The 115,343-nt window shown below is 64.5% G+C and carries 104 protein-coding genes and 5 tRNA genes (1 of these 109 running past the window's edge); 79 read left to right on the top strand and 30 right to left on the bottom strand.

Going from position 1 to position 115,343, the window contains the following annotated elements; all coding sequences use genetic code 11:
* The 3 genes in view from nadB to ACP7AX_RS03115 are tightly spaced (at most 7 nt apart) and all read left to right on the top strand, a layout consistent with a single transcriptional unit that may run on beyond the window.
* Positions 1–756 carry the 3' end of an L-aspartate oxidase gene (gene nadB / locus ACP7AX_RS03125; RefSeq protein WP_426225355.1) on the top strand. 990 nt of this gene lie to the left of the window's left edge, so 756 of the gene's 1,746 nt are visible here — the last part of the coding sequence; its start codon lies off the left edge, out of view; it ends in the stop codon at positions 754–756.
* Positions 749–1,636 carry a carboxylating nicotinate-nucleotide diphosphorylase gene (nadC, locus tag ACP7AX_RS03120; protein WP_426225354.1) on the top strand — a complete coding sequence of 296 codons (888 nt, stop codon included), beginning with the start codon at positions 749–751 and terminating at the stop codon, positions 1,634–1,636. Before nadB ends, nadC begins: the two co-directional genes overlap by 8 nt.
* 7 nt (positions 1,637–1,643) lie before the next feature.
* On the top strand, positions 1,644–2,801 hold the full coding sequence (locus ACP7AX_RS03115; protein ID WP_426225353.1) for a cysteine desulfurase family protein: 1,158 nt from the start codon (positions 1,644–1,646) through the stop codon (positions 2,799–2,801).
* 51 nt (positions 2,802–2,852) lie between these two features.
* Here the strand turns inward: ACP7AX_RS03115 and ACP7AX_RS03110 are convergent, their stop codons facing one another.
* The 4 genes from ACP7AX_RS03110 to ACP7AX_RS03095 all read right to left on the bottom strand — a co-directional run bounded on the left by ACP7AX_RS03110 (position 2,853) and on the right by ACP7AX_RS03095 (position 5,256).
* Positions 2,853–3,344, bottom strand: a complete 492-nt coding sequence (locus ACP7AX_RS03110; RefSeq protein WP_131682571.1) for a GtrA family protein — start codon at positions 3,342–3,344, stop codon at positions 2,853–2,855.
* Positions 3,345–3,361: 17 nt separating this feature from the next.
* Positions 3,362–4,210: a fumarylacetoacetate hydrolase family protein gene (locus tag ACP7AX_RS03105; protein WP_426225352.1), complete on the bottom strand. Its 849-nt coding sequence runs from the start codon at positions 4,208–4,210 to the stop codon at positions 3,362–3,364.
* 23 nt (positions 4,211–4,233) lie between these two features.
* Positions 4,234–4,896, bottom strand: a complete 663-nt coding sequence (locus ACP7AX_RS03100) for a DUF1684 domain-containing protein (RefSeq protein WP_131682569.1) — start codon at positions 4,894–4,896, stop codon at positions 4,234–4,236.
* Between the two features lie 87 nt (positions 4,897–4,983).
* Positions 4,984–5,256 (bottom strand): hypothetical protein, encoded by a 273-nt coding sequence (locus ACP7AX_RS03095; protein ID WP_426225351.1) that lies wholly within the window; start codon positions 5,254–5,256, stop codon positions 4,984–4,986.
* A gap of 76 nt (positions 5,257–5,332) precedes the next feature.
* On the opposite strand from ACP7AX_RS03095, the gene ACP7AX_RS03090 reads away from it, so the two are divergent.
* Entirely contained in the window at positions 5,333–5,797 is a 465-nt protein-coding gene (locus ACP7AX_RS03090) for a hypothetical protein (RefSeq protein WP_426225350.1), read from the top strand.
* A 71-nt stretch (positions 5,798–5,868) separates the two neighbouring features.
* Positions 5,869–6,672 carry a transglutaminase-like domain-containing protein gene (locus tag ACP7AX_RS03085; RefSeq protein WP_426225349.1) on the top strand — a complete coding sequence of 268 codons (804 nt, stop codon included), beginning with the start codon at positions 5,869–5,871 and terminating at the stop codon, positions 6,670–6,672.
* A gap of 22 nt (positions 6,673–6,694) precedes the next feature.
* Here the strand turns inward: ACP7AX_RS03085 and ACP7AX_RS03080 are convergent, their stop codons facing one another.
* From ACP7AX_RS03080 to bcp, 8 genes are all read right to left on the bottom strand, one after another.
* Entirely contained in the window at positions 6,695–7,165 is a 471-nt protein-coding gene (locus tag ACP7AX_RS03080; RefSeq protein WP_426225348.1) for a MarR family winged helix-turn-helix transcriptional regulator, read from the bottom strand.
* Complete coding sequence (locus tag ACP7AX_RS03075; protein WP_426225347.1) at positions 7,165–8,274, bottom strand: LLM class flavin-dependent oxidoreductase; 1,110 nt, start codon at positions 8,272–8,274, stop codon at positions 7,165–7,167. Before ACP7AX_RS03075 ends, ACP7AX_RS03080 begins: the two co-directional genes overlap by 1 nt.
* A gap of 149 nt (positions 8,275–8,423) precedes the next feature.
* A complete protein-coding gene (locus ACP7AX_RS03070) occupies positions 8,424–11,654 on the bottom strand; it encodes an efflux RND transporter permease subunit (RefSeq protein ID WP_131682564.1) in 3,231 nt (1,076 codons plus the stop codon).
* Positions 11,655–11,723: 69 nt separating this feature from the next.
* The gene (locus tag ACP7AX_RS03065; RefSeq protein ID WP_131682563.1) at positions 11,724–13,226 is read right to left on the bottom strand and encodes a malate:quinone oxidoreductase; all 1,503 of its coding nucleotides are present in this window, start codon (positions 13,224–13,226) and stop codon (positions 11,724–11,726) included.
* A 79-nt stretch (positions 13,227–13,305) separates the two neighbouring features.
* A complete protein-coding gene (locus tag ACP7AX_RS03060) occupies positions 13,306–14,928 on the bottom strand; it encodes an ABC transporter substrate-binding protein (protein WP_426225629.1) in 1,623 nt (540 codons plus the stop codon).
* 224 nt (positions 14,929–15,152) lie between these two features.
* Positions 15,153–15,821 carry a fasciclin domain-containing protein gene (locus tag ACP7AX_RS03055; protein WP_131682562.1) on the bottom strand — a complete coding sequence of 223 codons (669 nt, stop codon included), beginning with the start codon at positions 15,819–15,821 and terminating at the stop codon, positions 15,153–15,155.
* 212 nt (positions 15,822–16,033) lie between these two features.
* Positions 16,034–16,115 (bottom strand) — tRNA-Leu (locus ACP7AX_RS03050).
* Between the two features lie 139 nt (positions 16,116–16,254).
* Positions 16,255–16,746, bottom strand: coding sequence for a thioredoxin-dependent thiol peroxidase (gene bcp, locus ACP7AX_RS03045; protein WP_131682561.1), 492 nt, complete (start codon positions 16,744–16,746; stop codon positions 16,255–16,257).
* Positions 16,747–16,842: 96 nt separating this feature from the next.
* Between bcp and ACP7AX_RS03040 the strand changes: the two genes are divergently transcribed.
* The gene (locus tag ACP7AX_RS03040; protein ID WP_131682974.1) at positions 16,843–17,298 is read left to right on the top strand and encodes a MarR family transcriptional regulator; all 456 of its coding nucleotides are present in this window, start codon (positions 16,843–16,845) and stop codon (positions 17,296–17,298) included.
* Positions 17,299–17,446: 148 nt separating this feature from the next.
* On the opposite strand, the gene ACP7AX_RS03035 is transcribed toward ACP7AX_RS03040, so the two are convergent.
* The 3 genes from ACP7AX_RS03035 to ACP7AX_RS03025 form a co-directional block, all read right to left on the bottom strand.
* A tRNA-Lys gene (locus ACP7AX_RS03035) sits at positions 17,447–17,522 on the bottom strand.
* A gap of 115 nt (positions 17,523–17,637) precedes the next feature.
* Positions 17,638–18,711, bottom strand: coding sequence for a PQQ-dependent sugar dehydrogenase (locus tag ACP7AX_RS03030; protein ID WP_426225346.1), 1,074 nt, complete (start codon positions 18,709–18,711; stop codon positions 17,638–17,640).
* 55 nt (positions 18,712–18,766) lie between these two features.
* Positions 18,767–19,987 carry a hypothetical protein gene (locus ACP7AX_RS03025; RefSeq protein ID WP_131682559.1) on the bottom strand — a complete coding sequence of 407 codons (1,221 nt, stop codon included), beginning with the start codon at positions 19,985–19,987 and terminating at the stop codon, positions 18,767–18,769.
* 273 nt (positions 19,988–20,260) lie between these two features.
* On the opposite strand from ACP7AX_RS03025, the gene ilvD reads away from it, so the two are divergent.
* From ilvD to ACP7AX_RS02965, 12 genes are all read left to right on the top strand, one after another.
* Complete coding sequence (gene ilvD, locus ACP7AX_RS03020; protein WP_131682558.1) at positions 20,261–21,982, top strand: dihydroxy-acid dehydratase; 1,722 nt, start codon at positions 20,261–20,263, stop codon at positions 21,980–21,982.
* 308 nt (positions 21,983–22,290) lie between these two features.
* Complete coding sequence (locus tag ACP7AX_RS03015) at positions 22,291–24,189, top strand: acetolactate synthase large subunit (RefSeq protein ID WP_131682557.1); 1,899 nt, start codon at positions 22,291–22,293, stop codon at positions 24,187–24,189.
* Positions 24,190–24,191: 2 nt separating this feature from the next.
* Positions 24,192–24,704 (top strand): acetolactate synthase small subunit, encoded by a 513-nt coding sequence (gene ilvN / locus ACP7AX_RS03010; RefSeq protein WP_131682556.1) that lies wholly within the window; start codon positions 24,192–24,194, stop codon positions 24,702–24,704.
* Between the two features lie 78 nt (positions 24,705–24,782).
* On the top strand, positions 24,783–25,808 hold the full coding sequence (ilvC, locus tag ACP7AX_RS03005) for a ketol-acid reductoisomerase (RefSeq protein WP_131682555.1): 1,026 nt from the start codon (positions 24,783–24,785) through the stop codon (positions 25,806–25,808).
* Between the two features lie 138 nt (positions 25,809–25,946).
* Positions 25,947–27,536, top strand: a complete 1,590-nt coding sequence (gene serA, locus ACP7AX_RS03000) for a phosphoglycerate dehydrogenase (RefSeq protein WP_131682554.1) — start codon at positions 25,947–25,949, stop codon at positions 27,534–27,536.
* A gap of 203 nt (positions 27,537–27,739) precedes the next feature.
* Complete coding sequence (locus ACP7AX_RS02995; RefSeq protein WP_426225345.1) at positions 27,740–30,535, top strand: ABC transporter permease; 2,796 nt, start codon at positions 27,740–27,742, stop codon at positions 30,533–30,535.
* Positions 30,532–31,287 carry an ATP-binding cassette domain-containing protein gene (locus ACP7AX_RS02990; protein ID WP_131682552.1) on the top strand — a complete coding sequence of 252 codons (756 nt, stop codon included), beginning with the start codon at positions 30,532–30,534 and terminating at the stop codon, positions 31,285–31,287. Before ACP7AX_RS02995 ends, ACP7AX_RS02990 begins: the two co-directional genes overlap by 4 nt.
* A gap of 33 nt (positions 31,288–31,320) precedes the next feature.
* A complete protein-coding gene (gene metG / locus ACP7AX_RS02985; protein WP_426225344.1) occupies positions 31,321–32,880 on the top strand; it encodes a methionine--tRNA ligase in 1,560 nt (519 codons plus the stop codon).
* Positions 32,881–33,145: 265 nt separating this feature from the next.
* A complete protein-coding gene (locus tag ACP7AX_RS02980; RefSeq protein ID WP_131682550.1) occupies positions 33,146–33,985 on the top strand; it encodes a hypothetical protein in 840 nt (279 codons plus the stop codon).
* Between the two features lie 32 nt (positions 33,986–34,017).
* The gene (locus ACP7AX_RS02975) at positions 34,018–34,752 is read left to right on the top strand and encodes a class F sortase (RefSeq protein WP_426225343.1); all 735 of its coding nucleotides are present in this window, start codon (positions 34,018–34,020) and stop codon (positions 34,750–34,752) included.
* A 99-nt stretch (positions 34,753–34,851) separates the two neighbouring features.
* On the top strand, positions 34,852–35,904 hold the full coding sequence (locus tag ACP7AX_RS02970) for a 3-isopropylmalate dehydrogenase (RefSeq protein ID WP_131682549.1): 1,053 nt from the start codon (positions 34,852–34,854) through the stop codon (positions 35,902–35,904).
* A 109-nt stretch (positions 35,905–36,013) separates the two neighbouring features.
* Positions 36,014–37,126 (top strand): branched-chain amino acid aminotransferase, encoded by a 1,113-nt coding sequence (locus ACP7AX_RS02965; RefSeq protein ID WP_131682548.1) that lies wholly within the window; start codon positions 36,014–36,016, stop codon positions 37,124–37,126.
* Between the two features lie 9 nt (positions 37,127–37,135).
* Here the strand turns inward: ACP7AX_RS02965 and ACP7AX_RS02960 are convergent, their stop codons facing one another.
* Positions 37,136–37,738, bottom strand: a complete 603-nt coding sequence (locus ACP7AX_RS02960) for a hypothetical protein (protein ID WP_131682547.1) — start codon at positions 37,736–37,738, stop codon at positions 37,136–37,138.
* Positions 37,739–37,879: 141 nt separating this feature from the next.
* Here ACP7AX_RS02960 and ACP7AX_RS02955 point away from each other — a divergent pair, with 141 nt between their 5' ends.
* The 8 genes from ACP7AX_RS02955 (at position 37,880) to ACP7AX_RS02920 (ending at position 45,642) form a co-directional block, all read left to right on the top strand.
* A complete protein-coding gene (locus tag ACP7AX_RS02955) occupies positions 37,880–38,623 on the top strand; it encodes an MBL fold metallo-hydrolase (protein ID WP_131682972.1) in 744 nt (247 codons plus the stop codon).
* A 10-nt stretch (positions 38,624–38,633) separates the two neighbouring features.
* Positions 38,634–39,410 (top strand): fumarylacetoacetate hydrolase family protein, encoded by a 777-nt coding sequence (locus ACP7AX_RS02950; RefSeq protein WP_131682546.1) that lies wholly within the window; start codon positions 38,634–38,636, stop codon positions 39,408–39,410.
* A 48-nt stretch (positions 39,411–39,458) separates the two neighbouring features.
* Entirely contained in the window at positions 39,459–40,970 is a 1,512-nt protein-coding gene (gene gltX / locus ACP7AX_RS02945; protein WP_426225342.1) for a glutamate--tRNA ligase, read from the top strand.
* Positions 40,970–41,707, top strand: coding sequence for an HAD family hydrolase (locus ACP7AX_RS02940; protein ID WP_426225341.1), 738 nt, complete (start codon positions 40,970–40,972; stop codon positions 41,705–41,707). Before gltX ends, ACP7AX_RS02940 begins: the two co-directional genes overlap by 1 nt.
* 132 nt (positions 41,708–41,839) lie before the next feature.
* Positions 41,840–41,911, top strand: a tRNA-Gln gene (locus ACP7AX_RS02935).
* 126 nt (positions 41,912–42,037) lie between these two features.
* Positions 42,038–42,113: transfer RNA gene (locus ACP7AX_RS02930), tRNA-Glu, on the top strand.
* 200 nt (positions 42,114–42,313) lie between these two features.
* Entirely contained in the window at positions 42,314–44,029 is a 1,716-nt protein-coding gene (locus ACP7AX_RS02925) for a dynamin family protein (protein WP_426225628.1), read from the top strand.
* Positions 44,026–45,642 carry a GTPase gene (locus ACP7AX_RS02920; protein WP_426225340.1) on the top strand — a complete coding sequence of 539 codons (1,617 nt, stop codon included), beginning with the start codon at positions 44,026–44,028 and terminating at the stop codon, positions 45,640–45,642. Before ACP7AX_RS02925 ends, ACP7AX_RS02920 begins: the two co-directional genes overlap by 4 nt.
* A 28-nt stretch (positions 45,643–45,670) precedes the next feature.
* Here ACP7AX_RS02920 and ACP7AX_RS02915 read toward each other — a convergent pair whose 3' ends face one another.
* Together ACP7AX_RS02915 and ACP7AX_RS02910 are read right to left on the bottom strand one after the other, a co-directional pair.
* Positions 45,671–46,207 (bottom strand): DUF1697 domain-containing protein, encoded by a 537-nt coding sequence (locus ACP7AX_RS02915; RefSeq protein WP_131682541.1) that lies wholly within the window; start codon positions 46,205–46,207, stop codon positions 45,671–45,673.
* Between the two features lie 48 nt (positions 46,208–46,255).
* Positions 46,256–46,975 carry an IclR family transcriptional regulator gene (locus ACP7AX_RS02910; RefSeq protein ID WP_108600545.1) on the bottom strand — a complete coding sequence of 240 codons (720 nt, stop codon included), beginning with the start codon at positions 46,973–46,975 and terminating at the stop codon, positions 46,256–46,258.
* A 111-nt stretch (positions 46,976–47,086) separates the two neighbouring features.
* On the opposite strand from ACP7AX_RS02910, the gene leuC reads away from it, so the two are divergent.
* The 6 genes from leuC to ACP7AX_RS02880 all read left to right on the top strand — a co-directional run bounded on the left by leuC (position 47,087) and on the right by ACP7AX_RS02880 (position 53,569).
* Positions 47,087–48,541: a 3-isopropylmalate dehydratase large subunit gene (gene leuC / locus ACP7AX_RS02905; protein WP_426225339.1), complete on the top strand. Its 1,455-nt coding sequence runs from the start codon at positions 47,087–47,089 to the stop codon at positions 48,539–48,541.
* Positions 48,542–48,550: 9 nt separating this feature from the next.
* Positions 48,551–49,153, top strand: a complete 603-nt coding sequence (leuD, locus tag ACP7AX_RS02900) for a 3-isopropylmalate dehydratase small subunit (protein WP_108600546.1) — start codon at positions 48,551–48,553, stop codon at positions 49,151–49,153.
* Positions 49,154–49,265: 112 nt separating this feature from the next.
* Complete coding sequence (murA, locus tag ACP7AX_RS02895; RefSeq protein ID WP_131682539.1) at positions 49,266–50,591, top strand: UDP-N-acetylglucosamine 1-carboxyvinyltransferase; 1,326 nt, start codon at positions 49,266–49,268, stop codon at positions 50,589–50,591.
* Positions 50,592–50,601: 10 nt separating this feature from the next.
* Positions 50,602–51,369 (top strand): lysophospholipid acyltransferase family protein, encoded by a 768-nt coding sequence (locus tag ACP7AX_RS02890; protein ID WP_426225338.1) that lies wholly within the window; start codon positions 50,602–50,604, stop codon positions 51,367–51,369.
* Positions 51,366–52,418, top strand: coding sequence for an NAD(P)H-dependent glycerol-3-phosphate dehydrogenase (locus tag ACP7AX_RS02885; RefSeq protein ID WP_426225337.1), 1,053 nt, complete (start codon positions 51,366–51,368; stop codon positions 52,416–52,418). Before ACP7AX_RS02890 ends, ACP7AX_RS02885 begins: the two co-directional genes overlap by 4 nt.
* 2 nt (positions 52,419–52,420) lie before the next feature.
* On the top strand, positions 52,421–53,569 hold the full coding sequence (locus tag ACP7AX_RS02880) for a D-alanine--D-alanine ligase (RefSeq protein ID WP_131682536.1): 1,149 nt from the start codon (positions 52,421–52,423) through the stop codon (positions 53,567–53,569).
* A 21-nt stretch (positions 53,570–53,590) separates the two neighbouring features.
* Here ACP7AX_RS02880 and ACP7AX_RS02875 read toward each other — a convergent pair whose 3' ends face one another.
* Positions 53,591–54,100, bottom strand: coding sequence for a DUF3515 family protein (locus ACP7AX_RS02875; RefSeq protein ID WP_426225336.1), 510 nt, complete (start codon positions 54,098–54,100; stop codon positions 53,591–53,593).
* 90 nt (positions 54,101–54,190) lie between these two features.
* Here ACP7AX_RS02875 and thiL point away from each other — a divergent pair, with 90 nt between their 5' ends.
* The 4 genes from thiL to rsmD are packed head-to-tail and all read left to right on the top strand — an operon-like array spanning position 54,191 to position 59,169.
* Positions 54,191–55,246 (top strand): thiamine-phosphate kinase, encoded by a 1,056-nt coding sequence (gene thiL, locus ACP7AX_RS02870; protein ID WP_426225335.1) that lies wholly within the window; start codon positions 54,191–54,193, stop codon positions 55,244–55,246.
* A 22-nt stretch (positions 55,247–55,268) separates the two neighbouring features.
* On the top strand, positions 55,269–56,264 hold the full coding sequence (locus ACP7AX_RS02865) for a DAK2 domain-containing protein (protein WP_426225334.1): 996 nt from the start codon (positions 55,269–55,271) through the stop codon (positions 56,262–56,264).
* Positions 56,254–58,536: an ATP-dependent DNA helicase RecG gene (locus ACP7AX_RS02860; protein WP_426225333.1), complete on the top strand. Its 2,283-nt coding sequence runs from the start codon at positions 56,254–56,256 to the stop codon at positions 58,534–58,536. Before ACP7AX_RS02865 ends, ACP7AX_RS02860 begins: the two co-directional genes overlap by 11 nt.
* Before the next feature lie 9 nt (positions 58,537–58,545).
* Positions 58,546–59,169 (top strand): 16S rRNA (guanine(966)-N(2))-methyltransferase RsmD, encoded by a 624-nt coding sequence (gene rsmD, locus ACP7AX_RS02855; protein WP_131682533.1) that lies wholly within the window; start codon positions 58,546–58,548, stop codon positions 59,167–59,169.
* A gap of 13 nt (positions 59,170–59,182) precedes the next feature.
* On the opposite strand, the gene ACP7AX_RS02850 is transcribed toward rsmD, so the two are convergent.
* Both ACP7AX_RS02850 and ACP7AX_RS02845 read right to left on the bottom strand, forming a co-directional pair.
* Positions 59,183–59,971 (bottom strand): fused MFS/spermidine synthase, encoded by a 789-nt coding sequence (locus ACP7AX_RS02850; protein ID WP_131682532.1) that lies wholly within the window; start codon positions 59,969–59,971, stop codon positions 59,183–59,185.
* Positions 59,971–61,200, bottom strand: a complete 1,230-nt coding sequence (locus ACP7AX_RS02845; RefSeq protein ID WP_426225332.1) for an aminotransferase class I/II-fold pyridoxal phosphate-dependent enzyme — start codon at positions 61,198–61,200, stop codon at positions 59,971–59,973. Before ACP7AX_RS02845 ends, ACP7AX_RS02850 begins: the two co-directional genes overlap by 1 nt.
* A 43-nt stretch (positions 61,201–61,243) precedes the next feature.
* On the opposite strand from ACP7AX_RS02845, the gene coaD reads away from it, so the two are divergent.
* The 8 genes from coaD to ACP7AX_RS02805 all read left to right on the top strand — a co-directional run bounded on the left by coaD (position 61,244) and on the right by ACP7AX_RS02805 (position 67,513).
* Positions 61,244–61,744, top strand: a complete 501-nt coding sequence (coaD, locus tag ACP7AX_RS02840; RefSeq protein ID WP_131682530.1) for a pantetheine-phosphate adenylyltransferase — start codon at positions 61,244–61,246, stop codon at positions 61,742–61,744.
* A 127-nt stretch (positions 61,745–61,871) separates the two neighbouring features.
* Complete coding sequence (locus ACP7AX_RS02835; RefSeq protein ID WP_426225331.1) at positions 61,872–62,396, top strand: YceD family protein; 525 nt, start codon at positions 61,872–61,874, stop codon at positions 62,394–62,396.
* Between the two features lie 36 nt (positions 62,397–62,432).
* The gene (gene rpmF / locus ACP7AX_RS02830; RefSeq protein ID WP_009356569.1) at positions 62,433–62,636 is read left to right on the top strand and encodes a 50S ribosomal protein L32; all 204 of its coding nucleotides are present in this window, start codon (positions 62,433–62,435) and stop codon (positions 62,634–62,636) included.
* Positions 62,637–62,657: 21 nt separating this feature from the next.
* Positions 62,658–63,386, top strand: a complete 729-nt coding sequence (gene rnc / locus ACP7AX_RS02825; RefSeq protein WP_131682528.1) for a ribonuclease III — start codon at positions 62,658–62,660, stop codon at positions 63,384–63,386.
* 6 nt (positions 63,387–63,392) lie between these two features.
* Complete coding sequence (mutM, locus tag ACP7AX_RS02820; protein ID WP_426225330.1) at positions 63,393–64,379, top strand: bifunctional DNA-formamidopyrimidine glycosylase/DNA-(apurinic or apyrimidinic site) lyase; 987 nt, start codon at positions 63,393–63,395, stop codon at positions 64,377–64,379.
* A gap of 72 nt (positions 64,380–64,451) precedes the next feature.
* The gene (locus ACP7AX_RS02815) at positions 64,452–65,168 is read left to right on the top strand and encodes a hypothetical protein (protein WP_426225329.1); all 717 of its coding nucleotides are present in this window, start codon (positions 64,452–64,454) and stop codon (positions 65,166–65,168) included.
* A gap of 15 nt (positions 65,169–65,183) precedes the next feature.
* Positions 65,184–66,473, top strand: a complete 1,290-nt coding sequence (locus ACP7AX_RS02810; RefSeq protein WP_426225328.1) for an MFS transporter — start codon at positions 65,184–65,186, stop codon at positions 66,471–66,473.
* The gene (locus ACP7AX_RS02805; RefSeq protein WP_426225327.1) at positions 66,470–67,513 is read left to right on the top strand and encodes a hypothetical protein; all 1,044 of its coding nucleotides are present in this window, start codon (positions 66,470–66,472) and stop codon (positions 67,511–67,513) included. Before ACP7AX_RS02810 ends, ACP7AX_RS02805 begins: the two co-directional genes overlap by 4 nt.
* Positions 67,514–67,637: 124 nt before the next feature.
* On the opposite strand, the gene ACP7AX_RS02800 is transcribed toward ACP7AX_RS02805, so the two are convergent.
* Positions 67,638–73,199 carry a DUF4082 domain-containing protein gene (locus tag ACP7AX_RS02800; RefSeq protein ID WP_426225326.1) on the bottom strand — a complete coding sequence of 1,854 codons (5,562 nt, stop codon included), beginning with the start codon at positions 73,197–73,199 and terminating at the stop codon, positions 67,638–67,640.
* A gap of 366 nt (positions 73,200–73,565) precedes the next feature.
* Here ACP7AX_RS02800 and smc point away from each other — a divergent pair, with 366 nt between their 5' ends.
* Entirely contained in the window at positions 73,566–77,171 is a 3,606-nt protein-coding gene (gene smc / locus ACP7AX_RS02795) for a chromosome segregation protein SMC (protein WP_426225325.1), read from the top strand.
* 74 nt (positions 77,172–77,245) lie between these two features.
* Positions 77,246–78,445: a signal recognition particle-docking protein FtsY gene (ftsY, locus tag ACP7AX_RS02790; RefSeq protein WP_426225324.1), complete on the top strand. Its 1,200-nt coding sequence runs from the start codon at positions 77,246–77,248 to the stop codon at positions 78,443–78,445.
* A 66-nt stretch (positions 78,446–78,511) separates the two neighbouring features.
* Here ftsY and ACP7AX_RS02785 read toward each other — a convergent pair whose 3' ends face one another.
* The gene (locus tag ACP7AX_RS02785; RefSeq protein ID WP_131682523.1) at positions 78,512–79,753 is read right to left on the bottom strand and encodes an MFS transporter; all 1,242 of its coding nucleotides are present in this window, start codon (positions 79,751–79,753) and stop codon (positions 78,512–78,514) included.
* 225 nt (positions 79,754–79,978) lie between these two features.
* Here ACP7AX_RS02785 and ACP7AX_RS02780 point away from each other — a divergent pair, with 225 nt between their 5' ends.
* Complete coding sequence (locus ACP7AX_RS02780; protein WP_131682522.1) at positions 79,979–81,328, top strand: ammonium transporter; 1,350 nt, start codon at positions 79,979–79,981, stop codon at positions 81,326–81,328.
* The gene (locus ACP7AX_RS02775) at positions 81,325–81,663 is read left to right on the top strand and encodes a P-II family nitrogen regulator (protein ID WP_108598433.1); all 339 of its coding nucleotides are present in this window, start codon (positions 81,325–81,327) and stop codon (positions 81,661–81,663) included. Before ACP7AX_RS02780 ends, ACP7AX_RS02775 begins: the two co-directional genes overlap by 4 nt.
* A gap of 113 nt (positions 81,664–81,776) precedes the next feature.
* On the opposite strand, the gene ACP7AX_RS02770 is transcribed toward ACP7AX_RS02775, so the two are convergent.
* Positions 81,777–83,207 (bottom strand): glucose-6-phosphate dehydrogenase, encoded by a 1,431-nt coding sequence (locus ACP7AX_RS02770; protein WP_131682521.1) that lies wholly within the window; start codon positions 83,205–83,207, stop codon positions 81,777–81,779.
* An 89-nt stretch (positions 83,208–83,296) separates the two neighbouring features.
* Between ACP7AX_RS02770 and ffh the strand changes: the two genes are divergently transcribed.
* The 18 genes from ffh to ACP7AX_RS02680 all read left to right on the top strand — a co-directional run bounded on the left by ffh (position 83,297) and on the right by ACP7AX_RS02680 (position 97,982).
* Positions 83,297–84,877, top strand: coding sequence for a signal recognition particle protein (gene ffh, locus ACP7AX_RS02765; RefSeq protein WP_131682520.1), 1,581 nt, complete (start codon positions 83,297–83,299; stop codon positions 84,875–84,877).
* Positions 84,878–84,980: 103 nt separating this feature from the next.
* The gene (locus ACP7AX_RS02760; RefSeq protein ID WP_426225323.1) at positions 84,981–85,715 is read left to right on the top strand and encodes an alpha/beta fold hydrolase; all 735 of its coding nucleotides are present in this window, start codon (positions 84,981–84,983) and stop codon (positions 85,713–85,715) included.
* A gap of 139 nt (positions 85,716–85,854) precedes the next feature.
* Positions 85,855–86,730, top strand: coding sequence for a VOC family protein (locus ACP7AX_RS02755; protein WP_131682518.1), 876 nt, complete (start codon positions 85,855–85,857; stop codon positions 86,728–86,730).
* A 119-nt stretch (positions 86,731–86,849) separates the two neighbouring features.
* Positions 86,850–87,287 carry a hypothetical protein gene (locus ACP7AX_RS02750; protein ID WP_426225322.1) on the top strand — a complete coding sequence of 146 codons (438 nt, stop codon included), beginning with the start codon at positions 86,850–86,852 and terminating at the stop codon, positions 87,285–87,287.
* A 194-nt stretch (positions 87,288–87,481) separates the two neighbouring features.
* A complete protein-coding gene (gene rpsP, locus ACP7AX_RS02745; protein WP_131682516.1) occupies positions 87,482–87,898 on the top strand; it encodes a 30S ribosomal protein S16 in 417 nt (138 codons plus the stop codon).
* A 1-nt stretch (position 87,899) separates the two neighbouring features.
* A complete protein-coding gene (locus ACP7AX_RS02740; protein ID WP_056349097.1) occupies positions 87,900–88,142 on the top strand; it encodes an RNA-binding protein in 243 nt (80 codons plus the stop codon).
* A 113-nt stretch (positions 88,143–88,255) separates the two neighbouring features.
* On the top strand, positions 88,256–88,801 hold the full coding sequence (rimM, locus tag ACP7AX_RS02735; protein ID WP_426225321.1) for a ribosome maturation factor RimM: 546 nt from the start codon (positions 88,256–88,258) through the stop codon (positions 88,799–88,801).
* Complete coding sequence (gene trmD, locus ACP7AX_RS02730) at positions 88,802–89,632, top strand: tRNA (guanosine(37)-N1)-methyltransferase TrmD (RefSeq protein WP_426225320.1); 831 nt, start codon at positions 88,802–88,804, stop codon at positions 89,630–89,632.
* Positions 89,633–89,874: 242 nt separating this feature from the next.
* The gene (gene rplS, locus ACP7AX_RS02725) at positions 89,875–90,234 is read left to right on the top strand and encodes a 50S ribosomal protein L19 (RefSeq protein ID WP_131682513.1); all 360 of its coding nucleotides are present in this window, start codon (positions 89,875–89,877) and stop codon (positions 90,232–90,234) included.
* Between the two features lie 78 nt (positions 90,235–90,312).
* Positions 90,313–90,990, top strand: coding sequence for a signal peptidase I (gene lepB / locus ACP7AX_RS02720; protein ID WP_426225319.1), 678 nt, complete (start codon positions 90,313–90,315; stop codon positions 90,988–90,990).
* Positions 90,991–91,863, top strand: coding sequence for a signal peptidase I (gene lepB, locus ACP7AX_RS02715; protein ID WP_426225318.1), 873 nt, complete (start codon positions 90,991–90,993; stop codon positions 91,861–91,863).
* A gap of 26 nt (positions 91,864–91,889) precedes the next feature.
* Complete coding sequence (locus ACP7AX_RS02710) at positions 91,890–92,633, top strand: ribonuclease HII (RefSeq protein WP_426225317.1); 744 nt, start codon at positions 91,890–91,892, stop codon at positions 92,631–92,633.
* A gap of 57 nt (positions 92,634–92,690) precedes the next feature.
* Entirely contained in the window at positions 92,691–93,017 is a 327-nt protein-coding gene (locus ACP7AX_RS02705; protein WP_108599785.1) for a DUF2469 domain-containing protein, read from the top strand.
* A gap of 119 nt (positions 93,018–93,136) precedes the next feature.
* Positions 93,137–93,493 carry a YraN family protein gene (locus ACP7AX_RS02700; protein ID WP_131682509.1) on the top strand — a complete coding sequence of 119 codons (357 nt, stop codon included), beginning with the start codon at positions 93,137–93,139 and terminating at the stop codon, positions 93,491–93,493.
* A complete protein-coding gene (locus ACP7AX_RS02695; RefSeq protein WP_131682508.1) occupies positions 93,494–95,038 on the top strand; it encodes a YifB family Mg chelatase-like AAA ATPase in 1,545 nt (514 codons plus the stop codon).
* Positions 95,039–95,049: 11 nt separating this feature from the next.
* Positions 95,050–96,234, top strand: a complete 1,185-nt coding sequence (gene dprA, locus ACP7AX_RS02690) for a DNA-processing protein DprA (protein WP_426225316.1) — start codon at positions 95,050–95,052, stop codon at positions 96,232–96,234.
* Positions 96,235–96,284: 50 nt separating this feature from the next.
* Positions 96,285–97,211, top strand: coding sequence for a tyrosine recombinase XerC (locus tag ACP7AX_RS02685; protein WP_426225315.1), 927 nt, complete (start codon positions 96,285–96,287; stop codon positions 97,209–97,211).
* 267 nt (positions 97,212–97,478) lie between these two features.
* Positions 97,479–97,982: a DUF3145 family protein gene (locus tag ACP7AX_RS02680; RefSeq protein ID WP_131682505.1), complete on the top strand. Its 504-nt coding sequence runs from the start codon at positions 97,479–97,481 to the stop codon at positions 97,980–97,982.
* 175 nt (positions 97,983–98,157) lie between these two features.
* On the opposite strand, the gene ACP7AX_RS02675 is transcribed toward ACP7AX_RS02680, so the two are convergent.
* The 6 genes from ACP7AX_RS02675 to aceE all read right to left on the bottom strand — a co-directional run bounded on the left by ACP7AX_RS02675 (position 98,158) and on the right by aceE (position 106,159).
* Positions 98,158–99,393 carry a beta-ketoacyl-ACP synthase II gene (locus ACP7AX_RS02675; protein WP_131682504.1) on the bottom strand — a complete coding sequence of 412 codons (1,236 nt, stop codon included), beginning with the start codon at positions 99,391–99,393 and terminating at the stop codon, positions 98,158–98,160.
* A 160-nt stretch (positions 99,394–99,553) separates the two neighbouring features.
* Positions 99,554–99,799 (bottom strand): acyl carrier protein, encoded by a 246-nt coding sequence (locus ACP7AX_RS02670; RefSeq protein ID WP_009359314.1) that lies wholly within the window; start codon positions 99,797–99,799, stop codon positions 99,554–99,556.
* 80 nt (positions 99,800–99,879) lie between these two features.
* Complete coding sequence (locus ACP7AX_RS02665) at positions 99,880–100,941, bottom strand: beta-ketoacyl-ACP synthase III (RefSeq protein WP_426225314.1); 1,062 nt, start codon at positions 100,939–100,941, stop codon at positions 99,880–99,882.
* On the bottom strand, positions 100,938–101,867 hold the full coding sequence (locus ACP7AX_RS02660) for an ACP S-malonyltransferase (protein WP_426225313.1): 930 nt from the start codon (positions 101,865–101,867) through the stop codon (positions 100,938–100,940). Before ACP7AX_RS02660 ends, ACP7AX_RS02665 begins: the two co-directional genes overlap by 4 nt.
* An 88-nt stretch (positions 101,868–101,955) precedes the next feature.
* Positions 101,956–103,200, bottom strand: coding sequence for a helix-turn-helix domain-containing protein (locus ACP7AX_RS02655; RefSeq protein WP_131682501.1), 1,245 nt, complete (start codon positions 103,198–103,200; stop codon positions 101,956–101,958).
* 190 nt (positions 103,201–103,390) lie between these two features.
* Positions 103,391–106,159, bottom strand: a complete 2,769-nt coding sequence (aceE, locus tag ACP7AX_RS02650; protein WP_426225312.1) for a pyruvate dehydrogenase (acetyl-transferring), homodimeric type — start codon at positions 106,157–106,159, stop codon at positions 103,391–103,393.
* Between the two features lie 397 nt (positions 106,160–106,556).
* Here aceE and ACP7AX_RS02645 point away from each other — a divergent pair, with 397 nt between their 5' ends.
* From ACP7AX_RS02645 to ACP7AX_RS02585, 13 genes are all read left to right on the top strand, one after another.
* Positions 106,557–106,976, top strand: a complete 420-nt coding sequence (locus ACP7AX_RS02645; RefSeq protein ID WP_108597628.1) for a DUF3052 domain-containing protein — start codon at positions 106,557–106,559, stop codon at positions 106,974–106,976.
* The gene (locus tag ACP7AX_RS02640) at positions 106,973–107,467 is read left to right on the top strand and encodes a peroxiredoxin (protein WP_426225311.1); all 495 of its coding nucleotides are present in this window, start codon (positions 106,973–106,975) and stop codon (positions 107,465–107,467) included. The genes ACP7AX_RS02645 and ACP7AX_RS02640 overlap by 4 nt, the downstream gene beginning before the upstream one ends.
* Before the next feature lie 6 nt (positions 107,468–107,473).
* On the top strand, positions 107,474–108,394 hold the full coding sequence (locus ACP7AX_RS02635; protein ID WP_426225310.1) for an NAD-dependent protein deacetylase: 921 nt from the start codon (positions 107,474–107,476) through the stop codon (positions 108,392–108,394).
* A gap of 102 nt (positions 108,395–108,496) precedes the next feature.
* Positions 108,497–108,572, top strand: a tRNA-Val gene (locus ACP7AX_RS02630).
* Between the two features lie 126 nt (positions 108,573–108,698).
* On the top strand, positions 108,699–108,989 hold the full coding sequence (locus ACP7AX_RS02625) for a hypothetical protein (RefSeq protein ID WP_426225309.1): 291 nt from the start codon (positions 108,699–108,701) through the stop codon (positions 108,987–108,989).
* Between the two features lie 254 nt (positions 108,990–109,243).
* Entirely contained in the window at positions 109,244–110,041 is a 798-nt protein-coding gene (locus ACP7AX_RS02620; protein ID WP_426225308.1) for an IclR family transcriptional regulator, read from the top strand.
* A gap of 105 nt (positions 110,042–110,146) precedes the next feature.
* Positions 110,147–110,893, top strand: a complete 747-nt coding sequence (locus tag ACP7AX_RS02615; protein WP_426225307.1) for a type IV secretory system conjugative DNA transfer family protein — start codon at positions 110,147–110,149, stop codon at positions 110,891–110,893.
* Positions 110,890–111,750: a DUF4913 domain-containing protein gene (locus ACP7AX_RS02610; RefSeq protein ID WP_426225306.1), complete on the top strand. Its 861-nt coding sequence runs from the start codon at positions 110,890–110,892 to the stop codon at positions 111,748–111,750. The genes ACP7AX_RS02615 and ACP7AX_RS02610 overlap by 4 nt, the downstream gene beginning before the upstream one ends.
* A 166-nt stretch (positions 111,751–111,916) precedes the next feature.
* On the top strand, positions 111,917–112,123 hold the full coding sequence (locus ACP7AX_RS02605; protein ID WP_131682493.1) for an antitoxin MazE-like protein: 207 nt from the start codon (positions 111,917–111,919) through the stop codon (positions 112,121–112,123).
* Positions 112,120–112,446, top strand: coding sequence for a type II toxin-antitoxin system PemK/MazF family toxin (locus ACP7AX_RS02600; RefSeq protein ID WP_426225305.1), 327 nt, complete (start codon positions 112,120–112,122; stop codon positions 112,444–112,446). The genes ACP7AX_RS02605 and ACP7AX_RS02600 overlap by 4 nt, the downstream gene beginning before the upstream one ends.
* Before the next feature lie 998 nt (positions 112,447–113,444).
* Positions 113,445–113,855 carry a matrixin family metalloprotease gene (locus ACP7AX_RS02595; protein WP_426225304.1) on the top strand — a complete coding sequence of 137 codons (411 nt, stop codon included), beginning with the start codon at positions 113,445–113,447 and terminating at the stop codon, positions 113,853–113,855.
* Positions 113,856–113,881: 26 nt separating this feature from the next.
* Complete coding sequence (locus tag ACP7AX_RS02590; protein WP_426225303.1) at positions 113,882–114,628, top strand: hypothetical protein; 747 nt, start codon at positions 113,882–113,884, stop codon at positions 114,626–114,628.
* A 462-nt stretch (positions 114,629–115,090) separates the two neighbouring features.
* Positions 115,091–115,343 (top strand): transposase family protein (locus ACP7AX_RS02585; protein WP_426225302.1); only part of this gene is annotated, 253 nt, incomplete at its 3' end.

Here is a 115,343-nt window from a genome sequence, read left to right as displayed (position 1 = left end):
CCTACGCTGACTGCCCGGACCCGCGAGGCCGGCATCGACTGGACGCGCGAGCTGGTGCCGGTCGCTCCTGCCGCCCACTACTGGATGGGCGGCCTCAGCACCGACCTCAACGGACGCACCTCCGTGCCCGGCCTGTACGCCGCCGGCGAAGTTGCGTGCACCGGGGTCCACGGTGCGAACCGGCTGGCCAGCAACTCACTGTTGGAAGGGCTTGTGTTCGGGCGGCGGGCGGTGGAGTCGTTCCTGGCTTCCGGGTCCGGTTGGGTGTCGTCCGACGCTGTTCCTCCGCTCGCTGTCTCGGCCGCGAGCGGCCTCCCCTTGACGCTCGCTTCCGGAACACCCTCGGTCGACGACGGACAGTCCAGTCTGGGTGCCTGGCCGGTAAAACAACACGCCCCGGCGCCCGGTGCTGTTGGGTCAGTGAACGAGCCGTTTTCGCGGGACGCTTTGCGGCGCCTGATGACTGCCAAGGCCGGGGTGCTCCGAAATGGGGTGTTGTTGCGCGAGGCGGAGGCTGCGTTGGGGGACTGGGCCGTCGTCGTCCGTCCTGAGGTGGTTCCCGTCGACGGTGACCCGCGGGAGCTGGAGGATGCGAATCTTCTGCTGGCGGCGCAGCTGCTGGTCCGTGCTGCGTTGGAGCGGCGGGAGTCGTTGGGCGCCCATTACCGGAGTGATGATGCGGTGGATGCCGCCGTCATCGAACAACTTGAAGAGAGCTACCGAATGCGCCCGAAAGCGAGCCTTGTCCATGAGTAGAACAGCCCTGTTTGAAATGACGCTGCCTTCCGCGCCGGTGCGGGAAATTTTGGAGCGGGCCTTCGCTGAGGACGCACCGGCCGGGGACATCACCTCGCAGCTGCTGATACCGGCCGAAGCCCGGGCAACGGCGGTACTGAACGCCCGCGTTCCCGGGGTCTTCAGCGGCGCGACGGTGTTCCGCGACGCCATGCTGCTCGTCGATCCGGACACCGAAGTGGAGCTGTTGCTCACCGACGGGGAAACGTTCGACGCCGGCACACACCTTGCCCGGGTCAGCGGAAGGGCCCGTTCGGTCCTGCTGGCTGAACGGGTGGCACTGAACCTGGTCCAGCGGATGTCGGCGATCGCCACCAAAACCGCCGAATTCGTGAAGCTGACCGACGGCACCACTGCCCGGATCACCGACACAAGGAAGACCACTCCCGGGCTGCGCATCCTGGAACGGTTCGCGGTCCGCTGCGGGGGCGGGGCCAACCACCGGTACAGCCTCTCCGACGCCGTCCTCGCCAAAGACAACCACCTCGCGGTGATGACAGGCGGGGACCCGGCCAAACTGACGGGGCTGCTGGCGGCAGCCAAGGCGCAGCTGGGCCACACCACGCACTTTGAGGTGGAGGTGGACAGCCTGGAGCAGATCGAGCCGGTGCTGGCCGCCGGGGTGGACACCATCATGCTGGACAACTTCACCCTCGATGAGCTGAAGGCCGGTGTGGCGCAGGTGGGTGGCCGCGTCCGGGTGGAGGCCAGCGGCAATGTTAACCTGCAGACGGTGGCGGGCATTGCGGCCACCGGGGTTGACGTCATCTCCATCGGCGCCCTGACCCACAGCGTGGCCGCGCTGGACCTGGGCCTCGACGTCGAGCTGACCGTGGGGTGAACCTTCCGTGATTTTCCTCGATGCCGCCGCAACCACGCCCGTCCGCCGGGAAGTGCTGGATGCCATGTGGCCATATTTGACCGGGGAGTTCGGCAATCCTTCCAGCCACCATTCGCTGGGAGAAGCTGCAGCCGCTGCGCTTGCGGCCGCCCGCGCGTCGGTGGCCACCGTCCTGGGCTGCCGGCCCGGAGAAATCACCTTCACATCGGGCGGGACAGAGGCTGACAACCTGGCTGTCAAAGGCATCGCGTTGGCGCGGCAGGCTGCAGACCCGCAGCTGGACCGCGTGGTGATCAGCGCCGTCGAGCACCCCGCAGTAGAGGAATCTGCCCGCTACCTGGAACGGTTCCACGGTTTCGCCGTGGATGTGATTCCGGTGGACGGCACGGGCCGTTTGACGCCTGAGGCGCTCGCAGAGGGTCTTCGGCCGGAGACGGCCATGGTCAGCGTGATGTACGCCAACAACGAAGTGGGGACGGTCCAACCGATTGGACGGCTGGCGGAACTCTCCCACGCCCAGGGCATCCCGTTCCACACCGACGCCGTGCAGGCCGCGGGCTGGCTGCTCCTGGACGTCAAGACCCTGGGCATGGACGCCTTGAGCATCTCAGGCCACAAGCTCGGGGCACCCAAGGGCTGCGGTGTTCTCTACGTCCGGGGCCGGACCCGGATGGAGCCGCTGCTGCACGGCGGAGGACAGGAAGGCGGGCGGCGGTCCGGAACTGAAAACGTTGCCGGGGCGGTGGGCCTGGCCACGGCACTGACCTTGGCGCAGTCCGGGCAGCAGCAGCTTGCAGACCACGTCTCCTCCCTGCGGGACGGGTTCATCCGGGAGGTCCTCCGGGCTGTTCCGGGGGCTGTCCTGACCGGCCACCCCACCGAGCGCCTGCCGTCGGTTGCGTCCTTCTGCTTCCCGGGAACCAGCGGGGAATCAGTTCTGCTGGAGCTGGAGCGCCAGGGTGTGGTGTGCTCCAGTGGCTCGGCGTGCGCCGCGGGTTCGGATGCCCCCTCGCCTGTCCTGACGGCCATGGGCTTTGACGCGGAGGTGGCGCAGACTGCGGTGCGCTTCAGCTTCGACTCCTCGGTCACCGGCGCCGATCTCGCGGCTGCAGCGCAGGCCGTGGGGACCGCCGTCGGGAGTGTCCGTACCCTCGGCCGCGGGTGACCCGGCTGGGCAATCGGCCAGGGCATGGTGGTGACGCCGGACGTAGCCGCGTTAGACATGGCGGGCGCGGCGGAAGATCCAGTGCCGCAGCATCGTGAACCGGACGGCAGTGGCCAGGAAGCCTGACAGTGTAGTGGTCCACAGCTCGTCAGCCACGGTGGCTTCCGGATGGACCCAATGGAGCACGCCAAGGCTGCCGCCGGTAATGGCCAGCGCCACCGCGATAACGATCACGCCGTTCAGATGGTCGCGGGCCATCCTCCGCTGGCCGGCGATCCTGAACGTCAGCCTGCGGTTCAACGCAGTATTCATCAGGGACGTCAGGATCAGGGCCACCGCGTTCGCCAGTTGCGGGCCGAGCCAAGGTCGGAGCAGGGCGTAGAGCGCAAGTGAGGTTGCCGTGCAGATGATGCCGACGCCGGTGAACCGGACAAGCTGCCGCACCACGGGAAACCTGTAGATTCCCCGGTAGTGCCTGGTGGCGGGGGCATGGCGGGTGGGCTGCTGCGCCAGCTGGGCGGCGGGCGCAGCAGGGGTTTCCATGGGTCCAGCCTGTCATATCAGGCGGGCGTTTCCTCCCAGGATGCACTCCTGACCGGGTTGGCGAGTTCCCCGATGCCTTCCACCCGGCACACCACGGTGTCGCCCGGCTGGATGCGGACGCATTCGGCGGGGAAGCCTGTCAGCACCAGATCGCCGGGGTGCAGGGTCATAAAGGAGGTGAGGTAGACCAGGATCTCGTCGACCTTCCAACCAAGATCGGCGCTGGACGCGGGTTTCAGATCCACGCCGTTGTGGACGATGCCGATGGCCAGGTCCGAGTCATCAAGGCCAGTGACGATCCAAGGTCCAACCGGGGTGAAGGTGTCCTGGCTTTTAGCGCTGATCCAGAGTTGGTCCGACTTCTGCAGATCGCGGGCCGACACATCATTGCCGATGGTGAACCCCAGGACGGCGCTGCGGGCGGTATCCAGCGTCAGGCCCCGGGCAACACGGCCGACGACGACGGTCAGTTCCGCCTCAGGGTCAACGTAGCCCACGGTGGAGCTGAGTTCGATGGCATCGCCGGGCCCGATCACACTTGATGCGGCCTTGTGGAATGCCTGGGGCGGGAGGTCCCGGCCGGGCTGGCCGGTGTTGTGGGCCATGCCCAGGACGTTGACCGGGACTGACGGGGCGAGGAATGTGAACGCGCCCTGCTCCACCACCGAGCCGTTCTCCCAGCCGGGCCGTGGGCGGCTGTTTGCGTTGGCCCCGGACCCGCTGAAGGGTGAATCAGTGACCGTCCAGGACAGGCCGGCCGGGGAATCAAAATCCGGCGCATCGTTGGCCACGAAAAAGTGCTCGTCAGGGCTGGCCGCCGGCACGGGGCGGACGCGGGCAAGGCGGCGGGAAGGGCTGGCAGTCATCCGGACATCCTATGTCCGCCGGCTCAGTACAGTTCGCCCACCGGGATTTCCACGGCCAGCCGGTTGGACGGTCCGGCCAGCGGGCAGGCCCAGGCCTCGTTGTACGCGCAGGACGGGTTATAGGCAAAGTTGAAGTCCAGGACGAATTCAGCGTCCGGGCCGGAGCCGCGGACGCCGTGGAAGGCGCCCTTGATGGTGTCCAGGAGATACCGGCCGGCGCCGTAACTCCCGCCTGGCTGGCCGGCTGTGGCATCCCGGAAGGGAACGAAGATCCCGCCACCGTATCCCTGCAGCTTCCAGACTGCGAGCTGGCCCATCTCGGGGAGGTCGAAGGTGCCCAGCCGGACAAAGTTGACCACGCCATCGGTGCCCGTATCCACACTCATCTCCCGCCCGGCGCCCTGCAGCGTGAGCGGCACCTGGAAGCGGTAGATGGGATCGTAGTCGGCGGTTTTCAGGCCGGAGAACTGTGCCTTGTCCCGGGCCGTGAGGGGCGACGCCGGATGCATTGCGAACATGCGGTCGCGTTCATGCCGCCACTGGGAATGCGCCTCAGCCGGGCTTTCGACGGAAATCCTCCGGACGGTGTCGTAGAGGGCAAACGTCCGTAGCCGCCAGTCGGCAATGTCGAGGGCGGAAATGTCCGCCAGGCTCCCTGGTTCCGCGCCGTACTGCTCTTCCGCCATAGCCACCAGCCTAGTCCCCTTGGGCTGGGGGAATGTCCGGCCCCGACACGCTGCCCGGGAACCGCAGGCTGCTCGCCGTCTGCGGCGCTAGGCTGGCGTCATGACATGCAGGGTGACATCGTGGGGATTGCGGGCGGCGGCCCTTCTGGTGGCAGGAACCTTCGTTTCCGGGTGCAGTTCTCCACAAAGCAGCACTCCGGCGTGGACAGCCCAGCCGGATCCATCCGCCACCCAGGGCGCCAGCCCGGCAGGCACGGGAAGCTTTCCGGTGCCAAGTGCCTCTCCGGACGGGTCTGCCTCCGCTGCGCCTGGCCCTGCAGCAACTGCCGCTTCCTGGAAGACGTTCACCGATCCCGCCAAGACGGTCAGTTTTGACCTGCCGGAGGATTGGATTGCCCAATCCGTCACGCCTGAAGACGGGACACTGCCGGGAGCTTTGAAGATTGACGTGAAAAAGCCGGACGGCGTATTCGTTGCGGCGCTGCGGACGGGACTGCCGCCGTCGTCATCCGAGTGCGCGGACGGAGCCCGGAAACCCTATGTGGTCATCAGCAGCGTGCCGGTGGAACTGCCCGGCCTGACGGGGGAAGGAACCATCACCCCGCACGTGGTCTTCCGGGTCATCCAGGGCTACCGGTACTTTGGCTCGTACGGCATCACCAACATCGTGGGCGGTGCCGACGGGCAGGCGTGCGAGCTCCGCAACGTGGTCCGCGGCCCGGCCGGTAAGGGCGACTACTCGTTCGGCGATGTAGGAGTCTTAAAGGCCTTCGCCCCGGATGAGAAAGTGGCTCCGGCCAAGGCGTATGACACTCTTGGCCAGGCAGCCAGGTACGCCGAAGAGGGCTCGGAATTTGCAAACGTCCAACGGATGCTAATGTCTCTGAAGATCAAAAACTAGTCCTGCCCCCGGCTCCCTGAGAGCCGGCCCGGAGCGGGACGTTCTGCCACTACCTCACACCCCGGAGATACATGGAACGCACCGTTGCCGCACGGATGGTCTTCAAGACCGCGGCCGACACGAAGGCAGCCCTGGCCATCGCTGTAGCCAGGAATCCCGGCTACACCTCCTTTGAAGAATCGCTCACGGTCACCGCAGGGGGGCAGCCTGTTCCAGTCCGTGAGATTAACGATCACCACGGGCGTATGCACTACCTGGAGTTCGCCGAACCCTCCGAGGTCACGGTGGAATACTCCGCCACGGTGGCAGGCCGGGCCGAACCCGAGGAGGCTACCCTTGCGGACCTTATCCGGTACGTGCGGCCAAGCCGTTATGCCGAGTCCGACAAGCTGCTGCCCACCGCCTATGCCGAATTCGGTGGCCTGCATGGCGGGGAACTGGTCCAGGCCGTGCGGAACTGGGTTTATGGCGAGCTGCGGTACATCAGCGGTTCCTCAAGGGGGACGGACGGTGCCGTGGAAACGCTCCTGCACCGCAGGGGAGTGTGCCGGGACTTCGCCCACCTGGCCATCGCACTGCTCCGTTCCAAAGACGTCCCCGCACGGCTTGCGGCAGTCTACGCGCCGGGGCTGAGCCCGATGGATTTCCATGCTGTGGCCGAAGCCCACATCAACGGCGCCTGGCATGTCATCGACCCCACGGGGCTGGCCCCGCGGGAGTCGATGCTGCGGATCACTGCAGGCCGGGACTCGTCCGATACCGCATTCCTGTCCACCGTGGGCGGCAGCCTGACCCTGAACGAACTGCGCGTCACCGCCGTGGTCAACGGTGCGCTGCCGGTGGAGGATCCCGCCAGCCTGGTGGTGCTGGCTTAACGCCGCTGGCCCGGTCAGGAAATTACTTCGCTTGCCGCGCTCCCACGGAATTGCGGAGCTTGTCCGTGAGCCGCTGAAGTTCCTTCTGCTCGGCGGCAGTCAGGGCGGGCCCCACGAGGCTCGAGATGTCCCGCACATGTACACGGCCGATCTCCTTCTGCACGGCGGCCCCCTCCTCAGTCAGCTTCAGCAGCACGCCACGGCGGTCGTCAGGGGCGGGCATCCGGACAACCAGCCCGCGCTTCTCGAGCCGCTCCACCAGCCTGCTGAGGCTGGACTGGCTCAGCAGGACGTGATCGTTGAGCTCATTGAGCCGGAGCCAGCCGGAGGGGCACCGTGACAGCGTGAACAGGACGTCGTACTCGTTGACCGGCACGGTCCGGAAAGCGGGCGCGGCCTGGAGCTTCCGCATCACCGCCACCTGGGCCCTGAACAGGGACTCCCAGGTTTCGGCGGCCATCCGCACCGATGATTCGCTTCCGTTGGCTGCCATCACGCCTCCGAAGAAGCTTTTTCGCTGGTCTGGGCAGCCATAAGTGCTGCAACGCGGCCGGCGTGGGTGGGCGGATCCGGCACGTGGGCCGGCTTCAGGGCAGCGTATTCCTTGCGGAGGACCGGGAGGACTTCCTCGCCGAACAGGTCGAGCTGTTCCAGCACGGTCTTGAGTGGCAGGCCGGCGTGGTCGATCAGGAACAGCTGGCGCTGGTAGTCACCGAAGTACTCGCGGAACGTCAGAGTCTTCTCTATGACTTCCTGCGGGCTGCCCACGGTCAGGGGCGTCTGCGAGGTAAAGTCCTCCAGGGACGGGCCATGGCCGTAGACGGGCGCATTGTCGAAGTAGGGGCGGAATTCCTTGACCGCGTCCTGGGAATTTTTCCGCATAAAGAACTGTCCGCCGAGGCCAACAATTGCCTGGTCTGCCTTGCCGTGGCCGTAGTGCTCATAGCGCTCGCGGTACAGGCCGATCAGCTGCTGGTAGTGCTCCTTGGGCCAGAAGATGTTGTTCGCGAAGAAACCGTCGCCGTAGTAGGCCGCCACCTCGGCGATCTGCGGGGTGCGGATGGAGCCGTGCCACACGAAGGGGGCCACGCCGTCGAGGGGGCGAGGGGTGGAGGTGAAGTTCTGCAGGGGCGTGCGGAACTTGCCGGACCAGCTCACCGTGTCCTCGTCCCACAGGCGGCGCAGCAGGGCGTAATTTTCGATGGCCAGCTCCACGCCGTCCTGGATGTTCTTGCCGAACCAGGGGTACACGGGTGCCGTGTTGCCGCGGCCCAGGACCAGGTCCACCCGGCCGTCGGCAAGGTGCTGCAGCATGGCGAAGTCTTCGGCGATCTTGACTGGATCGTTGGTGGTGATCAGCGTGGTGGCCGTCGAAAGCGTGATCCGCTCTGTCTGGGCGGCGATGTACGCGAGCGTGGTGGTGGGGGAGGAAGAGAAGAACGGCCGGTTGTGGTGCTCGCCGATGGCGTAGACATCCATGCCGATTTCCTCGACCTTTTTTGCGATCGCAACAGCTGCCTTGATGCGTTCGTTCTCCGTGGGCGTCCGGCCGGTGGTGGGGTCAGTGGTGATGTCACTGACGCTGAATACGCCGATCTGCATGGTGTGCCTTTCGTTTCCTGGACTGCTCTGGGCTTATAACCACTCTACCAGATTTCCATGCGTTTGCATGTATCGCCGGGTACAACGCTATGAATGAGGGAATATTCCCGGGATTTTTCCGGGCGCCGCCGGAACGTGGCCGCCGCGTTTTACTGGGCGTCGCCCGGGGCGGCGCGGCGGCCGCTGACCTTGGGGACGCTTCCGGTGGTCCAGTCCGCAAGCTCGGCATCGACGTCGTCCGCTTCCGCGAACTCGGGGCGCTCCTGCAGGGCGCGCAGCAGCGCCTTTTTCTCCCGCCGTCCTTCCACCAGCCGGTAGAGCACGGGGACAAGCACCAGGGTCAGTGCGGTGGAGGAGACCAGGCCGCCGATCACCACCACGGCCAGGGGCTGGGAGATGAAGCCGCCGCCCCCGGTCAGGCCGAGCGCCATGGGCGTCAGGGCGAAAACCGTTGCCAGTGCGGTCATCAGGATGGGACGGAGGCGCTGCCTTGCGCCGTGGGTGATGGCGTCCGCCACGCTCATCCCGGGCACACCGTTCCGCGGTTGGCGGTACTGGTTGATGAGGTCAATGAGCACAATGGCGTTGGTGACCACAATTCCCACGAGCATCAGCATGCCGATCAGCGACGGCAGCCCCAGGGGGACGCCGGTGGCCAGGAGCAGGGCGACAGCGCCGGTGGCCGCAAAGGGAACGGAGACCAGCAGGATCAGGGGCTGGATCAGCGATTTGAACGTGGCCACCATGATCACGTAGACGATCGCGATCGCGGCGAGGAGCGCCAGGCCAAGCTGCTGGAAGGATTCAGCCTGCTGGGTGGTTGCGCCGCCGAGCTCGGCCGTCACCCCTGCGGGGAGGCTGACGGCCTCAAGCCGTTTCTGAACTTCTGCGTTGACCGCGCCCAGGTTGGAGCCCGACGGCGTGACTGACACTTTGGCGGTCCGCTGGCCGTTGCTGGCGGTGATGGATACCGGCACGTCCACCTGCTCCACGGAGGCGATGCTGCCCAGGGTCACCGGAGCGCCGGAGGCAGGGAGGGCGATGTTCCGCACGGCATCGATGCTGGTGAATTTGGTGCCCTGGCCGATCTGCACCGGGAAGTCGTCGGTGTCGATCCGGACGGTGCCGGCGGGAATGGGACTGATCGTGGAAGCCAGGACGCCGGCCACCTGTTCTTCGTTCAGTCCGGCGGCGGTGGCCTTGGCCCGGTCAACCTTGACCTGGACCACGGGCTGGCTTGCCGCCAGGTTCGTGGTGACCTCGCTGGTTTCGGGAACCCCCGTCATGGCCTGCACCATGGCGTCGCTCGCTGTCCGGAGGTCCTCCGATGTCGCAGCCTTGATGGTGATGTCCACAGTGGAGGAGGTCCCGAATCCACCCTGCTGGGAGCCCACCGTGATCTTGCCGGCGTCAGCCACCCCGCCCAGCTCGGCGCGGACTGTCTCCTGAAGCCTCGCCTGGTTCACTTTCTCGTCGGTAACTACCGTGAACGTTGAGTTCGAGGAACCGGAGGAGGTGAGCGCGGCAAAGCCTGCCTGCGCGTTGCCCGAGGTGACCTGGACATTTTTGATGCCCTCGATGCCCAGGAGGACTTCCTCCAGCCTGATGGCGGCAGCGCTGGTGTCAGCAAGGCTGGTCCCGGCAGGCATTGCCTGGCGGACCGTCATGCTGTTCTGCCCCGAATCGCCGAGGAGGTTTGTTGCCAGAAGCGGCGTCATGGCAGCTGTACCGCCGAGCACCAGGGCGGCCGCGATCAAAGTGACTACCGGGTGCTTCTGGGTCTTCCTGAGGATGGGCAGGTACCCGCGCTGGAGTGGACTCTTTTCCTCGGCTTCCTGCGCCCTGGCACGGGCGGCGGCAGCATCTTTGGCGGCAGCCATAGAAGGCGCGCCGGGGGAGCCGGCCGCAGCCGGGCTCTTGAGGAACCAGTAGGCCAGGACCGGAACGATGGTAAGCGACACCAGCAGGGACGCCAGAAGCGCCATGGTCACCGTAAGGGCGAACGGACGGAAGAGTTCGCCAGCGAGCTCGCCGACGAAGGCAATGGGCAGGAAGACCGCCACTGTGGTCAGTGTGGAGGCGGTGATGGCACCGGCCACCTCACGGATGGCGGTGAGGATGGCGGCGACCTTCTCCTCGCCGTAGCTGAGATGGCGCTTGATGTTTTCGATGACCACAATCGAGTCATCCACAACGCGCCCGATGGCAATGGTGAGGGCGCCCAGCGTCAGGATGTTCAGCGAGTAGCCCGTGGCAGACAGCCCGATGAAGGTGATCAGCAGGGACAGCGGAATGGACACAGCGGTGACGAGGGTGGAGCGGGCGGACATCAGGAAGACGAGGATCACGGCTACCGCGAAGCCCAGCCCGAGCAGACCCTCCGTGGTGAGGTCCTTGATGGACTTCTCGATGAACGGTGCCTGATCGAAGACGGCGGTGAATTTCGCGTTGGAGCCCAGTTCCGTTTCCAGGGCGGCCAGCGAATCATTCACGGCGTGGGAAATCCCCACGGTGTCGCCCTCAGGCTTCTTGGTGACGGAAACGGCGAGTGTTTCCTGGCCGTTCGTCCGGGTGATGGAGGTCCGTTCGTCGTCCCGAAGGCTGACGTCCGCCACCGTGGCTATGGTTGCAGCGTCCTTGGCTCCGCCGACGGGCAGCGCCTTGACTGCCTCCAGCGAATCAACCGGGCTGCCGATCTGGAGGGAAAGGGTCTTGCCCTGCTCCTGGATGGTCCCCGCCGGAATCAGGGCGCCGTTGTTGCTCAGGGCGTCCCTGATGGACGCGATGGTGGCGCCTTTGGCTGCCATGGCATCGGGACGGGGCAGGATCTCGATGTGCTGGGTCGCCCCGCCGGTGACGTCGGCTCCCCGGACGCCGTCGATCTTCTGGAGCCGGGGAACAGTGAGCCGCTGCAGGTCAGCGTTCAGTTCGCTCAGCGGCCTGTCCGAGGAGACGGCAAGGAACACGATGGGGAAGTCGCTGATGCTGCCCGCGATGGCCTGCGGCTGCACATCCTCGGGCAGTGAGCGTTTGGCGTTGGAGATGGCCCGGTCGATCTGGTTCCGGGCGCGGTCCAGGTTTGTCCCGTAAGTGAACACCATGGTGATCTGCGAGACGCCGTTCCGCGAGGTCGACGACGTGGATTCAAGGCCCTCGACGCCGTTCAGGGCCGTCTCCAGGGGCGCGCTGACCTGCTTGTCCACCACTTCCGGCGATGCGCCGGGCATCGCTGAGAGCACCGTGATCTGCGGGAACTCGATGGAAGGAATGAGTTCCTGCTTCAGCGATGACATGGTGATCACGCCGAACACCGACGCGAAGACGGTGATCAGCGCGATCAGCGCCCGGTTCGCAAGTGAAAGTTGTGCCAGCCGGAACATCGCGTTCTCTCCTGTGGGTTGGGTGGACCAGTGCGGACCGGGCCGTCCTGCCTGCTTGCCCCCGCAGGGTCAGCGGTTGGCGGGAACGCTGTCCAGCTGGAGCGACTTGGCGGTTGCAGTTTCGAGTTCCACGGCCAGGTCCGGGTTCTCGTCGAGCTTGACGCCGTAGCCGGGCATCATGTCCTTCAGCTTCCCCTGCCAGCCCTTGAAGTTCTTCGGGAAGGCCTTCTGGAGAAGTTCGATCATGATGGGCACTGCCGTGGAGGCTCCGGGTGAAGCACCGAGCAGGGCACCGATGGAGCCGTCGCGGCCGGCGATGACTTCGGTGCCGAACTGCAGCACTCCGCCCTTCTTGGGGTCTTTCTTGATGATCTGTACACGCTGGCCGGCGGTAATCAGTTCCCAGTCGCCGTCTTTTGCCTCGGGGTAGTACTCGCGCAGCGCTTCCACCTTGTCGGCGTGCTTCTTGGCGACCTCCTTGACGAGGTACGCCGTGAGGTCCATGTTGTCCTTGGCCACGGCAAGCATCGGAATGATGTTGCTGGGGCGGATGGACAAGGGCAGGTCCAGGTAGGAGCCGTTTTTCAGGAAGTTGGTGGAGAACCCGGCGTAAGGACCGAAGAGGAGCGAACGCTTTCCATCCACGTACCGGGTATCAAGGTGCGGGACGGACATGGGCGGTGCGCCCACCGAAGCCTGGCCGTAGACCTTGGCGCTGTGCTGCGCGGCGAGCTTTTCGTCCGTGCAGCGGAAGAACTGGCCGGAAACGGGGAACCCGCCGTAGCCCTTGCTCTCCGGAATGCCGGACGCCTGCAGGAGGTGCAGCGCGCCGCCGCCGGCGCCCACAAACACGAACTTGGCGTTGATCCTGCCGTGCTCTCCGGACCTGGGGTGCTTGGTGGAGAGGTCCCAGCCGCCGTCGGATGATTTGGAAATCCCGGTGACTTCATGCCCGTAGTTGATCTCCACCCCGTTATTTCCGAGGTAAGTGGTCAGTTCCCGGGTCAGGGCACCGAAATCGACGTCGGTACCCTCGGCTGCGCGCGTGGCCGCGATGCGCTGCTGCCGGTCGCGGCCCTTGACGATCAGCGGAGCCCATTTGGCGATCTGCGCGTGGTCTTCGGAGTACTCCATGCTGCGGAAGAGCGTGTGCGACTTGAGCGCCTCGTAGCGGTTCTTGAGGAATTTGGTGTTGTTTTCACCGATCACAAAACTCATGTGCGGGACAGTGTTGATGAAGCCCTTCGGCGAGCCGATGAGGGATTCGTCCACGAGGTGGGACCAGAACTGCCGGGACAGCTGGAACTGCTCGTTGATCAGGACGGCCTTGGCAGGGTCCACTGAGCCGTCTTTGGCTGCAGGGGTGTAGTTAAGTTCGCACAGGGCGGCGTGGCCGGTTCCGGCGTTGTTCCACGGATCCGAGCTTTCCAGCCCGGGCTGGTCCAGCCGTTCGAACAGGGAGATGGTCCAGTTCGGCTCAAGCTGCTTGATGAAGGCGCCGAGCGTGGCGCTCATGATGCCCCCGCCGATCAGGACGACGTCGGCATGTTGGGTCTTGGATATGAAGGTCACAATCAGTCTCCGATAGCAGCGGCTCTGGCTGTCACAGAATATCCCCGCACCGCCTGCATACTGAAATTGGCCGGGGCCGTCAAGACTTTAGCTGGACCTTTGTGAAAACTTCATTCAGGACCGGGGATGCAGGGTAGTTGCTGACCCGGTCCGAGAGTGCCAGGGCTGAGATCGGGAAGGCAATGGGAACGGCCGGGACTGTCACCGCGATCTGGGCATTGATGCTGTGATACAGCTCATCACGCTCATCTCCCGCCGGGAGGCCACGGGCACGGTTGATCTTGGAAAACACCTGCGGGTCCTGGTAACCGAACTCGCCGTTCTTTTCGCCGAACAGCGGCCCCACGAAGTTGTCGGCGTCGGCATAGGCGCCGTTCCAGCCCAGCAGGTGCAGTGCGTGGTCCCCGGGTGACTGGACCTTCTGGAGGTAGCCGTCGGACCAGTCCACCGGGACCGGTTTGATGTTCAGCCCGACGGCGGTCAGCTGGCGGCTGAGCTCCGCATAGATCTTCTCCGGTGTGGGCAGGTACGGGCGGGTGGCGTTGAGCGGATAGTAAAACCTGAGTTCCTCGCCTTTGTAGCCGCCCTGGGCCAGGTAGGTTTTGGCCTTTTCCGGGTCGTGGCCCAGAGCGGGTGCCTCGTTGTTGAAGCCACTGATCTTGGGCGGGACGAACTGCGACGCCTTGGCCGTGTTGTCGATAAAGAACTTGCGGATCAGGGTGTCTTTGTCGATCGCCAGCTCTATCGCCTGCCGGACCTTCTCGTTCTGCAGGACAGGAACATCCTGGTTGATGCCTAGGTACATCACGGAAAAAGGATCACGCTGGACAATCTGCATTCCGCGCTTGACCAGCTGATCGAAGTTGCCCACGGTGACGGCGTCGTAACCGTCGATCTTGCCGTCCAGCAGCGCCTGAAGGCGCGTCTGGGGGTGATCGTAGGTCACGAAGTTGATGGTGGAAATCTGTCCGCGGTCGCCCCAGTAACCCGGGTGCGTGACCAACTGGACGCTTGCCCCGTCCCACGCGGCAAGGCTGAACGGGCCGGTTCCCACCGGGTTGGTGGCGAAACGGGAGACGGTGTTGCCGCTCCGGCTCTGGTCCAGGACGTCGGCTGTACCTGCGCTGAGGGCCGCGGGGGACGCGATGGCAAATGCCGGCAGGGTGAGCGCCTGCAGGAATGCGGTAAAGCGCTGAGTCAGATCAATCCGGACAGTGTCAGCGGACACGGCGGTACAGCTCTTGAAGATGGAAAGGGCGGCCTCGTCCGAGTGCGCTTTGAAGACGCCTTTGAAGGAACTGCCAGGCGCCTGCCTCCGCAGGTCCGCTGAAAAGGCGAACCAGCGGTTGAAGTTGGCGCATACGGCGTCGGCGTTAAAGGCAGTGCCGTCCTGGAAGGTGACGCCGCTGCGCAGTTTGAAGGTATAGGCACGGCCTTCGTCGGATTCGTTCCATTCCGTGGCCAGCAACGGGGTGGGTTTGCCGGTGGTCTGGTCCACGCCCACCAGGCCTTCGAGGATCTGCCTGGTGATCCGGTAGCTTTCCACATCGCTCGAGAGCGCCGGATCAAGGCCCAGGGGCTGGGATGCCGTGCCGAAGGTAAATGTCTGTGTAGGCTCCGTGCCGGGAGCCGTCGTCGTAGGCGTCGATGGTGTGGGAGACGGCGACGGGCTGCCCGTGCAGGAGGTCAGGCCCAGGGCCATAAAAACAGCGCCGGTCTTGATAACCGTCCGCCGCGATGTACTGCTGGGCACTCGTGTATCACCTCTGGGCTGTCCGGCCGGCACCGCCGACTGCGGGCCAAAGGACACAGTCTAGTTGACCCAACCCGGTGCTTCCTGAACATTCCGGAACCCCGCTCGCCTTACAGGCCAAAGGCCCGTTCCGGGTGGAACGGGCCTTTGGCCGTGCGGTGCCTTGCTGGGGACTACTTGGGCATCAGCACCGAGTCGATCAGGTAGACGGTGGCGTTGGCCGTCTGGACGCCGCCGCAGACCACGCTGGCGCCGTCAACCATGAGTGCGTCGCCGCTGCCGGTGACCGTTACGGAACCGCCCTGGACTGTGGCGTGGGTGCCGGCGATCTTGTCGGGAGTGATCTGGCCGGGGACAACGTGGTAGGTCAGGATCTTGCTGAGGAGGGCATCGTCCGTCTTGAGCGTTTCGATGGTTGCCGCATCGATCTTCGCGAAGGCGTCGTCCACCGGGGCGAAGACTGTGAACTCGCTGCCGTTGAGCGTATCCACCAGGTCAACCTTGGGGTTCAGCTTTCCGGAAACGGCGGCCGTCAGGGTGGTGAGGATCGGGTTGTTGGATGCTGCGACTGCTACCGGGTCCAGTGCCATGCCGGCTACCGAGCCTGCACCGGTGGGAACCTGCTCGGCGTAGCCAGCACAGCCGGGGCCCACCAGGTTGGCGGCCGGGTCCATCGCTGCGGCAGTCGCAGACGGTGACTGAGCCATGCTGGACGCTGACGGGGCGGCGGACGGAGCTGCTGAGCTGGCGGTGGTGGAGGCTCCACCGCAGGCCGTGAGGCTGAGCAAGGCTGCAGCTGCAACGCCTGCGACGGTGAAGGTTGTGCGCTTGAATGACTGCATTGAATTTCTCCTTGTTTGTGCCGGTTTATTGCCTGCTGCAGACGAATTGCCTGCTGTGGCTCTTTGCGACTGTTGGGCACCTGCCCTTGGCTGGTGTCTCAATGGGTATTCGGCTGTTACCCGGAAGCGGATGGGTAAACGAAAGGAGATTTCTTTTCCCAAACAAAAAGAGACCCAGGCCGGCAGGCCTGGATCTCTTTACTTTGCAATTGTGCGCAAGGGGGGACTTGAACCCCCACGCCCGAAGGCACAGGAACCTAAATCCTGCGTGTCTGCCAATTCCACCACTCGCGCCTGGCAGTTGCGGCCGCTGTATCTCAGGACTTCCCGGTAACCCGGTCAGGGCTCTGAAACGCACGACGGCGGATGCCAGCTTCCATTGTAGCCTCGGCTGCCAGGGGTTCGGCGTCAGCCCGTTCCCTTGCCGGTTCCGTCAGCCGTCCAGTTTGAGATCCCGCCGCAGTTTGGCCACATGGCCGGTGGCCCTGACATTGTATTGAGCCAGCACCACTCTTCCACTGGCGTCCACAACGATGGTTGAACGGATAAGCCCCTGATAGGTCTTACCGTAATTTTTCTTTTCGCCCCAAGCGCCGTAGGCCTCCGCCACCGCGTGGTCCTCATCCGAGAGAACCGGAAAAGTCAGTGCCTCATTCTCAGCAAACGTGGCAAGCTTCCGGACGGGGTCGGGGGAGACGCCCAGCACCCGGTAGCCGGCGGAGGTGAAGGACGCCAGGCTGTCGCGGAAGTCGCACGCCTGTTTGGTGCAGCCGGGCGTTGAGGCAGCCGGGTAGAAGTAGACGATGGTGTTGCCGTTGCCGTTGCCGCTGCTGCCGTTTCCGGACGCCAGGCTGATGTCCTGGCCGGAAGAATCCTTGAGGGTGAAACCGGGAGCGATGTCACCTGTTAATAGTCTGTCAGCCACTGTTGATCTCCTCGTTGCAGGCGTGACACAACAGTTTAGTAAGGCGCAGGAACAGGCGCGAACCGGCTCTTGGTTATACTTGCTGGTATGCCTGACATGGATCACTGGCCCACTGGGCGCCTCTTGTCCACTGCGGCACGCCTCGTTGAACATTCCTGGAACGAAAAACTGAGCGCCATAGGATTGACGCACGCCGGCGTGATCGCCATCGAAGTACTCTCTGCGCAAGGCTCCATGACTCAGGCCCAATTGGCCCAGTATGTGCGCGTCCAGGCGCAGACCATGGGAAAAACCCTGAGCAGGTTGGAGTCCCACGGCCATATCGTGCGGGTCCGCAGTACCTCAGACCGCCGAAGCCAGGTGGTGTCCCTGACTGACAGTGGCCGTGAAGCCGCCGTCGCAGCGGTAGAGATGGAGCGGTCTGTGCTTGCGGCCGCTTCCATTGACCCGGAACTGCTGCGGCAGGAGCTTCAGGCGGTTGTCCGGGAGCTGGCCAGCCAGTTTTCCTCGTCCGCGGCCCGTGCCCTGGTGGACCGCGCACCACTCGGCTAGTGAACCTGACCCACTGGGACGCCGCGTCCAGCCGGGACGGCCGTTGCAGTTTTCTGCGGAGGCCGTGCCGGCTTTTTCGTGCAGTGTTTTGATGAACAACAAAACAGCCCCTGGCAGCGTTTCCGCTTGCCAGAGGCTGTTTTTCCCTTGGTGCACCCCCCGGGACTTGAACCCGGAACCCATTGATTAAGAGTCAATTGCTCTGCCAATTGAGCTAGAGGTGCATCTCTTTGTGGTGATCTCCCGGGCTTTTTCTTTCCCCGTTGATCTCCGCAACGACATGAAACTCTACACGAACTTTCGGTCCATGTGAAATCGACCTGCCAGTCGACTGCCGGGTCAATCGCCAGGTGCCAGAACCAGCACAAAATCGGGGTTCTGGTTGTTGGTGAGCACCCAGAAACCACCGTCAGGCGTCCGGACAACGTCCCTGATCCGGCCGTATTCGCGTGTGAAATAGGCCACAGGGGCACTGGCATCTTCGCCCGCCAGGCTGACGGTCCACAGGCGTTGGCCGCGCAGGGCGCCCAGGTAAGCGGTTGACCCAACTATTTCCAGCCCGCTGGGCGAAGAGTCCGCCGTCGAAGGCCACACCACCTTGGCGTCCTTGAAGCCGTCCCGGTGCGGCGCTCCCGTGACGGCGGGCCACCCGTAGTTGGCTCCCGGTTCGATGAGGTTGAGTTCGTCGTTGACGTCCGGGCCGAATTCGCTGGCCCAGAGCCTGCCTTGGCCATCCCAGGCCAGTCCTTGGACGTTTCTGTGGCCCAGGCTGTAGACGGCGTTGCCGAACGGGTTGCCGGGTGCGGGTTCCCCATCAGGAGTCAGCCGCAGGATTTTCCCGCCGAGGGCGTTGGGGTCCTGTGGCTGTTCCCGCCGCTGTGAGTCGCCCGTCCCCACGTACAGGAAACCGTCGGGGCCGAACCGGATCCGGCCGCCGTTATGCGTGGATGCTTTGGGGATACCGGTGAAAATCACGTCCGGGTCGCCGAAGGCCAACGAGCCATCAGGCCGCTCCGTCAACTCCACGCGGGCAATGCGGTTGTCCTGCGGGGACGTGAAATACAGGTAGAGATAGCGGTCGGCAGCGAACCCGGGGGACAGGGCCAGTCCCATCAGGCCTCCCTCGCCCGCGGGTGCTACGCCGGCTACCTTGCCAACCGTCGTCGCCCGGCCGTCCCGGACTGCCTTCAGCAGCGCGGTATCACGCTCGGAGATGATGGCCGTCCCGTTGGGCAGGAAGACCGTTGCCCAGGGGATCTGAAGCTCCAGATCAAGCCGTCCTGTCACTGACAGGGGTCCGGCAGATGCCGTTCCGGCTTCTGTGCTGCTGCCGGTCGGGGTGTCATCACTCTCACCTGTGCACCCTGACAGCAACAGGGCCACGCTCAGGGCAATGCTGAACGTCCGGCGCAACGTCCTCCCCGGCGAAGCTGCCGCCGGTGAAACTGTGAAAGGAAAGCGGGAAGCTTTAGAGGCGCATACGGCGGGGCGCGCGGAACCCTGCTGCCTCCGCATGCGCAGGGGACTCAAACCAGACGTCGGCTCTGATCTGCTCATAGTCAGCATGCCCCTCTTCGTAGTAGACCATCGCCCCGGCATCGCCCTTGACGTCGAAGTCCGCGGGCCCGATGCCGTCCGGGCCAGGTGATGCCGAGCCTTCGCCGTAGGGCTGGTCCGCTGCCAAATGGCCCGCCGGTTCTGCTGCGGCTTCGTGGTCCGCGGCTGTCACCGGTGGCTCGGCCGCGTGACTTGCGGCCGTTTCCACGGCGGCGGATGACCTGGTGCTGTCAGAGGTTTCCGTTTCAGGGGCGCTGTCCGGAAGCCGCGTCGCGGCAGGGGCATCAGGAGTCCCGGTAGCGGAACGGTGCCCGCCGGGAGCCACACGGGTCCCGGGTCCGGCTGGTTCTGCCTGCCCGGCTTCATCGGCAGCCTCGGCAGCGGCCGTTTCAGCTCCGGGCAGCGTCGGCGAGTGAGCTTCTGTGTATTCGGGGTGGTGGACATAGGAGGCTCCGGCCGCTGGAGGGGCCTCGGAGAGGGGAGCGCCGGCGCCTGGTGTTTCGCGGGCTGCCGGCCGGTGCGTGGCTGCGTGGGCGGAGCCGTCAGCCTCCGACCACTGGGTCTCCCACTCGTCCTGGCCGGCCGCCTCAGACACGGCGCCCTTCTCGGACGCGGCGCCCTTCTCGGACGCAGGGTCCTCCTCCGGCGCAGTGGACGCATGGCTCGCACCGGTGACGGTACCCGGGACATCAGTCATAGCGCTGGCACCATGTGTAGTTGCCGGGCCGGTTCCTGCATCCAGCTCAGGCTCAACGCTCCGCGGTTCCAGGCGGTGTACCGGTTCAACGGCCACCGGCTGTGCGCGTTCGCTGTGCCCGTCATCGCCTGCTGGTTCGTCAACGGCCTCCGGGCTCGCTGCAGGCGTCTCGTGGCCAGCGGTGCGGCCCGGCTCCCGCGTCTCGTCCGCCGTCGTGGGGGCTTCCGGTTCGGCTGGAGTGCCAAAACCTGCCGCGCCGGGAATCCCGGCCGTTCCTGCCGCAGCCGCTGATGCCGCCGCGCTGCCGCCCGAGAGCCCGCCTTCTGCCCGGGGTGGCACCGCACCGCCGGCCTTCGAGGACTTGTTGCGGTTCAGGAGCCACCACACAAGGCCGGCCAGGAGCACGATGACGATAATCCAGAAGACAAAATCCATAGCGGGACCCTTCAGTACGAATGGCGGGGTTGCCGTTCCCCTGACGGTACGTCGGCGCCATTGCGGCTGTCTAGGTTCTGGCCGGTGCGCCGCCAAAGGGGCCCTCAGCCGCCTGCCGGTACGTCTTTTCAGGCTTAAACGGCCGGTAGGCCACGCGCGGTGTCTCAACATTTGAGACGCTCGTCCAGCATTTGATCGAAATATGCGGCATTTTCTGCTTAACAGGGCCGTGACGGTCCTTGGGCCCTCCTTCGGAGCCATAGACTTTCACCCATGAGTGAGGACACCCAGATCGCAACCGAGAACAAGATCGACATCAAACCCCGAAGCCGGGTTGTCACCGACGGAATCCATGCAGCCCCCGCGCGCGGCATGTTCCGGGCGGTCGGAATGGGGGACGACGACTTCGCCAAACCCCAGGTCGGCGTTGCGAGTTCATGGAATGAAATCACTCCCTGCAACCTTTCCCTGAACCGGCTGGCCCAAGGCGCCAAAGAGGGCGTCCACGCCGGCGGCGGGTTTCCCATGCAGTTCGGCACCATCTCTGTCTCCGACGGAATCTCCATGGGCCATGAGGGCATGCACTTCTCCCTGGTATCCCGCGAAGTCATCGCCGACTCCGTGGAAACCGTGATGCAGGCCGAGCGGATTGACGGCTCGGTCCTGCTGGCCGGCTGCGACAAATCCCTCCCCGGCATGCTGATGGCAGCCGCCCGCCTGGATCTGGCGAGCGTCTTCCTTTATGCGGGCTCCATCATGCCCGGCTGGGTCAAGCTCGAGGACGGCTCCGAAAAGGAAGTCACCCTCATTGACGCCTTCGAGGCCGTCGGCGCCTGCGCTGCGGGCAAAATGAGCCTCGGGGACCTGGAACGCATCGAAAAGGCCATTTGTCCGGGCGAAGGCGCCTGTGGCGGCATGTACACGGCCAACACCATGGCCTGCATCGGCGAAGCGCTGGGCATGTCCCTGCCGGGCTCCGCCGCTCCGCCCTCGGCAGACCGCCGTCGTGATGAGTTCGCCCGCAAGTCAGGCGAAGCCGTGGTGAACCTGCTGCGCCTCGGCATCACCGCCCGCGACATTATGACCAAGAAGGCCTTCGAGAACGCCATTGCCGTCACCATGGCCTTCGGTGGCTCCACCAACGCCGTGCTGCACCTGCTGGCCATCGCCCGCGAAGCCGAAGTGGAGCTCACCCTCGAGGACTTCAACCGCATCGGCGACAAAATTCCGCACCTGGGCGACCTGAAGCCCTTCGGCCGCTACGTCATGACCGACGTCGACAAGATCGGCGGCGTGCCGGTCATCATGCGTGCACTGCTCGACGCCGGCCTGCTGCACGGCGACTGCCTCACCGTCACCGGCAAAACCGTCGCCGAAAACCTTGAGGCGATCAACCCGCCTGACCTCGACGGCAAGATCCTCCGTGCACTGGACAACCCGATCCACAAAACCGGCGGCATCACCATCCTCCACGGCACCATGGCCCCGGAAGGCGCCGTCGTCAAGAGCGCCGGCTTCGATGCCGACGTCTTCGAAGGAACTGCCCGCGTGTTCGAGCGCGAGCAGGGCGCCCTGGACGCCCTGGACAACGGAGCCATCAAGGCCGGTGACGTTGTGGTCATCCGCTACGAAGGTCCCAAGGGCGGACCTGGCATGCGTGAAATGCTCGCCATCACCGGTGCCATCAAGGGAGCCGGGCTGGGCAAGGACGTCCTGCTCCTGACCGACGGCCGTTTCTCCGGCGGCACCACGGGCCTGTGCATCGGCCACGTTGCCCCGGAAGCTGTGGACGGCGGCCCCATCGCCTTCGTCCAGGACGGCGACCGGATCCGCGTGGACATCGCAGCCCGCAGCTTCGACCTGCTGGTGGACGAGGCCGAGCTCGAGTCCCGGAAGATCGGCTGGGAGCCACTGCCTGCCAAGTTCACCAAGGGCGTTCTCGCCAAGTACGCCAAGCTGGTGCACAGCGCCTCCACCGGCGCATACTGCGGGTAGCACCGCAACGATTGACGGCCGGGCGCGGAAAGCCGCGCCCGGCCCGTGGACAATGACGTCCACATGGTGAGATCACGTATCGCTTCGTTGACACGCTTTCCACCAGAGGGAAAACTGAACGCATGATTGCATTCGTTACAAGCTGCGCCGCTGCAGAAGCAGTAGTCGTCCTTACCAAGCGCGTGGCTCCATAGCCTCCACTGGTAACGAACAGTCACGCGCAACCCCTCGAAAAGCCGCCAGGCTGAGGGGTTTTTTTATTTCCGCAGTTTCGACAGAACCACAGATGATCCACAAGGAAGAGTCCGATGAGCAAAGGATCGCCAATCAGCCCCTCGCTGATGGCTACAAAGTCCGCTGGAGCCCCCAAGGCTCCGGACCGTACCGACCGAACGGCTGACGCCGTCGTCGAACTTGCCGCGCTCTCTCCTGTCCTTGGACCGAACAACGTTGTACCCCCGACGGTGATGACCGGTTCAGAAGCTATTGTCCGCTCGCTCGAAGAACTCGGCGTCGACGATATTTTTGGTTTGCCCGGTGGCGCGATCCTGCCTACCTATGACCCCTTGATGGCCTCCAACATGAACCACGTATTGGTCCGTCACGAACAGGGAGCCGGCCACGCCGCGCAAGGCTATGCCATGGTTACCGGACGGGTGGGCGTCTGCATCGCCACCTCCGGCCCAGGTGCCACCAACCTCGTCACCGCCATCATGGATGCCCACATGGATTCCGTTCCGCTGGTGGCCATCACCGGCCAGGTCTCCAGTGGAGTGATCGGCACCGACGCCTTTCAGGAAGCCGACATCGTGGGCATCACCATGCCCATCACCAAGCATTCGTTCCTGGTGACCAACCCCAATGACATCCCGCATGTCATGGCGGAGGCCTTCCACCTGGCTTCCACCGGACGTCCCGGCCCCGTGCTGGTGGACGTGGCGAAGGACGCCCAGCAGGGGCAGATGACCTTCTCCTGGCCACCGAAGATCGACCTTCCCGGCTACCGCCCGGTCACCCGTGGACACAACAAGCAGGTCCGTGAGGCAGCCAAACTGATCGCGGCGGCCAGCAAGCCGGTCCTGTACGTGGGCGGCGGCGTGGTCAAAGCCCATGCCTCCGTGGAACTGCGGGAACTCGCGGAACTCACCGGCGCGCCCGTGGTCACCACCCTGATGGCACGCGGCGTGTTCCCGGACTCCCACCCGCAGCACGTGGGTATGCCGGGCATGCACGGAACCGTTTCGGCGGTTACGGCGCTGCAGCAGTCGGACCTCCTGATCACCCTCGGAGCCCGCTTCGATGACCGCGTGACCGGCATCCTGAAATCCTTCGCACCGAACGCCAAGGTGATCCACGCGGACATTGATCCCGCCGAAATCTCCAAGAACCGGACAGCGGACGTGCCGATCGTCGGATCGGTCAAGGAAATCATTCCCGAGCTCACCGAAGCCGTCCGCCAGCAGTTCGAGGCAGCCGGCACGCCGGACCTCACCACGTGGTGGGCCTTCCTGAACAACCTGAAGGAAACCTACCCGCTGGGCTGGACCGAGCCGGATGACGGACTGACGGCGCCGCAGCGCGTTATCGAACGCATCGGTGCCCTGACCGGGCCGGAAGGCATCTACGTTGCCGGTGTGGGCCAGCACCAGATGTGGGCCGCCCAGTTCATCAAGTACGAGCGCCCGCACGCCTGGCTCAACTCGGGCGGTGCCGGCACCATGGGCTACGCGGTTCCCGCGGCCATGGGTGCCAAGGTGGGGGAGCCGGACCGCGTGGTCTGGGCCATTGACGGCGACGGCTGCTTCCAGATGACCAACCAGGAACTGGCCACCTGCGCCATCAACAAGATTCCCATCAAGGTTGCCATCATCAACAACTCCTCGCTGGGAATGGTCCGGCAGTGGCAGACCCTCTTCTACGAGGGCCGCTACTCCAACACGGACCTCAACACCGGCCATGAAACAGTCCGGATCCCTGACTTCGTCAAGCTTGGCGAGGCCTACGGCTGTGCTTCGTTCCGGTGTGAGCGTGACGAGGACATTGACGCCACCATCCAGAAAGCCCTCGAAATCAACGACCGCCCTGTGGTCATCGATTTTGTGGTGAGCCCCGACTCCATGGTGTGGCCGATGGTGCCCGCCGGCGTCAGCAATGACCAGATCCAGGTTGCCCGTAACATGACCCCGGAATGGGAAGAGGAGGACTGATCATGAGCCGCCACACACTGTCCGTTCTGGTCGAAGACAAGCCCGGCGTACTGACCCGCGTTGCGAGCCTGTTCGCCCGCCGTGCCTTTAACATCAACTCCCTGGCCGTCGGCCCGACGGAAGTTCCGGGAATGTCCCGGATGACCGTCGTCGTCGACGCCGACGGTGACCTCATTGAACAGGTCACCAAGCAGCTCAACAAACTGGTCAACGTGATCAAGATCGTTGAGCTGACCCCCGAATCTTCCGTACAGCGAGACCACATCCTGGTCAAGGTACGTGCGGATGCCGCAACACGTCTGCAGGTGACCCAGGCTGCAGACCTGTTCCGCGCTTCAGTGGTTGACGTCTCCACAGACTCAGTAGTCATTGAGGCAACAGGCCACCCCGAAAAGCTCACCGCTCTGCTCTCAGTGCTTGAGCCATTCGGCATCCGCGAAATTGTGCAGTCCGGCACCCTGGCCGTTGGACGGGGATCCCGCTCCATGAGTGACAGGGCTTTGCGCAGCGCCTAGCGCAGCACACAGCCCGTGCAGTACCGCAACACAACAGACTGTTAGACCCGAGAATCCACTCAAAAGGAGACACCCAAAGTGACTGAAATGTTCTACGACGACGACGCCGACCTGTCGATCATCCAGGGCCGCACCGTTGCCGTCATCGGTTACGGATCCCAGGGCCACGCCCACGCCCTGAGCCTGCGCGACTCCGGCGTCGACGTCCGCGTCGGCCTCAAGGAAGGCTCCAAGTCCCGTGCCAAGGCAGAAGCCGAGGGCCTGCGCGTCCTCAATGTCGCCGAAGCCGTTGCCGAGGCCGACCTCATCATGGTCCTCACCCCGGACCAGGTCCAGCGCCACGTTTACGCCGACGACATTGCCCCCAACCTGCAGGCCGGCGACGCCCTGTTCTTCGGCCACGGCTTCAACATCCGCTACGGCTACATCCAGCCGCCGGCAGACGTGGACGTAGCCCTCGTAGCCCCCAAGGGCCCGGGCCACATTGTCCGCCGCGAATTCGAAGCCGGCCGCGGCGTCCCCGACCTTATCGCCGTGGAGCAGAACGCTTCCGGCAAGGCCCGGGAACTGGCATTGTCCTACGCCAAGGCCATTGGCGGCACCCGTGCAGGCGTCATCGAAACCACCTTCACCGAAGAGACTGAAACCGACCTCTTCGGCGAGCAGGCTGTCCTCTGCGGCGGCGCTTCGCAGCTGATCCAGTACGGCTTCGAAACCCTCACCGAGGCCGGCTACAAGCCGGAGGTTGCCTACTTCGAGGTCCTGCACGAGCTCAAGCTCATCGTTGACCTCATGGTGGAAGGCGGCATCGCCAAGCAGCGCTGGAGTGTCTCGGACACCGCCGAATACGGCGACTACGTCTCCGGCCCGCGCGTCATCACCCCCGAGGTGAAGGAAAACATGAAGGCTGTCCTGAAGGACATCCAGGACGGCACCTTCGCAAAGCGCTTCATCGACGACCAGGACGCCGGCGGACCCGAGTTCGCCGCACTGCGCAAGAAGGGTGAAGACCACCCGATCGAGGCCACCGGCCGCGAACTGCGCAAGCTGTTCTCCTGGATCAAGACCAGCGACGACTACACCGAAGGCTCCGTAGCCCGCTAGGACAACCGCCGGGCGGACCTCAGGGAAGCCCTGCATATAACGACAGAGAGGCCGGGTTCACACTTAACAATGTGAGCCCGGCCTTTCCGTCGGCCTAGACTTGTTCCATCCCAAGGACTGCAACGCAGAGGATCAGCCGTGTCAAAACCCGTAGTACTGCTCGCCGAAGAACTTTCGCCCGCCACCATTGAGGCCCTGGGCCCGGACTTCGAGATCCGCCAGACCGACGGCGCCGACCGGTCCCAGCTGCTCGCCGCCATCGCGGACGTGGACGCCATCCTGGTCCGCTCTGCCACCCAGGTGGATGCCGAAGCCATTGCCGCAGCCAAGAACCTCAAGGTCATCGCCCGTGCCGGCGTTGGCCTGGACAACGTTGACATCAAGGCCGCCACCCAGGCCGGCGTTATGGTGGTCAACGCCCCGACGTCGAACATCATCTCGGCGGCGGAACTGACCGTTGGCCACATCCTCAGCCTTGCCCGCCACATTCCGCAGGCAAGCTCAGCGCTCAAGGACGGCGAGTGGAAGCGCTCCAAGTACACGGGCATCGAATTGTTCGAGAAGAAGATCGGCATCATCGGCCTCGGCAGGATCGGCGCCCTGGTTGCCGCCCGGCTTAAGGGTTTCGACACCAAGATCCTCGCCTACGATCCCTACATCACGTCAGCCCGCGCAGCGCAGCTCGGCGTGCAGCTGGTGACGTTGGACGAGCTCCTCGCCCAGTCGGACTTCATCACCATCCACATGCCCAAGACCCCCGAAACCGTTGGCATGCTCGGCGCTGACGCCTTCAAGAAGATGAAGAGCTCCGCGTACGTCATCAATGTGGCCCGTGGCGGCCTGGTGGACGAAGAAGCACTCTTTACAGCCCTCCAGGACCGCGAGATCGCAGGTGCCGGCGTTGACGTCTTCTCCAAAGAGCCCAGCACGGACCTGCCGTTCTTCAAGCTGGACAACGTGGTGGTCACCCCGCACCTCGGCGCGTCCACCGATGAGGCCCAGGAAAAGGCCGGCGTCTCAGTCGCCAAATCCGTGCGCCTGGCACTGGCCGGCGAACTCGTTCCGGATGCAGTGAACGTGGCCGGCGGCGTGATCGCCCCCGACGTCCGCCCCGGCATTCCGCTGATCGAAAAGCTGGGACGCATCTTCACCGCGCTGACCCACGCTTCCCTGACCCAGTTCGACGTCGAGGTGGCCGGGGAAATCTCGTCCCTTGACGTCAAGGTGCTCGAGCTCGCAGCACTGAAGGGGATCTTCGCTGACGTCGTGACCGAACAGGTCTCCTACGTCAACGCCCCGGTCATCGCCGAGCAGCGCGGCATCAACGTCCGCCTGATCACCACCCCGGACACGGAGTCCTACCGCAACCTCCTCACCCTGCGCGGAGCCCTCAGCGACGGCACGCAGATTTCCGTCGCCGGCACCCTGACAGGACCCAAGCAGGTCCAGAAGCTGGTGGGAATCAATGGCTTCGAGCTCGAAATCCCCATCAGCGAACACCTCGTTGTTGTTTCCTACGCCGACAGGCCGGGTGTGATCGGAACCATCGGTCACATCCTCGGCATGAACAACATCAACATTGCCGGCATGCAGGTGGCGCGCCAGGACGAGGGCGGCCAGGTGCTCGCCCTGCTCACCATCGACAGCTCCGTTCCCCAGCAGGTACTGGATGCCATCAAGGCAGGCATCGGCGCCGAGATGGTCCGCGAAGTGGACCTCGAGGACTAAGAAACGCCGGGCGGCACGCCCCGCTTGGGCGCGTCCGCATCGAGCCACGTATGATTGGCCGGTCTGCTTAAAGTGGTTGGGTCCCGGTCCGGGCCCAGCCGGCAGGCCGGCCATCACCTTTCGCACACTAACCGGCTAATCGCCGCTGCCCGTCTCGGGGCAGACTCATGTGTGCGCACGCAATCCAGGTTTCAGGGAGCTCAATGAACGCCGTCCAGAGGTTCATCAGAAGCAAAGTGCTGCTGCTGACCGCGGCCATCTTGATCGCAGCCATGTGCTTGTCGGTCCTCGTCCAAGGCCAGTCTCAGGCCGCACTTAACAGGACGGTGGATGAGAACTCGCGGGGGCTCTACGACGTCCTCGTGCAGGCCACGGCAGGCTCCGGCGCGCTGATGCAGCCGGAGATCGCGAACGGCGGGGGCGGGATCAGCTTTGACCAGCTCGAAGCCATCCGGAAGCTCACCGGAACCTCGGTTGCAGCCCCGATCAGCCTTGTTTCACGCGTGACCCAGAACCTGGAAGCCCCACGGCTCGACGCCATGGACTACCTCGGCTACAACTCCGGCCTGGCCGGTACCGCCACCACCGATCAGGCTGCCGGGGCCACCGAGCCCGCGAAATGGCCCGCAGCTGAGTCCGTACTGACCGACGCCGCCAAGAAGTACCGGCTGACCGCCAGCGCCGTGAGCACGGACGGCGTCTCCGAGCAGACCCTGTTCAAGTCCAGCGCCGAGGGCACCCTCGGCAAGGCCCGCCTCGTCGAAGAGCAGTCCGTTGGCGGCACCAGCATCCGGATCGCCGCTCCCGCGGGCGAGACAGGCATCAAGTTCCCCGCGCCTGCCGGCGGTTCCGAACACAACCTCTTCAACCTCTCGGTCTCCCTGCCGCTCTCGCCCGAAGTGACGGAGTCAGTGGTCGCCGTCGACCCCGTCTCCGAACGGGCGCTGCTTGGTGCGGCAGGGGACTTCCTCGCACCGCTTGAGAAGGCCCCGCCCGCCGACGCCCGCAACGCCGGTGCTATCGGCCGGCACTTCGAAAGCCTTTTCACCAACGGCATCAGCATGGACGAGCTTGAGGAAGGCCCCGACTTCCTCGGCGTCAAGCTGAAGTACTGGGCACCGCTGATGACCCAGTATCAGCAGGCGAAGCGCAACGGTCAGCTCACGGCCGACTCACAGGCGATTCCCCTGATTGTCCGGTCCGGCACTTCACTGGACCTCAAGTACAACGTCAAGATCGAGGAGATCGACGCCGCCGGGAAGGTGGTGAAGGAAGTCGGCACGGCATCGCGCTCCCTGGGCAACGACTACCTGCCCTTCGTGTCCAAGGATCCCTTCGCTCTGTCCTGGCCCGGCTCCACCGATCATTCCGGCCTCCTCGGCAGCGCCGGCAACTTCAACCAGGGCCTTTACACTCCGGCCACCTGGAGCACGGACTTTGCCGCGGCGCCGCAGTACACCGACGGCGACGCCGCAGCGAACGGGGCAGTCGAAAAGACCGCCGTTCCGGGTGACTGGGTCACGGTCAACCGCCTGCCGGAAAAGGGCGCCAACGGCGCACCGGTGGACCAGACCCAGCGCGAACCCGTGGACGAACGTTCTTACCGGGAAGACCTGGAAACCGGTGAGAAGCTCGCGGCACCGCTGGCCATGGTTTACGGAACCTTCGATCCCTCCGCCGTCGGGCAGGCCGCAGGAGACGTCAACCGGCTCCCGCTGGGTGGTTACGACCCCACACCGCTGACCCTTACCAAGGACGCCGAGGGCAAGGCGGTCACCAGCACTGAACTGAAGCCTTCCCTCAGTGCCACCGGTCTGGCGAGCCAGTCAGCCGGCGCCATCACGGATTACTACGGCCTCGCCGCAGCACGTGGCTATGAGGACAACGCCGCAGTGATCGATGCCGTCCGTGTCCGGGCCAAGGCGCCCGGCAGCTGGAAGGAAGCCCAGCCTGACGTGGAAGAGCTTGCCGGCGAGATCCGTGAAATGGGTCTCGAGGCCACTGTGGTGGCCGGTTCGGCACGCGAGGACGCAAGCATCTTTGTCCCCGGCTACTCCAAGGACGGTGCCGGCAAGGAATCCGCGCTGGGTACTGTCCAGCAGTCATGGGTGAGGCAGAACGCTGCCGACGCCGTCTCCGGTTCCTTGACCGGCACCAATGTCACGCTGCTGTTCCTGACACTCTGCGGCGCGGCCCTCCTCACCGGAGCATCCACGGTCAGCTACATCCGCAAGCGTAAACGCGAGGCGGGCACGCTGCGGGCCATGGGCTGGACCCAGCGGAAAATCCGGAACTGGGTACTTGAGGAATTCGGTGTTGGCGCGGCCCTGCTGGCAGTCGCCGGCATCGTCCTGAGCGTTGTGAGCTGGAGCCTGGTCACCGCCATCGTTTCCGCTTCCGTGCTGGTCCTCTACGCTGCGGCGGCGTTCTTCGCCGCCCAGCAGCTGCGCCACAGGGACGTGGTGGACCAGGAACCACAGCATGACGAACGGCTGATCCCGGTCGACTCACCGTTGACCTTCGCCAACCGGCAGCTCAGCACCAACAAATTCAACAGCCTGGCCCTGGCCGTGGCCGTGGGCGTGTTCGGTGCAGCGGTCGGTGGCCTCGTGGCACTCCTGATCGACATCCCGCGGGCAGCGGGCGCGAGTGCGCTCAGCGGCCTGGCCGCGGCCAGCATCGCCCTGCCCAGCATGCTGCTGGCCCTGGCCGGGGTACTGGTGGGGCTGATCCTGACGCTGGTCACCGGCCGGTTTGAGCTGAACGCCAAACGCCAGTACCTGGGCATCCTCGAAGCCATGGGCTGGAACCCGGATATGCTCCGTCAGGTCCGTTTGTTCGAAAACGCGCTCGTGGGCACGGTTGCCCTGCCGCTGGGCGTCCTCGGGGCGTTGGGCATCGGGCTGCTCCTTGCCCCCTATGCCGCGCTGTGGGCCGGAGTCGCCGGCCTGGTGGCTGTACTTTGCTGGATACCGATTGCAACGAAAGTGGTCCAATGACAAACGAGACGAATGTTCACCGGAGCCGGAGGTCCGGCTCGGTTGAGGTGCCGCTGCAGACCCGCGCCAACACCATCGTCAAATCAGCGGACCACGGCACGCCGCTGGAGCTGAGCGACATCACCATCCGCTACGGCGGCGGCAAAGGCGGAGCCGAGGCGGTCAGCGTTGTCGAGGGTTTCGACCTGACCCTGCACGCCGGCGAGATGCACTGTGTGGCGGGCCGAAGCGGCTCCGGCAAGACCAGCATCCTGACCGTCGGCGCGGGTCTGACGCTGCCGACATCGGGCCGCGTCTTTTGGGAGGGTGACTCCCTCGAAAGCATGGGCGACGACGAAATCGCCGACCGCCGTCGGGCACTGATCGGATACGTGGACCAGGGCGGTGCCCTGATCGACGGCATGAGCGCGCTGGAGAACGTCCTGCTGCCGGCCGTCCCGGACGGTGAAGTTGACCAGCGCCGCGATATGGCCAAGGACCTCCTGGACCTGGTTGGACTGGGCCGCCGCATGCGGCACCGGCCGGCCCAGCTCTCCGGCGGTGAGCGCCAGCGCGTCGCGATCGCCCGTGCCCTGATCCTGGGTACGCGCGTCCTCGTGGTGGATGAGCCCACCGCCAGCCTTGACCGGGCCTCCGCCAACCGCATCATCAGCATTCTCAAGGACACCACCTCAGACGGAATCGCAGTGCTGGTCGCTTCACATGACCACGAACTGGTCCGCCTGAGCGATACGCTGACTGAACTGATCTAGCCTGTCCCTCCGCACCAAAGGTACCGTCCGCACGTGAGCGCTCCAGAGAAAACCCCGTTCTACATCACCACGGCCATCACCTACCCCAACGGGGTGCCGCACATCGGGCACGCCTACGAGTACATAGCCGCCGACGCCATGGCGCGCTTCAAACGGCTCGACGGCTTCGACGTGATGTTCCTGACGGGCACGGACGAGCACGGCATGAAGATCGCCCAGGCGGCCGAAAAAGAAGGCATCACGCCCAAGGAACTCGTGGACCGCAATGCGGAGGTCTACAAGGGTGCCCACGCCGCGCTCGGCATTACCTACAGCAGGTTCATCCGGACCACGGACGCTGACCACTACGCGGCGTCGCAGGCCATCTGGAAAAAGATGGAAGCCAACGGGGATATCTACCTGTCCAAATATGAGGGCTGGTACTCCGTCCGGGATGAAGCTTTCTACGTCGAGGACGACACCGTGGTCAAGGACGACGGCGTGCGCTATTCGAAGGAAACGGACACCGAGGTCACCTGGACCGCCGAGGAGAGTTACTTCTTCCGGCTGTCCTCCTACCAGGACCGGCTCCTGGCGCTCTACGAAGCCCAGCCTGAATTCGGTGCCCCGCAGTACCGCTTCAACGAGGTCATCAGCTTCGTCAAGCGCGGCCTTGAGGATCTGTCCATCAGCCGCACCACCTTCGACTGGGGCGTTCCGGTTCCCGGCAACGACAAACACGTCATGTACGTGTGGGTGGACGCGCTGACCAATTACCTGACAGGTGTTGGCTACCCGAACGTGGAATCCGGCCAGTTCAAAAAGTACTGGCCCGCCGACGTCCACATCATCGGCAAGGACATCTCGCGCTTCCACGCCATCTACTGGCCCGCGTTTTTGATGAGTGCCGGAATCGAGCTGCCCAAGCGGGTCATGATTCACGGTTTCCTTAACAACAACGGCGTGAAGATGTCCAAGTCCCTGGGCAATGTGGTGGCTCCGGCCGATTTCGTGGAGCAGTACGGCCTTGACCAGGTGCGGTTCTTCTTCCTTCGCGAGGTCCCTTTCGGCGCGGACGGCAGCTACAACCACGAGGCAATCGTGGGGCGCATGAACTCAGACCTGGCCAATAACTTCGGGAACCTGGCGCAGCGATCGCTGTCCATGGTGGCGAAAAACTGCGGCGGCGTGGTCCCGGTACCGGGCACTTTCACCGCTGAGGACACCGCCATCCTGGCGCAGGCGGGCGGGTTGCTGGAGACTGCCAGGGCTGCCTTCGGGAAGCAGGAATTCAGCCGCGCCCTCGAGGCGATCTGGGGCGTCCTGGGGGACACCAACGCCTACTTTGCCGAGCAGGCCCCCTGGGTCCTGCGGAAGACCGACGTCGAACGCATGAACACGGTGCTGTACGTGACCCTCGAGGTGCTGCGGATAGTCTCGATCCTGGCGCAGCCGGTGATGCCCACCGCAACTGCTGCCCTGCTGGATACGCTCGGCCAGCCCGACGGCGGGGCACGCCAGTTCTCGGCGCTCACGACGCCGATCGTTCCGGGGACCGCCCTGCCGGCACCTGCCCCCGTGTTCCCCAAGTACGAGGAACCGGCCGAAGCTTAGGTAGTTCTTACGGGAGTGCTTGTTTGGTACGCGGAGTGAGTACGGTCCGGTGAGGGCCAGTACGGATTGCTCCGGAATGCGGGTAGCGGGTACTCGGGACACAGGTGCTGCCCCTGCATAGCCTTATGGGGTTAGCAAACTGATGATTCGCATCTGGGAGAACCGTCGCTCCGATGCTGTCTGTTTGCCATTTTCGCCCTTGCGTCGGGGCGCCGTTTTTCCACATGTCTGATCAGTTTGGTTCAGACACTGAATGGAGACGGAAATGAAACGGATCCTTGCCGTACTAGGGGCGACAAGCCTGGCCCTGCTGGGTACCTCAGCCGCAGCAAACGCATCCCCAACGGAATCCCCGGGCGGTGGTGGCGAAATGGTCACCATCTGCCATGCCACGGGCTCATCAACCAACCCTTACGTTCAGATCACCATGAACGTCAACGGCCTCCACGGCCACGGTAACGCCAACCACCAGCTCTCGGAAGACATTATCCCGAGGAACTCCGTCCTGAAGGATGGCAGCAACCTGGACAAGGTGGACTGGTGGAACGCCGGCTGCGTGAAGCCCGGTGGAGCGGTCAAACCTCCCGGCGGGGGCGGCCACGGGAACGATGACCACGAAAAAATCACCATCTGCCACGCCACCGGGTCCGAGAAGAACCCCTACGTGGTGGTAACCATTGACCTGCACGGGCTCAATGGCCACGCCAATGCCAACCACCAGCACACCGAGGACATCATCCCGCCGAACAAGGGTGACGTGAAGCCTGAGGGACAGAACTGGACGGATCATGGCAAGGCTATCTACAACAACGACTGCAAGGCAGCCGATGTGCCCGAGGTAGTCCCGCCAGTTGTGCCGCCCGGTGAGACACCTGGTGGAGCTGTGACACCGCCAGGAGTTACACCGGTGGTGCCCGGTGCGGTGACGCCGGCTCCGGGCGGGGCAGTTGCGGGACCCGGAGCTGTGGTTGCCAACAACCCGGGCTTCAACGTCCAGACTGCAGTCACTGACCCGGGAGCTGGTGTTCCTCCGTGGTTCGGTGGACTGGCAGCCATGCTGCTGGCCGGCATGGTCATTGCAGTACGGAGGGCGCGTACCGAGTAACAGGAGTCAGCTCAAACGCCTGGAGAACGCAGTTGACTGACGAACAGCCAGTTACTGGGCGAACCGATGCGCAGGAGCCGTGCCCGAAGGGTGCATGGTCCCTGCGCATTGGCCATGCCCGCAAAGCCCTGGCCGCCGTGCTCGTGTGCGGTGTCCTGGCATTTCTTGCCTTCACGATCCTGCCCATGGCCGGTGACGCGGGACAGCACAACGCTCCGCTGGAGGATCCCCGGCCTGCCGCCTCAGCCTTGGCGCTGGCAACTGTGCAGGCGGCGCCTGCAACGCCTGCCGCCGGAACACCGCAGGTTCCCGTATTTTCGGGTCCACCTGCGGCCCCGCCGGAGCGTCTCATTTATCCCGCAGCAGAAATTGACGTTCCGATACTGCCGCTCGAGCCGGCCACCTCCGGCGTGGTTGACCAGACCATCGTCCCGCCTGCCACGATGGATGGATACTGGCTGACGCCGTACGGTATGCCTGGTGCCGATTCCCGGAACACCACCTACGTGGTGGGTCACAGTTGGCAGGATTACGAGGCGCCCTTCAACCGGCTCAGCACCCAGGCCGTCGCCGGCGACCTCCTCACGGTGGTCACATCCGCCGGTGCAGTCCAATACCGGGTTGACTCCGTCACCACGTACGAGAAGTCCAGCCTCAAAGACAGTCCGATCTGGGAAATCACGCCGGGCCGGCTGGTGCTGATCTCCTGCTACACGGATGACCTGTGGGGCACCAATGTTGTGGTGGCCGCATCGCCAGCCGCTTGAACCAGCCCCGCTCGCATGAACCAGCCTCGCGGCGGCGCCCTATGTTCGAATTGTGAGACGACTTGACCAGTATGTGGATGGCTTGGCTACGCTGGAACCATGAGCGCATCGACGATAAATCTCGCTGTCATTCCCGGTGACGGCATCGGCCCGGAAGTCATAGCCGAGGCACTGAAGGTCCTTGAAAAGGCTGTGGCAGCCGAAGGCGTTGTGCTCGAGCAGACGCACTACAAGCTCGGCGCCGAGCACTGGCTGGCCACCGGCGAGACACTTCCGGACGGGATCCTCGCCGACCTGCGGACCAGGGATGCCATCCTCTTCGGCGCGGTGGGTGCCGCCCCTGGCGATACGCGGATCCCTTCGGGCGTCATCGAGCGGGAGATGCTCCTTAAACTCCGCTTCAGCCTTGACCATTACGTGAACCTGCGGCCCTCGAAGCTGTACGGCACAGTGGGCAGCCCGCTGGCCAACCCGGGAAAAATCGATTTCATCGTGGTCCGTGAAGGTACCGAGGGGCCCTACGTTGGCAACGGCGGAAGCCTCCGTGCGGGCACGCCCCACGAAGTGGCCACCGAGGTCTCGCTCAACACGGCACACGGCGTGGAGCGGGTGGTACGCGATGCGTTCCGCCGCGCCAGCGCCCGCGACCGCAAGCACGTGACACTGGTGCACAAGCACAATGTGCTGGTTTATGCAGGCCACCTGTGGAAGCGAACAGTCGAGGCCGTGGCGCAGGAATTCCCGGAGGTCACCCACGACTACCTGCACGTTGATGCGGCGACCATCTTCATGGTCACCGACCCGGCACGCTTCGACGTCATCGTCACAGACAACCTTTTCGGTGACATCCTCACTGACCTGGCCGCAGCGATTACCGGCGGCATAGGCCTGGCAGCCTCCGGCAACATCAACATGGACCGCACGGCGCCGTCCATGTTCGAGCCGGTCCATGGGTCCGCTCCGGACATTGCCGGACAGCAGAAAGCAGACCCCACCGCGGCTATCCTTTCCGCCGCACTCCTGCTGGATCACCTCGGTTACACCGAAGCCGCCCGGAAGATCGAGGCGGCGGTGATCGCCGACGTCGAAGCCCGCGACGGCGGTGCCCGCTCCACCAGTGCTGTTGGGGATGCCATCGCCGCCGCACTGTAGCCCGGCCGGCAGGGGCTGCCAACGGGCGTAAGCTTGTTTCGAATCACCAAATGCTGCCCTGCTGTTCAACGCTGAACGGCCTCTGAGGGCAGCCGATCGTGGAGGAACCATGACTCAGACTGCCCATGGCGTCGAATTCAACCAGCAGCTCTCGGCAACCCCGAAGTCAGCTGAAGAGCGTGCAGCAATCCTGGCCAACCCGGGGTTCGGCAATTACTTCACCGACCACACCGCGGTGGTGGACTACAGCGTCGACGAACATGGCGACGGCGGCTGGCACAACCCCCGCATTGAAGCCTACGGGCCCATCTCCCTGGACCCGTCGGCGGCGGTGCTGCACTACGGCCAGGAGATCTTCGAAGGGCTCAAGGCATACCGGCACGCAGATGGCTCCATCTGGACGTTCCGCCCCGAGGCCAATGCCGCGCGGCTCAACAAGTCTGCCCGCCGGCTCGCCCTGCCGGAGCTTCCCGTTGAATACTTCCTCGGTGCCATCCGTGAACTCGTTTCAGTGGACAGGGAATGGGTCCCTTCCGGTGACGGCGAGGCCCTCTACCTGCGCCCGTTCATGATCGCCACGGAGGCGTTTTTGGGTGTCCGTGCTGCGCGGGAAGTGTCCTTCCGCGTCATCGCATCTCCGGCCGGCAACTATTTCGGTGGGGAACTGAAGCCTGTATCCATCTGGATCTCCCGCGAGTACGCCCGCGCCGGGCGCGGCGGCACCGGGGCGGCCAAGTGCGGCGGCAATTATGCTGCCTCCCTCATCGCCCAGCAGGAAGCCGAAGCCAACGGTTGCAAGCAGGTGCTGTTCCTGGACCAGTTCAATGACGACGCCGTCGAGGAACTCGGCGGTATGAACGTCTTCTTCGTCATGAAGGACGGATCGCTGGTGACCCCAGCACTGACCGGCACCATCCTTGAAGGCGTCACACGCTCCTCCGTGATGCAGGTGGCCAAGGACATGGGCCGCGCGGTCACCGAGCGCAAGATCACCTTGGATGAGTGGCGTGACGGAGTGGCCTCAGGCGAGATCACGGAGGTCTTCGCGTGCGGTACGGCCGCCGTCATCACCCCCATCGGCGTGCTAAAGGATGCCACCGAGTTCATCGGCAGCGAAGACGCCAAGGCGGGGGAGACCACCATGGCCATCCGCCAGCAGCTGCTGGGTATCCAGACCGGCACCGTCCCGGACATCCACGGCTGGCTGACCCGCCTGGCCTAAGCAGCAGGATCAGCGGCGGGCGGCCTTTCGGGCGGCGTTCTTGAGTGCCTTGCGGGAGACCGGCTTCAGGGCCTTGCGGGCTGCTTCATCAGCCAGTGCACGGTTGCGGCGGGCATCGATGACGTCGTTCCAGAGTGCCGTCGCGAACGCCCCGCCGTCCTGCGCGTAGACGTCGTAGGGGTAGCCGGCAAAGACAGCAGGCGTGGTGGTGCCGCTGGGCAGATCCTTCCCCGCAGCCTTCGCGACGGCGTCGCCCACGGCCCAGGTGCGGGTCAGGTGGTGGGTGAGGTTGTCCTGGACGAAGATGTTCGCGTCGCTGGAGGCCGCCGCGCGTTCCAGGAGTGCGGCCAGGTCGTCAGCCAGCAACGCGGTGGCCCACTCTTCCGCAGGAGCTGAACCGGAACGGAAATCCTCGGCGACACCCTCCACCGTTTCGCTCCAGTCAGTGGTCTCGCGGAACTTCTTCCACGTGGGGAACCAGACGATGCTGCCCGTTGCGTGGTTGTGGATGTGCTGGAGTCCGCTGTTCTTCTCCGTCGCAGCATGGTCATGGCCTGCGGCGTCGGCGCCTGCCAGGAGTTCGGCCAGGGAAATCTTGGGTGTGGTGCTCATGGGTGTCTGGACGCTCTCTGTAGACGGTGGGTTCAGGAGCCATAACCCGGATTGGTGTCCCGGTTATTCCGCTCCCGGTGCGAAGATGGTGCGGTGAACTCCACCTTGAGCAGCGGTACACAGCCCGGCAGCGCCCTGGCAATGTCCCTCCTGGCCCCCAATCCCGGGCCCATGAGCCTTGAAGGGACGAATTCGTACCTGATTTCAGCGGCCGGATCCACTGGTTCGGTGGTGGTGGATCCCGGCCCGGCCGACGAGGGCCACCTCCAGGCTTTGGCCAGCCGGGGTCCGGTGGAACTCATCCTGGTGACGCACCGGCACGCCGACCATACGGCGGGCTCGCTCCGGCTCCGTGAACTGACCGGCGCTCCCGTCCGCGCCTTGGATCCCCGGCACTGCCACGGCGGTCAGCCCCTGCAGGACGGCGAAACGATCCTGGCCGCCGGGGTGGCGATCGAGGTGGTTGCCACGCCCGGACACACCTCGGATTCAGTGTGTTTCTGCCTCCCCGAAGACGGTAAAGACGGTTCGGTGCTGACCGGCGACACGATTCTTGGCCGCGGCACCACCGTGCTGGACTACCCTGACGGCACCCTGGGGGACTACCTCACGTCATTGGACCGGCTCGAAGCCATCGGGGAGGCCACAGTTTTGCCGGCCCACGGCCCCATGCTTCCTTCGCTGGCGGCCGTCGCGCGCGCCTACCGCCAGCACCGCCTGGAACGGCTGGACCAGATCCGCGCTGCCCTGGACCGCCTTGGCGCGGACGCCGAGGTGCCCGCCGTCGCGGACATCGTGTATGCCGACGTCGAACCCCACCTGAGGCGGGCCGTGGAAATGTCCGTGGCAGCGCAGCTTCACTACCTGCGCAGCTCAAGACTGTAGGGTTAGAACCATGCGTATTGCCCGGTTTGTAGTCGATTCTGATCCCCTGTACGGCGTTGTTGAAGGCGAGTCCGGCAGTGAGGAAATTACTGTCATCAACGGTGACCCGTTCTTCAACGGCGTGGAGCGTACCCACGTCAAGCACAAACTCGAAGACGTCCGGCTCCTGGCCCCCATCATTCCCCGCAGCAAGGTGATCGGCGTCGGCCGCAACTTCGCCGAGCACGCCGCCGAGCTGGGTAACGAAGTGCCGGCGCATCCCTTGCTGTTCCTGAAGCCCAATACCTCGGTAGTAGGCCCCAACGATCCCATCGTGCTGCCGGAATTCTCTGACGAGGTATCTTTCGAAGCCGAGCTGTGCGTCATTATCGGCAGGATCTGCAAGGACGTCCCCGAAGACCGGGTGGACGACGTCATCTTCGGCTACACCTGCGGGAACGACCTCACAGCCCGCGATGTCCAGAAAACAGACCTGCAGTGGGCCCGCGCGAAGGGCTTCGACACGTCGGCGCCGCTGGGCCCGTGGATCGAAACCGAGCTCGATACCGAAGACCTCCGGATCCAAGGCAGGCTGAACGGCGAGCTCCGCCAGGATGGCAGCACCAATCAGATGATCCGCGGCGTCCGTGAACTCGTCTCCATCGTCTCGCACGCCTTCACGCTGCTCCCCGGTGACGTGATCATGACCGGCACGCCGGCCGGCGTCGGCCTGGTCACTGCCGGTGACCGCTACGAGGTGGAGATCGAAGGCATCGGACGGCTGTCCAACCCCGTGGTCCGCCGCTGACGCCACCTGATTTCCGGGAAGGCGCCACGCGGTAAAGTTGGAGCCACTATGACTACTGCCTCCGCGTCCAATACCGCCTTCCCCTCCGTCACTGCCGAAACGCCTGTCCGGGTCCGGTTCTGCCCTTCGCCTACCGGCACCCCCCATGTCGGGCTGATCCGTACCGCCCTGTTTAACTGGGCACACGCCAAGCACACCAAGGGCACTTTTGTATTCCGCATTGAAGACACGGACGCGGCACGCGACTCTGAGGAGAGCTACCAGCAGCTCCTGGAAGCGCTGAAATGGCTCGGCATCACGTGGGAAGAGGGCGTGGAGGTCGGCGGACCGCACGAACCTTACCGGCAGTCGCAGCGGCTGGACCTCTACAAGGATGTTGTAGCCAAGCTCCTCGAGGCAGGCTACGCCTACGAGTGCTACTCCTCGCCTGACGAGGTAGAAGCACGCCACCGCGCCGCCGGCCGGGACCCGAAACTCGGCTACGACAACTTCGACCGCGCGCTCAGCGACGAACAGCTCGCCGCGTTCAAGGCAGAAGGCCGTAAGCCTGTCCTGCGGGTCCGGATGCCGGATGAGGATGTCACCTTTACCGATGTTGTCCGGGGCGAGATCACCTTCAAGGCCGGCAGCATCCCGGACTACGTCATTGTCCGCGCAGACGGTTCACCGCTCTACACCTTGGTCAACCCGGTGGACGATGCCCTGATGGGCATTACCCACGTTCTCCGCGGCGAGGACCTGCTCTCCTCCACACCCCGGCAGGTGGTGCTGATCCGTGCGCTCATCGAGATCGGCGTCGCAAGCTACATGCCGGTCTTCGGCCACCTCCCGTATGTCATGGGAGAGGGCAACAAGAAGCTCTCCAAGCGGGACCCGCAGTCCAACCTGTTCCTGCTCCGCGACCGTGGCTTCATCCCCGAGGGCCTGCTGAACTACCTCTCGCTGCTTGGATGGAGCCTCTCCGCCGACGAGGACATCTTCACGGTGGACCAGCTGATCGAGAACTTCGATGTCCACGATGTCCTGGCCAACCCGGCCCGCTTCGACATCAAGAAGGCGGAGGCCATCAACGGCACGCACATCCGCATGCTTGACCCCGAGGACTTCCGTGCCCGCCTGGTCCCTTACCTGCGCACCGCCGGACTCGTGGGGGAGGAGCTCACCAGCCGCCAGGAGGACATCCTTGCAGAGGCCGCACCGCTGGTCCAGGAGCGCATCACCCTGCTGGGCGAAGCGCCGGAGATGCTGGCGTTCCTCTTCAAGGCTGACGACGCCATCGACGTGGCCGATGAGGCCCGCAAGGGGCTTCCGGAGAACCTGACCGAAGCCCTCGACGCCGCTATTGCTGCCCTTGAGCCGGTAGGGGACTGGACGCCGGAGAACATCCAGACGGCACTGAAGCAGGCACTGGTGGAGGGCCTCGGCATGAAACCCCGCCTCGCTTTCGGACCGGTGCGCACGGCCATCTCCGGCCGCCGCATTTCGCCGCCGCTGTTCGAATCCATGGTGATCCTCGGCAAGGAATCCTCCCTGAGCCGGCTCCGCACCTTCCGCGGCTGATGGCTATGACCGGCACGGCGGCTCAAGGAGCCCTCGAGACCCGCTTCGGGACCATCCGGGGCATCCTCTTTGACATTGATGACACCCTGGTTGACCTTGAATATGCAATGACCACAGCCCTGCGCGAGGTCAGTGAACACCTCCTCCCAGGCCTCGACCAGCACGGGTGGGAGCGTTTCGGCAGGATCTTCACGCACGAAACCACCCATTACTACGACAGGTATCTGGCAGGTGAGCTGACTTTCAATGACCAGCGCCTGCTGCGCGGCCGCGCAGCCCTGGGCCACTTCGGCGTGGAACTCGCAGACGGCGAGGAAACCCACCAATGGCTGGCCGACTACAGCCGGCTCCAGCCCGGCTACGTCCGCGCCTTCGAGGATGTTGTTCCGCTCCTTGATCTCCTGGACGACGCCGGGGTGCCCTACGGTGCAGTGAGCAACAATGTCCACGACTACCAGCGGGCAAAACTGGATGGCGCAGGCCTGGCACGCATCACCCGCCTGGTGGGCACCGACACCGTTGGTGTGGCGAAGCCTGAGCCGGCAATCTACCTCGAAGGCGTGCGCCTCCTTCAGATCGCACCGGCGGAGACCCTGTTCGTGGGGGATAACCGGCTTCTGGACGCTGAAGGCTCGACGGCGGCGGGCCTGGTGGGCGTCTGGCTCAACAGGACGGGGGAGACACTGCAGGACTTTGGCGGCCACGAGGTCAGCTCGCTGCGCCAGTTGCTGGCCTGATCGCCGGCCGGCGGCAATCAGGCCGCCTGCCGGCCGATTTGTGCGAGCCTCAAGTCTCGGGTAAAGTAATTTCTCGTGCTGAGGCGCACGGAGCACGGGTTGAGGCCCGAAAATCCGGCCCGAAAGTATCATTGGGATATGGTGTAATTGGCAACACTACGGTTTCTGGTACCGTCATTCTAGGTTCGAGTCCTGGTATCCCAGCTCTGGTTAGGTCGCAAACTCACGCGGCAAATCAGGGGTTTTGGACCGGTCCGCCGATTTGAAACACTTGCTGAGTGTGTGAAATACTCTCTTAGCAATCTGGCCTCTGGCCGGATGGAAGTACGCGGCCCCATCGTATAGCGGCCTAGTACGCTGCCCTCTCACGGCGGTAACGCGGGTTCGAATCCCGCTGGGGTCACCATAGGAAACGGTCCCGGGCATCAGCCCGGGGCCGTTTTTGTTGTGCCGGGTTCGGCCGTGGCCCGGCCCGATTGCTTCCCCGGCTGGCATGATGTTGCTGTGACCTCCTCCGATGGGCTTGTCCCGCAACCTCCTCCACCGCCAAGCCGTGCACCGAAAACCCAGCCGGCCCGTCCGGCGAGCGATGCGGCAGAGGCCGCAGTGGGGCTGCTGGAATTGGTGCGGGAGGATCTCTCTGCCGTGTCACTGCCTTTGGCCCTTCCCGATGTTGAGCAGGCCCGCCGGGACGCCCGGAACGCCGTGGGCCAGCTGGACGACTACATCCTGCCGCGGTATCGCAGCCTGGACGCTCCGCTGCTCGCCGTCGTCGGAGGTTCCACCGGCGCCGGCAAGTCCACCCTGGTCAACGCCCTGGTGGGGCACCCGGTCACCCGCTCCGGGGCCATCAGGCCCACCACCCGGCAACCCATCCTCCTGCACCATCCCGCCGATGCCGGCTGGTTCGAAGGCCAACGGGTCCTGCCCACACTCAACCGGATCCGGGGAACCATTTCGGCCGAGCCCCTCCCCGCCAGCCGGGCGGGAGCCACTCCGGATGCTGAGGCAATCTCCTCGCTGGTGCTGGTGGCTGATCCGGCAGTTCCTGAGGGCATCGCGCTGCTGGACGCACCTGACGTTGACTCCATCTCAGATGACAACAGGCGGCTGGCAGGCCAGTTGCTGGCGGCCGCGGACCTTTGGATCTTCGTCACAACAGCCAACCGCTACGCAGATGCGGTCCCGTGGAAGCTGCTCCTGAACGCGGCCTCGCGGGACATCATGGTTGCCGTGGTGCTGGACCGGGTGCCGCAGGAGGCCGAAGCGGAAGTAAGCGCCGATCTGCGCGCACTGCTGCAGCAGGAAGGCCTCGGGACTGCAGGGCTCTTTATCGTAGCGGAGACACCCCTCGATGATCTGGGGATGCTGCCGGCGGATTCGGTGGACCCGCTGCGGAGCTGGCTTCAGAAACTGGCAGCCGATTCGGCCGGGCGGTCCGAGATTGCCCGGCGAACGCTGAACGGAACCGTCAGGGCACTCGCCGGACGCGTCGGCGGGCTCGCGCAGGCGGTCCGGGAACAGGAACAGGCCGCCGCAACACTCCGGTCCGACGCCGAGGACGCCTACCGCGATGCCGGTACCAGGATTCTGGACGCCACCAAAGACGGCGCCCTGCTCCGGGGGGAGGTGCTGGCGCGCTGGCAGGATTTCGTGGGGACGGGCGAGTTCTTCCGGGCACTGGAACAGAACATCGGCAGGCTGCGGGACCGGGTGGGTGCCTTCTTCCGCGGCGAACCAACACCAGCCGTGCGGGTGGAGGCGGCCATCGAGACGGGCTTGCAGGCGGTTATCCTCGACGAAGCCGCCAACGCCGCCGAAGAGACCGATCAGCGGTGGCGTTCTGACCCCGCGGGCCGCCAGCTGCTGGGCACCGACGACCTCTCCGGGACGGGTCCAGGCTTTGCCGACAAGGCAGCAGCAGAGATTCGGGCCTGGCAGGCAGGCCTGATGGAACTGATCCGCACCGAGGGCCAAGGCAAACGCACGCAGGCAAGGTGGCTGTCCTTCGGCGTCAACGGCCTTGGCGCGGCGCTGATGATTGTCGTATTTTCCATGACCGCAGGACTCACGGGACTGGAGATCGGGGTGGCAGGAGGCACCGCCGTCGTCGGTCAGAGACTCCTGGAAGCAGTGTTCGGTGAGGACGCCGTCCGCAGGCTCGCACAGACAGCGCGCGAAGACCTGCACGCCCGCTGCCAGCGGCTGCTTCAGGCGGAGCAACAGAAGTTCCTTGACCGCCTCCCCGGCGGGGATACAGACACGGCGCAGGTCCTGACCGCCCACGCAGCGGCCCTCGCCCGCCTGGCAGAGCCCGTATGAGCCGCCACACCGTAGCCCGTGAGGCATCGCGGCTGGACGGCCGGCTGGAGGCACTGAACGAAGCCCGCGAGCTTGCCGAAGGGGTTTTGCCCGAGACCGCGTTGGAGGACGTGTTCCGGCTCCTCGAACGCGCCAGCTCCCGCCGGTCACTGTCCGCGGACCATACGGTGGTGGGCTTCTTCGGCGCCACCGGAAGCGGCAAGTCCTCGCTGTTCAACGCTGTCAGCGGCGCTGAAATCGCGACGTCGGCCGCCCGCCGGCCCACAACATCCGAACCTTTGGCAGGAATCTGGGGAGCAGAGGGCAGCGAACCCTTGCTGGACTGGCTTGAGGTCCGTAACCGGCACCATGCAGTTCCCGTGGACGGGTTCGCGGACGAGGGCACAGGGCTGATCCTGCTGGACCTCCCGGACTTCGATTCCACCAGGGCTGCGAACCGCGAGATCGTTGAACGCATGGTGGGCCTGGTGGACGTGCTCGTTTGGGTGCTTGATCCGCAAAAGTATGCCGATGCCGCAGTGCATAATGATTTCCTCAAACCCCTGGCCGCACACGGCGCGGTGACCCTGGTGGTGCTCAACCAGGTGGACAGGCTGCCCGAACGCGACGTGCAGCCCGTACTGGAGTCCCTCAAGGGAATCCTGGCCCGCGACGGACTGGGCAAAGTACAGGTCATTGGCGCGTCCGCCCTCCGGGGTACCGGCGTGGACCGCGTCAGAAGCGCCATCCGCAGCGTCGTGGTGCAGCGCCAGGCGCTCTCCCAGCGGCTGGCTGCCGACGTTTCGCGGGCCTCGATGCAGCTGCGGCAGGTCTCAGGCGAGGGTGAGGCAGCCGGCGTCAGCTCATCCTCGAAAGCGCGGCTTACCGACGAGTTGGCCGTCGCCGCGAACGTGCCGGTGGTGGTGGGCGCTGTTGCCCAGTCCTACCGGCTCGAATCGACGCGCCGCACCGGATGGCCGGCAACACGGTGGCTGGTGCGGTTCAGGGCCGATCCGCTGCGGCGCCTTAACCTGCGCAGCGCCAACCCGTCCCAGCTCAACCGGACCTCGCTGCCGCCCGCCGGCGCCCCGGAGCGGGCCCGAACCGATGCCGCCGTCCGCGAATTTGCCGATGCCGCCAGCGAGGGCGCCCCCGGACCGTGGCGCGCGGCGATCCGCGGCGCCGCCCGCGAAGGCCGCGAGGCCCTGCCGGACGCACTGGACCAGGCCATCGCCGGGACCGACCTGATGGCTGCCCGGAAGTCATGGTGGTGGGGAGTCTTCAATGTGATCCAGTGGCTCGCCCTGCTGACGGCCCTCGGTGGGTTGGGCTGGCTGGGCGTCCTGGCGGGACTTGCCTACTTCCAGATGCCGGTCCCGGAGGTTCCCAGGGTGGAGGGGTGGCCGGTGCCCACGCTGATGATCGCCGGCGGGGTGGTTTTGGGGATTTTCCTCGCGCTGACCGGTAAGTTCATCGGCGCGGGGGTGGCCAACGCCCGCGCAGCCAGGGCCAGGAAACGGTTGCGGGTTGCCGTGGCCGATGTTGCCCAGGGCATGGTGGTGGAACCCGTTGAGGTGGAAGTGACCCGGCTGAAGGCATTCAATTCCGCCCTGAAGTCTGCAGCGGCAGGTTAGGAGCCGCTGCTGTTTACAGAGTTGCTTCCTACAGGGCCGCCGCGGCGTCCCGGACCTTGATCATGGTCCGGAGGTTCCGGGTGGTGGTGGATGCCTTGTATTTGGGCTTGGCGGAGATCTTGCTGAAGGGACTGTCCAGGGTCCCGCCGACGGGAGCCAGCCACGCCAATGCCTCCGTGCCGAGGCGCTGCTGTTCTGAATTTTCGAGGGCTGCACCCGCGGCGGCCAGCTCATCCAGCACGGCTTTGTCCGAACCCAGCGTGATGTAGGTGTGCGTGCTCTTGCTGTCCTCCGGATACGGGCAAGCGGCCACCAGCGCGGCCACCCGCTCCGCTGCCAGGACAACCACCCAGGCGTCATAGCCGAACGAATCGCGCAGGCACTTTTCACATCTGCTTTTGACCTCGGCCGCAGCCAGGCTGCTGGCCAGGACCACGTTGCCGCTGGCCAGCAGGGTCTTGACGCCAGGGAAGCCCGCCGCCTCCAGGGCAACCTTAAGGTCAGCCATTTTGATGTTGACTCCGCCCACGTTGATGCCGCGGAGGAAGACTGCATAGCTGTTCATTCCGACAGCTTAACCGTGGCCGGCCCGATGCCGGCGAGGCGTTCGGCCTTAGTCGTTGTTCTTCCGCAGGGCATCAGTGAGGATCCGGCCGGCGTTGCACACCACTTCGGCGTGGAGGCGTCCCGGCTGGCGGGTGAGCCGTTCAATGGGGCCTGAGATCGAGACGGCTGCGATGACCCGTCCGGACGGTCCCCGGACCGGTGCCGAAACAGAGGCGACCCCCGGCTCACGTTCGCCGAGGCTCTGACCCCAGCCGCGCCGTCGTACGCCTGCCAGAACGGTGGGGGTGAAGCGGGCTGACTGCAGCCCCTCCAGGAGCCGGTCGTGGTCCTCCCAGGCGAGCAGCACCTGGGCGGCGGAGCCGGCTTTCATCGACAGCTGGGTGCCTACCGGGATGGTGTCGCGCAGGCCGATGGGGCGTTCGGCGGAGGCGACGCAGACCCGCCATTCACCCTGGCGGCGGAAGATCTGGGCGCTTTCACCGGTGGCGTCGCGCAACTGCATGAGGACCGGTCCGGCGGAGGCGATCAGCCGGTCCTCGCCGGCTGCCGAGGCGAGCTCCACAAGGCGGCTGCCGAGGACAAACCGGCCCTGGATATCACGGCTCACGAGCCGGTGATGGACCAGCGCCAGGGCAAGCCGGTGCACAGTGGGCCGGGCGAGGCCTGTGGCAGCCACCAGCTGCGCGAGGGTGGTGGGCCCGGCCTCCAATGCATCAAGCACGTGGGCTGCTTTATCAATGACACCGACTCCACTAGAATTGTCCATGTAATGATATTGCCGTCTCATTATCTGAGATGCAAATGTTTCGGCTGGCGGATTGTACGGCCGTCCTGATTCAGTGGACTTAACAGTCAACAGCAGTGAAGGGAGATGGCCGTGGCAAAGACACTGGCCGAGAAAGTCTGGGACGCACATGTGGTGCGCAAAGGCGACGGCGAAGGAGCCAATGCCCAGCCCGACCTCCTCTTCATCGACCTCCACCTGGTCCACGAAGTGACGTCCCCGCAGGCCTTCGAGGGCCTGCGGCTTGCCGGCCGCCCGTTGCGCCGGCCAGACCTCACCATCGCCACGGAGGACCACAACACCCCCACGCTGGACATCGACAAGCCTATTGCCGATCTCACCAGCCGGACGCAGATCCAGACGCTGCGCAACAACTGCGCGGAGTTCGGCGTCCGCCTGCACTCCCTCGGAGACGCCGAGCAAGGGATCGTGCACGTCGTCGGGCCGCAGCTCGGCCTGACGCAGCCCGGCATGACCGTGGTGTGCGGTGATTCCCACACGTCCACGCACGGCGCGTTTGGTGCCCTCGCCATGGGCATTGGCACGTCCGAGGTGGAGCACGTCATGGCCACCCAGACGCTGTCCTTGAAGCCGTTCAAGACCATGGCCATCAACGTCGAAGGCTCGCTGCGTCCCGGCGTCACCGCCAAGGACATCATCCTCGCCGTGATCGCCAAGATCGGCACCGGCGGTGGCCAGGGCTACGTCCTGGAGTACCGTGGGTCAGCGATCCGCGCGCTGTCCATGGAAGCCCGGATGACCATCTGCAACATGTCCATCGAGGCCGGCGCCCGTGCCGGCCTGGTGGCTCCGGACCAGACCACCTACGACTACATGTTCGGCCGTCCGCACGCTCCCCAGGGAGCCGACTGGGATGCCGCCGTCGAGTACTGGAACACCCTGAGGACCGACGACGACGCCAGCTTCGACGTCGAAGTGGACCTCGACGCGGACACTCTGGAGCCGTTTGTCACCTGGGGCACGAACCCGGGCCAGGGCGTTTCGCTTTCTTCCTCGGTTCCGTCGCCGGAGGACTTCGGTGACGAGAACGCCAAGGCCGCCGCCGAACGCGCCCTGCAGTATATGGGCCTGGAGGCCGGCACCCCCATGAAGGCCATCCGGGTGGACACGGTCTTCCTCGGCTCCTGCACCAACTCGCGGATGGAGGACCTCCGCGCCGCGGCGGACATCATCCGCGGCCGCCAAAAGGACCCCAACATCCGGATGCTGGTGGTCCCCGGTTCGGCCCGCGTCCGGCTCGAAGCCGAGGCGGAGGGCCTGGACAAGGTCTTCAAGGATTTCGGTGCCGAGTGGCGCTTCGCCGGCTGCTCCATGTGCCTGGGCATGAACCCGGACCAGCTGGAAGTGGGGGAGCGCTGTGCGTCCACCTCCAACCGCAACTTCGAGGGCCGCCAGGGCAAGGGCGGGCGCACCCACCTCGTCTCTCCTGTGGTGGCAGCAGCCACCGCCATCCGCGGAACGCTGAGCTCGCCGTCGGACCTTGATCCGGCCCCCGAATCCGCCGCCATCCGCACCGACGCCGCCTAGGAGACCGCCATGGAAAAGTTCACCACGCACACCGGTATCGGCGTTCCGCTGCGCCAGAGCAACGTTGACACGGACCAGATCATCCCCGCTGTCTACCTCAAGCGGATCACCCGCACCGGCTTCGAGGACGCCCTGTTCTCCGCCTGGCGCAAGGATCCCGCGTTCATCCTGAACCAGGCGCCGTTCAACGCCGGCTCTGTTTTGGTGGCCGGCCCTGATTTCGGCACCGGGTCCTCCCGCGAGCACGCCGTCTGGGCCCTGAAGGACTACGGCTTCAAGACCGTCCTGTCCTCCCGGTTTGCCGATATTTTCCGCGGCAACTCCGGCAAGCAGGGACTGCTGGCCGCGGAACTCGCCCAGGACGACATCGAGCTCATCTGGAAGGAGCTCGAGAACGCCCCCGGCACCGAAGTGACCGTTGATCTGGTCTCCAAGACCGTCATCTGCGGGAACATCGTGGCGCCCTTCGAGATCGACGATTACACCCGCTGGCGCCTGCTCGAAGGGCTGGATGACATCGGCCTCACGCTCCAGCACGAAGAGGACATCACCGCCTACGAGGCCACCCGTCCCGCGTTCATGCCAACGACGCTCCCGGCCCGCCTTTCCTGAGCCGCGCTGGTCCTTCAGCGAGGCCGTATTTCGGTTCGGTAACGCGACCTCCTATGCTTAGCTGGAGCCTTTTCAAGGATTTTGGGGCGAGTAATCGTAAGGAAACCGGTATATGAGTAGTGTTCTGACAATCCGTGGCGGAGTCCCGCTAACAGGCCGCGTCACCGTCCGAGGGGCCAAGAACCTTGTCCCGAAGGCCATGGTGGCGGCACTGCTGGGCAATGAACCGTCGGTGTTGCGGAACGTCCCGGAGATCAAGGACGTAGAGGTTGTCACCTCGCTCCTGCAGCTCCATGGTGTGACCGTGGTCAAGGACCCGGTCAGCGGTGACCTCACGCTGGACCCGAAGGGGGCCAAGACGGCCCCCAGCACGGCGATCGATGCCCACGCCGGCGATTCGCGGATCCCCATCCTGCTGTGCGGACCCCTGATCCACGCGATCGGCGAAGCCTTCATTCCGGATCTTGGCGGCTGCAAGATCGGCGACCGGCCCATTGATTACCACCTCAACGTGCTGCGCCAGTTCGGCGCCGTTGTGGAAAAGCGCCCGGGCGGCATCCACATCTCCGCCCCCAAAGGCCTGCAGGGCGCCAAAATCTCCCTGCCGTATCCTTCCGTGGGTGCCACGGAACAGGTGCTGCTGAGCGCCACCCGCGCCGAGGGAATCACCGAGCTCTCCGGCGCTGCAACGGAACCGGAGATCATCGACCTCATCGCCGTGCTCCAAAAAATGGGCGCCATCATCAGCGTCCAGACTGACCGCACCATCCGCATCGAGGGTGTCCGCGACCTGGGCGGCTACAACCACCGCGCACTCTCGGACCGCAATGAATCGGCGTCGTGGGCCTCAGCTGCCCTGGTGACGCGCGGAGACATCTTCGTGGAAGGCGCTTCGCAGCGGGACATGATGACTTTCCTGAACACCTACCGCAAGGTGGGCGGCGGGATGGACATCGGCGAGGACGGAATCCGGTTCTACCACAAGGGCGGCAAGCTCAACCCGCTGGTCCTGGAAACGGACGTCCACCCCGGTTTCATGACCGACTGGCAGCAGCCGCTCGTGGTGGCCCTGACCCAGGCCGAGGGTGTGTCCATTGTCCACGAGACCGTCTACGAGAACAGGTTCGGTTTCACCGACGCCCTCCTCCGGATGGGCGCCAACATCCAGGTGCACCGTGAGTGCCTGGGCAGCGTGCCGTGCCGGTTCGGCCAGCGCAACTTCCTCCACTCGGCCGTCATCTCCGGACCCACCCAGCTCAAGGGCACCGACATCGACGTCCCTGACCTGCGCGGCGGGTTCAGCCACCTGATCGCTGCGCTTGCGGCCACCGGTGTCTCCCGGGTCACGGGGATCGACATCATCAACCGCGGTTATGAACGGTTCACCGAAAAGCTGGCCGGCCTCGGCGCCGATTTCGACATCACCCCGGCAAAGTAGCGGTGGGCACGTGAAGGAAACGGCCAAGAGCCAAGCCACCCTCTTTGTGGTTGCGGCCATAGTGCGCCCCCTGCTTAATGCCATGATGAACAAAAAGTGGGAGGGCCTCGAGAACATTCCCGCAGGCGGTTTCATTGCTGCGCCCAACCATTGCACCGAGATTGATCCCCTGGTGGTGGGCCACGTGCTGTACAACAACCAGCGCGCGCCGCACTTCCTGGCCAAGTCCGGGCTGTTCAAGGTACCGGTCCTGGGCTGGGTCCTGAGGGCCACCCGCCAGATCCCGGTGGAACGTTCGACGGCGGGCGCGAACCGCTCGCTGCAGCTCGCCCAGGAGATTGTGGCAGACGGCGGCGCCATCATCATCTACCCCGAGGGCACGCTCACCCGCGACCCTGACCTGTGGCCGATGAAAGGCCACACAGGCGCAGCGCGGCTCGCCCTCGAAGGCGGGATCCCCGTGGTGCCGATCGCCCACTGGGGCGCCCATGAGGTCTTCCCGCGCTATGCGAAGCGGTTCCACCTGTTTCCCCGCAAGACCTCCCGGGTAGTCATCGGAAAGCCTGTGGATCTGAGCGCGTTTGCCGGCCAACCCCTGGATAAGGCGACACTGACCGGGGCCACCGATGCGATCATGGATGCCGTCACTGGCTTGCTCGCCGGCATCCGTAATGAGGAGCCTCCTGCCCGGCGTTGGGACCCCTCGCAGCAGAACCAGGACGCGCGCGGCCGCATCCAGGGCCGCGGGAAGACCGAGGGCGCTGCTGATGCCACATGACCGCTGACGGAACCCGCAGGGGCTCGGCACGGTCTGTTGCTGTCCTGGGAGCCGGTTCCTGGGGAACCACGTTCGCCAAGATCCTCGCTGATGCAGCTTCAGCTGCGGGAGACGAGCGCAGGATCCGGCTGTGGGGCCGCCGCAGCGAAGTGGTGGAGCAGATCAACAGCTCCCACCGGAACGTCCAGTACTTGAAAGACATCCGGCTGCCGCCGAGCATCACAGCGTCCACCGATGTGGCCGAAGTGCTCGCAGGCGCTGACCTGGTGGTCCTGGCCGTCCCCGCGCAGTCCCTCCGGCTGCAGTTGCGCGAATGGAAGCCGCTGATCGCCGCTGACGCCGTTGTGGTGTCCCTGATGAAGGGCCTGGAGCTTGGTACTGACTCCCGGATGAGCGAGGTCATCAGCGAGGAACTGGGGATTCCGGCGGACCGCATCGCGGTGGTGTCCGGTCCCAACCTCGCCATGGAGATCGCCCGCGAAGAGCCCACGGCTTCCGTTGTGGCGTGCGCCGATGCCGCAGCCGCAGGCTGGATTGCCCGCAGTTGCACATCGCCCTATTTCCGCCCCTACACAACGGCGGACGTTGTAGGCGTTGAGATCGGCGGCATCGTCAAGAACGTCATTGCCCTGGCAGTCGGCATCTGTGAGGGCAAACAGATGGGGGACAACACCAAAGCCTCCGTCATCACCAGGGGCCTGGCTGAAACCTCCAGGCTTGCCCTTGCGCTGGGCGGGGAGGCCCGGACCATGGCCGGGCTGGCCGGTCTGGGGGACCTGGTGGCAACCTGCTCCTCACCGCTCTCACGTAATCACACCGCCGGCCGGTTGCTGGGTCAGGGGCTCACCCTCGATGAGCTGGCCCTGAAGATGACCCAGACCGCCGAAGGCATAAAGTCCGGCCCGGCCGTCCACGAACTCGCGGGCAAGCTGGGCGTGGACATGCCTATTACCGCTGCCGTTGTGGCCGTCCTGGCCGGCAAACTTTCCGTAGACCAACTGGGGCCGCTGCTGCTGGCCCGGGACCTGAAACCCGAAGGCGATTACTGAGAATGTCCGAGCAAAACCTGACTGCAACGGACGTCGCCCCGCGGGCCAAACCCCGCGTGGCCGTCCTTTTTGGTGGCCGGTCCAGCGAACATGCGGTGAGCTGCGTGACCGCCGCCGGTGTCCTGGGCGCGATCAACAAAGAGAAGTACGACGTCATCCCCATCGGCATTGCCAAGTCCGGACAGTGGGTGCTGGCTGCGGGGGACACCGCCCAGTGGTCGCTGTCCGCATCGTCACTTCCCGAGGTGCCGCCGTCGTCGGAAACGGTCACCCTGGCGGAAATCGGCGGCGAGCACCAGCTGATCGTGGCCTCCCCGAATGCCGTGCCCCAGGAACTGGGCACCGTGGACGTGGTGTTCCCGCTGCTCCACGGTCCGTTCGGCGAAGACGGCACCATCCAGGGACTGCTGGAACTTTCCGATACGCGCTACGTCGGCGCTGGGGTGCTCGCTTCAGCTGTTGGCATGGACAAGCATTACATGAAGGTTGTCTTCGAAGCCGCCGGTTTGAATGTGGGACCGTACATCGCTGTCACTGACCGGCAGTGGATCAAGGACGCGGAATCGGTCCGCAAGCAGGTGGACCGCCTCGGCTTCCCCGTATTCGTCAAGCCCGCCAGGGCCGGCTCGTCAATGGGAATCTCCAAAGTTGACTCAATGGAAGAGCTGGACGCCGCCATCGAGGAAGCCCGCAGGCATGACCTCAAACTCGTCATCGAGGCAGGGATTGTGGGGCGCGAAATTGAGTGCGCCGTCCTGGAGGGCCGCGGCACCGATGCTCCGCGGACGTCGATGCCGGGCGAGATTTCCGTAGCTGCCGGAAGCCACGAATTCTATGATTTCAACGCCAAGTACGTTGAAGATGACGCTGCCGCTTTGAGCTGTCCGGCCGACATCCCAGAGGAAGCCATCGCCCGCGTGCGCGAACTTGCCGCTGCGGCCTTCGATGCAGTGGGAGCCGAGGGCCTCAGCCGCGTGGACTTCTTCTATACTCCTGACGGCGAACTGATCATTAACGAGATCAACACCATGCCGGGCTTCACGCCCAAGAGCATGTACCCGCAGATGTGGGCGGCCTCAGGGCTGGACTACGCGGACCTGATTGATGAGCTCATTTACCTGGCGCTGCACCGGAAGACCGGCCTACGCTAACCGGCGTGGGCCGGTCACGGCCTACTTGCTCGTTGGCAGGTTCTGCAGTTCTTCCTGGCCCACGCAGTTCCGGCTGGCGGGCACCTTGGAAGCCGCGGCGGAGAGGTCAGCCAGCACAGTAGCGGAACTGATCGTTTCCTGCTCCTTCGTGAGGAGGATCTCGGTGGCCGGTTCGCGGCCAAAAGTTGTCAGCGTCCAGGCCGCGTCACCTTCCTTGATGACCCAATCAACGCCGTTCACGCTGACGCAACGGTCCGTCGTCGGGCCTGGAACATTGACGCCGCAGCGCAGGATCACCTGCGACGGATCGCCCCAGGCGGCAGTCGCCTGGCTGTTGGTTTTGCGTAGCGGCGCGTCGCCGATCGCGTCCGGCAGGGCCACCATCATGGGAGCGCAGGCAGGGTTCGCCGCGTCAGCTGCCGGCGCCACATCCACCACGGGGGAGCAAGCGGCCAGAACGGCGCCGGTGAAAACGGTGGTCAGCAGGATCCCGGACACACGGACAGGCAAGGGCAAACGGGGACGGTGCATCCATCAAGCCTAGTGCCGCCACGGAGCGACGCCGAACGCTGCAGGGATGCCCCGCACAGCAATGTCGGCCGTCCGCTGTAGCGTAGGGGCGTGCCTGAAAAACCCTTGCCTGAAAAACCCTTGACTGAAGAGCCCCTGACCGTGGCAGGGCTGTCTGAAGCCGGCCTCCTCGCCCGGATCTTCCCGCGTCTGGAGATCGGCGGGGCCCATTCTTCGGCAGTCCTGCTGGGACCCGGGGACGACGCCGCGATCGTCTCCGCGCCGGATGGCAGGACGCTCATCAGCATCGATACGCAGGTGCAGGACCAGGACTTCCGCCTCACGTGGACCAACGGATACCGAACCACGGGATTTGATGTTGGCTGGAAGGCGGCAGCCCAGAACCTCAGCGATATCAATGCCATGGGCGCCGCGGCCACGTCGATGGTGGTCAGCCTCACTCTGCCGCCGGAGACACCGGTCAGCTGGGTTGAGGACCTCGCCGACGGCCTGTCGGCGGCCATCAAAGAACTCGGCGCTGTGAACTGCTCAGTGGCAGGGGGTGACCTGGGCCGCGGCCGGGAAATTTCTGTAACCGTCGCGGTGCTGGGTACCCTCGCCGGCGGGAAGCCCGTGCTGCGCTCCGGTGCCCGCGCCGGGAATGTCCTGGCGCTGGCCGGGACGGTGGGCAGGGCCGCCGCGGGACTTGCCCTTTTGGAATCGGAATCGGACTTCACTTCGCTGAACCGGGGGCAGCGGGAGTTGCTGGACGTCCAGTGCAGGCCGCAGCCGCCGCTGGCCGCCGGGCCGCTCGCCAGGTCAGCGGGTGCAACCGCCATGATGGACATCTCCGACGGCCTGGTCCGGGACGGGACCCGGTTGGCCCTGGCCAGCAACACGGTCATCGACCTGGACCCGGCGGAACTGAAGCGGCTTGCCGAAAGCCTCAAACCGGCGTCGGACCTCTTGCACCTCGACCCCCTGGTTTGGGTTCTGGGCGGGGGAGAGGACCACGGATTGCTGGCCACATTCCCTCCCGGCGTTCAGCTGCCTCCCGGATTCACTGCGATAGGCTCAGTACAAGCCCCGGGAATCAACTCCGGCCCGGGCGTCACGATTGCGGGCCACGCCGCTGGCACCGGGGGATGGGATCACTTTGCAGAATAAGGTTGCCGCAAACGCGCAAGCGATGAAGCGGTGGTTGGACAAGGCCGAAACGGCCGTTGGCAACCACAGTGACCGCCTCAATGCGATCAACATATTCCCCGTGGCTGACGGCGACACCGGCACCAACCTTTACCTCACTGTCCGGGCAGCCGCCCGGGCCCTGCACAGCGATGTGGCCGGCAAACCCGATCCCGGCCAGGGGGATGTCGGGGTGGTGCTGGCCCAGGCGGGCCGCGCTGCCTTGGAGCAGGCCCGCGGTAACTCCGGAACGCTCTTTTCGGTTTTTCTTTGTGCCGCAGCAGAGCCACTGGTCGGTCACACCAGGCTGACCGCAACGCTATTGGCCGCTGCACTGAACCGCGCCCAGATCCGGGCCTGGTCCGCTCTGAGTGATCCCGTACCCGGCACCATGCTCTCGGTGATGGAAGCAGCCGCGCGTGCCGCGGCAGAGGCTGACAACGGAAAAAACGGCGACCACAGCAACCACGCACTGGGCCTTGCCCTCGATGCTGCGGTTAATGCCGCCCTGGCAGCGGTCGTCAACACCGAGGGCCAGCTGCCCGCACTCGAGGCTGCCCACGTCGTCGACGCCGGGGGTGTCGGCATGCTCCTCATCTTGGACTGCCTCCGTTCAGCCGTGATGGGCGGTGACCTCCAGAGTGAACTCCTGGACGGTCTGCACGGGTACGACGTCCAGGATCCCCATATCCACAAGGACCTGCCCGACGACGACGGCGTGGAAGTCATGTGCACCATCAGCCTGTCGCCCCTCAGCGCGGCCACGCTCAGGCAGCGGCTGGATGAAATCGGCGATTCGGTCATCATGAGCCAGGTGGACAGCGCAGCAGTGGCTGACGGCACCTACCGCTGGCGTGTCCATGTCCACGTACCTGAGGCTGAACCCGCGGTGGCGCTGATCCGTTCCCTTGGCGAGCCCAGCGACATTTCCGTGAGCCAGCTCGCCCTGTCCCGTGACCCCGAACCAGCTCCGGTGAGCTCCAGTGGGCATGAGCGCTGACCTGGACGTTGCCCTTGAACGCCGCATCGGAAAGCGCTCCGCGGCAGTCATTGAGAAGAACCTCGGGATAACCACGGTGGGCGGCCTACTTAACTACTTCCCGCGCCGCTACTTGAACCGGGGTGAGCTGACGCCCATCAGCGAGGTTCCCCTGGACGAGGAGGTCACGCTTATTGCCCGCGTCCTTTCCACCAGCACCCGCAAGATGCGTACCCGCCGTGGTTCCATCACCGACGTCGTTATCACTGACGATGCCGCGTCCCACGGGCGTCCCAGGCTCTCCGCCGTAGGAACCGGCAGCGGGCACGGCACGCTCAAGGTCACCTTCTTCAATGGTTTCCGGGCAAAAGCGGAGCTCCTGCCCGGCCGGCGCGTCATGTTCTCCGGCAAGGTAACGCAATACGGTTCCTCACTGAGCCTGACCAACCCGGATTTCAACCTCCTGGACGAGGACCCGGATATGCCGGGCGTCGATCCCGAGAAGCTGGCTGCCATGCCCGTACCGGTGTATCCGGCCACCAGCAAACTCACCAGCTGGTCCATCCAGAAAGTCATTGCCACCTTGCTGGAGACCCTGGACCTGGACGGCTTGCCGGACCCGCTGCCGGAGCCGGTTGTCCGCCGGGAGAAGTTCCTGCCATTGGCCCAGGCCTACCGGCTCATCCACATGCCGGAATCACATGCCGATTGGAAGCAGGCCCAGGACCGGCTCCGCTACCAGGAGGCCCTGGTCCTGCAGGCGGCGCTGGCCCGGCGCCGCGCGCAGCTGGCCGCTGAGGAAGCCACCGCCCGCCGCCCGGTTGCCGGCGGTCTGCTGGCGGCTTTCGATCAGCAGCTTCCTTTTACGCTCACCGCCGGACAGACCGCTGTGGGGAAGACCCTCGCCGCCGAACTGGCGCAGGACAGCCCCATGAACCGGCTGCTGCAAGGCGAAGTCGGTTCCGGCAAGACCATCGTGGCGCTGCGGGCCATGCTGCAGGTGGTGGACGCCGGGGGACAGGCGGCCTTGCTGGCGCCCACCGAGGTGCTGGCTGCCCAGCACTTCGACTCCATCCGCCGGACCCTGGGTGTCCTGTCCCGGGACCCCATGCTGTCCCGTGACGGTTTGCTGGGCGGCCTGGCCGGGGACGACGTCCAGGTGAGCCTCCTCACCGGGTCCCAGCCCACGGCGGCCCGTAAACGTGCCCTCCTCGACGCCGCCTCCGGGGCGGCCGGGATCGTGATCGGGACGCATGCCCTGTTGAGCGAAAACGTCTCTTTCTACGACCTCGGCCTGATCGTGGTGGATGAACAGCACCGGTTCGGCGTGGAGCAGCGCGATGTGCTGAGGTCAAAGGCCAGCAAGCCGCCGCACCTGCTGGTCATGACGGCCACCCCGATTCCGCGCACCGTTGCCATGACAGTCTTCGGGGACCTCGAAACCTCAGTGCTGGACGAGCTTCCCGCCGGCAGGGCACCCATCTCCACCCATGTGGTGGGCCTGGCGGAAAACCCTGGCTGGGCGGACCGCATCTGGACCAGGTCCCGCGAGGAGATCGACGCCGGGCACCAGGTGTTTGTGGTGTGCCCGAGGATCGGAACGGACGACGACGGCGACTTCAGTCCCGGTGAGGCCGAACCTTCAGCGGCTGACCTGGAGGGGGATAACGGCGCGCGCGAGCTCGCGTCGGTGACCGCCGTCGTCGAACTTCTGCAGCAGGAGCCGGCCCTTGCCGGTGTGCCGCTGGCGCCCCTGCACGGCCGCCAGGACACAGCGGTTAAGTCGGCGGCGATGGCTGACTTCACCGCCAACCGGACCAAGCTCCTGGTCTCCACCACCCTCATTGAAGTCGGAGTTGACGTCCACAACGCCACACTCATGGTTATTCTCGATGCTGACCGTTTCGGTATTTCCCAACTGCACCAGCTGCGTGGCCGGGTGGGCCGCGGCGGGCTGCCCGGAACCTGCCTGCTGGTCACCAGCCTCGAAACCGGGCACCCCAGCCGGCGCAGGCTGGACGCCGTGGCGGCCACCACCGATGGCTTCGAGCTGTCCCAGGAAGACCTCAAGCTCAGGCGCGAGGGAGACATCCTGGGGGCGTCGCAGTCCGGCGGCCGCTCCACTCTGAAGTTGCTGCGGGTGCTCGAGCACGAGGACATTATTGCCCGCGCCAGGGCGGATGCGCAGGACATTGTCGGCAAGGACCCCTCGCTGGCGCACCATCCGCTGCTTGCTGCGGCCATTGACGAGTACCTCAACCCCGAGAAGGAGGCGTTCCTTGAACGCGGATAGCAGGCAGCCATGAGCCGGATTATCGCGGGCGCCGCCGGTGGAACGCCGCTGGCGAACGTTCCCGGGTCCCTGACCCGGCCAACCACAGACCGTGTCAAGGAAGCCCTGTTCTCCCGGCTTGATGCCTTCGGGATCATCGCCGGTGCCAAGGTCCTGGACCTTTATGCAGGCTCTGGTGCGTTGGGAGTTGAGAGCGGCAGCAGGGGAGCCGGAGCCGTTGACCTGGTGGAGTTCGATGCGAAGGCCAGTTCCGTATGCCAACGCAACGCCGATCTCGTCAACGGCCTGTTGGGACGCAAAGTGGTGACAGTGCACCGGTCGAGGGTGGAGTCATTCCTCGAGCGTGCAGACCAGTCCGCCATGTGGGACCTGGTCTTCCTGGATCCGCCCTATCCGCTTGACGAGCCCGCGTTGTCGGCGGTGCTGGCCAAACTCGTGGACCACCTCACCCCCTCTGCGTTGGTGGTGGTAGAGCGGTCCTCCCGCTCGCCGGAGCCCGGCTGGTCCGCCGGCATGGAGCGGTTTGCGGAGAAGAAGTACGGCGAAACCCGGCTGTGGTTCGCAGAGCCGTCAGTCCCCGATGCCATCCCGCCGGACCTGGTCATTGACGGGCAGGAACAGGGCCCGCCTTAGCGGGGGCGCGGGCTCAGCCTGCCAGCACATCCAGGTCAACGCCCGCGAGGACCGATGCCGGATGCGGACCCCGGGCGCTCAGTTCGGCTGTCCAGGCCGCAGGCCATTTTGTTTGTGTTCCCGCCAGGATCACGTTGCCGGGGTGGCGGCCGGCGAACATGCCGGACTCCGCGCAGGCCGCCACATCAGTCATGGCACGGCGCATGGCCGCCGTCTGGCTTCGCACCAGGGTCAGGGCCGGCTCATCGCCGACGTTGACGATCAAAATCCCCTCCGGTGCCAGGCGTGCCCGGGCTTCTTGGTAGAACTCCGTGCAGGCGATGTGCTCAGGCGCCTCCGGCCCCGAGAAGATATCCAGAATGACGACGTCGAACTGAAGTCCGGCGCCCACATCGGCCAGGGCGGCGCGGGCATCACCGATGACCGTGTGCAGGTCCGTTCCGTCGGGCAGCGGCAGTTGCTGGAGGACAAAGTCGAGCAATTCCCGCTCGAGCTCCACCGCATACTGGACCGATCCCGGCCGTGTTGCCTGGATGTACCGGGCGAGTGTCAGCGCGCCGGCCCCGAGGTGGAGCGCTGTGATCGGCTGGCCCTCCGGCGCGGAGAGGTCCACCACATGGCCGATCCGCCGCAGGTATTCGTAAAAGATCTCTTCGGGATGGGCGAGGTTGACGTGGGACTGCTCAGCCCCGCCGATGCTCATGACATAGCCGCCGGTGGTGAAGGCGTCCGGCTCAATCGACGCGTGTTGTCCCGTGGCCCGCAGGAATCTGGTGGGACGGAGGTTGCCGGCGTCGGCCATCAGAGCTTTCCGCTGAGGGTGGCCAAGCGTGCTGCTGCTTCTTCGAGGACTTCCACTTTCTTGCAGAATGCGAACCTGAGCAGGCTGCGGGTGCGTTCCGCGCCCTGCGGGTGGCAAAACACGGGGACGGGGATGGCGGCAACGCCCACCATCGCCGGCAGCCGGCGTGCCAGGTCCACAGAATCGCTGATGCCCAGAGGTGCTGTATCCACGTTGACGAAGTAGGTGCCCTGCGGGGTAAAGACGTCAAAGCCCGCGGCACGGAGGCCCTCGCTCAGGATGTCCCGCTTCTTCTTCAGCGTGGCGGCGATGCCCTGGTAGAAGTCATCCGGCAGCGCCAGACCTGTGGCAATGGCTGCCTGGAACGGTGGCCCTGAACTGTAGGTCAGGAACTGCTTCACCGTGCGGACAGCGGCAACCAAATGCCCGGGGCCCGTCAGCCAGCCGATCTTCCAGCCGGTGAAGGAGAAGGTCTTTCCTGCCGATGAAATGGTGATGGTCCGTTCAGCCGCACCGGGCAGGGTGGCCACCGGAATGTGGCTCCGACCAAAAGTGAGGTGCTCGTACACTTCATCGGTGATGATGATGCAGTCATGCTTTTGGGCAAGCCCGACGACGCGCTGAAGGACTTCCCGGGGAAAGACAGCACCGGTGGGGTTATGCGGGTTATTCAGCAGCACCACCCGCGTCCTGTCGGTGAAGGCCGCCTCGAGTGCCGCCAGGTCCGGGTGAAAGTCAGGCGCCAGCAGGGGAGCCGTGACGTGGGTGGCGCCGGAGAGCCCGATGACCGCGCCGTAGGAGTCATAGAACGGCTCGAAAGTCAGCACCTCGTCACCGGGAACGGCAAAAGCCAGCAGGGCTGCTGCGAGGCCTTCGGTGGCGCCCGTGGTGATGATGACCTCGGTCTGCGGGTCCGGCGTCAGCCCGTAGAACCGGTGCTGGTGGGCGGCAACCGCCTCACGCAGTTCAAGGATGCCCTTGCCGGGAGCATACTGGTTAGCGCCGGCATCGATGGCGGCCATGGCCGCAGCTTTGATTTCCGCCGGCCCGTCCTCGTCCGGAAAGCCCTGCCCCAGGTTGATGGCGCCGGTCTTTGCCGCCAACGTGGTCATCTCCTCGAAGATGGTGACGCCCAGTTGTCCGGCGGGTCCCAGGAGGTTGGCGCCGGCCGCGGCACGCTGCCACGGAGCCTGTGCTGCAGGTTGGGAAACTTCCCGTGGTGGATGCATCCAGTCATGGTATCCCGGGCTTGGGATGCGGTAGGTTCGGTGCATGAGACGCGCTGTCTGCCCCGGATCCTTTGACCCCATCCACAACGGTCACCTTGAGGTCATCGCCCGCGCTGCGGGCCTTTTCGATGAAGTGATCGTGGCCGTCTCCACCAATTATGCGAAGAAATACATGTTCAGCCTGGGGGACCGCATCGACATGGCGAGGGAGACCCTGGCGTCCCTCAAAGGAATAGTGGTTGAACCCGTGGGGGAGGGCCTGCTGGCTGAGTACTGCCACCAGCGGGGGGTGTCCGCGATTGTGAAGGGCCTCCGTTCCTCATCGGACTTCGACTACGAACTTCCGATGGCCACCATGAACCGTCAGCTCAGCGGTGTGGAGACGGTGTTCCTGCCCGCGGAGGCGCGTTACCTTCATCTCTCGTCCACTTTGATCAAGGAAGTAGCCAGCCTGGGCGGAAGTGTGTCCGATTATGTGCCGCGCTCTGTTCAGAAGAGGATGCTCGCTGGCGAGTCGGCACCGGTGCAGCTGCCCAGAGGGTAGGCTAGTGGCGGTACTTTCGACGGGCCGTCCGTCGCCTGGTTTGAGTCCCTAAGGTTCTTCAGGCTAAGATGGTACGTCGGTCATATGTTCAACAGGAGTTCTCATTAAACGAGATGCTAGTTCGCCCTTGGCGTTCGACGTCAAGGACCTCGGGCGCAGCCCGGGAAGCATGCGGACACTGAAGGAACATGTACCCGCGCCAAGTGATCTTGGTGTGGCACTCATTGGCGTTCAGGAAGGCTCGGATATCGGGCTGGACCTGAGGCTTGAGGCCGTACACGAAGGAATTCTGGTATCAGGAACCGCAGCCGCCCACGTTACGGGCGAGTGCGGTCGGTGCCTGGATCCCCTTGCGTATGACCTTGAGGTCAATGTGCAAGAACTTTTCTTCTATGAAGGCGTATTGCTTTCGGATGAAGAAGACGATGAAGAGCAATATCGAGTCGAGCACGATCTAATCGATCTTGAACCGGTGTTGCGGGACGCAGTTGTAACCATGCTGCCGTTCCAGCCGGTGTGCCGGGAAGACTGCCAGGGTCTCTGTTCCGAATGCGGAATTCGCCTGGAAGACGAGCCGGGGCATCACCACGAGGTCATGGATCCTCGCTGGGCCGCCCTAGCTGACTTGGCTAAGCCTGACCGGCAAAACTGATTTGTACGTGTTTGTCTAGAGAGAAATGAGTTAGCCGTGGCTGTCCCGAAGCGGAAAATGTCTCGCTCGAATACCCGCGCCCGCCGCTCCCAGTGGAAGGCAACTGCCCCCCACCTGGTGAAGACCGTAGAGAACGGCCAGGTCACCTACAGCCTGCCGCACCAGGCAAAGGTCGTCACCGACTCGGCTGGCACTGCGCTGTTCCTTGAGTACAAGGGACGCAAGGTCGCAGACGTCTAATCGGCCACTTAGGCTGACATGATGTCTTCAACTGAAGAGCTTCTGAAGCGTCTCGGTGTCTCCATTGACGCCGGGACGCTTCGTCTTGCTCTGACACACCGTTCCTACGCCTACGAAAACGGCGGTATCCCCACCAACGAGCGGCTCGAGTTCCTGGGTGACTCCATTCTGGGTTTCTCCGTGACAGACGCTTTGTACAGGGATAACCCCACGCTGCCCGAAGGCGACCTTGCAAAACGCCGCTCCGCGGTAGTCAGCACCCGCGCTCTTGCCGGCATCGGCCGAAGCCTCGGAATCGGGGACTACATCTACCTCGGCCAAGGCGAAAAGCTGACCGAAGGCAAGAACAAGGCCTCCATCCTGGCGGACACCATGGAAGCGCTGATCGGTGCCACGTACGTGTCCAACGATATTGAGACGGCACGCCAGTTGGTCATGCGGCTGGTAGGTCCGCTCCTGAAGGACGCAGCCGCGCTCGGCGCGGGCACCGACTGGAAGACCAGCATCCAGGAACTCGCCGCGAGCCGGCAGCTCGGAACCATCTACTACGCAGTGGAAGGGGCCGGGCCGGATCATGCCCGCACTTTCACGGCTGTCCTCAACATCGGCGGAACCGCGTACGGCAAGGGATCCGGCCACTCCAAGAAGGAAGCTGAGCAGGAAGCCGCTGCCGACGCCTGGCGGGTTCTCTCCGGAACCGCTGGATCAGCGGAGGCCGGCGCATCACCGGAATCCGCCGCCGGCGCATAGGCCGCCGTGCCTGAACTACCTGAAGTGGAAGTGGTCCGCCGCGGCCTGGTGAGCTGGGTCCGCGGCCGGACCATCACCTCCGTTGACGTCGTGGACGCGCGGTCAATCCGGCGCCATGCCCTGGGACTTGAGGATTTTGTCGGAAACCTCCTGGGTGCGAGAGTCAGCGACGTCGTCCGGCGCGGTAAATTCCTGTGGCTTCCGTTGACGGATTCCGCAGCCACCCATCCGCCTCTTGCTTCGGTCCCCGCCGCCGCCGCACCTGACGGTAGCCCCGCCGTCGCACTGATGGCACATCTGGGGATGAGCGGGCAGCTGCTCATGCAGGATGCTGATGTTCCCGATGAGAAGCACCTCAAAGTCAGGCTCCGCCTCAGTCCCCGTGAGGGGATGCCCGAGCAACTGCGGTTTGTGGACCAGCGCATCTTCGGGGGGCTGTTTGTCACGGCGATGGTCCCCACGGACGACGGCGGCCCGGGCGGACTCGCGGAGTCACCGTTGCCGCTGATTGCCGAGGAAGCCGCCCATATCGCACGCGATCCTCTGGACCCGGCGTTTTCCTTCGACCTCTTCTACCAGCGCCTCCGGAAGCGGAAAACAGGACTCAAACGCGCTCTGCTGGACCAGGGGCTGGTTTCGGGCATCGGTAATATCTACGCGGACGAGGCCCTGTGGCGGGCGCAGTTGCATTACGCGCGGCCTACGGACACGCTGCGGCGGGGAGATGCTGAACGGTTGGTGGGGTGCGCCCGCGAGGTCATGCTGGACGCATTGGCTGCAGGCGGGACCAGCTTCGACTCCCTCTACGTCAACGTCAATGGCGCATCAGGATATTTTGACCGCTCCCTGAACGCGTATGGCCGGGAGGGACAACCATGTGGCCGTTGCGCCGCTGCGGGAATCCACTCCACCATCCGCCGCGAGCAGTTTATGAACCGTTCCTCGCATACCTGCCCGGTCTGCCAGCCCCGTCCCCGCAACGGACGCTTCTAAATCCCCGCCGAAGTGTGCGGATTCTGTGGTTCCGCGATGTGGACTCCGCTGTAAGACTGAGGCCATGAAGCCTTGGGGGTTTGCAATCGGGACGGCGGCGGCGGAGCCATGATCGTCCGGAAACTGGTGCTCATTGGCGTCGGAGCAGCCGTCGTACTGGGGGGCACAGCCATAGTGCTGGACCAGATCGCTCCCGCCCGCCAGGCCCCCACCACAGCGGGCGCGAATCCGAGCTCACCGGACAGCAGCCCGCCACGGCCTACTGACACTGCGGCGAACGGTACTGCCGGCGGCACCGAAGCGCCAGCGGCGCCGTCGGGAGCGACAGATTCGCCTGCAGCGTCGGATGCATCAGGACGGCCGGTTCTGGAAGTTCTCCCCCCTGCCGCTGCCGCGCCAACAGGACTGCCCATGCCGTCACCTCCGGCCGCCCTGATACGGACTCCGCTGCCAGGATCGGGCTCTGCCCAAGGCAAGGTCGTCGATGGCTTCCCCGGTAACGTGGTGACCTTCCCCGAGCGGACTGTTCTGGTGTCCACCAGTGTCAGCTCGTCCGACCGCATACTTCAGGTCACCGCCGACGGAATCGTTGAGCTGAGTGCGGCGCAGGTGACCGGACATTTTCAGCAGACGCTGTTTGCGCTGGGCTTCCAGTCCGAAGTGGTGACGGCCGCTGACGGTCAGCAGACTGTCCGCCTCTCGCGGGGGGCTGACACCGTGACGTTAGCCATCACCACGACAGGCACCGGAAGCACACGGTTCACCCTCCTAGGCACCCTCCATGCGTAATTGGACCGGCAGCTGATGTACATCTCCGTGTCGGACCGCCGCGGCGGCAAGAAGGACGGGCAGGTGGCCGACGGCGGCAGCACAGACCAGCCCAGGACGCGATTCAAACTTTCGAGCACCATCGTGTGGCTTGGCGTTGTCAGCATGTTCACCGACATCTCGTCCGAGTCAGTTGCCGCGATCCTGCCCCTTTACATCACGGGGTTCCTGGGGCTTTCGGTTGTCGCCTTTGGTGTCCTGGACGGTATTAACCAAGGGGCCAGTGCGTTGGTTCGGATTGCTGCGGGGTGGGCCTCAGACCGTATGGGCCATCCCAAACGTGTTGCGTTGGCCGGCTACGGTCTCTCGATGGCAGCCCGGATAGGTCTCCTGTTTGCCGGGGGATTTTGGTCGCTGACTGCGGTAATTACCGGCGACAGGATCGGTAAAGGCATCCGCACAGCTCCCCGCGATGCGTTGATCACCGTATCCGCCCAGCCGGAGCACCTGGCCAGACATTTCGGCGTGCACCGGATGCTCGATAATATCGGCGCAGCGACCGGGCCGCTCCTGGCTTTCTTCGTTCTTATGCTCATCCCTAACGGCTACCTGACCGTCTTCGTGATTTCGCTGGCGTTCGCAGTTATTGGTGTGGCCGCGCTGGCACTTTTGGTCCCCGACCTCCGTGCGGGCCGGCATTGCACAGAAAATGGCAGAGCGGGACCGCCGTTAATTTCGTTCCGCTGGCGAATGCTCCGGGAGCCGGGCCTTGGGCGTCTGCTTATTGCTGCCGGTCTCCTGGGCCTGCTTACCGTGGGAGACGGCTTCATCTACCTCGTACTGCAGGACAAGAATTCTTACGCCGTGCAATGGTTTCCGCTGCTTTATGTGGGCACTAACCTGGTCTTCCTCGCTTTCGCCATACCCATTGGGAGACTGGCGGATCGGTGGGGCAGGGCCAAGGTATTTGTCGCAGGCCACACGGCGCTGCTTGCTTGCTACCTGCTCACGGCCCTGCCGTTCTCGGGAATAGGACCGACCCTGGGGTGCTTGGTCCTGCTGGGCATCTTCTACGCCGCTACGGACGGGGTCCTGGCAGCTCTTGCCAGCCAGCTCACGCCCCCCGAAAGACTCGCTACGGGCATCGGCGCGGCGCAGACCGTAGTGGCGGTGAGCCGAATGGCGGCTTCCGCCGGATTTGGCGTCCTGTGGTTCTCGGTGGGACCTGTTACCGCAATGGTCGTCGTCGGCGCTTTGCTGGCGGCCGCCGTTGTGGCATCCCTGTTCCTGCTGAACAGCACCGGGCTGAAGAAGCACATGGCATGACCCGCGGCCCCGGGGAAGCTGACCGAAGACTCCGTTGGTTGGTCCTGTTGGCGGTGACCGTGATCGTGCTTGCCGGCGCTGGAGTTTATGCCTCCCAGGCCTTCCAACGATTCCAGGATGCCAGTCTGGCCGCTTCCGCCGCGGACATCGAATCAAGCGCGTTGGCCCTGCCCGACGAGCCCTTTGTCCTGTTCCGCAATACCGCTTCAGGCCAGGGCTATGGACAGGCAGCAACGGTCCTCCTGTCTGGACCACAAGCAGGAAGGACAGTGGCGGACGCCGCCTGCAACCGTGTCTATGGAACCTCCGGTCAGGTCATTTGCCTGAGGACCAACCGCGGACTCGTCACCAGCTTTGAGGCTGCAGTCTATGACAGGAATTGGCAGGAAACCGGCAGTTGGGCGCTGCCGGGAATCCCTAGCCGGACCAGACTTGATCGTGCCGGAACGGTCGCGTCCACCACGGTTTTCGTGAGCGGACACTCTTATGCAGGAGCCGGATTCTCCACTGAGACTGTGATCAATCCACTGGACGGCGGCACCGGTACAGGAAACCTTGAAGACTTCGCCTTGTGGGTGAACGGCGAACAGGTCAGCCCTGCGGACAGAAACATCTGGGGCGTGACTTTTGTGCCAGGCCAAGCCGATTCCTTCTATGCCACCGCGGCATCGAACGGCCGCATCTGGCTCGTGCAAGGAAGCGTCTCCTCCCGCAAGCTCACTGCGGTCCACGACGGCGTTGAATGTCCCTCTGTCTCTCCCGACGGGAAACGCATCGCCTTCAAGAAGAACATGGCCAACAGCATGACTCCACTCTGGAACATTGCCGTGCTGGACATTTCCGCCGGCACGGAGGTCCTCCTTGCCGAGACACGGAATGTTGACGACCAGATTGAATGGCTGGACGACGACACGCTGCTTTACGGCCTCGGCCGGGACGGCGTGGCAGGTGACAGCGACATTTGGCAGCTTGGGACTACTCAGCATTCCCGGCCGTCTCTCTTCATCGAACACGCCTGGTCGCCGTCTGTGGTGCGGTGATACCAAACCCCGTGGATTGAAGTGGCGCCGCGCGGGACACGATTTACGGCGACGTCACCAGGATCGGCGGATCCCGGAGAACGGAAGTGACTGGCACAAGGCTTGCCGGGCGGGTCCAGCCCGCTCAGCTGGCAGGATCGGGAGCAAACACCACATCGACAAAGTAGTTGGTGGCATTGTCGGTACGGTTGGGCACTGCAGTTCCTGAGCCGAAGCGGAACAGCCCATTCCTGGTCGGAGCGCTTAGGGCGCCGCTCGTCCAGACCTGGGTGAAGAAGTTGCGGGTGTAGGAGTATCGGCCGGCAGGTGCATTGTAGGAAACCACGTAGGTGGCGCCTACAGTCAACCGGATCGGGCTGGCCAGCGACGCCGTCTGCCACCCACTGGCGGTTTCGTTGGAGAACGTGACCCGGACCAGCCGCGCTCCCGCCGGATCCCACAGTGAGCCCGTATGGACGCCCGTGTTGAAGGGACCTTTGTAGAAGCGGATTGCCGTGACCACACCTGCCCTGTTCGATCTAAAGGCTGTTCCCAGTTCTATGGCGCGTGTCTCGGTGGAGGTGGCAACTTGTGGCACCACCGATGCAAATAAAGATTGCGACGGCGGGGGTGCGGGCATAGTTGTGAATTGCCAGGAGGTCGGAGACAGAGGAGTACCGGTGGTGGAAACAACGTTGCTGGCGGTCGCCGTCAGCTGGGTGCTCGCAGGAAGGGCCTGGGCGGGTGTGAAGGTGATGGTTCGGGCATCCGAAGAGAGGGCTGAGGTTCCGGGCACGTTCGCCCCGCCGGCGGCCAGTACCAGGGAGGACCCTGGTTGAACTGCCCCGGACAGTGTCAGGCCCGGTTTGGTGTCCAGCGGGACGCCGGTCGCATTCGCCGCTGGCAACTGCGCGGCAACGGTTAGCGGCTCCGGTGCTGGAGTGGAACCGGATTGAGTGAACAGCACATCCACCAGATAACTTGTGGTCGACGACGACGACGGGAACTCGCCCGCGGTGTTAAAGGCACCGCCACCGGCGGGCGCACTAAGCGGTCCGCTGGTCAGCGCCGACGCGAAGGCATCCGGCGTTGCGGAGTAGGTGCCGGTTGGTGATTTGTAGGCGGCGATGTATTCGGTGTTGGCTGCTATGGCAACTGGTTGGCTGAACGTCGCGGTCTGCCATCCGGCTGAGGTTTCTCCGGTGAAGGTCACGGTGGCGAGTTGTTGTCCTGCGGCCGTGAACAGGGTTCCGGTGTGTGTGCCGGTGTTTCCTGCTGCCTTGTAGAAGCGGATGCCGGTGATGTTCCCTGCGGCTGAGCTGGCGAACCTGACGCCCAGGGCCAGGGGTATGCCGTCCTTGACCTCCATTGTGGTTGGTGTCACGGTGTCCTGGTAGAGGGTGCAGGGGCAGGTCCCTTCGGTCCGGGGCGTTGGGACGGTGGTGAACGTCCAGTTGCTGCCGGCGCTGAGTTGCTGCCCTGTTGATGAGGTGGCTGTCACGGTTGCGGTGTAGGTGGTGGACGCGTTCAACGGGGCGGACGGGGTGAACGTCACCTTCGAGGTGGCGGCGTCGTAGGCCGTTGTTCCGGGGACCGGGGTGGTGCCCGGGCCGGTCACTGCGGCCGTCACCGTTGATGCGGTTACAGGCTTGGAGAACACCGCGGACACTGAGCTGTTCAGTGCCACGCTGGAGGACCCGGGCAGCGGCGACTGGCTGACCGCGCTGAACGGCGGTTCAGACTGCTCGAAAACGAGGTCAACCAGGTAGCTGTGGCTCGAAGACGATGATGGGAAATCACCGCTGTATGCGAAGCCGCCGGAGCCTTGGGTAGTCCGGAGCGGTCCACTCGTGAAGCCGGAGGAGAACCCGCCTGGCGTGACGGAGTAGGTGCCGGTTGGTGATTTGTAGGCGGCGATGTATTCGGTGTTGGCTGCTATGGCAACTGGTTGGCTGAACGTCGCGGTCTGCCATCCGGCTGAGGTTTCTCCGGTGAAGGTCACGGTGGCGAGTTGTTGTCCTGCGGCCGTGAACAGGGTTCCGGTGTGTGTGCCGGTGTTTCCTGCTGCCTTGTAGAAGCGGATGCCGGTGATGTTCCCTGCGGCTGAGCTGGCGAACCTGACGCCCAGGGCCAGGGGTATGCCGTCCTTGACCTCCATTGTGGTTGGTGTCACGGTGTCCTGGTAGAGGGTGCAGGGGCAGGTCCCTTCGGTCCGGGGCGTTGGGACGGTGGTGAACGTCCAGTTGCTGCCGGCGCTGAGTTGCTGCCCTGTTGATGAGGTGGCTGTCACGGTTGCGGTGTAGGTGGTGGACGCGTTCAACGGGGCGGACGGGGTGAACGTCACCTTCGAGGTGGCGGCGTCGTAGGCCGTTGTTCCGGGGACCGGGGTGGTGCCCGGGCCGGTCACTGCGGCCGTCACCGTTGATGCGGTTACAGGCTTGGAGAACACCGCGGACACTGAGCTGTTCAGTGCCACGCTGGAGGACCCGGGCAGCGGCGACTGGGCGGCGGCCGTAAATGGAGGATCCGAGTACTGGACCACAACGTCAACGAGATAGCTTGCCGATGAGCGTGCGTTCGGGAAATCGCTGGAGTACGAGTACGCGCCGGCATCAGAAGCGGCCCTGAGGTTGCCTCTGCTCAGGCCCGACCCAAAACCATTGACTGTTGCCGAGTACGTACCAGTGCTGGTCCTGTAAGCCATGATGTACTCCGTGTTGGCCGTCATACCCACGGGCTGGTTGAAGTAGGCGGTCTGCCATCCGGACGTGCTTTCGTTGGCGAACGTGACGGTTGCAAGTTGCTGGCCTGCGGCCGTGAACAGCGTCCCGGTGTGCGTGCCCGTATTTCCTGCTGCCTTGTAGAAGCGAACACCGGTCACAGTTCCTTCACTGGTACTGGAGAACCTAATACCCAAGGTGAGCGGTACACCGTCCCTGATCTCCGGGATGCCCGGGAGCACGGAATCGTCGTAGAAGCTGCAAGGACATGTTCCGGGTACCGGCGGCGAAGCCACTGTGGTGAAGGACCATGTTCCGCCGGCTGTCAGGCTTCCCCCGCTTGCTGCGGTTGCGCTGAGTGTGGCCGTGTAGGTGGTTGCCAGTGCCAGGGGTGCGGCCGGTGTGAAAGTCACTTTTCGGGCGACGGAATCGTAACCGGCGGTCCCTGCCACTTCGGTCCCGCCGGCGTCGGTGAGCTTGAGTTGGACGCTCGAAGCTGTCACAGGCTTTGAGAAGACGGCGCCTGTGGTGGTGGATTGCGGAACACTCGAAGAGCCGCCCAACGGCCAATGCCCGGAAGCGGTCAGGGGCGTGTTGTCATTGGTGTCAAAGACGGCATCGACGTAGTAATTGCCGTTGCCGAAGCTACTGGTCGGATACGCATCGGGGGAGCCATAAACGCCGGCAGGCGGGCTGCCGAATCCACCCGCGACGGTCAGCGGGGGATCGGTAAAGCCAAAGCTGGCCCACTGGTTGTCCTTGCTGGCGTAATGCCCCCTGGGTGCAGTGTAGGAGACAGTGTACGTTTGGCCCGCAACGACGGCAACCGGCTGGGCGAAGAGGACTTTTTGCCAGCCTGAAGCCGTTTCCGCCGTGAAAGTTGCATTGGCGATACGCTGGCCGGCCGCACTCCAGAGGGACCCGACGTGGGTCCCCGTATTTGCGGTGCTCTTGTAGAACCGCACCCCCGTGATGAAGCCGTCCACCGTTGGAGTGATTTTCATGCCGAGCTCATAGGCTCCGCCGTCCCCGGAGTCGGCCGCTGCCGGAACCTCAGTACCGAAGACCGTGTAGGGCCCGTTCAAAGTGAGACTGCGGGTTGCTGCGGCGCCGCGGTTGGCGCTGTCATCGATGGCACGAACCTGGATGCTGGCCGTCGCCAGGCCTTTTTGGATGTACGTGTAAGTCCAGTTCTGCTTTCCCTGGGCAGGGTGCCACGTTGTTCCGCCGTCGGTTGACACTTCGACGCCGGAGACAACGCCACCCGCGTCAGTGGCAGTTCCGGTGACGGTGACACTGGCGCCATGCGGAACAGTGGCTCCTTGGGCAGGCGAGGAGATCGTAACGGAAGGGCCCGTCTGGTCGCTGCTGGCGGCGGCGGGAGCCAGCGCGGGATCACGGGTTCCGGGCTGGGCGCCCATGTCAGCCAACAGGTTTATCTGCGCCTGTTGCATGCGGGGATCGGCCGGCGCGCCCGGGCCGTCGTGTTCCTGATCAAGCCCCCAGGTCCATTGAACGGTACCCGCCGAGAAGACCAGGGCGCCGCTCGCGGCGCGGTAAAGCGTGATGTTGTGGGTAGTCGTTCCTGCTTTGACAGTATTTCCGTAATCCTGGAGGTATTGTTCCACCGGCCCTGTTGTGGTGGATAACCGGATGAGCCCGGCCGGCCGGAAACCATTGTCCAGGTCCTCGTTGGATTCATAGCCCACCGTGTGGGGAGCAAGCTGGGCTGACGCGCCGGCAGCAAGCGTGGCAAGCGATGTGCTGCGCCACAGCCGCGACTTTCCTTCCGCGGCGCTGACGGTAATGGGCAGGTCGGTGAAGTTAGACATATAGAGAGTTCCGGTGAGGCCGTTTTCAGGCAGGCCTCCGCCATTGGCCTGGGAGGCAAAACGTGGATCGCGCCACGTGCCGGTCCACTCACTGCTTGGGTCGATCTTGGCGCTGGACCATGTTTCTTTGTAGGAGGTGATGGTCCGGTAGGCCGCACCGTCAACGGGTGATGGCTCGTAGCGGGTCCGCCAGTACATCTCGTTCCCGGAAAGGAACTGGAGGTTCACACCGGCGTCGCGCGCGGCCTCCACATTTGCGCGCTGAGCACCGGACCAGTACTCATCATGTCCCACAGACAGGAAGACCTTATGGTTCAGAAGCTGTGCACCGCTCCTGTCCGTGTCAAGGCCGCTGATGTAGCTGAGGTCGTAGCCGTTCTTCTCCAAAAACCGTACGAGCGGGTACTCGTTGCTGAAGTAGAAATCCCGCCCGTCCGGTCCGCTGCGGGTATTAAAAGGCCGGTTGTAACTGAGCTTGTAGGCGCGGCCGTTCACTGCACCCGAGTAGAAGTCCGCTCCGCCATAGTTGTTGTAGGCCTGCCATGTGGTGTCCGACGTTTGGTAGACAATGTCCGAATGGCTACCGTCATTCCGGACAACAAAAGTTATGTGGCTCTGTCCTCCGGTGTCCGGCCGTGTGAGAAGGGCAATATAAACGCCCGAGACTGCAGTCGAGGGAATCTGCCACGTGGCTGATACGGCCCACGTTGCGCAGTCGTAAAGTTCAGTGTTTACATCTCTGAGGCACTGCGGCTGAGACTGCCGAAACGCTGAGGGCGTGACGTTGGCGATCTTGCGCGCCCCAAGGCCCTGGTACCAGCCGGTCCTATAGATGCCGATGGTGTAACTTGCAGCGTTAGTATCCACCTTGAACCGGATGGGCTGGCCTGCGTTGACGCTCATCTCAGTAGCAAATCCTTGGATGTCCTCATCACCGGATCTGTCGATATCCCATTCCGAAGCGGGGTTGCCTGGCTTTGAGTTCTCGCAGGCGATCGCATTGATCAGCGGAGCGCAGGGGTCCGCGGCGGCCGCACTGGCCAGGAAGCCTACGGGTAAACCAGCTGGCAGCAGCGCCGACACCAGAGCCAAAGTCAGGACAAGAACAACACGCCGGGGAAATTTCGGGGTGCGCGTGTCTGGATGTACGGGCATGTGAACTCCTGGATTGAGAACGCTGTTACGAAGTCGGTCCACAACAAATTGCTGTGAACCTTGCCGTTCCCCCCAGGGGCAGCCAAACCAAGACATTCAGTTGTCCGCAGAGCTGATACGCATATGCTGCCACCACGCCGACTGCACCGGCAGAGGAATTGGCTGGCGGAGGAACCGGTCCGACCGGACCCTGTGAGACCACCTGCCAAGCAGCGCATAGCCGCCCTGTTGCTGAAATACTAAACACGCCCCACACGCCCAACAAGGCGTTTGGCGCCCCAACGCCTAAATCTGTGGAAACCCGCAGCGACCCAGTAGATTTGGGGCAGCAGAAACAGCTCAGCCACTCAGGAGATCCGAAACACCTTGCACCTTAAGAGCCTGACCGTCCGGGGGTTCAAATCGTTCGCGTCCGCCACGACCTTCGACTTTGAGCCCGGCGTCACAGCCGTGGTGGGACCCAACGGCTCGGGCAAGTCCAACGTGGTGGACGCCCTCGCGTGGGTGATGGGGGAGCAGGGTGCCAAAACGCTTCGCGGCGGCAAAATGGAAGACGTCATTTTCGCCGGAACCTCGGGAAGGCCCCCGCTGGGCCGGGCCCACGTTTCGCTGACGATCGACAACACTGACGGCGCGCTCCCCATCGAATACAGTGAGGTCACCATCTCGCGGACCCTGTTCCGCACCGGCGGCTCTGAATACGCCATCAACGGCGCCGGCTGCCGGCTCCTGGACATCCAGGAACTGCTCTCCGATTCCGGGCTCGGCCGGGAGATGCACGTCATCGTTGGCCAGGGCCAGCTGGACAAGGTCCTGCACGCCACGCCCGAGGACCGCCGCGGGTTCATCGAGGAAGCCGCCGGAATCCTCAAGCACCGCCGCCGCAAGGAAAAAACGGTCCGCAAACTTGAAGCCATGCAGGCCAACCTCCAGCGGCTCAACGATCTGACCGGCGAAATCAGGCGGCAGCTCACCCCGTTGGGTAAGCAGGCCGAGGTGGCACGCCGGGCCCAGCGCGTTCAGTTCGACGTCCGGGATGCCCGCGCCCGGCTCCTGGCCGATGACCTCGTCAGCCTTCAAAGCTCGCTTGACCAGGACGTCGCGGACGAGAAAGCACTCAAGGCGCGCCGGCTCGTTGTGGAGCAGGAACTCCAAGCCGGACGCAGACGGCTCGCCTCACTCGAGCAGCTGGCGGCCGAGGCAACCCCGAGGCTCAATGCCGCACGGGATACCTGGTACCGGCTCTCCGCATCACGTGAACGCCTTCGCTCCCTCGGATCCCTGGCCCAGGAACGCACCCGGCTTCTCGGCTCAGTGGACGCCGAGCCGCACTCCGGACGGGATCCGGACCAGCTGGAACGGCAGGCCGCCCGGGTCCGGGACGAGGTGACCGGTCTCGAACGCCACACCCTTGATAAAGCCAGCGCCCTGGAAGCAGCAGCAGCAGCCAGGACGGCGGCGGAGCAGGCATCCCAGGCAGAAGAGAAACGGCTGACCGCGGTCCTGCGCGCCGCAGCCGACCGGCGTGAAGGCCTCGCCAGGCTCGCAGGCCAGGTGGGCGCCGCACGGTCCCGTGTGGAGTCGGCCCAGGCCGAGCTCGGCAGACTGCGGGACTCCCTCGCCGCCGGCACTGAACGCAAGCGGCAGGCGCAGTCCGAATTCACCGCGCTTGAGACCCAGGTAGCAGGTGTTGAGGAAGGTGAGGAAAGCCTCGACGCCGAGTATGAGGAAGCAAGCGCGGAACTGGATGCAGCAGTCCAGGAGATTGCCGGCCTCAACGCCGCGCAAGCGGAAGCCATGCGCGAACGCGACGCGCTCGCGGCCCGCCGTGATGCCCTGCAGCTTGGCCTGAACCGCAAGGACGGTGCCGCCCATGCACTCAACGCCGGATTGGCCGGAGTGACCGGCACACTGGCCGCAGAGCTGAGCGTTGAAACCGGGTTTGAAACGGCCATAGCTGCTGCGTTGGGCGAGGCTTCCGAAGCCATCCTTGTGGAAGACCCGGAGGCGGCAGCAGGGGTGTTGCGGCTGCTGAAGGACGACGACGCCGGCCGTGCTGCGTTGCTCCCTCTGTCCATCGCTGCGTCTCCCGCGCTTGCAGGTCCACTGACACCAGCCGAACAGCCGCCTGAACTCCCCGGGGGAACACGGTATGCCGCAGAGCTTGTCACGGCGTCTGCAGCAACCATGCCTGCCATTACCGCTCTCCTGGCCGGCGTGGCCGTCGTCGATGACCTGGAAGCCGCAGCCCGCATCGTCGCGGCGAATCCGGAACTGACCGCGGTCACCAGGGCCGGGGACGTTTTTACAGCATTGACAGTCACCGGCGGGTCCGCCAACGCGCCATCGCTGTTGGAGGTGCAGGCCGCCGTCGACGACGCCGAGTCCCGCCTCCGCGGCGTCACCGCCGGCCTGGAACGGAACAGGTTTGCGCTGGCTGCTGCCACGCTCAGGCGGACAGCTGCCCAGAACCGGGCTGACACGGCCTTGGACCGGCTCCACGATTCCGATGCCCGGCTCGCGGCAGTCGCAGAGCGGTTGGGCCACCTTAATTCGGTCCTCCGCAGCGCTCTAGGGGAGAGTGACAGGCTTGCCGCGTCCCTTGCCAAAGCCGAGGCCAATGTGGTCACCGAGGAGGAGGCGCTCGCCGCCGTCGCCTCCCGGCTGGCTGCGGCGCAGGAGGCGCCCGCCGAAGCGGAACCGTCCACAGCCCACCGCGATGCCCTGGCGCTGGCCGCCCAGCAGGCGCGGTCGGCCGAGATGGAGGCCAGGCTCACGCTCCGCAGCGCCGAGGAGCAGTTGACCGCCACCCGAAACCGTGCCGTATCCCTGGAGCGCGCAGCGGCCACCGAGCGCCGGGCCCGGGAAGAAGCAGCAGAGCGGGCGCGCCGCCGCCGCAGCCAGGCCAGGCGGGCAGCCGCAGTATCAGCCGCTGTGGGGCGCGCCACCCGGTTCATCGACGTCTCCGTGGAGCTCGCCGCCCATGAACGCGACCTCGCCGAAGAGAACAGGGACCTGCGGGACCGCGGACTTCTCGAAGCCAGGACTGCCACCGTAGCCCTGACCGCTGAGCTGGCCGAGCTGACCGACTCAGTCCACCGCGACGAACTTGCCCGCGCCCAGCAGAGGGCACGGATCGAAGCCCTGGAAACCCGCTCCATCGACGAACTCGGCATCACCGCCGACGTACTCGTGGCCGATTACGGTCCGGACGTGCCGGTGCCCGTCCCGGCAGAAGAAAGCACAGACAAATGGGCCGCGCTCCGGGCTCCGGTGGATGATGACGGTACAACCGTTGTAGAGGGAAAGCCCTTCGTCCGCGAGGAGCAGGAGAAACGGCTGCGGAAGGCCGAGCGGGACCTGTCCAGCCTGGGCCGGGTCAACCCGCTTGCCCTGGAGGAATTCGCCGCGCTGGAGGAACGGCACCAGTTCCTGAGCACCCAGTTGGAGGATCTGAAGGCCAGCCGCAAGGACCTGCTGGACATCATCAAAGAAGTAGATGACCGCGTGCAGCGCGTTTTTGCCGAAGCCTTCGATGACACACAGGCGCAGTTTGTCCGGGTTTTTGCCCGGCTCTTTCCCGGCGGCGAGGGCCGCCTTGTCCTCACCGATCCTTCGGACATGCTCACCACGGGAATTGAGGTCGAGGCGCGGCCCGCAGGCAAGAAGATCAAGCGGCTCTCCCTCTTGTCCGGCGGCGAACGCTCCCTCACCGCGGTCGCGCTGCTGGTGGCCATCTTCAAAGCCCGGCCCTCGCCGTTCTACGTTATGGACGAGGTCGAAGCGGCCTTGGATGACACCAACCTCAGCCGGCTCATCACGATCTTCGAAGAATTGCGGGAATCGAGCCAGCTGATCGTCATCACCCACCAGAAGCGAACCATGGAAGTGGCTGATGCGCTCTATGGGGTCACCATGCGGGGAGATGGCGTATCCACCGTCATCAGTCAGCGCCTGGGCGCCGACGTATAGCATCCGCGCAGGTCGTGAGCATCCGCGCAGGTCTCGGCCCCGAACGCCTGCCCCGTTTGTGAGAAGCTAGGGGAGTGAATGACATCCTCCCCATTATTCTGTCCATTGTTGCTGCCCTGGCGGTTATTGGCGGGCTGATCCCGGTCCTGTTGAAGACGCGGAAGAACATCACCCAGTACCCCGGTACACGCGATGCCAACGATCCCGTCGCCGGCGGGGGAACACTGCTCGAAGACAAGCCCGTGGCCCCCGGGCGCAACGCTCCCGCCGGCGTGGACCTCGAAGACCTGGAGGTTGCCGACGTTCCAGACGACGCAGCAGGCCTCGAGCTCATTCCGGTTGAGACGCCCCTGCCCGTTGCCGGCCGCCTGACGCGGCTGCGGGAGCGCTTGGTCCGCTCCAACAACGTCTTCGGCAAGGGCCTGCTTACCCTGCTCTCAAGTGACAGGATTGACGAGAGCGTCTGGGACGAGGTGGAGGAGACCCTCCTGCTCGCAGACCTCGGGACTGAACCCACCATGCAGTTGGTGGATGCCCTCCGGGAACGCGTGAAGGTGCTGGGGACCCGGACTCCGGAGCAGGTCAAGGCGTTGCTGCGCGAAGAACTCATCAAACTGGTGGATCCCACCATGGATCGCAGCCTGAACACCGCCCGCCATGCGGACAAGCCGGCCATCGTGTTGGTGGTGGGGGTCAACGGCGTGGGAAAAACCACCACTGTCGGCAAGCTGGCGCGCGTGCTCGTTGCCGAGGACAAGGACGTGCTGCTGGGCGCGGCGGACACCTTCCGGGCCGCGGCGGCGGAGCAGCTGGCCACGTGGGGCCAGCGCGTGGGCGTGCCCACAGTGAAGTCCGACGTCGACGGCGCGGACCCTGCCTCGGTCGCCTACGAGGCGGTCAAGGCAGGAATTGACCAGGAAGTCGACGTCGTCATGATTGACACGGCGGGGCGCCTGCAGAACAAGACAGGCCTGATGGATGAGCTCGGCAAGGTCAAGCGGGTCATCGAGAAGCTGGCCGAGGTCGATGAGGTGCTGCTGGTGCTCGACGCCACTACAGGCCAGAACGGCTTGAACCAGGCCCGCGTCTTCGCCGAAGTGGTGAACATTACCGGCATCGTCCTGACCAAGCTTGACGGCACCGCCAAGGGCGGGATTGTGGTGGCCATCCAGAAATCGCTGGGCGTGCCCGTCAAGCTCATCGGCCTTGGCGAGGGAGCCGATGACCTCGCCCCCTTTGAAGCCGAAGGCTTCGTAGACGCACTCCTGAACTGACAACCCAGGCTGAACCCTTCGAGGGGTGAGATCCCGCCGCTAAGATCAGGCTTTAGCGGTGGGATCTCACCCCTCGTTGCGTTTCAGCGGCTCGGCGGTGGCCGCCCAGGCCACCGCTGCCAGCACCAACACGCCACCCGTGACGCCAAAGGCCCAGCCGTAGCCCAACTGGTCAGCCAGGACGCCGGCCAGGACCGGTCCGGCGATCGCCCCGACATCCGAGGTCATCTGGTAGGCCGCCAGGACCCGCCCGCCGGACCGTTTGTTCCCGATAACGTCCGCCACGGCCGCCTGCTGCGCGGGTCCCAGCAGGCCTGACCCGATACCGGCCACAGCGGAGGCAGCGAGGAACCAGCCCAAATGTCCGGTGAAGCCGATGGCTGCCGTGGAGAGCCCGGCGGTCAGCAGCCCGGCCACCATCATGGGCCGCCGGCCTACGCTGTCCGCCAGACGGCCGGAAACGGTCAGCGCAGCCGCGTTCCCGGCAGCAAACACGGCAAGGGCAAGGCCTGCGGCTTCGGGGCCGGAGCCCAGGGCCGCCACTGCGAACAGCGGGACAGTCGCCATCCGCACCCCGAAGGTCGCCCAACCGTTGGCGAAGCTGGACAGCAGCGACGAGCGGTACGCGCCAATTCCCCAGGCTTCGACGAAGCGCATGTCAGGGGCGTGGCTGCCGGCCGATTTCGCAGCCAGGGGAGCGTGGCTGAGCTGGGTCTGAACCACCACGGCAGCCAGGACCAGGGCCGCCGCGTAGCCCAGGAACGGCACCCGCAGTCCGAAACCGGCCAGCAACCCGCCCACAATAGGCCCGCAGACGTTGCCAATCAGAAAGGCCGACGCATACGCCCCCGAAACTCTGCCCCGGCTTTCGGGTGGTGCCAGCCTGACCACCAGCGCCATGGACGCCACCGTGAACATGACCGAACCCACCCCGCCCAGACCCCGGAAGACCAGCAGTTGCCAGTAATCCTGGGCGAATGCGCACGCCGCGGTCGATGCGGCCACGATGAGGAGTCCAGCAACATAAACGGGCCGCTCGCCCAGCCGCCCGATCAGGGCGCCCCCTGCCGGGGCGAAGACCAGTCGCATGAAGGCGAAGATGCTCACGATCACTGCAGCAGCGGTGGCTCCAACATCGAAGGTTGTTGCGAATTGCGGCAACACGGGCGCAACGAGCCCGAATCCCAGGGCAATGAGGAACGCTGCGGCCAACATCACCTTGATGTCCCGTGGAAGACGCTCCCGCCCGGGACGAATTACCGCCAGGATCCGTGTTGTGACGCGGCTCACGCGGGAAGGTGCGGGCATAGGGGTGGGTTCCTTGCAAAATCAGCAGCCGGGCGCCGGCGGCAACGATGAAACATAACCGTAACAAGACAGATATGCACCATTTACTTCCTAGAGGTTGTTGTAACAAACCCGCAATCTAAATCCTCCGCGGGCGAAACACGGCAGCGACAAACTCGATGCAGGACGCAAAAGGCGTTGGCAGGCGGACTGGTCCGCAGAATCGATATAGGGAGGACGTGCACCATGGAACTTACCGCAGGTCACGTATGGCTAATGGTGGCGGCAGCACTCGTGCTGTTTATGACACCGGGCCTGGCATTTTTCTACGGCGGCATGACACGCGCCAAGGCTGCGCTGAACATGATGATGATGAGCTTCATCTCCATCGGAATGGTCGGCGTCGTATGGGTTCTCTGGGGCGCTTCCATGAGCTCCGGGGAAGGTTTCCTGCAGATCGTCGGCAGCCCCTTCGCGACATTCGGCCTGGAAGGAATCTCCACTCCTGACGGCCTCATCAAGGTGGGCTACGCCGCCACCTTCGCCATCATCACCGTGGCACTGATCAGCGGCGCGATCGCCGACCGCGCCAAGTTCGGCGCCTGGTCCGTGTTCGTCCCGGTCTGGGTCACACTGGTTTACTGCCCCCTGGCCTACATGGTCTGGGGCGGCGGCCTCTTCGGCCCCGAAGGCGCGATCGGGCAGGCCCTCGGCCCGGCCATCGACTTCGCCGGCGGCACCGTGGTCCACATCAATGCAGGTGTTGCAGCACTGGTTCTTGTCCTGATCATCGGCAACCGCAAGGGCTTTGGTAAGGACCCCAACCACCGCCCGCACAACATCCCGTTCGTGATGCTTGGTGCAGCCATTCTGTGGTTTGGCTGGTTCGGATTCAACGGCGGCGCGGCCACCACTGCCGAGCAGGGCGGCCTCATCTGGATCAACACCCTCGCGGCACCGGCCGCAGCCATGCTGGGCTGGCTCATCACCGAACGAATCCGCGACGGCCACCCCACCTCCCTGGGTGCTGCATCCGGTGTGGTTGCCGGCCTTGTTGCCATCACCCCGGCCTGCGCCAACGTCAGCCCGGTGGGCGCCCTTGGGCTGGGCGTTATCGCCGGTGCCGCCTCGGCCCTGGCCGTTGGACTGAAATTCCGTTGGGGCTTCGATGACTCCCTGGACGTTGTGGGCGTGCACCTCGTCTCCGGCATCATCGGCACCGTTGCCCTGGGCTTCATCGCCCTTCCCACCGATGGAGTGGGCGGCGGCCTGTTCTACGGCGGCGGCGCAGCCCAGCTGTGGGCACAGCTCGCAGCAGCCGGTATAGCCATCGCCTACTCGGCCATCCTCACGGCGATCATCGCCTTCGCCATCCACAAGACCATGGGCTTCCGGGTTTCGCAGGAACAGGAAGTGGTTGGCGTTGACCTCAGCCTGCACGCAGAGACTGCCTACGAGTTCGGAGTGGGCGGCCACGGCGGAAGCTTCCAGCCGCTGCACGAACTGATCACCGGCAAGGGATCTTCCGACGAAGCCAAGCAGGACGAGGCCAAAAAGTCAGAGGCCGCAGCAGGCAAGGAAAGCGTAGAGGCATGAAACTGATCACAGCAATCGTCCGGCCGGAGAAGCTCGAATCCATCCGGGAGGGCCTGGAGGCGTACGGCGTCCAGGGGCTGACGGTCAGCGCAGCAAGCGGCTACGGCCGCCAGCGCGGATATACAGAGGTCTACCGGGGAGCCGAATACAACGTGGACCTGCTGCCGAAAATCAGGGTCGAGGTGCTCGCCACTGACGAGCAGGCCGACGACATCCTGGACGTCATCATCGCCAGTTCCAACACAGGGCGGGCCGGCGACGGCAAGGTCTGGACCGTGGATGTCCACGAGGCAGTCCGGGTCCGCACCGGAGAACGCGGCGTCGCAGCGATCTAGCACCCCGGTGGTCATCCGGCTTCAAAGCTGACGCAGTAAAGGCGGGCAGGGAACCTCAAAGGTTCCCTGCCCGCCTTTTTGTTCCGGTAAGCTAACCAGCCAGTTGCAGAAAGCTATTCCGCCGGCCCGGGGCCCGACCCCACGGAACCCCCTTCGGGACCTGTCCATGCGGCGGGACCCGCGGAGCCGGCGTCGTACTCTTCCAACGGAACGGTGCCCCGCTGCCAGGCCTTCAGTACCGGCTCAATGATCCGCCAGCAGTCCTCCGCGGTGTCACCGCGGACTGACAGCAGGGGATCACCGTTCAGAACCCCTTCGAGCACTTCGCCGTAGGGCAGCAGCTCGGAAGCACTCAGCTCGGAATTCAGCGTGATCCGGCTCAGGCTGAAGATGCTGCCGGGGCCGTTCACATCGACGTCGAACTGAAGCGTGTCCGGTCCAAAGCCAATCCGCAACTGGTTGGGCGAGTCCACGCCGGTGAAACCCGCGGGAAGGTGGGGGACGGGCCGGAACGTCACCACGGCCTCTTTGCGCTTTACACCCAAAGCTTTGCCCGAGCGCAGGATGAAGGGAACGCCCTTCCAGCGCCAGTTGTCGATTTCCACCCGCACCTCCGCGAGGGTCTCCGTGCCCCGGGCCGCGTCCACACCGGTTTCCTTCGTGTAGTCGGGGACTTTCCGCCCGGCGATCGACCCTGCCGTGTAGACGGCCCGGCGCGTCGACTTTGCGTAAGGCGCACTGATGCGGCTGGCACGCAGAACCGTGGCGATGGCGTCGCGAAGGTCCCGCTCGCCGATCGTGGCCGGCGGCTCGATGGCCACCAGCGCCATGATCTCCAGCAGGTGGCTCTGGATCATGTCCCGCAGCGCGCCGGCGTTATCGTAATACCGGGCACGTCCCTCCAGCGCCAGGTCTTCGTCAAAGATGATCTCCACTTTTTCCACGTGCTCGCGGTTCCAGACCGGCTCCAGGAAATTGTTGGCGAAGCGCAGGCCCAGGATGTTCAGCACCGTGGCTTTGCCCAGGAAATGGTCCACCCGGTGGATGTGGTCCTCAGGAACAAGGGCAACAAGGGTCTGGTTCAGCGACCGGGCAGACGCCTCACTGGAACCGAACGGCTTCTCCATCACCAACCGTGTGCCGGCCGGTACCTGATCGGGCCGCAGCGATTCGCAGGCCAGCTGGCTGACATGGGGAGGGAGGGCAAAATAGACTGCCGTGGGCCCGTCCAGCTCTGCCAGCAACGAGGCCAGTGCCCCCTCCGCCGTGACATCAAGCTGATGGTATTCGGTCGCCTTCGCCAGGGCTTTCAACGCCTTTTTCCCTGCCGCGTCCGCGGTCTCCGCCGCAGCGGCGAAGGCCTCCTGGACCCGGGCCCGCCACTTTTCAGCGGGCCAGTCATCGGAGCCCGCGCCCACCAGCTTGAGCCCTTCGGCGCGGCCCTTGGCTACCAGCCGGGCGAGGCCGGGCAGCAGCAGCCGCCCGGTCAGATCCCCCGAGGCGCCAAGGATGAGCAGGGTTTTTATACTCGTTTGGCTCGTCACCTACGACAGCATGCCATCATGCAGGCCCGTCTTGGTACCCTAGATAGTCGAGTCCCACCTGTAACTCCACTGAAAGAAGTGCGCGGCGCGTGTTCAATTCACTCTCTGACCGGTTGACAGCAACCTTCAAGAATCTCCGTGGCAAGGGCCGCCTCACCGAGGCCGATGTCGATGCCACCGTCCGGGAGATCCGCCGCGCCCTTTTGGATGCCGACGTCGCCGTCCCCGTGGTGCGCGAGTTCACGGCCCGGGTGCGTGAGCGTGCCCTCGGTGCAGAGGTTTCGGGGGCACTGAACCCGAGCCAGCAGATCGTGAAGATCGTCAACGAGGAACTGGTGGAGATCCTCGGCGGCGAGACCCGCCGGATCCGGATGGCCAAGACCGGTCCCACCATCATCATGCTTGCCGGCCTCCAGGGCGCAGGCAAAACGACGCTCGCGGGAAAGCTTTCCAAGTGGCTGAAGTCCCAGGGCCACAGCCCCATCCTCGTCGCGTGCGACCTCCAGCGCCCCAACGCCGTCACCCAGCTCCAGGTGGTCGGCAAGCGTGCCGGCGTCCCCGTCTTTGCTCCGCACCCGGGCGCAACCTCCGAACTGGAACACCCCGCCGGTGACCCGGTCGCCGTCGCCCGCGCCGGCGTCGAGGAAGCCCGGCAGAAGCTGCACGACTTCGTGATCGTGGACACTGCCGGACGGCTCGGTGTCGACACCGAGATGATGGAGCAGGCGCGCCAGATCCGCCGCGCCATCGTGCCCAACGAAGTGCTCTTCGTGATCGATGCCATGATCGGCCAGGACGCCGTCAACACGGCCATGGCCTTTGACGAGGGCGTCAACTTCACCGGCATAGTGCTTTCAAAGCTCGACGGCGACGCCCGCGGCGGTGCCGCCCTCTCGGTCGCATCGGTCACCGGGAAGCCCGTGATGTTCGCGTCCACGGGTGAAGGCGTTGACGATTTCGAGCTCTTCCACCCTGACCGGATGGCTTCGCGCATCCTGGACATGGGCGATGTCCTGACGCTTATTGAGCAGGCCGAGAAGAACTGGGACAAGGACGAAGCTGCCCGGATGGCGAAGAAATTCGCCGACCAGGAAGACTTCACCCTTGACGACTTCCTCTCCCAAATGCAGCAGATCCGCAACATGGGCTCCATGAAGAAGATGCTCATGATGATGCCGGGCGCCCAGAACATCCGGCAACAGCTCGAGCAGTTCGACGAACGCGAGATCGACCGCGTCGAGGCCATTGTCCGGTCCATGACCCCGCACGAACGCGTTGCACCGAAGATCATCAACGGCTCCCGCCGGGCACGCATTGCCCGCGGTTCGGGGGTCCACGTGTCCGAGGTCAACGGATTGCTGGAGCGTTTCGCCCAGGCCCAGAAGATGATGAAGAAGATGGCCCAGGGCGGCGGAATGCCCGGGATGCCGGGGATGCCGGGCATGGCTGGGCCAGGCGGGGCACGCAAGGGCGGCAAAAATGCCCCCAAGAAAAAGGCCCGTTCGGGCAACCCTGCCAAGGCAGCCCAGGAGCTCAAGGACGCCGAGGCGCGGCGGGCGGCTGGCGCCAAGGCGCTTCCCACGGGTGCAGCGTTCGGCCAACAGGCCGGCGACTTCGATCCTTCGCAGTTGAACCTCCCCAAGGGCTTTGACAAGTTCCTCGGCAAGTAGCTGCAACGTCCCGCTGCAAGGCATCCCGGTCCGCGTGTGGGGGTCGGCATAGCAAGTGGTGCCGCGCCGTAAGGATGTCAGTGCTGTCGAATAGGGTTGGGTCATGTTCAAGCAGAGGGTAGTGTTCGTGCACGGCGCCGGGCCCTTCGGAGCGGCAGCGTGGCCGCGGCAGCACGGTATGGCGTTGGCCTACGATGCCCTGTTCCTGCGGCGCCATGGCTTCGACGCCTTCGCCGAACCCCTCGAGTCGTCGTTCAGTGAGGACGCGGCCATCATCGTGCGCTCGTTGGCCGATGACGGCCGCGGAGGCGCCGGCGGCCACGTCGTCGCGCATGCCCAGGGCGCCATCGCCGCAATGATGGCTGCCGTCCAACGTCCCGACCTCGTTTTTTCCCTGACGCTGGTGGAGCCTGCGTGCCTATCGCTGACGGCGGAACTGCCGGCCACCTCTGCCCACGTGGCGCTGATGCGCCCGCTTTTCGAGGTCCGGCACCAGTTGGCCGACGAGGACTTCCAGCGCGAATTCGTCCGCAGGATGTTCGCCACGGACCTCCTGGAGCCGGCCACGCCGGAGGAAAAACGGTCCGCTCGCAGGCTCCGCTTGCAGGCGCCGTCCTGGGAAGCCCCGTTGCACATCGTTCCAGGCGTGCCCACCATGGTTCTGACCGGAGGCTGGGAACCGCTCTATGAGGAAATCGCCGGATACCTTCAGGAGACCGGTGCCCGGCACCGCGTAGCAGCGGGAGGGCACCGGCCCCAGGACTCGGTGGAAGGTGACCGGGCCATCCGGTCATTCATTGCCGAAGTCAGCAGGTCAGCGTCAGTCCGCGCCTCCTGAGGAGCAGCCGCACATTCAGGGACGCAACTGCGGTTCAGGCAGGCAGTACCTAAACCACTTGAAATAAATTGAAGCTTCAAGTAAATTGGTGTTTACAGCGGCCTTCGCACCCGAAGACCACGGGACCCGGGAGTTTTCAATGACTGCAGAAGCAACCAGCCAGGATCTCCTTCCTGCCGATCTCACAATGGGCACCGTGATGCTCAAGGTGGGCGACATGAAGCTGATGACCGACTACTACCAGCGTGCCCTTGGCCTGGAGGTCGTCGCCGAGCAGGACGGTGGTGTCTACCTGGGCCGGCTGCAGCGCCCCCTGGTCCACCTCGCGGCTGCCCCCTCATTGAATCTTCCCGGCAGGGGAGAGGCGGGGCTTTTCCACACCGCACTGCTCTTCGAGACCCGCACCGCGCTGGCAGCCACCGTGGCCACCACCGCCCAGTACGAACCCCGGTCTTTCACAGGCAGCGCCGACCACCTCGTCAGTGAAGCTTTCTACTTCAATGACCCCGAGGGCAACGGCATCGAACTCTACTGGGACCGGCCCCGCGAAAACTGGTCCTGGGAAGGCACCGATGTGGTCATGGACAGCCTTGCCCTGCCGCCGCAGCGCTTCCTTGAGCAGCACCTGACAGAGGAATCCCTGGCCGGTCAGCACGGTGCCGAGGCAGGTGTCGGCCACATCCACCTCCAGGTGGGCGATGTCCATTCCGCCCACAGGTTCTACGTGGAAACCCTTGGCTTCGAGAAGACCGCGGGCTGGCACGGGCAGGCCCTGTTTGTCTCTGCAGGCCGGTACCACCACCACATGGCCATGAACGTGTGGAACAGCCGCGGAGCGGGGCCCCGCAAAGACACCCTGGGGTTGGGGGAGGTGCTGATCGAAGTACCTTCCGGGGACGACGTCGGTGCGCTTGCCGACCGCTTGAAAGTGGCGGGGGTTGCCTCTCACCACACGGGAGCTGAGCTGCGCTTCGAGGACCCATGGCGCAACAGCATCCGTGTCGCCGTGCGCTGAGCCCAAGGCCGGCCGGGAGCGTGGCCAGCCATGTACTAGGCTGATTCCGAACGGCCGGGGCGGCATCTGAACGCTGCCTGACACAGCGCCGCACCGTCGACGGAATGAGGGCTGTTCCCATGGGCTTCACTGAAATCTTTGTTGCCACCCACGACGCCGCGCTCAAGCGCGCCCAGGTCCTTGATGCCGGAGGATCGCCCGGGGGCCAGGCCCTGCGGATCCCAGGTGTCAGCGACTTCGAAATCGAGCAGCTGGGTGATCTGGCAGGCGCCGCGGTCCACGCCGGCGGCGCGGACTACGAACTGGCGATGGTCGACGTCGCCAGCGACTCCCTCCTCGGAGTTCCACCGGCCATGGTGCGGGCGCTGGCGGACCTGCTCACCTACGAAACCGAGGGCGAAGGCAATGTGCTGGACGACGTCGCTGAACAGTGGGCAGCCCAGGACGACATGCCCTTCGGCGCCGCGGAGGCGCGCAACTATGTCCAGCAGCTCGCCGAGCTGGCCAGCGGAATCGATGACGCTGACCGCAACGGAATGTATGTCTGGTCGTCCTAGGGTGCCGGCATCTGCCTCCCCGGTACGTGTCAAGTCGAAATCCGGACGCTGATCTGGCACAATAAACAGGTACTCGATCTGCGTGGCCCCTCTCTCCGCGTCCGGATCCTGTCCTTCGAACCCTCAAGTATGGCCCGCCCCACGGGTGCAGAACGTCGGTTCACCCCCTTTCTGAAACAGGAGTGACCACAAAAGTGGCCGTAAAGATTCGCCTTAAGCGCTTTGGCAAGATGCGCGCACCGTACTACCGCATCGTCGTCATGGACGCACGCTCCAAGCGTGACGGCCGTGCCATCGAAGAAATCGGCAAGTACCACCCCACCGAAGAGCCCTCATACATCGAGGTCGACACGGACCGTGCCCAGTACTGGCTCGGCGTCGGCGCACAGCCGTCCGAGCAGGTTGCCGCGATCCTCAAGATCACCGGCGACTGGCAGAAGTTCAAGGGCCTCCCGGGCCAGGAAGGCACCCTGAAGACCAAAGCTCCGAAGGCCGCCTTCGTTGCCCCGGAAAAGGGTTCTGTGATCATCCCGGAAGCCATCACCAAGAAGGCAAAGCAGTCTGACGCAGCCGAGGCCCCCGCCGAGGCAGAGACCACCGAGGCTGAGTAGATTGCTGGCAGAGGCGCTCGAACACCTGGTCCGGGGAATCGTTGATTCCCCGGAAGACGTCAAGGTCAGCTCGAAGAACAACCGGCGCGGGGACACCCTCGAGGTCCGGGTTCATCAGGATGACCTGGGACGGGTGATCGGCCGCCAGGGCCGCACGGCGCGGGCATTGCGCACCGTTGTGGCGGCACTGGCAGACGGCGAACCGGTAAGGGTCGACGTCGTCGATACCGACCGCCGCCGCTAAGCGCCCGGCAGTATCAGTTTTTGCTCCGGCCCTTCCACCAGTCACGGTGGAGGGGCCGGAGTGCTTTCACAACACAACACTGTGGGTAGTCCCACAACCGGACAGGGGAACAGATGCAGCTTCAGGTCGCACGAATCGGCAAACCGCACGGAATCCGCGGGGAAGTGACGGTCCAGGTGCTGACCGACGCCCCGGAGGACCGGTTTGTTCCTGGCACCGAGTTTGTGGTGGAACCGGCATCGGCCGGCCCGCTGACTGTTGACAGTGCCCGCTGGAACAAGGACATCCTCCTGCTCGGGTTCGCCGGCATTGAAACCCGCAACCAGGCGGAGACGCTGCGCGGAGCCAAGCTGTTCATCGAGACTGAAGAGCTGGATGAGGACGGCGATGAGGGCTGGTACGAGCACGAGCTGGTGGGACTCGAAGCGCGGGTAGGCTCCCAGGTGGTTGGCAAGGTTGCCGCCTTGCACACCATGCCTGTCCAGGACCTGCTGGTCATTGAAGGCGCAGACGGCAAGGAAATCCTTGTCCCGTTCGTGGAGCAGATTGTTCCGGAAGTCAACGTGGCCGGTGGGTTTGTCCTGCTGACGCCCCCGGACGGCCTCTTCGACATCAACTCCGACGACGCCGGGTCCCGCGAGCCGGAGGGCAACGCGTAGATGAGAATCGACGTCGTCAGTATTTTCCCCGAATACCTGGCGCCCCTGGAGCTGTCCCTGATCGGCAAAGCCCGCCAGGACGGGCTGTTGGACCTTCAGGTCCATGATCTCCGCCACTTCACCACCGATAAGCACCGGACAGTCGATGACACTCCCTACGGCGGCGGGGCCGGCATGGTGATGAAGGCGGAGCCATGGGCGAAGGCCCTGACGGCCGTCGCTGATGCCAACGCGGGCAAAGCATCAAAGCCTGTGCTGATCGTCCCGTCGCCCGCGGGGGAGCGCTTCACCCAGGCGCTGGCATATGAGCTGGCCGAGGAGGAGCAGCTGGTTTTCGCCTGCGGACGCTACGAGGGCATCGACGAACGTGTCATCGAATGGGCGGAAGAGCACTTCACTGTGCGGCCCGTCAGCCTGGGCGACTACGTGCTCAACGGTGGCGAGGTGGCTGTCCTTGCCATGGTGGAAGCCATCGGCAGGCTGCTGCCGGGTGTGGTGGGCAACCCGGAATCCCTGGTGGAGGAATCCCATTCGGACGGGCTGCTGGAGTATCCGGTCTATACCAAGCCCTCCACCTGGCGTGAGCGTGAAGTGCCCGCCGTGCTGCTGAGCGGCAACCACGGCAAGATCGCCCAGTGGCGCCGCCACGAGCAGTACCGGCGGACGGCGGAGCGCCGTCCCGACCTGCTTGAAACGTTCGACGCCGGGAAGCTGCCCCGTGCCGACCGGACCGCCCTGGCGGACCTGGGGTACGACGTCGTCGATGGTCACCTCCGTCCCCGGGGACGCTCCGCGGCTGAGAAGGACGCCGGAACCGGCCCCACTGCCTGAACCGGCGAGGTTACCGCCGGCGGCGATTGGCTGTAGGCGTGCGAGTGTGGCAAAATTAGTCCTTGTGTCTGCTGGGTCCGCACCTGCTACAGGGGGAGCGCAACCAACAGCTGGACAACCCGGTACCTTCAATCAGTGAAGGAACCGGACCCACTTAATTTTCGGCGGCAATTCCCGGATCCCCGGGCTTGCCCGCCGTGACCCAAAGTGAATGACCTGTGGCGTTCACCAGGAGTGCAATTATGCATATTCTCGATTCCGTAGATGCAGCTTCGCTGCGCACCGATGTTCCAGAGTTCCGCGCGGGTGACACCCTCAAGGTTCACGTGAACATCATCGAAGGCAAAAACTCCCGTGTCCAGGTATTCCAGGGCTTTGTCCTGGGCCGCCACGGCGATGGCCTTCGCGAAACCTTCACCGTCCGCAAGGTCTCCTTCGGTGTCGGTGTTGAGCGTACCTTCCCGGTTCACTCCCCGATCATCGAAAAGATCGAGGTCGTCTCCAAGGGTGACGTGCGCCGTGCCAAGCTGTACTACATGCGTGATCTCCGCGGCAAGGCTGCAAAGATCAAGGAAAAGCGCGACTTCCAGACCAAGAAGTAAGTCCCCAGGGACCTACAAAGCAGGCCCCAGCCGTACCAGGCCAGCGCCATTCGTAACAGCGCCCCAGGAATATGGATCATGGACCAGACAAAACGCCAGCCCGGAAGAATGGGCTGGCGTTTTGCGTTGCCGGCACTTTTGCTGGCCGTGGCGCTCAGCGGACTGGTGCGCTCATTATGGCTGGATGTCTACTTCATTCCGTCCGGCTCCATGGAACCGCTGCTCGAAGGCGGAGACAGGATCCTGGTCTCCAGAACCGATTTCCAGGCGGACCCCATCCGCCGTGGCGACATCGTGGTCTTTGACGGTAGGGGATCGTTCGCCCCCCTCAACAGCGGGCGGGGGCCCCTGCCGGATGCCGCTGCGGCAGCCGGTCAATGGCTCGGACTGACCGGAAGTGACACCACCTACGTCAAGAGGGTCATTGGTTTGCCGGGGGATACCGTGGCCTGCTGCGACGCCGACGGTAAGGTCACAGTGAACGGAAAAGCGCTTGATGAGCCCTACTTGTTCGAAGGGGATAAGCCCAGCACCCAGATCTTCACTGCGGTGGTCCCCGCCGGGAGGCTGTGGCTCCTCGGCGACCACCGCTCAGAGTCGGCTGATTCCCGCAGCCTTCTTGGTGCGCCGGGCGGGGGCATGGTGCCGGTGGACAGGGTGATCGGCAGGCCGCTCCAAATCATCTGGCCACTTGATAGATTTGCTGGAATACCACGGCCGGCAGCGGCAGGACCAAAGACAGAGGACGTACAGTAGATGCCCGAGAATCAAGCCCGGATCCCAGAGCCGCCCCGTGAGGGTGCTCCAGGCCTCTCCGGGGACGGCACTACCGCCGAAGCTGATGCCCGTACGGCGGACGCCGAGGCTGATGCCCGTACGGCGGATGCCGAGGTTGTTGCCGGCAGCGCGGCGGCCGCACCGGGGAGGCGGTCCTCGGCGCCCAAGGCCGAGCCCGGGGCGCCAAGCCAACTCTTTGTCTGGCTGAAGGAAATCGCCACAGTTGTGGTGATCGCCGTGGTGCTTTCCTTCCTGATAAAGACGTTCCTCTTCCGTGCCTTCTACATTCCTTCGGAGTCCATGGTCAGCACGCTGGACGTCAACGACCGCATCTTCGTGAACCTCCTGGTGCCGGAACCGTTTGCGCTCTCCCGCGGCGACGTGGTGGTCTTCAAGGACAACCAGGGATGGCTGACAGCTGCGCCGGAAGAGGAAAGCGGACCCTTCACGTGGGTGCAGGACGGCCTGACGTTCGTGGGGCTCCTCCCGGACAACTCCGAACAGCACCTCGTCAAGCGGGTCATCGGACTCCCCGGGGACCACGTGATCTGCTGCGACGCCGGCGGTAAACTGACCATCAACGGGTCTCCCATCGATGAAAGTTACGTCAACACCGATGAACAACCGCAGGTCCGCGCTTTCGACGTCGTGGTTCCGGAAGGGAAGATCTGGGTCATGGGCGATAACCGAAACCATTCCGCAGATTCCCGCTCCCACCTGGATTCGAACGGCGGATTTGTCGACCTTGAGGACGTGGAGGGCAAGGCAGCCGTCATTGCGTGGCCGCTGAACAGGATCACCGTCCTCGACAACCACTCCAAGGTCTTCAGCGACGTCCCCGCAGGGGGCTAGCAGTGGCCGCCATTACCCCCGCTCCAATGGCACCTGCCACGGCCGAGGCCACGGTCCGCAAGGCCGGGGCGCTCCGGGCGAAAGCGCCCACCCTCCGGCACGAACGGACCTTCAAGGCGCAGGGTGCCCGCTACCTCGCCGGCGTTGACGAAGTGGGCCGCGGGGCCCTGGCGGGACCCGTCAGCGTCGGGATCGCTGTCGTCGACCTCCACAAGCAGAAGCCCCTCTCCGGTGTCCGGGACAGCAAACTCCTCAGCCCGGCAGAGCGAGAGCGCCTCGAACCTCTGGTCAGAAGCTGGAGCGTGGCGTCTGCAGTTGGTCACGCCTCCTCCCGGGAGATCGATGACCTTGGGCTCATCGCGGCTCTGCGGCTGGCCGGCACCCGTGCGTGGCTGGACATCCTTGCTGCGGGCGTCAGCCCGGATGTGGTGCTCCTCGATGGCAGCCACAACTGGCTCTCACCGCCCGGGCAGCTTTCCCTATTTGAGGAGGCAGCCCCGGGCCCAGGCTGTGATGCCCCGGTCCACACCAGGATCAAAGCGGACATGCAGTGCCTCAGCGTCGCAGCTGCCAGTGTTATTGCCAAGGTTGAACGCGACGAGCAGATGCGCGGCCTGCACCTCGAGTACCCGGATTTCGGCTGGGACCTCAACAAGGGCTACGCCACTGTAATGCACCGCGATGCGCTCCGTGCCACGGGGCCTACCCCCTACCACCGCGTGAGCTGGAACCTCCTGGGTGGCGAACTGTTCCCCGAGATCGGGACCTAGCGGCCGCACACGGCAGACGCGGCGCCCGCGACGCCCCGAATAGTGCAAGATGGAAGCATGAGTGCAGAGGATCTTGAAAACTACGAAACCGACATGGAGCTGCAGCTCTACCGTGAATATCGCGATGTCGTCGGGCTCTTCAGTTACGTTGTCGAGACCGAGCGCCGCTTTTACCTCGCGAACCACGTTGATCTCCAGGCCCGAAGCGCCGACGGCGAGGTCTACTTCGACCTGACCCTGCACGATGCGTGGGTATGGGATGTCTACCGTTCTGCCCGCTTCGTGAAGACAGTCCGTGTCTTGACGTTCAAGGACGTCAACGTCGAAGAACTGCCGCGCAATGAGGAACTTGCCCTGCCGAAGGATGTTGACCTCGGCAATTAGGGCCTGCCTGCCGGGCCACTGCTCCTCCACAGGGGCCATTTTCCCTCGTTACGCACATAGGCCCTTAACGGTGTTTCCTCTGCAGTTCTGCCCCCGCAGGCTGGTTGCGGAGGTAGAAAATGAAATCCAAAGACCTGTTGGGCCGCCGTGGCGAGGAGTTGGCCGCCGGCTATCTTGAATCGCTGGGCATGCTGGTGGTGGAACGCAACTGGCGTTGCACCGAAGGCGAAATTGACATTGTGGCCCTGGATGGGGACGCCCTGGTTATCGCCGAGGTGAAGACCCGGCGATCGCTGGACTACGGACACCCGTTCGAAGCCGTGGGAGCAGAGAAGCTGGCGCGGCTGCACCGGCTCGGCTCCGCGTGGTGCCGGGACCGGGAACTGCGGATGCCCCGGCGGCGCGTGGACGTCATCGCAGTGGTGGACGACGGCGGCGGCGAACCCCTGGTGGAACACCTCAAGGGGGTGGGGTAGTTGGCGCTCGGGCGGACCTACTCGGTTGCGCTGGTGGGCCTGAACGGGTACATCGTCGAGGTAGAGGCCGACATCGGCCAGACCCTGCCAAACTTCGTGATTCTGGGCTTGCCCGATGCCGCCCTTAACGAGGCCAAGGAACGGATACGGTCCGCCGCAAAAAACTCAGGAATCCCGCTGAGCCGGCGGAAGATCACCGCCAACCTCATTCCAGCGTCACTCCCCAAGCGGGGTTCAGGCTTTGACCTGGCCGTCACCATGGCGGTCCTGCGGGCCGCGAATGACATCAAACCAACCGAACGGACCGTCTTCATCGCTGAACTCGGGCTGGATGGCCGGCTGAGGCCTGTCCGCGGCATCCTTCCCGCGGTCATGGCTGCGGTCCAGGCCGGCTACCACGAGGTGGTCGTGGCCCACGCTAACCTGGCCGAAGCGTCACTGGTCCCGGGGGCGAACGTCCGGGGCTACCGGACCCTCGCCCGGCTTGCCCTCGATTTCGGGGCAGATCCCCAGGAACTCGCCCTGGACTTCGAACCGGATGATGAGGCCGGCCCGGGCGATTCTTCATACGCCGCCCCTGCTGTGCCTGACATGGCGGACGTCTCGGGGCAGGGCGATGCCCGGCGGGCCCTGGAAGTGGCCGCCGCCGGCGCCCACCATCTCTTGCTCATGGGGCCGCCCGGCGCGGGAAAGACGATGCTGGCGGAGCGGCTGCCAGGGCTTCTTCCGGACCTTGCGGACAACGAAGCCATGGAAGTCACCGCCATCCATTCCCTCTGCGGACTGCCCTCCTCCGCCGTTCAGCTGCTGCGCCGTCCGCCGTTTGAAAACCCGCACCATTCTGCCACCGCCGCTGCGATCATCGGCGGGGGTTCGGGCCTTCCCCGCCCGGGTGCGGCGTCCCGGGCCCACCGCGGGGTCCTGTTCCTTGATGAGGCACCGGAGTATGAACGCCGCATTCTGGACGCGCTGCGGCAACCGCTCGAAAGCGGCGAGCTGGTCATTCACCGCTCGGCGGGAACAGCGGCCTATCCAGCACGGTTCCAGCTGGTTCTGGCCGCCAACCCCTGTCCCTGTGGCAAGGCCTCCGGCAAGGGCCTCGACTGCACCTGCACGCCCATGATGAGGCGCCGCTACCTGGCCCGGATGTCCGGGCCGCTGCTGGACCGCGTGGACATCCAACTCCAGGTGGAGCGCGTTTCGTTGGCTGACTTCGGCCAGGCCGGAGCGGAGGAGGGCACAGCCGCCGTGGCGCGGCGCGTGGCCGATGCACGAAGCAGGCAGGCAGAACGGCTCGGCCCCTTGGGACTGGAAACAAACGCCCAGGTTCCCGGCCGGATTCTGCGGGGCGGCCTCCGGCTGCCTGCCACTGCCACCCGGATTCTTGATCACTCCCTCGAACGTGGCGTGCTGACGGCCAGAGGATACGACAGGGTCCTGCGGTTGGCCTGGACGCTCGCGGACCTGTCCCACCGCGACATGCCCGATACCAACGACATTGGCCAGGCTCTGGGCCTCCGGCAGGCTGCCTCGGCAGCGGCGTGAAGGAAGAAGCAATGGAAAACGAACACATAACCCGGGCGGCCCTCTCCCGGCTCATGGAACCGCAGGACGCCACCGGACTCGCCCTCGTGCAGGCTGCCGGCGCCTGGGACGCACTGAGGATTGCCACGGGCCAGATACCGGCCGGCCCGGCACTCGAGCAGGAGATCACCGGCTTGCTGGCGGACAGCGGCGCTGCCACGGGCTGGGGCGGGATGGCGGCGGCACTCAAGCGTTGGGCGCCGCGGATACCTGACTTGGCCCCCGAACGGGATCTTGCCACCATGGCCCGGCTGGGTGGCAGGCTGATTGTGCCATCGGACGATCTTTGGCCCACCCAGCTCGGTGACCTCGGGATTCACGAGCCCATCTGTCTGTGGTGGCGAGGCCTCGAACAGGAGCTGCCGGGAGTGGACAAGAGCGTGGCGCTTGTGGGGTCACGGGACAGCACAAGCTACGGGGCCTCTGTGACTGGAGATCTGGCCTACTCGCTGGCGCAGAGAGGGTTCACGGTTGTCTCCGGAGGCGCATACGGAATAGACGCCCACGCGCACCGGGCGGCGCTGGCCGGAGGATCAGGTGCCGTACCCACCATCGCGGTCATGGCGGGCGGCGTGGACCGGTTTTACCCGTCCGGGAACGAGGATCTCCTGCGGGCCGTCTGCAACCAGGGAGCCGTGCTCGCCGAAGTCCCGCCGGGATCGGCGCCCACCAGGTACCGCTTCCTGCAACGGAACAGGTTAATCGCAGCCCTTGCCGGTGTGACCGTTGTGGTGGAGGCCCGCTGGCGATCCGGGGCGCTGAACACGGCGCATCACGCTGAGAATCTTGGCCGGCCGGTGGGTGCTGTTCCGGGTTCGGTGCACAGTGCCAACTCTGCCGGCTGCCACCGCCTGCTCCGCGATGGAGGCGCCGTCTGTGTGACGGACGCGGCGGAGGTCGCCGAGCTGGCATCACCCAGCGGCCAAGGGCTCGCGGACCCCAAGACGGGCCGTGCGGCTGACCACGATGGCCTGACCCTCGAAGATCTGATCCTCCTTGACGCCTTGCCCCTGAGATCCACAACGTCCGTGGACAAACTCTGCGCCGTCGCCGGCCTCAATGCCGAGTCAGTCCGGGCGGGGCTGGGCAGGCTGGGGCTCCTGGGGCTTGCCGTCTCAGAAAAAGGCGGCTGGAAACGGGGCAAGGAATCCGGCTAGTTCACTGTGTCCGGAACCCTGTGCAGGTGAAATTCTGGGACAGTGGGACAGTGGAGAAACAGGACTTGCCCCCGGCCTTCGAGCAGGCACTTGCCGGTTTCGGCAGGTACCTGGTTGCCGAGCGCGCCCGGTCAGGACATACTCTGCGCGCCTACCTATCCGACCTGCGCAGCCTGCTCGCGTACGCCGCATCCGAAGGCATCACGGAGCTGCCGGGCCTGGAGTTGGGCACCTTCCGGCGTTGGCTGGGGGAGCAGAGCCAGGCGGGCATGTCCCGGTCCACCCTTGCGCGCAGGTCCGCGACTGCCAGATCCTTCACCACATGGGCTATGCGCGAGGAACTCATCGAGACTGACCCGGCCCTTCGCCTGAAGGCTCCCAAGGCTGAGAAGTCGCTTCCCGGTGTGCTTCAATCCGGGCAACTCCAACGGCTGCTCAACAGCCTGGAGGAAGCAGCTTCGGGTGGTGCGCCGCTCCCGCTGCGCAACCGGGCCATGGTGGAGCTCCTTTACGCCACCGGCGTGCGCGTGGGGGAGTTGGCAGGACTGGACATTGACGATCTCAACCCGGACCGCCGCACCCTGCGGGTGATCGGCAAAGGCAACAAGGAGCGGACCGTGCCCTACGGAGTCCCGGCAGCTCTCGCCGTCGACGACTGGCTCCGCAGGGGACGTCCGGTCCTGGCCAGTGACCGCTCAGGTCCCGCGCTTTTCCTCGGTTCCAGAGGGAGCCGCGTGGACCAGCGCCAAGTCAGGGCCGTGGTCAAAGACCTCTTCGAAGCCTTGGGCGACACCGCCGCAACGGGACCCCATGCACTCAGGCATACTGCAGCAACGCACCTGCTCGACGGCGGCGCAGATCTTCGCGCCGTCCAGGAAATCCTCGGCCACAGCAGCCTGGCCACCACACAGATCTATACCCACGTTTCGGTGGAACGGCTGCGGATGAGCTACCAGCAGGCCCACCCCAGGGCGTGACCGCCCAGGAATTAGGACGCGGACAGGATTGCTTCGCGCCCCGGCGGGGGAATCGCACTGGCGTAATTACGCGGCGTACGGCACAATAAGAGTCAAGTCCGGCAACTTTCAAGTTTCGCTTGAAGCTCCTATGCTTCAGGTGTCACGGCAGGTGCCGGACACAGTTTAATATTCAGGCAGGAAAACCGCCGCTGGGGCGCAAAGCAAGGCAGTTTCATCCAGGCAGAGGTCGTTGGGGAAGACGTACCTACAGCTATGGAGGATGGAATGTCTGTTTCAATGACCCGTGGTGTGCTGTTTGTTCATTCAGCGCCTACTGCACTGTGCCCGCACGTTGAGTGGGCCATTGGATCCGTCGTGGATAAGCGCACGGATCTTGAGTGGACCCCTCAGCCTGCCGCGCCCGGAATGTTCAGGGCCGAGCTTTCCTGGACCGGGACCCCCGGCACCGGCTCACAGCTGGCGTCCTCGCTTCGCGGCTGGGCGCACCTGCGCTACGAGGTCACCGAAGAACCGAGCCAGGGCGTTGACGGTGGCCGCTGGTCGCACACCCCCGAACTGGGAATCTTCCACGCCACAACGGACGTGCACGGCAACATCATGGTGTCAGAGGACCGGATACGCTACGCCTACGAATCGGGCGCCGGCGATCCCTCAGCCGTGTACCACGAACTCTCGCTTGCCCTCGGAGAAGCCTGGGACGAGGAGCTCGAACCCTTCCGTCACGCAGCAGAAGGCGCCCCGGTGCGCTGGCTCCACCAAGTGGGCTGACGCCCGTAGAACCTGCCGTAACCGGGTCATGCACCCGGCCGCAGGTACGTACTCGACCTGCCAGGTACTCCGCCGGCCAACCACTCCATAGCAATGCGGATTGTGCATAGCGCGAAGAAGGCCCCGCCATCTGAACGGATTCAGATGGCGGGGCCTTCTTTTCGCGAAATGCGGGCTACGCGCTGCGGACCGCGATCACGGCGTTGTGGCCGCCGAAGCCGAAGGAGTTGCTCAGTGCCACGATGTCACCGGCCGGCAGATCGCGGGCAGAGGTGACAACGTCGAGCGGGATTTCGGGGTCCTGGTTTTCGAGGTTGATGGTCACAGGAGCCTTGCGGTGGTGGACTGCCAATACCGTCAGCACGGCCTCCACCGCACCGGACGCACCCAGCAGGTGACCCATCTGCGACTTGGTGGCAGATACCGCTACGTTGTCGATGTGGTTCCCCAACGCCGCACGGAGCGCGGTGTACTCGGGCTTGTCACCGACGGGCGTGGACGTGGCGTGGGCGTTGACGTGGACCACGTCTTCAGCCTGGATCCGGCCGTCGAACATGGCGGCCTTCAGCGCGCGGGTGGCTCCAAGACCCTGCGGGTCCGGGGCGGTGATGTGGTACGCGTCGGCGGTCACGGAGGTTCCTGCCAGTTCGCCGTAGATGCGGGCGCCGCGGGCCAGGGCGTGCTCCTCGGCTTCGAGAACCAGGGCACCGGCGCCTTCTCCCATGACAAAGCCGTCGCGGCCGAGGTCGTAGGGGCGTGACGCTGCCTGGGGGTCGTCGTTGCGCCGGGACAGCGCCTGCATCGAGGCAAAGGCGGCCAGCGGCATCGGGTGGATGGCCGCTTCAGCGCCGCCGCACATGACGACGTCGGCCTTGCCGGAACGGATGAGGTCCAAGCCCAGGTGAAGGGCTTCTGTACCGGAAGCGCAGGCTGAAACGGGGGTGTGCGCGCCGGCGCGGGCGCCAAGATCAAGGCTGACGGCGGCAGCGACGCCGTTGGGCATCAGCATGGGCACCGTCATGGGGAGGACGCGGCGGGGGCCCTTTTCCTTCAGGGTGTCCCAGGCGTCCAGCAGGGTCCATACCCCGCCGATGCCGGTGGCGAAGGCGACGGCCAGGCGGTCCGGGTCGATCTCAGTGATGCCGGAATCGGCCCAGGCTTCGCGGGATGCGATCACACCGAACTGGGTGGACGGGTCCATCCGCTTGGCCTCGACCCGGCTGAGGACCGACAGGGCCGGCGTGGTGCAGCGGGCGGCAAAGTGAACCGGGAGTTCGTATTTAGCCACCCAGTCGTCTTCCAGCGTGCGGGCACCGGAGACACCCTTCAGGGCATTGCTCCACATGGTGGGAACATCGCCGCCGATGGGCGTGGTGGCCCCCAGACCGGTAATGACTACTTTGCGTGTCATGGGATTGCTCTCTGTCGGTGGGCAGGCCATCTCCGGTAATCGCCGGCGGGGTCCCGCGTGTGGGCAGTTCAGTTGGCTGCCAGGATTTATGAGGGGGACTGCCGGCCCGGCCTGGGCGCGGACCGGCAATCCAGTCAGCCGTAAGCGGCTGGAGCCTTGGCTAGGCCTGAGCGCCTGCGATGAAGCTGACGGCGTCGCCGACGGTCTTGAGGTTCTTGACCTCTTCGTCCGGGATACGCACGCCGAACTTCTCTTCGGCGTTGACCACAATGGTCATCATGGAGATGGAGTCGATGTCCAGGTCCTCGGTGAAGGACTTGTCCAGCTCCACGGCCTCGGGGGCGAGGCCGGTCTCTTCGTTGACGATTTCAGCCAAGCCGGCCAGGATCTCTTCGTTGCTAGCCATTGATGGCTCCTTTTCTTGTTATTGCCGGCGGATGGTGCCGGAAACGGTTCAGCCCGCGGGTGCGGACTGTGTGGACGTTCCTAAGGAAGGACGATGACCTGGGCGCCGAAGACCAGCCCGGCGCCGAAGCCGATCTGGAGGGCGAGCCCGCCGCTGAGCTCTGGGTGTTCCTGGAGCAGGCGGTGGGTGGCGAGGGGGATGGAGGCTGCCGAGGTGTTGCCCGCCTCGGCGATATCGCGGGCCACCATGACGGATTCGGGAAGCTTGAGTTTCTTGGCCATTTCGTCGATGATCCGCATGTTGGCCTGGTGCGGAATGAAGGCGGCGAGGTCTTCAGCCTTGACCCCGGCGGCCTCAAGGGCCTGCTCGGCCATCTTGGCCATCTCCCAGACCGCCCAGCGGAAGACGGTCTGCCCGTCCTGGCGCAGGGTGGGGTAGAGCTCCTGTGCCTCTTCGAGCAGGGCAAAGTCGCCGGATTCGTCGGACTGGCGGGCGGCGAGGCTGAGGTCGCGCACGTCCAGCATTGAGCGGGTCATGCCGATGGCATCCCATTTACTGCCGTCCGAACCCCACACGGACGGCCCGATGCCCGGTGTGTCCGAGGGGCCGATGACCACAGCACCCGCGCCGTCGCCCAGCAGGAAGGAAATGGTGCGTTCCCGGTTGTCGATGACGTCGGAGAGCTTCTCCGCCCCGACCACCAGAACGTAGTCAGCAGTCCCGGAGCGGACCAGGGCGTCGGCCTGGGCGATCCCGTAGCAGTAGCCGGCGCAGGCGGCCGAGATATCGAAAGCCGGTGCCGGCGTGGCGCCAATGCGGTCAGCCAGCGCGGCGGCGGCCGACGGCGTGGCGTAAGGGTGGGTGACGGTGGAAACGATGACCGCGCCCAACTGCGAGGCTTCGATTCCTGCCTTCTGCAGGGCCTCCCGGGCAGCACCTTCGGCCATATCAACGACGCTGACATCGGCGGCGGCCCGGTGGCGGGTGACGATGCCGGTCCGCTGGCGGATCCATTCATCGGAGGAATCGATCCACTGGCAGACGTCCTCGTTGGTGACGATGACGTCCGGCCGAAATGCACCAAGTCCGATGATGCGGCTGTTCGCATGAACCGGACGTTGGTTCAGCGTGGGAACGCTCATGCGTTTCCCTCCAATTCTGCAAAGAGTGCCAGTGCGGCCGTGAGGTCGTCCGGGGTTTTGACGGCAACAGTCTTGACGCCGGGCATGCCGCGCTTGGCAAGTCCGGCCAGCGTTCCGGCCGGGGCCAGTTCGATGACTCCGGTGACGCCGCGCTGGACCAATGTTTCCATGCATCGGTCCCAACGGACAGGCCTGGAGACCTGGGCAATGAGGCTGTCAACGGCGGCGGCGCCGTCAATGACCTCCTGGCCGTCGAAGTTGGAAAGCAAGGGGACCAGTGGCTTCTGTGGCCTGAGGTGCGGCTTCAGCGCCTCGAGGGCGGTGACAGCAGGGGACATGTGCGAGGTGTGGAAGGCCCCGGCCACCTTCAGCGGGATGACCCTGGCCTTGGCCGGCGGGTTGTCCGCGAGGGCCTTGAGCTGTTCGAAGGTTCCAGCGGCGACGGTCTGGCCGGCGCCGTTGACGTTGGCCGGCGTGGCACCGGTGGCCTCGATGGCGGCCAGGACCTCAGCAGGGTCTCCGCCCACCACAGCACTCATGCCGGTAGGGGTAACGGCCGCAGCCGCGGCCATGCTGTTGGCGCGTTCACGGACGAACGTCATTGCTTCTTGCTCGGTGAGCACTCCCGCCAGTGCGGATGCGGTAATTTCGCCTACCGAGTGTCCGGCAAGGATCACTGGCAGGGTGGCGAGTTCGACGTCGAACAGTGACTTCGCGGCGACCAGCCCGGCGGCAACGATCAGGGGCTGCGCGACGGCGGTGTCCTTGATGGTTTCCTCATCGGAGGTGGTCCCGTGGGCTGTCAGGTCGATGCCTGCGATCTCGCTGAGAGAGGCCAGTTGGCCTGCTACCGAAGGAAGTTCCAGCCAAGGGGCCAGAAAACCGGGGGTCTGTGAGCCCTGTCCAGGGCAGACTATTGCAAGCACGTATCCAGCTTTCCAAATTACTGTGTCATCAAGCGGTGTTTGTCTGCACCAAGCTCAAGGGGTCAGATTGTAGGAAGTCTACAACGACTCAGAGCTGGTTCCGCGCAGGATGACGTTCGGCGGGGGCTTTTGGCGGCGCTGAAAGCCGGCCGACAACAAGCGCCGCCTGCAGCACAAATGCCTCCCGGGGGAGGAGCGGATCCCAGCCGGTTACGTCGCAGACTCTCTTGAGCCGGTACCTGACCGTGTTGGCGTGCACAAAGAGTTCGCGGGCTGTCGCCTCGAGGGAGTGCCCCAGTTCAAGGTAGGTGCCCAGCGTCTCCACCAGCCCGTTGGAGGCCGCTACGAGGGGGCGGTAGATGTTCTTGACCAGCGACCGGCGCGCCGCTTCGTCGCCGGAGATGACGCGTTCCGGGAGCAGATCGTCGGCGGCCACCGGCCGGGGCGCGGAGGGCCACGCCCGCGCTGCGGTGAGGCCGGCAAAGGCGGACTGGGCCGATCCGCTGGCTTCCAGCAGTGAACCCGCTTCCGCGCCGTACACCACGGGGCCGGGCGCGAACATTTCGCTGAGCTTCAGGTATGCGGTCTCTTTGTCTTTGAGGCCGCCAAGGATCAGGATCAGCCGGTCGCCCTGGATTCCCACCAGGGCGTCTTCGGCGTAGCGGCCGGCCATGCGCCGCAGTTCGCTGACGTAGCTGGCGCTGGGTTCTGACGGCGAATTCCCCACCATGACAGTGAACCGTTCCTGCGCTTTCCACCCCAGTGCAGCGATCCGCGAACGCAGGGCGTCGGTGTTCTCCCCGCGCAGGATGGCGTCAACAATCAGGGCTTCAAGGCGGGTGTCCCAGGATCCCCGGGATTCGGCGGCCCGTGCGTAGACATCGGCCGCAGCGAAAGCCACTTCCCGCGAGTACCGCAGGACTGCCTCCCGGAGCGCGGGCTGGTCGGCTTCGGGGGCGATGACCGGCACCTGGTCCTCCACCACTTCAACCACAATCCGGATGAGCTGGAGGGCTTTTTGGAGGCTGATGGAGCGGGTGAGTTCCGTGGGCGCAGTGCCGAAGACGTCGGAGAGAATCCATGAAGGGGAGCTGGGACGTTCGTACCAGGTGACAAAAGCGGCTATGCCGTTCTGCGCCACCATTCCGAGGGCTGAGCGTTCGTCGGAGCTGAGGCGCGAATACCAGGGCAGCGATTTTTCAAGCTGGCGCAGCGTGGTGGTGGACAGCTGGCCTACACTCGCCCGGAGTTTCTTGAGGGTTTCGGTTTTCTCCGGCGGCATGCTGCGCGAGGACGGCTTGCGCTTCGCGGGCGCGGTGGTTGGCTCAGGCATCTTCTGAGCATACGGTGCCCGCCACGCAAGCTCCATTTGTGCAAAGGCTACAACCGGCTTGGAGCTGGGTCACAGCGTCCCGCGGACGCCGGATCCTCCCGCGCCCTGCACCGCTGATTTACGACGACGACGGCGGCACCCACCGCTGGTGAGTGCCGCCGTCGTCCGTTATGTTCCTACGGGAGCCTGATCAGGACTCGCCGCCCGCATTTCCGGTGGAACCGGCGTTGACGTTGTGCAGGCGGTACTTCTCGATTGCCTTGGCCGGGGCCTGGGCATCCACTTCGCCGCGGCGTGCCAGCATCTCCAGGGACCGCACCACGATGGAGTGGATGTCGTTCTTGAAGAAGCGGCGGGCGGCCGCGCGGGTGTCGGAGAAGCCGAAGCCGTCGGCACCGAGGGAAGCGAACTCGTTGGGCACGAACTGACGGATCTGGTCCGGGACGGCCTTCATGTAGTCCGAGACTGCAACAACGGGGCCGGTGGCTCCGGCAAGCTGCTGGGTCACGAACGGGACCCGTGCGGGCTGGCCGGGGTTGAGGAAGGCTTCTTCCTCGGCGGCCATGCCGTCGCGGCGGAGCTCGTTCCAGGACGTGACGGACCAGACGTCGGCCGAGACCCCCCAGTCATCGGCGAGAAGCTGCTGCGCGCCGATGGCCCAGGGCACCGAGACGCCCGAGGCCAGGATCTGGGTCCGGGGACCGTCGATCTTCGCCGGGGCTACAAGGTAGATGCCCTTGAGTACGCCTTCAACATCGAGCTCTTCGGGTTCGGCGGGCTGGGTGATCGGCTCGTTGTAGACCGTGAGGTAGTACATGAGGTTCCGGTCTGCGGAGTCCGGCCCGTACATCCGCTCGATGCCGTCGCGGATGATGTGGCCCATTTCGTACCCGTAGGCGGGGTCGTAGGTGACCACGGCCGGGTTGGTGGACGCCAGGAGCGGTGAGTGGCCGTCAGCGTGCTGGAGCCCTTCGCCGGTCAGGGTGGTCCGGCCCGCGGTGGCGCCGATGATGAAGCCGCGGGCCATCTGGTCCCCGGCTGCCCAGAAGGCGTCGCCGGTGCGCTGGAAACCGAACATGGAGTAGAACACGTAGACCGGGATCAGCGGTACGCCGTGGGTGGCGTAGGCGGTGCCGGCGGCGGTGAACGCCGCTACGGCGCCGGCTTCGTTGATGCCCGGGTGGATCAGCTGGCCCTGGGCGGATTCCTTGTAGGCGAGGACCAGGTCGCGGTCCACGGACAGGTAGTTCTGGCCCTTGGGGTTGTAGATCTTGGCGGTGGGGAAGAACGCGTCCATGCCGAAGGTGCGGGCTTCGTCCGGGATGATCGGGGCGATGTGCTTGCCGAAGTTTTTGTCCCGCATGAGGTCCTTGAGGAGCCGGACGAACGCCATGGTGGTGGCGGCCTGCTGCTTGCCCGAGCCGCGCTTGGCCACCTCGTACGTCTTGGCGTCCGGGAGGGCGATGTCCTGGTGCTTGGAACGTCGTTCCGGGACGGCGCCGCCGAGCTCGGCACGGCGTTCCATCATGTACTTGATCTCCGGCGCATCCGTGCCGGGGTGGTAGTACGGCGGTGAGTACAGATCCTTTTCCAGCTGCTCGTCGGTGACCGGAATCCGCAGGTGGTCGCGGAACTTCTTCAGGTCATCGAGGGTGAGCTTCTTCATCTGGTGCGTGGCGTTACGGCCTTCGAAGTGGGGGCCGAGTCCGTAGCCCTTGACCGTCTTGGCCAGGATCACGGTGGGCTTGCCCTTGAATTCGGTGGCTGCCTTGTACGCGGCGTACACCTTGCGGTAGTCGTGGCCGCCACGCTTGAGGTTCCAGATCTGGTCATCGCTCAGGTCCGCGACGAGGTCCTTGGTCTGGGGGTCCTTGCCGAAGAAGTGCTCGCGGACGAACCCGCCGGACTCTGCCTTGTAGGTCTGGTAGTCGCCGTCGGGGGTTTCGTTCATGATCTTCACGAGCGAACCGTCGGAGTCCTTGGTGAGCAGGTCATCCCACTCCCGGCCCCAGACAACCTTGATGACGTTCCAGCCGGCGCCGCGGAAGAACGCTTCAAGTTCCTGCATGATCTTGCCGTTACCGCGTACCGGCCCGTCCAGGCGCTGGAGGTTGCAGTTGATGACGAAGTTCAGGTTGTCCAGGTTCTCGTTCGCCGCGAGCTGGAGCAGGCCGCGGGACTCGGGCTCGTCCATTTCCCCGTCGCCCAGGAACGCCCAGACCTGCTGGTCCGAGGTGTCCTTCAGGCCCCGGTTGTGCAGGTACCGGTTGGACTGGGCCTGGTAAATCGCGTTCATGGGACCGATGCCCATCGACACGGTCGGGAATTCCCAGAACTCGGGCATCAGCCGCGGGTGCGGGTAGGAGGACAGCGCGTGGCCTTCCTTGGACTTCTCCTGGCGGAATCCGTCCAGGTCCTCCTCGGAAAGGCGGCCTTCCATAAACGCCCGTGCGTACATGCCGGGGGAGGCGTGGCCCTGGAAGAAGACCTGGTCACCGCCGCCGGGGTGGTCCTTGCCGCGGAAGAAGTGGTTGAAGCCCACCTCATACAGGGTGGCGGCGCCGGCGTAGGTGGAGATGTGCCCGCCCACCCCGATGTTCGCCTTCTGCGCACGGTGCACCATGATCGCGGCGTTCCAGCGCATGTAGGCCCGGTACCGGCGCTCGTATTCCTCGTTGCCGGGGAAGGGTGCTTCCTGGTCCACGGGAATCGTGTTCACGTAGTCCGTGGTGGTCACCATCGGCACGCCCACGCTTTGCGCACCGGCGCGCTGCAGAAGGCTCCGCATGATGTATTGGGCACGTTCCGTGCCTTGTTCCCTGATCAGCGCATCCAGGGACTCAACCCATTCAGCGGTCTCTTCCGGATCACGATCAGGCAGCTGGTTAGTCAACCCGCTGAGGATATGGGAGGTATCTTCTCCTGCAGCCACGTCCAACCTCTCTTTGCGCGCATGCATCGGCGCACTCAGGCCGGGCAGGGTAGCTGTCCGGCGTAAACGCGACGTGTGCGACGTATCGGTTACATCAGCCCGGTCATGTGCGCCGGGCAGGGTCCTAGCACGCCTATGCCTGCACTGAATTCCAGGGCGGTCGCCCCGCAGGCATAGTTGTCACAGCCACTCTAGCTGTGACTTCAGCGCGATGCGTAGCCGCGTCCGTGGCACCGCCGTTGTATTTCGCGGTCATACTGGTTGTGTGACGAAACCCTTGGGCATGCAGGGTGACGGCACCGGATGTGACGCAGAATATGGCGGATCGCGGTGGCGTCAGCTTGAAGCACAGGCTCAAAGGGTGTTGGCTTGGAGTAATGGAAATCACTATGCGTATTGCATGTATTAGGCATTGGAGGAACACGTGAGCGAGGCCGACGCCGCCACTTCGGTAAATGTGGCGGAAAAATTGGGTTTCAAAAGTGGGGATCTGATTCAGGAGTTCGGTTACGACGACGACGTCGATTTCGACTTACGTGATGATATCGAGGACCTGACTGGGTCCGAACTCCTGGACGAGGACGACCACGACGTCGTTGACGCCGTCATCTTCTGGTGGCGCGACGGCGATGGTGACCTGGTCGATACGCTCATGGATTCGCTGACAACACTGAGTGAAAACGGTGTTGTCTGGGTGCTGACCCCGAAGTCCGGCAGGTCCGGCTACGTTTCGCCAGCTGAAATACAGGAAGCGGCTCCCACTGCCGGCCTTCACCTCACCACCTCCGCCGGCGTGTCCAAAGACTGGAGTGCCACCCGGTTGGTGAGCAGGAAGAACAAGTGACGCCAGCTCTGTCGACTGCCGGTGTGTCTGTTCCGGCGGTAGGGGAGGCGGCTCCGGATTTTGAGTTGGCAAACCAGTTCGGGGAGCCGGTCAGGCTGTCGTCCTTCCGCGGGCAAAATGTGGTGCTGGTCTTTTACCCGTTCGCCTTCTCCGGTATCTGTACCGGTGAACTGTGCGAGATCAGGGACAACCTTTCCGTGTTCGAGGACCTTAAGGCCACCGTCCTGGGCGTCTCTGTGGACAGCAAGTTCAGCCTCCGGGCGTACGCCGAGAAGGAAGGCTACGGGTTCGACCTCCTCGCCGACTTCTGGCCGCATGGGGCTGTCGCTGAGGCGTTCGGCGTCTTCGACCCGGAGAGCGGGATGGCCCGGCGGGGGAGCTTCATCATCGACGCCGTTGGCACCATCCGCTATGTGGTGGTGAATCCGCGTGGCCAGGCCCGCGAACTCTCCGAATACCGCAATGTGCTGGCGGGTTTGGAACAGGCCTGAGCTGACATGGAACAGCAGCGGCACGGCATCGGCCTGACGGGCTTTGCCAGCCTGCCCGCAACTGACCCCGCCCCGCTGGCCGATGACCATCTGGAAGGCCTGGAGCGGATCCGGGACCTGCTGGCCGGCAAACCCCTCGCACTGTTGACGGGCGCGGGACTGAGCACGGATTCCGGTATTCCGGACTACCGCGGCCCGGACTCGGTGCCAAGATCGCCCATGACATACCAGGAGTTCGTGCTTGACGCGGCCAACCGCCAGCGCTATTGGGCACGGAACCACATCGGCTGGTCCCATCTCCGGCGGGCGGATCCCAATCCGGGCCACCTCGCAGCTGCAGAGCTCGAGCAGCGCGGACTTCTCACCGGCCTCATCACGCAGAACGTGGACAGGCTGCATGAGGACGCCGGCAGCCTGAACGTCATTGACCTCCATGGCCGCTATGACCAGGTGGTGTGCCTGGACTGCGGGCGGACCTACAGCCGGCGCCTGGTAGCGGGGATGCTGGAGGAGCTGAATCCCGGATTCCTGGAGCGTGCCACGGCGTCGGCCCTGGTGGAGATGGCTCCCGACGCCGATGCAACCGTTGAGGATTCGGCCCTGATCAGCAGTTTTGTTGTGGCGGTCTGCCCTGCCTGCGGCGGAAGGTTGAAGCCCGATTTTGTCTACTTCGGGGAGAACGTGCCCAAGGACCGGGTGGAAGCCGCTTACGCTACCGTGGACGCCGCCGGGGCGCTCCTGGTGGCCGGCTCGTCACTGACGGTGATGAGCGGGCTGCGCTTCGTCCGGCATGCCGCAAAGGACGGGAAGCCGGTGGTGATCATCAACCGGGGCGAGACCCGTGGCGATCAGCACGCCGCCATCAAGCTCCATGCCGGGGTCAGCGAGGCCCTGACCTGGCTCGCCGCCGAACTGCCTGATCTGTGACGACCCAACTGGGCCGCTGCAGCCGATTGGCTTTTATTCCTGCGGGTCAGGTAGAGTTTATGTTCGTTGGTTGACGCGTTGCAGCGCGGAAACCGGCCCTTTGGGTCTTTAGCTCAGCTGGTAGAGCGCCACGTTTACACCGTGGATGTCATCGGTTCGATCCCGGTAGGACCCACCATCAACCCCGTTGTTCCAGGCCCGTGAGGCCAGGGACGGCGGGGTTTTTCTGTTCCGGACACCATGTGCCGTGGTGACATCAAGGCCCCCGCGTTAATTGTCGGTGCCCGTCCCTACAGTTCCTGCTATGGAATATGTGCAGGTGAAAATGTCGCCGGAAGGCATCCCGACGGCGGTGCTGTGTGAGGGCCGGGAATGGGTAGTCGGTGCCGAAATGGTGCGGTGGTTCGAGCGGGTGAGCTGGTGGGAAGAGCAGCGCCGGATGCCCAAGGGGCTTGGCCGGGTGGATGTCGAGGTTCTGCAGCTCCAGGTGAGACTGGGGCGGAACCCGCATTCTGCTTTGACCACAATGGTTTTGGAGCGCGACGGGCTGGGAGGGGGCTGGCGGAGGCGGGTATCCCTGGCCGGCGCCGCCTAGAATTGCCCGGCGTTTTTTGGGCATTGGAAAACCCTCCACCGCGACTATTGGGGGATGCCGCGGTGGAGGGCCTGAGATGAATATACCGTGAACTTCCGGAAACAAAAAACGCCACGCAGTCAAGGTCGTGTAGAAGTGCCTCTTCAACGCAGACGGATAAGAACCCGGGTCCGGTGCGAGCCATTATGATGGTTACTGTTCAGCTGAATGAACAAGCGAATTGAGCGTCCTCACGTGCCGATCAAAGGAGAATCATGGCCGATTCCCGCACCTCCCGTTCCTCGGAGGGCCTGGGGAGCACCTCTCCGGCCCCTGCCGTCACGCGCGCTGCCGCAGTCATGGACGCACTGGCAGCTTCGGCCACCGGGAGGCTGACGCTCAGTGACCTTGCCCGCGAGCTGGGGATCCCCAAATCGTCCACCTCCAACCTCTTGCTGGCTCTCGAAGAAGCCCGGCTGATCAGCCGCCAGGGCGCGGAGTTCACGCTGGGACGCAAGCTGGTTGAGCTGGGCGCGGCGTACCTGAGCCGGCTCGACGAGGTCCAGGAGTTCTACCGCTTCTGCGAGCAGGCCCCCACCCTTTCCGGGGAAACCGTCCGCATCGCCATGCTTGACGGCACCAACGTGATCTATCTCGCCCGCTATGAAGGCCACCCGGCAGTCCGCCTGACCTCCAATATCGGAGACAAAATGCCGGTCTCGCTGTGCGCCGTGGGCAAGGCCCTGATTGCCCGGCTCCACGATCACGACATTGACACCATGTTTCCTGATGACCTCCAGCTGCCGGTCCTGACGCCCAAGTCACTGCGAACCGGCGCTGAGCTCAAGGCCCAGCTGCAGACCATCCGGGAGCAGGGCTACGCATTCGAGGATGAAGAGTCCACCACGGGCGTGGTGTGCCTGGCAGTCTCCGTACCAACCCGTGGCGCGCATGGGCCGAGCCTTGGCTTGTCGGTGACCGCCCTCAAGGCAACCTACTCAGCTGAGCAGGGCTCCCAGATGGTCAAGGAACTGAATGAACTGGCCCGGTCCCTGGGCAATCCCATGGGCTGAACAAAAGTCGTGGCGGCCCGGCCGGCAGCCGACCAGAGGCAGCACCAACAAATAGGCCCGGCCCATTTTGCCAAGTGTTCAACTTGCTGTACTCTGTTCAATATAGTGATCGACGCCTACCGTGGCCGGCCCCACTTCAACCCGGCAGAGTTCGTCCGGGGAAAAGACACCCTCTATTCGCTCTCCAAGGACTCTGCAGGCGGAGGCCGCGCCCTCGTGACGGCCATGGCCGTGGCCGTCCTGGAAGCAGCCGTGGAGTACGCCACCGAATGCCCGGGCGGCCGGCTGCCGGTGCCCTTGGCCGCCATCCTGGATGAAGCGGCCAACGTATGCCGCTGGTCCAAGCTCCCCAAGGAATACTCCCACTTCGGCTCACGCGGAATCCTCGTGGCCACCATCCTCCAGTCCTACTCCCAGGGCGAATCCGTCTGGGGCGAAAAGGGCATGGAAGCGCTCTATCAGGCCGCGAACTGGATCCTGTACCTGGGCGGCAATAAGCCGGGACCGTTCCTGTCCAAAACCTCCGAAGCAGTAGGGGACTACTACTACACAACTCCCGGTTCTCCCGGCTCCAAGAACTCCCCACGCGGCCCCGAGCAGGAACACCGGGACCGGATCTTCGACGTGGCCGAACTCGCCGCACTCCCCAAGGGCCGAGGTATCCTCATCACCGGCCAGAACCGCGCCGCCCTGGTCAAATCCACCCCATGGATGTGGACCAAGCATGAAGAAGCCGTCAAGGCCTCCCTGCACGCCCATGACCCGCAGGCAGACCGCACCATCAGTGATGCCGAGGCCGAGGCCGACGCCGTCCGCCGCAATCCCGACCTCACACCGGTAGCGGCACCGTGACGGACACCCAATCAGTCACGGAGCGGTTCCCGGAAGATGATCTTCCGGGAACCGGCCTGTTCTTCGATGACGCCCCCGAACCGGCCCCCTCAGGTTCGGCGGCCGCCCAACCTGATCCAATTGAAACGCCCGTCGCTGAGGAGCCCGCGGCTCTCAATGCGCTGACCGGGGGTGCCGCCCTGGCCGGGCTGGACCCGGCCGCCGTCGAAAAGCTGCTGACCACAGTTGCTCTCCGCCGGTACACCAAACGCATCGAAGAGGCAGTGGACGCCCGTCTCGATGACCTGGACTGGTCAGAAGTGGCCGCCGGCATCGAAACCCGCGTGGCAGGCCACGTGGCCGAAGCCGCCGGGGTCAACACCGAAACCGGGGAAATCAGCGATGACCCAGCGGCGGCCGCCGCCGTCCAGGACAATGCAGAAGCGGCGGCTGTCGAGGAATCCGAAGAGCCAGCAGAGCCAGCTTTCCGTACCGTCTATGACTTCTACGAAGGCATCTACGGGCCGCTGTATGAGCACTTCGATTCCGCACCCGGCGTCATGGCCCAGCGCGGTACCACCGGGATCAGGTGGTGCTGGCAGTGGTGGAACCACCAATCTGTGATGATGCGCCTGACCGCCCTGTGGCAAGGCTACGAGGTCGCCTACGGCGAAGGCGGCGGGGCCGTCAGCACGTGGATGCTCGATCACGCCGACCGGCACTTCGACCGGATCATGGCCGACGGCGGGCCGCTCTCCGAATGCCGGTCTGACCACGGCAATCAGATGGTCCGCTACCCCACGGACCCGCTGCCCGAGGGCCTGAACGTCGACTCGGCCACCGTCACGTCAGCAAGCCCCACACCCGCGCTCATCTGAGGCATCGAACACCGGATCACCGAAATGCGGCATCCCGACCGCCCGTAAGACTGGCAGTAACCGTGCCGGAGAACGACGCCTGACACCTCCAAGGAGGTGTCAGGCGTCGGTGCGTTTGGCCGGCAAGGCCTACCGGGAGCACAGCGTTACATGTAACATTGGTGCTATGGCAGTCAAGGACCGGGTCAGCGAGTACCGCAAGCGGATGCGCGAACACGGCTTCCGCCCCATCCAGGTGTGGGTGCCGGACGTCCGGGCCAATGGCTTCGACGCCGAAGCACACCGGCAGGCGGCTGCCGTAGCTGCTGCTGAACACCACTCCGATGACCAGGCATTCATCGAGGCCGTGTCAGCTCCCTGGGACGAAGAGTGATCCGTGGCGAACTCTGGACCGTGGCCGGTGGCGTCTACGCCTCCAAGCCACGGCCCGCGCTGGTCATCCAGGATGACCGGTTTGACGCCACCGATTCCGTCACAGTCCTTCCCCTGACAACAACCCTCATCGATGCACCCCTCCTGCGGATCAGCCTCTCTCCCTCGGAATTGTCCGGGCTGCGGCAGGAAAGCCACGTGATGATCGACAAGTTGACGACGGTACGCCGCTCCAACGTGCAAACCCGGGTCGGCCGCTTGACGGCTGCCCAGCTTGCCGACATCGAAAGGGCTCTGCTGGTGTTCCTCGGACTCGCCGGCTAGCACCTTACCCGAGCGCGCCGCGCGGCGAGTAAACGGGTCGACGTCGGCCAAGAGCGGGCTGCGAAGAAACCTCATTGGCAGGCAGTTGAGGTTTACTCTTCGTGTCCATCGTCCCCGGAAGACGAAGAAGGCGGGCGCCGGCTGAACCGGCGCCCGCCTTCTTCGTCTGCGACTACCGCTGTTCAGGCGGGCTGTTTAGCAGTTGTGGTTCGCTGCCGGCCGTGGCACCTGGTGGTCCCTGCCACATGTTTATGAAACGTGGCAGGCTCTTGCCTCGTTCTGATTGCGATGACAGGACAGATACCGGTGATGGTGGCTCCTTCCAGAACTGGACCAGGTGGCGCTCAACTGGTGACTCCTTAAGTTGCTGATTCGATCAACCTGCTGCCCCGCCTTTTCATTGAATGTCGACATGAAATGCGTCTGCCTCAATTACCCGCATAGGGACATAGAGGACGCTGTTGAGGAGAGAACCAGCGTATGAGTTTTCGGCCTCGTCTATCATGCATACGCTGTAGCCTGTGGCTCCGGTGGATGGGACGTACTGGCCGAGCCCGAAGTGCTCAAGTAAAGAGCTCTTCACGGTTAGTGTGAAGATCAGTTAAATAAGCCACGTTGAGCCATTGACAATCAAGCTGGCCAAGCCAGAGAATAAGCCAACGGGCGGAGGAATTTCACTCCGGGCAGCGATGAGGGATGGTTGCCAGCCGAAACTCCTTGCATCTCCTGCGGCAAATTCATGCTAAAGGTTGTTCTGAACGCCGAAATCTTGGAATCATCCACGATCAGAATATACCTCGCTCCGGAGAGGCGTTCATGACCCACAAAGTAAGAATAAAAGCTCTCGCAATTCTGAGTTTTGTAATTCTGTTCATGATTCCCGCGACTGCCGCAAATGCTGCGACACCAACATATGCCATAGGTACTCGCTGGGCGTCGGAAACGTAACCGTCTGGTTGAACTATGCGTCAGGAGTCGGCAACTGGGAATCCTACATCGTGAACGCCGCCAACAACTGGATGTATCCAGGATGGGATAATCCCATCTACATGAATTTTGTCAGCAGCAATAATGGCTCGATGATGGATTTTCATTTGAATAGCAGCTCATACTTTCAATCGTCGTCCATCATTGCGCAAACAGAGTTTTATAATAACGGCCCGACAGGCGTAAATCAATGGTATTCGAATTGGGACTTTACTGAGATTCATATCAACAACGACCAGTACAGCTCACCAAGTTTTTCGAATGATCAGGCACTAGGGACCACGATTCATGAGATGGGACACTCCTTCGGACTTGCTCATTGGCAAACTAATCCCTACAGCATCATGTGCCAAACGGGCGCGGGGCGAATAGTACAGAGAGTTCAGCAGGTCGACAACGATGCCGTCAACATTTTGTACTAGAATTTTGTACTAGAGAGGTCGATAGAGTGAACAATCTGAAAGTGCCTTTCGCGGTTGCAACCGTCTTGCTCCTCGGCGGGGTAGCCTCCTGCGCTTCTGACGCGCCAAGGTCTATTGAACAAGCCGAAAGCCAACAAGCAACAGAGAGTATCGTTGCCGTGGCACATGATGCATATGCGGGGATACCGGTCGATCAAATCCATAGCATTCCAAGTGAAGTGGACTTCATCTGGAACGCGAAAGACCCCTATTACGGGTTCAATTCAGTCCCCGTGGTAGCACGGGTGCACATCGACTCAATCGACGGCGGTCGCACCTACAGCCCCATCTTCAATCAGTACACCTTCTCTCAGACTATCGGAAAAATGGCCGTCCAAGCGGTATACAAGGGGGATCTAAAGCCCGGCGCTCAGCTGACTTACAACAAAGGTGGCGGAATCGTCTCCTTCGATGAGTACTGGAAGAGCCTCAATCCCCAGCAGCAGGACAAGTTCAAGCACCGCAATGGCGGTCAGAAGCCAACCGGAATTCAGTACGTCAAAAAGATGTATTCGGAGGATGCTGATATCAAGGCCGGGAAGGATTACATCGCGCTTTTGTTGCCCCAGCAGTACAAGGATGGAACGGCTGAAGAATATTCCATCCAAGGGTTCCAATATGGCTTCCGAGAGGCAAGAGGGTCCGGTGCCGGGACGACCGTACTGAATAATGAAACCAACGAATGGGAGAGCCTTGAAAGTATCGTCCCGCTAACCGCAATACCATCGACGTAGCGACAGCCACCCCCTGAGGCTACCGTTGGTGGGTCTTTCCTTTTCGGGATGTTCGGCGGGTAGCGGAGGGGCACCATCTAGCGCTATAGGTGCGGGATCGCCTGACGGGATGTGCCGGCAGTGTTCGGTCCCTGGGAGACCCTCTAAAAACGCCACTTCGCCGCTAAAGCGGCTGACGGAACCTTGGGACAAGTTCTGGCCGCTCTGCTGACTGGTGTTTGCGGAAAAAGATGACGCACTCCAGTACGTTGTCGCGGCGTTTAAGGGGCCTTCGCAGATAAGCATGGATGCGCACTCTGAGGATGGCGCCAGCGTGTAGGTATTCCGCGCTGCGGCGTGGTGCGGCAGGAAAGAGGTCAGGGCCTCTTTGAATTGGTAGCGACCAAGCAACCAAAACCAAAAAGAGACCCTGACATGAATAACTCTATGTCTTGTTCTGCTTGTTCTGCTGGCCGCTGGTGCATGCGCGCGGATGCGCTGCTCGGTGTCGAGGGCGTCCACGTCAGCTCCGTCACGGCAACCGGGACCGGCCTCGTACTGGGCGTCGAAACGGGTGTGGACCTCGCCGGTTGCCCGGACTGCGGCGTCGTCGCGGTCGGCCACGGACGCCGCCAGGTCCGGCTCCATGACATTCCCTGTTTCGGCCAGCCGGTGCGGCTGCTGTGGGCCAAACGTGTTTGGCGCTGCCCGGACCCGGACTGCCCAAAAACAACAT

The sequence above is a fragment of the Pseudarthrobacter sp. DSP2-3-2b1 genome, assembly GCF_049895945.1.
Classification (GTDB): domain Bacteria; phylum Actinomycetota; class Actinomycetes; order Actinomycetales; family Micrococcaceae; genus Arthrobacter.
This window is presented reverse-complemented; position numbering and strand designations above follow the sequence as displayed.

Coding starts and splice junctions, on each gene's coding strand:
- nadC (WP_426225354.1), top strand. CDS start 749: ATGAGTAGAACAGCCCTGTTTGAAATGACGCTGCCTTCCGCGCCGGTG.
- ACP7AX_RS03110 (WP_131682571.1), bottom strand. CDS start 3,344: ATGGAAACCCCTGCTGCGCCCGCCGCCCAGCTGGCGCAGCAGCCCACC.
- ACP7AX_RS03105 (WP_426225352.1), bottom strand. CDS start 4,210: ATGACTGCCAGCCCTTCCCGCCGCCTTGCCCGCGTCCGCCCCGTGCCG.
- ACP7AX_RS03100 (WP_131682569.1), bottom strand. CDS start 4,896: ATGGCGGAAGAGCAGTACGGCGCGGAACCAGGGAGCCTGGCGGACATT.
- ACP7AX_RS03085 (WP_426225349.1), top strand. CDS start 5,869: ATGGAACGCACCGTTGCCGCACGGATGGTCTTCAAGACCGCGGCCGAC.
- ACP7AX_RS03080 (WP_426225348.1), bottom strand. CDS start 7,165: ATGGCAGCCAACGGAAGCGAATCATCGGTGCGGATGGCCGCCGAAACC.
- ACP7AX_RS03075 (WP_426225347.1), bottom strand. CDS start 8,274: ATGCAGATCGGCGTATTCAGCGTCAGTGACATCACCACTGACCCCACC.
- ACP7AX_RS03070 (WP_131682564.1), bottom strand. CDS start 11,654: ATGTTCCGGCTGGCACAACTTTCACTTGCGAACCGGGCGCTGATCGCG.
- ACP7AX_RS03060 (WP_426225629.1), bottom strand. CDS start 14,928: ATGGCCCTGGGCCTGACCTCCTGCACGGGCAGCCCGTCGCCGTCTCCC.
- ACP7AX_RS03055 (WP_131682562.1), bottom strand. CDS start 15,821: ATGCAGTCATTCAAGCGCACAACCTTCACCGTCGCAGGCGTTGCAGCT.
- ACP7AX_RS03040 (WP_131682974.1), top strand. CDS start 16,843: ATGGATCACTGGCCCACTGGGCGCCTCTTGTCCACTGCGGCACGCCTC.
- ACP7AX_RS03025 (WP_131682559.1), bottom strand. CDS start 19,987: ATGGATTTTGTCTTCTGGATTATCGTCATCGTGCTCCTGGCCGGCCTT.
- ilvD (WP_131682558.1), top strand. CDS start 20,261: ATGAGTGAGGACACCCAGATCGCAACCGAGAACAAGATCGACATCAAA.
- ACP7AX_RS03015 (WP_131682557.1), top strand. CDS start 22,291: ATGAGCAAAGGATCGCCAATCAGCCCCTCGCTGATGGCTACAAAGTCC.
- ilvN (WP_131682556.1), top strand. CDS start 24,192: ATGAGCCGCCACACACTGTCCGTTCTGGTCGAAGACAAGCCCGGCGTA.
- ACP7AX_RS02995 (WP_426225345.1), top strand. CDS start 27,740: ATGAACGCCGTCCAGAGGTTCATCAGAAGCAAAGTGCTGCTGCTGACC.
- ACP7AX_RS02990 (WP_131682552.1), top strand. CDS start 30,532: ATGACAAACGAGACGAATGTTCACCGGAGCCGGAGGTCCGGCTCGGTT.
- ACP7AX_RS02980 (WP_131682550.1), top strand. CDS start 33,146: ATGAAACGGATCCTTGCCGTACTAGGGGCGACAAGCCTGGCCCTGCTG.
- ACP7AX_RS02970 (WP_131682549.1), top strand. CDS start 34,852: ATGAGCGCATCGACGATAAATCTCGCTGTCATTCCCGGTGACGGCATC.
- ACP7AX_RS02965 (WP_131682548.1), top strand. CDS start 36,014: ATGACTCAGACTGCCCATGGCGTCGAATTCAACCAGCAGCTCTCGGCA.
- ACP7AX_RS02960 (WP_131682547.1), bottom strand. CDS start 37,738: ATGAGCACCACACCCAAGATTTCCCTGGCCGAACTCCTGGCAGGCGCC.
- ACP7AX_RS02955 (WP_131682972.1), top strand. CDS start 37,880: ATGTCCCTCCTGGCCCCCAATCCCGGGCCCATGAGCCTTGAAGGGACG.
- ACP7AX_RS02950 (WP_131682546.1), top strand. CDS start 38,634: ATGCGTATTGCCCGGTTTGTAGTCGATTCTGATCCCCTGTACGGCGTT.
- gltX (WP_426225342.1), top strand. CDS start 39,459: ATGACTACTGCCTCCGCGTCCAATACCGCCTTCCCCTCCGTCACTGCC.
- ACP7AX_RS02940 (WP_426225341.1), top strand. CDS start 40,970: ATGGCTATGACCGGCACGGCGGCTCAAGGAGCCCTCGAGACCCGCTTC.
- ACP7AX_RS02920 (WP_426225340.1), top strand. CDS start 44,026: ATGAGCCGCCACACCGTAGCCCGTGAGGCATCGCGGCTGGACGGCCGG.
- ACP7AX_RS02915 (WP_131682541.1), bottom strand. CDS start 46,207: ATGAACAGCTATGCAGTCTTCCTCCGCGGCATCAACGTGGGCGGAGTC.
- ACP7AX_RS02910 (WP_108600545.1), bottom strand. CDS start 46,975: ATGGACAATTCTAGTGGAGTCGGTGTCATTGATAAAGCAGCCCACGTG.
- leuD (WP_108600546.1), top strand. CDS start 48,551: ATGGAAAAGTTCACCACGCACACCGGTATCGGCGTTCCGCTGCGCCAG.
- murA (WP_131682539.1), top strand. CDS start 49,266: ATGAGTAGTGTTCTGACAATCCGTGGCGGAGTCCCGCTAACAGGCCGC.
- ACP7AX_RS02885 (WP_426225337.1), top strand. CDS start 51,366: ATGACCGCTGACGGAACCCGCAGGGGCTCGGCACGGTCTGTTGCTGTC.
- ACP7AX_RS02880 (WP_131682536.1), top strand. CDS start 52,421: ATGTCCGAGCAAAACCTGACTGCAACGGACGTCGCCCCGCGGGCCAAA.
- ACP7AX_RS02875 (WP_426225336.1), bottom strand. CDS start 54,100: ATGCACCGTCCCCGTTTGCCCTTGCCTGTCCGTGTGTCCGGGATCCTG.
- ACP7AX_RS02865 (WP_426225334.1), top strand. CDS start 55,269: ATGAAGCGGTGGTTGGACAAGGCCGAAACGGCCGTTGGCAACCACAGT.
- ACP7AX_RS02860 (WP_426225333.1), top strand. CDS start 56,254: ATGAGCGCTGACCTGGACGTTGCCCTTGAACGCCGCATCGGAAAGCGC.
- rsmD (WP_131682533.1), top strand. CDS start 58,546: ATGAGCCGGATTATCGCGGGCGCCGCCGGTGGAACGCCGCTGGCGAAC.
- ACP7AX_RS02850 (WP_131682532.1), bottom strand. CDS start 59,971: ATGGCCGACGCCGGCAACCTCCGTCCCACCAGATTCCTGCGGGCCACG.
- ACP7AX_RS02845 (WP_426225332.1), bottom strand. CDS start 61,200: ATGCATCCACCACGGGAAGTTTCCCAACCTGCAGCACAGGCTCCGTGG.
- coaD (WP_131682530.1), top strand. CDS start 61,244: ATGAGACGCGCTGTCTGCCCCGGATCCTTTGACCCCATCCACAACGGT.
- rnc (WP_131682528.1), top strand. CDS start 62,658: ATGTCTTCAACTGAAGAGCTTCTGAAGCGTCTCGGTGTCTCCATTGAC.
- ACP7AX_RS02810 (WP_426225328.1), top strand. CDS start 65,184: ATGTACATCTCCGTGTCGGACCGCCGCGGCGGCAAGAAGGACGGGCAG.
- ACP7AX_RS02805 (WP_426225327.1), top strand. CDS start 66,470: ATGACCCGCGGCCCCGGGGAAGCTGACCGAAGACTCCGTTGGTTGGTC.
- ACP7AX_RS02800 (WP_426225326.1), bottom strand. CDS start 73,199: ATGCCCGTACATCCAGACACGCGCACCCCGAAATTTCCCCGGCGTGTT.
- ACP7AX_RS02785 (WP_131682523.1), bottom strand. CDS start 79,753: ATGCCCGCACCTTCCCGCGTGAGCCGCGTCACAACACGGATCCTGGCG.
- ACP7AX_RS02780 (WP_131682522.1), top strand. CDS start 79,979: ATGGAACTTACCGCAGGTCACGTATGGCTAATGGTGGCGGCAGCACTC.
- ACP7AX_RS02775 (WP_108598433.1), top strand. CDS start 81,325: ATGAAACTGATCACAGCAATCGTCCGGCCGGAGAAGCTCGAATCCATC.
- ACP7AX_RS02760 (WP_426225323.1), top strand. CDS start 84,981: ATGTTCAAGCAGAGGGTAGTGTTCGTGCACGGCGCCGGGCCCTTCGGA.
- ACP7AX_RS02755 (WP_131682518.1), top strand. CDS start 85,855: ATGACTGCAGAAGCAACCAGCCAGGATCTCCTTCCTGCCGATCTCACA.
- ACP7AX_RS02750 (WP_426225322.1), top strand. CDS start 86,850: ATGGGCTTCACTGAAATCTTTGTTGCCACCCACGACGCCGCGCTCAAG.
- rimM (WP_426225321.1), top strand. CDS start 88,256: ATGCAGCTTCAGGTCGCACGAATCGGCAAACCGCACGGAATCCGCGGG.
- trmD (WP_426225320.1), top strand. CDS start 88,802: ATGAGAATCGACGTCGTCAGTATTTTCCCCGAATACCTGGCGCCCCTG.
- rplS (WP_131682513.1), top strand. CDS start 89,875: ATGCATATTCTCGATTCCGTAGATGCAGCTTCGCTGCGCACCGATGTT.
- lepB (WP_426225319.1), top strand. CDS start 90,313: ATGGACCAGACAAAACGCCAGCCCGGAAGAATGGGCTGGCGTTTTGCG.
- lepB (WP_426225318.1), top strand. CDS start 90,991: ATGCCCGAGAATCAAGCCCGGATCCCAGAGCCGCCCCGTGAGGGTGCT.
- ACP7AX_RS02710 (WP_426225317.1), top strand. CDS start 91,890: ATGGCACCTGCCACGGCCGAGGCCACGGTCCGCAAGGCCGGGGCGCTC.
- ACP7AX_RS02705 (WP_108599785.1), top strand. CDS start 92,691: ATGAGTGCAGAGGATCTTGAAAACTACGAAACCGACATGGAGCTGCAG.
- ACP7AX_RS02700 (WP_131682509.1), top strand. CDS start 93,137: ATGAAATCCAAAGACCTGTTGGGCCGCCGTGGCGAGGAGTTGGCCGCC.
- dprA (WP_426225316.1), top strand. CDS start 95,050: ATGGAAAACGAACACATAACCCGGGCGGCCCTCTCCCGGCTCATGGAA.
- ACP7AX_RS02680 (WP_131682505.1), top strand. CDS start 97,479: ATGTCTGTTTCAATGACCCGTGGTGTGCTGTTTGTTCATTCAGCGCCT.
- ACP7AX_RS02675 (WP_131682504.1), bottom strand. CDS start 99,393: ATGACACGCAAAGTAGTCATTACCGGTCTGGGGGCCACCACGCCCATC.
- ACP7AX_RS02670 (WP_009359314.1), bottom strand. CDS start 99,799: ATGGCTAGCAACGAAGAGATCCTGGCCGGCTTGGCTGAAATCGTCAAC.
- ACP7AX_RS02665 (WP_426225314.1), bottom strand. CDS start 100,941: ATGAGCGTTCCCACGCTGAACCAACGTCCGGTTCATGCGAACAGCCGC.
- ACP7AX_RS02655 (WP_131682501.1), bottom strand. CDS start 103,200: ATGCCTGAGCCAACCACCGCGCCCGCGAAGCGCAAGCCGTCCTCGCGC.
- aceE (WP_426225312.1), bottom strand. CDS start 106,159: ATGCATGCGCGCAAAGAGAGGTTGGACGTGGCTGCAGGAGAAGATACC.
- ACP7AX_RS02635 (WP_426225310.1), top strand. CDS start 107,474: ATGGAACAGCAGCGGCACGGCATCGGCCTGACGGGCTTTGCCAGCCTG.
- ACP7AX_RS02625 (WP_426225309.1), top strand. CDS start 108,699: ATGGAATATGTGCAGGTGAAAATGTCGCCGGAAGGCATCCCGACGGCG.
- ACP7AX_RS02620 (WP_426225308.1), top strand. CDS start 109,244: ATGGCCGATTCCCGCACCTCCCGTTCCTCGGAGGGCCTGGGGAGCACC.
- ACP7AX_RS02605 (WP_131682493.1), top strand. CDS start 111,917: ATGGCAGTCAAGGACCGGGTCAGCGAGTACCGCAAGCGGATGCGCGAA.